This is a genomic window from uncultured Oscillibacter sp., assembly GCF_950073225.1.
In the GTDB taxonomy this organism is placed as follows: Bacteria; Bacillota; Clostridia; order Oscillospirales; family Oscillospiraceae; genus Oscillibacter.
This window is the reverse complement of record NZ_CATMPS010000001.1, coordinates 175758-291100: the sequence shown is the minus strand read 5'-3', so window position 1 is coordinate 291100 and position 115343 is coordinate 175758. Positions and strand designations below refer to the sequence as shown.

General features: G+C 61.2%; 106 protein-coding genes and 2 tRNA genes (2 of these 108 cut by a window edge). 56 read left to right on the top strand and 52 right to left on the bottom strand.

Going from position 1 to position 115343, the window contains the following annotated elements:
* From Q1M04_RS01360 to carB, 5 genes are all read left to right on the top strand, one after another.
* Positions 1-558, top strand: the 3' portion of a protein-coding gene (locus Q1M04_RS01360) for a YihY/virulence factor BrkB family protein (protein ID WP_300345912.1). 315 nt of this gene lie to the left of the window's left edge; only the last 558 of its 873 coding nucleotides appear in the window; the start codon falls outside the window, past its left edge; it ends in the stop codon at positions 556-558.
* A gap of 26 nt (positions 559-584) precedes the next feature.
* Positions 585-866, top strand: a complete 282-nt coding sequence (locus tag Q1M04_RS01355; protein WP_297996351.1) for a DUF1905 domain-containing protein — start codon at positions 585-587, stop codon at positions 864-866.
* 454 nt (positions 867-1320) lie between these two features.
* Entirely contained in the window at positions 1321-2739 is a 1419-nt protein-coding gene (locus Q1M04_RS01350) for a spore germination protein (protein WP_295755304.1), read from the top strand.
* A gap of 322 nt (positions 2740-3061) precedes the next feature.
* Complete coding sequence (locus tag Q1M04_RS01345; RefSeq protein ID WP_297996354.1) at positions 3062-4129, top strand: carbamoyl phosphate synthase small subunit; 1068 nt, start codon at positions 3062-3064, stop codon at positions 4127-4129.
* Positions 4129-8160, top strand: coding sequence for a carbamoyl-phosphate synthase large subunit (gene carB / locus Q1M04_RS01340; RefSeq protein ID WP_297996374.1), 4032 nt, complete (start codon positions 4129-4131; stop codon positions 8158-8160). The genes Q1M04_RS01345 and carB overlap by 1 nt, the downstream gene beginning before the upstream one ends.
* A 116-nt stretch (positions 8161-8276) precedes the next feature.
* On the opposite strand, the gene Q1M04_RS01335 is transcribed toward carB, so the two are convergent.
* The 5 genes from Q1M04_RS01335 to Q1M04_RS01315 form a co-directional block, all read right to left on the bottom strand.
* Entirely contained in the window at positions 8277-9341 is a 1065-nt protein-coding gene (locus Q1M04_RS01335) for a DUF4825 domain-containing protein (protein WP_297996377.1), read from the bottom strand.
* The gene (locus Q1M04_RS01330; protein ID WP_366131374.1) at positions 9331-9813 is read right to left on the bottom strand and encodes a sigma-70 family RNA polymerase sigma factor; all 483 of its coding nucleotides are present in this window, start codon (positions 9811-9813) and stop codon (positions 9331-9333) included. The genes Q1M04_RS01335 and Q1M04_RS01330 overlap by 11 nt, the downstream gene beginning before the upstream one ends.
* A gap of 241 nt (positions 9814-10054) precedes the next feature.
* Complete coding sequence (locus Q1M04_RS01325) at positions 10055-12124, bottom strand: elongation factor G (protein WP_297996383.1); 2070 nt, start codon at positions 12122-12124, stop codon at positions 10055-10057.
* A gap of 21 nt (positions 12125-12145) precedes the next feature.
* On the bottom strand, positions 12146-12292 hold the full coding sequence (locus Q1M04_RS01320; RefSeq protein WP_293280046.1) for a hypothetical protein: 147 nt from the start codon (positions 12290-12292) through the stop codon (positions 12146-12148).
* A gap of 239 nt (positions 12293-12531) precedes the next feature.
* Positions 12532-14259 (bottom strand): phospho-sugar mutase, encoded by a 1728-nt coding sequence (locus Q1M04_RS01315; protein WP_297996386.1) that lies wholly within the window; start codon positions 14257-14259, stop codon positions 12532-12534.
* A gap of 311 nt (positions 14260-14570) precedes the next feature.
* On the opposite strand from Q1M04_RS01315, the gene dnaA reads away from it, so the two are divergent.
* From dnaA to Q1M04_RS01240, 15 genes are all read left to right on the top strand, one after another.
* A complete protein-coding gene (gene dnaA / locus Q1M04_RS01310) occupies positions 14571-15890 on the top strand; it encodes a chromosomal replication initiator protein DnaA (RefSeq protein WP_293280048.1) in 1320 nt (439 codons plus the stop codon).
* 232 nt (positions 15891-16122) lie between these two features.
* Entirely contained in the window at positions 16123-17238 is a 1116-nt protein-coding gene (gene dnaN, locus Q1M04_RS01305) for a DNA polymerase III subunit beta (RefSeq protein ID WP_297996393.1), read from the top strand.
* A 6-nt stretch (positions 17239-17244) separates the two neighbouring features.
* A complete protein-coding gene (locus tag Q1M04_RS01300) occupies positions 17245-17460 on the top strand; it encodes an RNA-binding S4 domain-containing protein (protein ID WP_297996402.1) in 216 nt (71 codons plus the stop codon).
* Positions 17450-18553 (top strand): DNA replication/repair protein RecF, encoded by a 1104-nt coding sequence (gene recF / locus Q1M04_RS01295; protein ID WP_297996406.1) that lies wholly within the window; start codon positions 17450-17452, stop codon positions 18551-18553. The genes Q1M04_RS01300 and recF overlap by 11 nt, the downstream gene beginning before the upstream one ends.
* Complete coding sequence (locus Q1M04_RS01290; protein ID WP_295755321.1) at positions 18553-19101, top strand: hypothetical protein; 549 nt, start codon at positions 18553-18555, stop codon at positions 19099-19101. The genes recF and Q1M04_RS01290 overlap by 1 nt, the downstream gene beginning before the upstream one ends.
* A 5-nt stretch (positions 19102-19106) precedes the next feature.
* Positions 19107-19370 (top strand): extracellular matrix regulator RemB, encoded by a 264-nt coding sequence (gene remB / locus Q1M04_RS01285; protein ID WP_295755322.1) that lies wholly within the window; start codon positions 19107-19109, stop codon positions 19368-19370.
* A gap of 262 nt (positions 19371-19632) precedes the next feature.
* Positions 19633-21582, top strand: coding sequence for a DNA topoisomerase (ATP-hydrolyzing) subunit B (gene gyrB, locus Q1M04_RS01280; protein WP_297996409.1), 1950 nt, complete (start codon positions 19633-19635; stop codon positions 21580-21582).
* A gap of 250 nt (positions 21583-21832) precedes the next feature.
* Entirely contained in the window at positions 21833-24346 is a 2514-nt protein-coding gene (gyrA, locus tag Q1M04_RS01275; protein ID WP_297996411.1) for a DNA gyrase subunit A, read from the top strand.
* A 6-nt stretch (positions 24347-24352) separates the two neighbouring features.
* Complete coding sequence (gene rnhA / locus Q1M04_RS01270) at positions 24353-24790, top strand: ribonuclease HI (protein WP_293280932.1); 438 nt, start codon at positions 24353-24355, stop codon at positions 24788-24790.
* A 431-nt stretch (positions 24791-25221) separates the two neighbouring features.
* Positions 25222-25827, top strand: coding sequence for a hypothetical protein (locus tag Q1M04_RS01265; RefSeq protein ID WP_297996413.1), 606 nt, complete (start codon positions 25222-25224; stop codon positions 25825-25827).
* A gap of 21 nt (positions 25828-25848) precedes the next feature.
* Entirely contained in the window at positions 25849-26433 is a 585-nt protein-coding gene (locus tag Q1M04_RS01260; protein ID WP_297996415.1) for a hypothetical protein, read from the top strand.
* Between the two features lie 130 nt (positions 26434-26563).
* Positions 26564-28477, top strand: coding sequence for an NAD(+) synthase (locus Q1M04_RS01255; RefSeq protein ID WP_297996417.1), 1914 nt, complete (start codon positions 26564-26566; stop codon positions 28475-28477).
* 202 nt (positions 28478-28679) lie between these two features.
* The gene (locus Q1M04_RS01250) at positions 28680-29930 is read left to right on the top strand and encodes a glycoside hydrolase family 3 protein (RefSeq protein ID WP_297996419.1); all 1251 of its coding nucleotides are present in this window, start codon (positions 28680-28682) and stop codon (positions 29928-29930) included.
* 105 nt (positions 29931-30035) lie between these two features.
* The gene (locus tag Q1M04_RS01245; protein ID WP_297996421.1) at positions 30036-31196 is read left to right on the top strand and encodes an alanine--tRNA ligase-related protein; all 1161 of its coding nucleotides are present in this window, start codon (positions 30036-30038) and stop codon (positions 31194-31196) included.
* 4 nt (positions 31197-31200) lie between these two features.
* On the top strand, positions 31201-31509 hold the full coding sequence (locus Q1M04_RS01240) for a DUF6881 domain-containing protein (RefSeq protein WP_297293983.1): 309 nt from the start codon (positions 31201-31203) through the stop codon (positions 31507-31509).
* Positions 31510-31714: 205 nt separating this feature from the next.
* Here the strand turns inward: Q1M04_RS01240 and Q1M04_RS01235 are convergent, their stop codons facing one another.
* From Q1M04_RS01235 to Q1M04_RS01120, 24 genes are all read right to left on the bottom strand, one after another.
* The gene (locus Q1M04_RS01235) at positions 31715-33670 is read right to left on the bottom strand and encodes an LTA synthase family protein (RefSeq protein ID WP_297996423.1); all 1956 of its coding nucleotides are present in this window, start codon (positions 33668-33670) and stop codon (positions 31715-31717) included.
* A 105-nt stretch (positions 33671-33775) separates the two neighbouring features.
* A complete protein-coding gene (locus Q1M04_RS01230) occupies positions 33776-35191 on the bottom strand; it encodes a glycine--tRNA ligase (protein WP_295755346.1) in 1416 nt (471 codons plus the stop codon).
* Positions 35192-35455: 264 nt separating this feature from the next.
* A complete protein-coding gene (locus Q1M04_RS01225) occupies positions 35456-36139 on the bottom strand; it encodes a YoaK family protein (protein WP_293280384.1) in 684 nt (227 codons plus the stop codon).
* 3 nt (positions 36140-36142) lie between these two features.
* Entirely contained in the window at positions 36143-37945 is a 1803-nt protein-coding gene (aspS, locus tag Q1M04_RS01220) for an aspartate--tRNA ligase (protein ID WP_297996426.1), read from the bottom strand.
* Positions 37946-38035: 90 nt separating this feature from the next.
* Positions 38036-39391, bottom strand: a complete 1356-nt coding sequence (gene hisS, locus Q1M04_RS01215; RefSeq protein WP_297996428.1) for a histidine--tRNA ligase — start codon at positions 39389-39391, stop codon at positions 38036-38038.
* Between the two features lie 272 nt (positions 39392-39663).
* Complete coding sequence (locus Q1M04_RS01210; RefSeq protein ID WP_293280388.1) at positions 39664-40080, bottom strand: methylglyoxal synthase; 417 nt, start codon at positions 40078-40080, stop codon at positions 39664-39666.
* 51 nt (positions 40081-40131) lie between these two features.
* On the bottom strand, positions 40132-40878 hold the full coding sequence (gene minD / locus Q1M04_RS01205) for a septum site-determining protein MinD (RefSeq protein WP_297996430.1): 747 nt from the start codon (positions 40876-40878) through the stop codon (positions 40132-40134).
* 41 nt (positions 40879-40919) lie between these two features.
* Positions 40920-41618 (bottom strand): 16S rRNA (guanine(527)-N(7))-methyltransferase RsmG, encoded by a 699-nt coding sequence (gene rsmG / locus Q1M04_RS01200; RefSeq protein WP_297996432.1) that lies wholly within the window; start codon positions 41616-41618, stop codon positions 40920-40922.
* Positions 41615-42010: a large-conductance mechanosensitive channel protein MscL gene (mscL, locus tag Q1M04_RS01195; protein WP_297996434.1), complete on the bottom strand. Its 396-nt coding sequence runs from the start codon at positions 42008-42010 to the stop codon at positions 41615-41617. Before mscL ends, rsmG begins: the two co-directional genes overlap by 4 nt.
* Positions 42011-42062: 52 nt before the next feature.
* Positions 42063-43094 (bottom strand): S-layer homology domain-containing protein, encoded by a 1032-nt coding sequence (locus Q1M04_RS01190; RefSeq protein ID WP_297996437.1) that lies wholly within the window; start codon positions 43092-43094, stop codon positions 42063-42065.
* A 127-nt stretch (positions 43095-43221) separates the two neighbouring features.
* Complete coding sequence (gene serS, locus Q1M04_RS01185; RefSeq protein WP_297996439.1) at positions 43222-44526, bottom strand: serine--tRNA ligase; 1305 nt, start codon at positions 44524-44526, stop codon at positions 43222-43224.
* Positions 44527-44603: 77 nt separating this feature from the next.
* Positions 44604-45128, bottom strand: a complete 525-nt coding sequence (locus Q1M04_RS01180; RefSeq protein ID WP_297996441.1) for a hypothetical protein — start codon at positions 45126-45128, stop codon at positions 44604-44606.
* Between the two features lie 16 nt (positions 45129-45144).
* Positions 45145-45705, bottom strand: a complete 561-nt coding sequence (locus tag Q1M04_RS01175; RefSeq protein WP_297293994.1) for a hypothetical protein — start codon at positions 45703-45705, stop codon at positions 45145-45147.
* A 2-nt stretch (positions 45706-45707) separates the two neighbouring features.
* On the bottom strand, positions 45708-46598 hold the full coding sequence (locus Q1M04_RS01170; protein ID WP_293279740.1) for a ParB/RepB/Spo0J family partition protein: 891 nt from the start codon (positions 46596-46598) through the stop codon (positions 45708-45710).
* A 27-nt stretch (positions 46599-46625) separates the two neighbouring features.
* Positions 46626-47372, bottom strand: a complete 747-nt coding sequence (locus Q1M04_RS01165; RefSeq protein ID WP_297996444.1) for a ParA family protein — start codon at positions 47370-47372, stop codon at positions 46626-46628.
* A 185-nt stretch (positions 47373-47557) separates the two neighbouring features.
* Positions 47558-49411 (bottom strand): glycoside hydrolase family 13 protein, encoded by a 1854-nt coding sequence (locus Q1M04_RS01160; RefSeq protein ID WP_297996446.1) that lies wholly within the window; start codon positions 49409-49411, stop codon positions 47558-47560.
* 302 nt (positions 49412-49713) lie between these two features.
* A complete protein-coding gene (locus Q1M04_RS01155; RefSeq protein WP_297996449.1) occupies positions 49714-51903 on the bottom strand; it encodes a penicillin-binding transpeptidase domain-containing protein in 2190 nt (729 codons plus the stop codon).
* 22 nt (positions 51904-51925) lie between these two features.
* Positions 51926-52438 (bottom strand): hypothetical protein, encoded by a 513-nt coding sequence (locus tag Q1M04_RS01150; RefSeq protein WP_297996451.1) that lies wholly within the window; start codon positions 52436-52438, stop codon positions 51926-51928.
* Between the two features lie 17 nt (positions 52439-52455).
* Positions 52456-53307 carry a rod shape-determining protein MreC gene (mreC, locus tag Q1M04_RS01145; protein ID WP_300446215.1) on the bottom strand — a complete coding sequence of 284 codons (852 nt, stop codon included), beginning with the start codon at positions 53305-53307 and terminating at the stop codon, positions 52456-52458.
* A 33-nt stretch (positions 53308-53340) separates the two neighbouring features.
* Positions 53341-53916, bottom strand: coding sequence for a nucleoside triphosphate pyrophosphatase (locus Q1M04_RS01140; protein WP_295755376.1), 576 nt, complete (start codon positions 53914-53916; stop codon positions 53341-53343).
* Positions 53917-54034: 118 nt separating this feature from the next.
* On the bottom strand, positions 54035-54472 hold the full coding sequence (locus Q1M04_RS01135; RefSeq protein ID WP_295755378.1) for a dUTP diphosphatase: 438 nt from the start codon (positions 54470-54472) through the stop codon (positions 54035-54037).
* A 59-nt stretch (positions 54473-54531) separates the two neighbouring features.
* On the bottom strand, positions 54532-56589 hold the full coding sequence (locus tag Q1M04_RS01130; RefSeq protein WP_297996454.1) for a U32 family peptidase: 2058 nt from the start codon (positions 56587-56589) through the stop codon (positions 54532-54534).
* Positions 56586-56918, bottom strand: a complete 333-nt coding sequence (locus Q1M04_RS01125; RefSeq protein ID WP_297996457.1) for a cell division protein ZapA — start codon at positions 56916-56918, stop codon at positions 56586-56588. The genes Q1M04_RS01130 and Q1M04_RS01125 overlap by 4 nt, the downstream gene beginning before the upstream one ends.
* 192 nt (positions 56919-57110) lie before the next feature.
* Complete coding sequence (locus Q1M04_RS01120) at positions 57111-57950, bottom strand: DegV family protein (protein ID WP_297996459.1); 840 nt, start codon at positions 57948-57950, stop codon at positions 57111-57113.
* 482 nt (positions 57951-58432) lie between these two features.
* Between Q1M04_RS01120 and Q1M04_RS01115 the strand changes: the two genes are divergently transcribed.
* The 6 genes from Q1M04_RS01115 to Q1M04_RS01090 all read left to right on the top strand — a co-directional run bounded on the left by Q1M04_RS01115 (position 58433) and on the right by Q1M04_RS01090 (position 64928).
* Positions 58433-60424: a type IIA DNA topoisomerase subunit B gene (locus tag Q1M04_RS01115; RefSeq protein WP_297996462.1), complete on the top strand. Its 1992-nt coding sequence runs from the start codon at positions 58433-58435 to the stop codon at positions 60422-60424.
* A 381-nt stretch (positions 60425-60805) separates the two neighbouring features.
* Positions 60806-61027, top strand: a complete 222-nt coding sequence (locus Q1M04_RS01110; protein ID WP_243414052.1) for a helix-turn-helix domain-containing protein — start codon at positions 60806-60808, stop codon at positions 61025-61027.
* 16 nt (positions 61028-61043) lie between these two features.
* On the top strand, positions 61044-63287 hold the full coding sequence (locus tag Q1M04_RS01105; protein WP_297996465.1) for a DNA topoisomerase (ATP-hydrolyzing) subunit A: 2244 nt from the start codon (positions 61044-61046) through the stop codon (positions 63285-63287).
* Positions 63288-63290: 3 nt separating this feature from the next.
* Positions 63291-63890 (top strand): lactate utilization protein, encoded by a 600-nt coding sequence (locus Q1M04_RS01100; protein ID WP_297294005.1) that lies wholly within the window; start codon positions 63291-63293, stop codon positions 63888-63890.
* Positions 63891-63929: 39 nt separating this feature from the next.
* A complete protein-coding gene (locus Q1M04_RS01095; RefSeq protein WP_297996468.1) occupies positions 63930-64787 on the top strand; it encodes a hypothetical protein in 858 nt (285 codons plus the stop codon).
* A 65-nt stretch (positions 64788-64852) separates the two neighbouring features.
* Positions 64853-64928 (top strand) — tRNA-Gly (locus Q1M04_RS01090).
* Positions 64929-65417: 489 nt separating this feature from the next.
* On the opposite strand, the gene Q1M04_RS01085 is transcribed toward Q1M04_RS01090, so the two are convergent.
* On the bottom strand, positions 65418-65630 hold the full coding sequence (locus Q1M04_RS01085) for a helix-turn-helix domain-containing protein (RefSeq protein WP_295755396.1): 213 nt from the start codon (positions 65628-65630) through the stop codon (positions 65418-65420).
* A 96-nt stretch (positions 65631-65726) separates the two neighbouring features.
* On the opposite strand from Q1M04_RS01085, the gene Q1M04_RS01080 reads away from it, so the two are divergent.
* Entirely contained in the window at positions 65727-65882 is a 156-nt protein-coding gene (locus Q1M04_RS01080) for a hypothetical protein (protein ID WP_295755398.1), read from the top strand.
* A 451-nt stretch (positions 65883-66333) separates the two neighbouring features.
* Positions 66334-69093 (top strand): isoleucine--tRNA ligase, encoded by a 2760-nt coding sequence (gene ileS / locus Q1M04_RS01075; RefSeq protein WP_297996470.1) that lies wholly within the window; start codon positions 66334-66336, stop codon positions 69091-69093.
* Between the two features lie 755 nt (positions 69094-69848).
* On the opposite strand, the gene Q1M04_RS01070 is transcribed toward ileS, so the two are convergent.
* Positions 69849-70109, bottom strand: a complete 261-nt coding sequence (locus tag Q1M04_RS01070; RefSeq protein ID WP_297294797.1) for a helix-turn-helix domain-containing protein — start codon at positions 70107-70109, stop codon at positions 69849-69851.
* A gap of 99 nt (positions 70110-70208) precedes the next feature.
* On the opposite strand from Q1M04_RS01070, the gene Q1M04_RS01065 reads away from it, so the two are divergent.
* The 10 genes from Q1M04_RS01065 (at position 70209) to aroQ (ending at position 79563) form a co-directional block, all read left to right on the top strand.
* Positions 70209-70460 (top strand): hypothetical protein, encoded by a 252-nt coding sequence (locus Q1M04_RS01065; RefSeq protein WP_204790446.1) that lies wholly within the window; start codon positions 70209-70211, stop codon positions 70458-70460.
* A gap of 111 nt (positions 70461-70571) precedes the next feature.
* On the top strand, positions 70572-71117 hold the full coding sequence (locus Q1M04_RS01060) for a zinc dependent phospholipase C family protein (RefSeq protein WP_295755405.1): 546 nt from the start codon (positions 70572-70574) through the stop codon (positions 71115-71117).
* Between the two features lie 409 nt (positions 71118-71526).
* Complete coding sequence (gene aroF, locus Q1M04_RS01055) at positions 71527-72543, top strand: 3-deoxy-7-phosphoheptulonate synthase (RefSeq protein ID WP_297996474.1); 1017 nt, start codon at positions 71527-71529, stop codon at positions 72541-72543.
* A gap of 12 nt (positions 72544-72555) precedes the next feature.
* Positions 72556-73392 carry a prephenate dehydrogenase gene (locus tag Q1M04_RS01050; protein ID WP_297996476.1) on the top strand — a complete coding sequence of 279 codons (837 nt, stop codon included), beginning with the start codon at positions 72556-72558 and terminating at the stop codon, positions 73390-73392.
* A 13-nt stretch (positions 73393-73405) separates the two neighbouring features.
* The gene (gene aroB / locus Q1M04_RS01045) at positions 73406-74473 is read left to right on the top strand and encodes a 3-dehydroquinate synthase (protein WP_297996478.1); all 1068 of its coding nucleotides are present in this window, start codon (positions 73406-73408) and stop codon (positions 74471-74473) included.
* On the top strand, positions 74474-75697 hold the full coding sequence (locus tag Q1M04_RS01040) for a 3-phosphoshikimate 1-carboxyvinyltransferase (protein WP_297996481.1): 1224 nt from the start codon (positions 74474-74476) through the stop codon (positions 75695-75697).
* The gene (aroC, locus tag Q1M04_RS01035; protein WP_297996483.1) at positions 75687-76778 is read left to right on the top strand and encodes a chorismate synthase; all 1092 of its coding nucleotides are present in this window, start codon (positions 75687-75689) and stop codon (positions 76776-76778) included. The genes Q1M04_RS01040 and aroC overlap by 11 nt, the downstream gene beginning before the upstream one ends.
* A complete protein-coding gene (locus Q1M04_RS01030) occupies positions 76765-77901 on the top strand; it encodes a bifunctional chorismate mutase/prephenate dehydratase (RefSeq protein WP_297996485.1) in 1137 nt (378 codons plus the stop codon). Before aroC ends, Q1M04_RS01030 begins: the two co-directional genes overlap by 14 nt.
* A complete protein-coding gene (locus Q1M04_RS01025; protein ID WP_297996487.1) occupies positions 77898-79130 on the top strand; it encodes a shikimate kinase in 1233 nt (410 codons plus the stop codon). Before Q1M04_RS01030 ends, Q1M04_RS01025 begins: the two co-directional genes overlap by 4 nt.
* Positions 79123-79563 (top strand): type II 3-dehydroquinate dehydratase, encoded by a 441-nt coding sequence (gene aroQ, locus Q1M04_RS01020; RefSeq protein WP_293280429.1) that lies wholly within the window; start codon positions 79123-79125, stop codon positions 79561-79563. The genes Q1M04_RS01025 and aroQ overlap by 8 nt, the downstream gene beginning before the upstream one ends.
* Positions 79564-79629: 66 nt before the next feature.
* On the opposite strand, the gene Q1M04_RS01015 is transcribed toward aroQ, so the two are convergent.
* Positions 79630-79971: a hypothetical protein gene (locus tag Q1M04_RS01015; RefSeq protein WP_297996489.1), complete on the bottom strand. Its 342-nt coding sequence runs from the start codon at positions 79969-79971 to the stop codon at positions 79630-79632.
* 176 nt (positions 79972-80147) lie between these two features.
* Here Q1M04_RS01015 and Q1M04_RS01010 point away from each other — a divergent pair, with 176 nt between their 5' ends.
* Entirely contained in the window at positions 80148-81527 is a 1380-nt protein-coding gene (locus tag Q1M04_RS01010; protein WP_297996491.1) for an MATE family efflux transporter, read from the top strand.
* Between the two features lie 302 nt (positions 81528-81829).
* Positions 81830-82009, top strand: coding sequence for a ferredoxin (locus Q1M04_RS01005; protein WP_204791480.1), 180 nt, complete (start codon positions 81830-81832; stop codon positions 82007-82009).
* A gap of 63 nt (positions 82010-82072) precedes the next feature.
* On the opposite strand, the gene lepA is transcribed toward Q1M04_RS01005, so the two are convergent.
* The 6 genes from lepA to Q1M04_RS00975 all read right to left on the bottom strand — a co-directional run bounded on the left by lepA (position 82073) and on the right by Q1M04_RS00975 (position 87915).
* On the bottom strand, positions 82073-83878 hold the full coding sequence (gene lepA / locus Q1M04_RS01000; protein WP_295757227.1) for a translation elongation factor 4: 1806 nt from the start codon (positions 83876-83878) through the stop codon (positions 82073-82075).
* A gap of 34 nt (positions 83879-83912) precedes the next feature.
* Entirely contained in the window at positions 83913-84320 is a 408-nt protein-coding gene (locus Q1M04_RS00995; protein ID WP_297996494.1) for a hypothetical protein, read from the bottom strand.
* 14 nt (positions 84321-84334) lie between these two features.
* Positions 84335-85435 carry a hypothetical protein gene (locus Q1M04_RS00990; protein ID WP_297996496.1) on the bottom strand — a complete coding sequence of 367 codons (1101 nt, stop codon included), beginning with the start codon at positions 85433-85435 and terminating at the stop codon, positions 84335-84337.
* A gap of 9 nt (positions 85436-85444) precedes the next feature.
* Positions 85445-86920: an MBOAT family protein gene (locus Q1M04_RS00985; RefSeq protein ID WP_297996498.1), complete on the bottom strand. Its 1476-nt coding sequence runs from the start codon at positions 86918-86920 to the stop codon at positions 85445-85447.
* On the bottom strand, positions 86917-87603 hold the full coding sequence (locus Q1M04_RS00980; RefSeq protein WP_293280167.1) for a helix-turn-helix domain-containing protein: 687 nt from the start codon (positions 87601-87603) through the stop codon (positions 86917-86919). The genes Q1M04_RS00985 and Q1M04_RS00980 overlap by 4 nt, the downstream gene beginning before the upstream one ends.
* A 126-nt stretch (positions 87604-87729) precedes the next feature.
* Positions 87730-87915: a hypothetical protein gene (locus Q1M04_RS00975; RefSeq protein WP_293280168.1), complete on the bottom strand. Its 186-nt coding sequence runs from the start codon at positions 87913-87915 to the stop codon at positions 87730-87732.
* 217 nt (positions 87916-88132) lie between these two features.
* Between Q1M04_RS00975 and Q1M04_RS00970 the strand changes: the two genes are divergently transcribed.
* A tRNA-Val gene (locus Q1M04_RS00970) sits at positions 88133-88209 on the top strand.
* Between the two features lie 271 nt (positions 88210-88480).
* Here Q1M04_RS00970 and Q1M04_RS00965 read toward each other — a convergent pair.
* From Q1M04_RS00965 to Q1M04_RS00940, 6 genes are all read right to left on the bottom strand, one after another.
* Positions 88481-89011 carry a tyrosine-type recombinase/integrase gene (locus Q1M04_RS00965; RefSeq protein ID WP_300346183.1) on the bottom strand — a complete coding sequence of 177 codons (531 nt, stop codon included), beginning with the start codon at positions 89009-89011 and terminating at the stop codon, positions 88481-88483.
* A gap of 108 nt (positions 89012-89119) precedes the next feature.
* Complete coding sequence (locus Q1M04_RS00960) at positions 89120-89845, bottom strand: sulfite exporter TauE/SafE family protein (protein WP_297996503.1); 726 nt, start codon at positions 89843-89845, stop codon at positions 89120-89122.
* An 83-nt stretch (positions 89846-89928) separates the two neighbouring features.
* Positions 89929-91266 (bottom strand): amidohydrolase, encoded by a 1338-nt coding sequence (locus tag Q1M04_RS00955; RefSeq protein ID WP_297996505.1) that lies wholly within the window; start codon positions 91264-91266, stop codon positions 89929-89931.
* 21 nt (positions 91267-91287) lie between these two features.
* A complete protein-coding gene (locus Q1M04_RS00950) occupies positions 91288-91749 on the bottom strand; it encodes a hypothetical protein (protein ID WP_297996507.1) in 462 nt (153 codons plus the stop codon).
* Positions 91750-92565: a DUF3100 domain-containing protein gene (locus Q1M04_RS00945; RefSeq protein ID WP_297996509.1), complete on the bottom strand. Its 816-nt coding sequence runs from the start codon at positions 92563-92565 to the stop codon at positions 91750-91752.
* Between the two features lie 337 nt (positions 92566-92902).
* The gene (locus tag Q1M04_RS00940) at positions 92903-93814 is read right to left on the bottom strand and encodes a LysR family transcriptional regulator (RefSeq protein ID WP_297996511.1); all 912 of its coding nucleotides are present in this window, start codon (positions 93812-93814) and stop codon (positions 92903-92905) included.
* Between the two features lie 584 nt (positions 93815-94398).
* Here Q1M04_RS00940 and Q1M04_RS00935 point away from each other — a divergent pair.
* From Q1M04_RS00935 to Q1M04_RS00925, 3 genes are read left to right on the top strand one after another with little or no spacing between them, the layout of a single operon-like run.
* Positions 94399-94857, top strand: a complete 459-nt coding sequence (locus Q1M04_RS00935) for a LytTR family DNA-binding domain-containing protein (RefSeq protein WP_297996513.1) — start codon at positions 94399-94401, stop codon at positions 94855-94857.
* On the top strand, positions 94854-95309 hold the full coding sequence (locus tag Q1M04_RS00930; protein ID WP_297996515.1) for a hypothetical protein: 456 nt from the start codon (positions 94854-94856) through the stop codon (positions 95307-95309). The genes Q1M04_RS00935 and Q1M04_RS00930 overlap by 4 nt, the downstream gene beginning before the upstream one ends.
* A gap of 21 nt (positions 95310-95330) precedes the next feature.
* Positions 95331-95654, top strand: a complete 324-nt coding sequence (locus tag Q1M04_RS00925; RefSeq protein ID WP_366131294.1) for a transposase — start codon at positions 95331-95333, stop codon at positions 95652-95654.
* 129 nt (positions 95655-95783) lie between these two features.
* Here the strand turns inward: Q1M04_RS00925 and Q1M04_RS00920 are convergent, their stop codons facing one another.
* From Q1M04_RS00920 to Q1M04_RS00910, 3 genes are all read right to left on the bottom strand, one after another.
* A complete protein-coding gene (locus tag Q1M04_RS00920) occupies positions 95784-97445 on the bottom strand; it encodes a sigma 54-interacting transcriptional regulator (protein WP_297996517.1) in 1662 nt (553 codons plus the stop codon).
* 220 nt (positions 97446-97665) lie between these two features.
* Positions 97666-98835 carry an amidohydrolase family protein gene (locus tag Q1M04_RS00915; RefSeq protein ID WP_297996519.1) on the bottom strand — a complete coding sequence of 390 codons (1170 nt, stop codon included), beginning with the start codon at positions 98833-98835 and terminating at the stop codon, positions 97666-97668.
* Between the two features lie 42 nt (positions 98836-98877).
* Positions 98878-100053, bottom strand: coding sequence for an ABC transporter substrate-binding protein (locus tag Q1M04_RS00910; protein ID WP_297996521.1), 1176 nt, complete (start codon positions 100051-100053; stop codon positions 98878-98880).
* Positions 100054-100522: 469 nt separating this feature from the next.
* Between Q1M04_RS00910 and Q1M04_RS00905 the strand changes: the two genes are divergently transcribed.
* From Q1M04_RS00905 to Q1M04_RS00865, 9 genes are all read left to right on the top strand, one after another.
* The gene (locus Q1M04_RS00905; protein ID WP_297996523.1) at positions 100523-101401 is read left to right on the top strand and encodes a branched-chain amino acid ABC transporter permease; all 879 of its coding nucleotides are present in this window, start codon (positions 100523-100525) and stop codon (positions 101399-101401) included.
* A gap of 3 nt (positions 101402-101404) precedes the next feature.
* Positions 101405-102394, top strand: coding sequence for a branched-chain amino acid ABC transporter permease (locus tag Q1M04_RS00900; protein ID WP_297996525.1), 990 nt, complete (start codon positions 101405-101407; stop codon positions 102392-102394).
* Positions 102391-103176, top strand: a complete 786-nt coding sequence (locus tag Q1M04_RS00895) for an ABC transporter ATP-binding protein (RefSeq protein WP_297996527.1) — start codon at positions 102391-102393, stop codon at positions 103174-103176. Before Q1M04_RS00900 ends, Q1M04_RS00895 begins: the two co-directional genes overlap by 4 nt.
* Positions 103157-103861 (top strand): ABC transporter ATP-binding protein, encoded by a 705-nt coding sequence (locus Q1M04_RS00890; RefSeq protein ID WP_297996529.1) that lies wholly within the window; start codon positions 103157-103159, stop codon positions 103859-103861. The genes Q1M04_RS00895 and Q1M04_RS00890 overlap by 20 nt, the downstream gene beginning before the upstream one ends.
* A gap of 85 nt (positions 103862-103946) precedes the next feature.
* The gene (locus tag Q1M04_RS00885; RefSeq protein WP_297996531.1) at positions 103947-104945 is read left to right on the top strand and encodes an aldo/keto reductase; all 999 of its coding nucleotides are present in this window, start codon (positions 103947-103949) and stop codon (positions 104943-104945) included.
* 12 nt (positions 104946-104957) lie between these two features.
* Entirely contained in the window at positions 104958-105992 is a 1035-nt protein-coding gene (locus Q1M04_RS00880) for a uroporphyrinogen decarboxylase family protein (protein WP_297996533.1), read from the top strand.
* A gap of 80 nt (positions 105993-106072) precedes the next feature.
* Positions 106073-107824, top strand: a complete 1752-nt coding sequence (dhaL, locus tag Q1M04_RS00875; protein ID WP_297996535.1) for a dihydroxyacetone kinase subunit DhaL — start codon at positions 106073-106075, stop codon at positions 107822-107824.
* A gap of 10 nt (positions 107825-107834) precedes the next feature.
* Positions 107835-108272 (top strand): RpiB/LacA/LacB family sugar-phosphate isomerase, encoded by a 438-nt coding sequence (locus Q1M04_RS00870; protein ID WP_297996537.1) that lies wholly within the window; start codon positions 107835-107837, stop codon positions 108270-108272.
* Position 108273: 1 nt separating this feature from the next.
* Complete coding sequence (locus Q1M04_RS00865; protein ID WP_297996539.1) at positions 108274-109065, top strand: triose-phosphate isomerase; 792 nt, start codon at positions 108274-108276, stop codon at positions 109063-109065.
* Positions 109066-109197: 132 nt separating this feature from the next.
* Here the strand turns inward: Q1M04_RS00865 and Q1M04_RS00860 are convergent, their stop codons facing one another.
* Positions 109198-109563: a ParB N-terminal domain-containing protein gene (locus Q1M04_RS00860; RefSeq protein WP_297996542.1), complete on the bottom strand. Its 366-nt coding sequence runs from the start codon at positions 109561-109563 to the stop codon at positions 109198-109200.
* Between the two features lie 408 nt (positions 109564-109971).
* On the opposite strand from Q1M04_RS00860, the gene fabG reads away from it, so the two are divergent.
* Positions 109972-110709 (top strand): elongation factor P 5-aminopentanone reductase, encoded by a 738-nt coding sequence (gene fabG / locus Q1M04_RS00855; RefSeq protein WP_366131302.1) that lies wholly within the window; start codon positions 109972-109974, stop codon positions 110707-110709.
* Between the two features lie 45 nt (positions 110710-110754).
* Here the strand turns inward: fabG and Q1M04_RS00850 are convergent, their stop codons facing one another.
* The 4 genes from Q1M04_RS00850 to Q1M04_RS00835 form a co-directional block, all read right to left on the bottom strand.
* Positions 110755-110925, bottom strand: a complete 171-nt coding sequence (locus Q1M04_RS00850) for a hypothetical protein (protein ID WP_204791131.1) — start codon at positions 110923-110925, stop codon at positions 110755-110757.
* Between the two features lie 108 nt (positions 110926-111033).
* On the bottom strand, positions 111034-113082 hold the full coding sequence (locus Q1M04_RS00845; protein WP_297996544.1) for a hypothetical protein: 2049 nt from the start codon (positions 113080-113082) through the stop codon (positions 111034-111036).
* Complete coding sequence (locus Q1M04_RS00840; RefSeq protein WP_297996545.1) at positions 113057-113950, bottom strand: ABC transporter ATP-binding protein; 894 nt, start codon at positions 113948-113950, stop codon at positions 113057-113059. Before Q1M04_RS00840 ends, Q1M04_RS00845 begins: the two co-directional genes overlap by 26 nt.
* Complete coding sequence (locus tag Q1M04_RS00835; RefSeq protein ID WP_295757220.1) at positions 113947-114345, bottom strand: GntR family transcriptional regulator; 399 nt, start codon at positions 114343-114345, stop codon at positions 113947-113949. Before Q1M04_RS00835 ends, Q1M04_RS00840 begins: the two co-directional genes overlap by 4 nt.
* A 315-nt stretch (positions 114346-114660) precedes the next feature.
* Between Q1M04_RS00835 and rpsO the strand changes: the two genes are divergently transcribed.
* Positions 114661-114927: a 30S ribosomal protein S15 gene (gene rpsO, locus Q1M04_RS00830; RefSeq protein WP_204791410.1), complete on the top strand. Its 267-nt coding sequence runs from the start codon at positions 114661-114663 to the stop codon at positions 114925-114927.
* A gap of 195 nt (positions 114928-115122) precedes the next feature.
* A protein-coding gene (locus tag Q1M04_RS00825) for a polyribonucleotide nucleotidyltransferase (protein ID WP_297996546.1) crosses the window boundary here: on the top strand, positions 115123-115343 show its 5' end (the start). 1930 nt of this gene lie beyond the right edge of the window; the window shows 221 of its 2151 coding nt (coding positions 1-221); it begins with the start codon at positions 115123-115125; its stop codon lies off the right edge, out of view.

The window sequence follows — 115343 nt, the reverse complement described above, 5'->3', positions numbered from 1 at the left end:
CTGTTTTTCTCCATCTGGTTTCCCATGCGGGCCACCAACGCCCTGATGGTTTCCGTGCGGACGGCCTATCACCTGGGGCCCCCCAAGCGGGCGGTGATTCACCGGCTGAAAACCCTGCTCTATACCGTGGTGCTGATTTCGGCCATCGCCCTGACGCTGGCACTGATGACCATCGGCGACCGGCTGCTGGGCTACGCGGTGGGGAACTTCCGCCTGCCGCTGCTCTTGGCGGAGCTGTGGGCCCGGATGCGCTTCCCGGCGGCGGCGGTGGTGGGCTACTTTGCCCTGTTCTTTCTCTACGCCCTGGCCCAGGATGGCCGGAGGCCCTGGCGGGACCTGTGGCCCGGGACCCTGGCGGCCCTGGCGGCCTGGATGGGGTTGAGCTGGCTGTACGCCATGTATGTGGAAAACTTCGCCAACTACTCCCTGCTTTACGGGTCCATCGGCACGGTGGTGGTGCTGATGATCTGGCTCTACATGTCCGCCAACGTGCTGATTTTGGGGGCGGAGCTCAACGGGACCCTGGTGGCGATGCGGAAGGAAGCGGAAAGCGGATAAAGCGGATTGGAAATGGGGAATGGCAAATGCGGGACCGCTATGAATTTGAGGCCGTCATTCACGAGGCGGGCGGCTCCGGCGGAGCCTACGTGGTCTTCCCCTGGAACCTCCGGGAGGAATTCGGCGCGGGCCGGGTAAAGGTCCGCGCGCTCTTTGACGGGATTCCCTACGAGGGGAGCATCGTGAACATGGGCGTAAAGGACGAGGCGGGGAACATCGCCTATATCCTAGGCGTGCGAAAGGACATCCGAAAGGCCTTAGGCAAGGGCCAGGGGGACACGCTCCAAGTGGTGGTGACGAGGCGCTAGTCTCCGGCATCCGGAAAACGCGGCCTAAGAGGACCGTATTCTCATACACCGGGGAAGCGAAAAAAGCGCCGTCTAGCTTGACAGCGCTTTTGAGAATTGCTATAATACAGATAAAGGGAACGCCGCGCAAGGCGGCTGGCCCTAGTAACTCAATCAATTGGACGGATAAAAGACCGCCAAGAAACCGTCACTTGCCAGAGTGGCGGTTTCTGCTTTTTACGATAATCGTCACGGTAAACCGCCCGATATGTAACGTAATCCGCATACGGCCCCACCTCCTTTCGGAGGATGTGGCCAGCCGCCTGTCCGCTGCGCAGCGTTCCCGCTCCTTTTTGGAGGAGCGGGAACATTTTATCATTCGGCATTCTGTTTGTCTAATGTTGTCCCCGGCTGGGTTTCTTATGGATAATCCTTCCCCCTCCCGCGCATACTACCCCCATTCTTGGAGGTGCGCATGGGAACTTTATCGGATAACTACACGGAAAACGTCCGGCTCTTTGACGAGGCCCTGGGGGTGGGCCGCAGCGTGGACATGGTGAGCCGGGATTACGTCATCGGCGGCCGCCGGGCCCGGATCTGGGTGGTGGACGGCTACGGTCTGGACGAAACCCTGGAACGCATGGGGGCCTTTTGGCTCTCCCGGCCGGAAAACGCCCTGGAGGGCCTTACGGACATGCAGGACTTCGCCGACCGGCTGATTTCCTTCTCGGAGGTGGACGTGGGCTTTGACCCGGAGGAACTTGTCACCTCCGTCCTCATGGGAAAAACCCTGCTTTTGGTGGAGGGGCTCCGGGGCGGAGCCCAGATTGACGCCAAGAGCTACCCCAGCCGGGGGGTGGACGAGCCCCCCGACGGCAAGGTCCTCCGGGGCTCTCACGACGGCTTCGTGGAGGCGGTGGTGCCCAACATGGCCCTGCTCCGCCGCCGCATCCGGGACCCCCACCTCACCATGGAGGGGCTGAAGGTAGGCAGGCGCTCCCACACCGACGCGGTGCTCTGCTACCTGGACGACAAGGCGGACCCGGCCCTCCTCTCCGCCATCCGGGAAAAGCTGAACGGCATTGACGTCAATTCCCTTTCCATGGCCCAGGAGAGCGTGGCGGAGGCCATCCGGCCCAAGCAATGGTACAACCCCTTTCCCAAGGTCCGCTATACCGAGCGGCCCGACAGCGCCGCCGCCAGCATCATGGAGGGCAACGTGGTGCTGATGGTGGACAACTCCCCGTCCGTGATGATTCTGCCCACCACCTTTTTCGATTTCACCCAGGAGGCCAACGAGTTTTACTTCCCGCCCCTGGTGGGGTCCTACCTCCGCCTCCTGCGGATCATCGTCTTTGTAATCTCCCTGCTGATTACCCCCACCTGGTACCTGATGGTGAAGGAGAACGGGCGGCTGCCGGAGTGGCTGAGCTTCCTCTCCTCCCCGGAACCGGCGGCCCTGGGGCTTTTGTGGCAGCTGCTGGTGGTGGAGTTTTTGGTGGATGTTTTGAAGCTGGCGTCCCTGAACACGCCGGACTCCCTGTCCAACTCCTTCTCCATGCTGGGGGCCCTGATTTTGGGCGACTTCGCCGTCCAGGCCGGGTGGCTGGGGCCGGAGGTGCTGGTGTATATGGCCTTTGTGTCCGTGGCCAGCTTCGCCCAGCCCAGCTATGAGATGGGCTACGCCTTCAAGCTCCTCCGGGTGGTCCTCCTCCTGCTCACCGCCGCCTTCGACGTGTGGGGCTACGGCCTGGGGATTCTGGGCATCGTCCTTCTGCTGGCCACCACCAAGCCCCTGGTGGGCCGGGGCTATCTCTACCCCCTCATCCCCTTCCACGGAAGGGCCCTGTGGCGGCTTTTGGTGCGGGAACCCATCAGCCGGGACAACACGTAGCTTTTTGGGACCGTCCTCCGCCTTTGCCGCGGGGGGCGGTCCTTTTTTGGCTTTGTCTCACAGGGGGATGGCCCGGTCAGGGGACCGGGCCCCACACTCCTTCTACCGGCAGGCCACCCTGTGGGGCCTGACCCCCAGGTCAGGCCATTCCCCGGGAACGGCCCTTCTCTCGACAGACCGCTCTTTTTCCGTTTTCCACAAAAAGTAATACCTTTCGCCGCCAAACTTTGCCGCCCGGAAATCAATCCAGGATTGACGGTAAGGGCGAAAACCCTCATAATAAGATAGAAGAAAACGCGCAATCAAACCGAGGGAGGCATCCATGAAAACAGGCTATTTGGTACTGGCGGACGGCCAGGTGTTCCAGGGGCTCCGGTTCGGCGCGGAGGCCGATACCGTGGGGGAGCTGGTCTTCACCACCGGCATGTGCGGCTATGTGGAGACCCTGACGGACCCCAGCTACGCGGGGCAGATCGTCCTGCAAACCTATCCCCTCATCGGCAACTGCGGCATCATCCCGGAGGACTTCGAGGGGGACTGCCATGTCAGGGGCTACGTGGTCCGGGAGCGGTGCGATCACCCCTCCAATTTCCGAAGCGAAGGGGACCTGGACGGCTTTTTGAAGGAGCGGGGCGTCCCCGGTCTCTATGGCGTGGACACCCGGCAGCTCACCCGGATTCTCCGGGAGTCCGGGGTGATGAACGCCCTGATCTGCGATCAGGTCCCGCCGGACCTTTCCGTCCTGCGGTCCTATTCCGTCTCCGGCGCGGTGGAGGCCGTCACCCGGAAGGAGGCCGCCGTCTTCCCGCCGGAGGGGGGGAGCCCCCGCTTCCGGGTGGCCCTGCTGGACTACGGCGCCAAGCGCAACATCACCCAGGAGCTGCGAAAGCGGGGCTGCGAGGTGACGGTGTTCCCCGCCTCCACGGCGGCGGAAACCGTCCTGGCCATGGAGCCCGACGGGGTTATGCTCTCCAACGGCCCCGGGGACCCGGCGGAAAACGTCTATCAGATTGCGCAGATTCAAAAGCTCCTGGGAAAGGTCCCCCTGTTCGGCATCTGCCTGGGCCACCAGCTCACCGCCCTGGCGGCGGGGGGGAAGACCTACAAGCTGAAATACGGCCACCGGGGCGTGAACCAGCCCGTCCGGGACCTCAGCGGCCCCCGGACCTACATCACCAGCCAGAACCACGGCTACGCCGTGGACGCCGGCTCGGTAAAGTGCGGCCGCGTCTCCTTCGCCAACGCCAACGACGGGACCTGCGAGGGCCTGGACTATCCCGGCCTCCGGGCCTTTACGGTCCAGTTCCACCCCGAGGCCCGGGGCGGCCCCCGGGACACCGCCTTTCTCTTTGACCGCTTTGTGGAATGGATGAAAGGAGGGGAGCGGTAATGCCTCTGGATACCAGCATCAAAAAAGTCCTGGTCATCGGCTCCGGCCCCATCGTCATCGGCCAGGCCGCCGAGTTCGACTACGCCGGGGCCCAGGCCTGCCGGGTGTTTAAGGAAGCCGGGGTCAACGTGGTCCTGTGCAACTCCAACCCCGCCACCATCATGACGGACCAGGCCATGGCGGACGAAATCTACTTAGAACCCCTCACCGCCGAAACCCTCAAGCGCGTTATCCGCAAGGAACAGCCCGACTCCCTCCTGGCGGGCCTGGGGGGCCAGACCGGCCTGACCCTGGCCATGGAGCTCAGCAAGGAGGGCTTCCTCCAGGAGCAGAACGTCCGGCTTTTGGGAACCGATGCCGCCGCCATCTCCCGGGCGGAGGACCGGGAGCTGTTCAAGGCCGCTATGATGGAAATCAACCAGCCGGTCATTGCCTCCGGCATTGCGGAGACTGTGGAGGAGGCCTTGGAAGCAGCCGCGAAAACCGGCTATCCCGTCATTGTCCGCCCCGCCTTCACCCTGGGCGGCGCGGGGGGCGGCGCGGCAAGGGACGAGTCGGAGCTCCGGGTCATCGCCCAGACGGGCCTGGACGCCTCCCCCATCACCCAGGTGCTGATTGAAAGGGCCATCTTCGGCTGGAAGGAAATCGAGTTTGAGACTATGCGGGACGCCGCGGGCAACGTCATTGCCGTGTGTTCCATGGAGAACCTGGACCCCGTGGGGGTCCACACCGGGGACTCCATCGTGGTGGCCCCCACCCAGACCCTGGCGGACCGGGAGTTTCAGATGCTCCGCTCCGCCTCCCTGGACATCATCACGCATCTTGGCATCGTGGGCGGCTGCAACGTCCAGCTGGCCCTGAACCCGGACAGCTTTGAATACGCCGTCATTGAAGTAAACCCCCGGGTCTCCCGGTCCTCCGCCCTGGCCTCCAAGGCCACCGGCTATCCCATTGCCAAAATCACGGCGAAAATCGCCCTGGGGTACACCCTGGACGAAATCAAAAACGACATCACCGGCAAGACCTGCGCCTGTTTCGAGCCCACCCTGGACTACGTCGTCGTTAAAATGCCGAAATGGCCCTTCGACAAATTCGCCGACGCCTCCCGTTCTTTAGGCACCCAGATGAAGGCCACCGGCGAGGTCATGGCCATCGCCCCCAGCTTTGAGATGGCATTGATGAAGGCCGTCCGGGGGGCGGAAATCGGGATGGACTCCCTCAACCGGAAGAACACGGAGGGCGCCCCCATTTGGGAGCGGCTCCGCCGGGTGGACGACCGGCGGCTCTTCACCATCTTCGAGGCTATGAAATCCGGCGTCAGCGTGGAGGAGATTTTCTCCATCACGAAGATCGACCGCTGGTTTCTCTGGAAGCTGCGGGGCCTTGCGGACTTCGAGCAGGCCCTGGAAAAGGACGGTTTGACGGCGGAGCGCTATGCCGAGGGAAAGCGCCTGGGCTACCCGGACGAAACCCTCCTCCGTCTCTCCGGGGCGGACCGCCTCCCGGAGGAAGCCCGGAAGGCCGTATACAAGATGGTGGACACCTGCGGCGCGGAGTTCGACGCGGAGACCCCCTATTTCTACTCCAGCTTTGACCGGTTCTGTGAGTCCCGGGCTTTCCCCCGGTCCGGCCGCCCGGTGATTCTGGTCCTGGGCTCCGGCCCCATCCGCATCGGCCAGGGCATTGAGTTCGACTACTCCTCTGTTCACTGCGTCTGGACGCTGAAGGAGCTGGGCTATGACGTGGTCATTGTCAACAACAACCCGGAAACCGTCTCCACGGACTACGACACCGCCGACCGCCTCTATTTCGAGCCCCTGTACCCCGAGGACGTGATGCACATTATTGAGGTGGAAAAGCCCGTGGGGGTGGTGGTGGCCTTCGGCGGGCAGACCGCCATTAAGCTCACCAAGTTCCTGGACCGGCAGGGCATCCCCATCTTGGGCACCTCCGCCGAGTCCATCGACATGGCGGAGGACCGGGAGCGGTTCGACGCGCTTTTGGAGCGCTTCCACATCAAGCGCCCCCAGGGCCGGGGGGTCCTGGGCATGGAGGAGGCCCTGGCGGCGGCCGGCGAGCTGGGCTATCCCGTCCTGCTCCGGCCCAGCTACGTCATCGGCGGGCAGAACATGGTCATTGCCCACAACGACGAGGACGTGCGGACCTATATGAACGTCATCCTCTCGGGGAAGGTGGAAAACCCGGTCCTGGTGGACCAGTACCTCATGGGCAAGGAGCTGGAGGTGGATGTGATTTCCGATGGCACGGACGTCCTCATTCCCGGCGTCATGCAGCACATTGAGCGCACCGGCGTCCACTCCGGGGACTCCATCGCCGTCTATCCCCCCTTCTCCATCGGGGACCGAATGCTCAGGACCATTGTGGACTGCTCGGAGAAGCTGGCGTTGTCCCTGGGCACCAAGGGCCTTATCAACATCCAGTACCTCATCTACCAGGGGGAGCTGTACGTCATTGAGGTCAACCCCCGGGCCAGCCGGACGGTGCCCTATATCTCCAAGGTCACCGGCGTGCCCATGGTGGACCTGGCCACCCAGGTTTCGGTGGGGCGGCCCCTCCGCTCCCTGGGCTATGGCACGGGCCTTTATCCCCAGCCCCCCTACGTGGCCGTGAAGGTCCCCGTCTTCTCCTTTGAAAAGCTCACCGACGCAAACGCCGCCCTCTCCCCGGAAATGAAGTCCACCGGCGAGGTGCTGGGCCTTGGGAAAAACATGCAGGAGGCCCTTTTCAAGGGCCTGGTCTCCGCCGGGTACAAGGTGGAAAGCGCGGAGAAAAAGGGCGTCCTCATTTCCGTCAACCGCCGGGACCAGCCGGAGATTCTGGACACCGCCCGGAAGCTGGACGAGCTGGGCTTCCGGCTCTACGCCACCGACGGCACCGCCCGGGAGATTGAGCGCCTGGGGACCAGCGTGGAAATCGTGGGCAAGCTGGGAAGGGACAACCGGGTCTTCCAGCTTCTGGAGGACGGGAAGATCGACTACGTAATCCTCACCGGGTCCACGGAGCCGGAGTACATCCGGGACTTCATCCGCCTGAACCACCGCTGCGTCCAGCTGGGAATCCCCTGCCTGACGTCCCTGGATACCGCCGGGGCCCTGGCGGACATCCTGGAGTCCCGGTACAACCAGGGCAACACGGAGCTGGTGGACATCTGCCACCTGCGGCAGCAGCGGGAGAAGCTGCCCTTCACCAAGATGCAGACCTGCGGCAACGACTACATTTTCCTGGAGAACTTCGACGGGCGGATTACCTGCCCGGAATCCCTGTGCGTCACCTTCTGCCACCGGCACTACGGCGTGGGGGCCGACGGCATCATTTTGATGGAGCGCTCGGAAACCGCGGACGTGAAAATGCGGATGTTCAACAGCGACGGCAGCGAGGGAAAAATGGCGGGCAACGCCCTTCGCTGCCTTGGGAAGTACCTCTATGACAACGGCTTTTCCACAAAGGGGACCGTTACGGTGGAAACCGGCAGCGGCCTTCGGTCTGTCACGCTGTACACCACCAACGGGAAGGTAACCTCCGCCAGCGTGGACATGGGAAAGGCGGCCCTGGACGCCTCGGGGCTGAAATTCCCCATCGCGGAGCCCCAGGTGGTGGACTATCCCGTCCGCATTGCCGGTCGGCCCTACCGCATCACCTGCGTGGACATGGGGAATCCCCACTGCGTGGTGTTCTGCGACCGGGTGGACGACGTGGACATCGACTTCATCGGCCCCCGGTTCGAGCACGCGCCCTATTTCCCGGAGCGGACCAACACGGAGTTTATCCGGGTGGTGAACCCCAGCACCATCAAAATGCGGGTCTGGGAACGGGGCAGCGGGGAGACCATGGCCTGCGGCACGGGTGCTTGCGCCGCGGTAGTGGCGGCTGTTGCAAACGGCCTTTGCGAGAAGGGCCGGGACATCACCGTCCGGGTGAAGGGCGGGGAGCTGATTGTCCACTACACCGACGAGGGCGTCACCCTGACCGGGGACGCGAAGCTGGTGTATACGGGGGAGATTGAATATTGAGGCGGCGGCCCCTACCCATCATCCGTAGGGGCCGGCCCCCTGGCCGGCCCGTTTGCCGGGAACCCTGACGCGCATAACCAAAAGGACCGCCCTTCCGGGCGGTCCTTCTTTTACGGTTACGGTTTGACAACGGTGACGGTGGTCCCGCTGGTCCCCAGGAACATCTCCTCCAGCAGCTTCACCATGCGCTGGTACTCCAGGGGGCTCTCCGCGTACTCCTTGATGCTCTCGTGGACGGGCCAGCTTGTGGCGTGTTTGTCATTGTACACCTCCGTCAGCCGGGCCAGGGAGTTGGAGGCTATCTCCGCCGTGAAGAACCCACTGGAGGACGGGTATTGGAAGCACACCTCGTCCAAATTCTCCACCAGCGCCAGCATCTGATAGCCCAGGAACCGGGACAGCCCCGAGATTTCAGAGGTCGTCTCCTCCGTTTCCTCAAACTCCAACGTCCAGCGGTAGGGCCGCTCGCTGGTCTGGAGGGAGATGTTATACCGTCCAATCCGGCTCCCCACCTGCAAGAGCTTGGCGATGTTCCCCAGGGCCGGGGCGTCGCCGCAGTAGGGGGTCTTGGCGTCCAGCAGCAGTAGCGTATCCCGGTCAATCACCATGCCATCCTGCCACACCAGCCGCCCGCAGATCCACACCTCGTCCAGGCCCTTCAGGGGGATGGACAACAGGGGAATCTGCTTGCGGTATCCTCCCTGGGCGGTCTGGAAGGGATTCACCCGGACCTCCCGGGCGGTGTAGGTGAGGATTCCGTTTTCCTCCGTGCTTTTCAGGCCCCGGAGCTCATAGGCTCCCCAGTAGGTATCCGCCAGCAGGTTTAGATTATTTTCCGCGTCCACCTGGGGGTTTTCAATGCTGATATGCTCCGCGTCCGGCGTCCGGCCGATGACGAACTCCTTCAGCAGGTATCCGCCCACCACCAGCAGCACCGTGCACACCACCGCCAGGACGATTTTATGAACCGTCCCCTTCTTCACCCGCTTGAGATAGTCCACCTCTTTCTCCGGCTCCGCCGCTTCCTCCGCCGGGGCGGCCATGGCCTCCTTCCGCTCCCGGCACTCCGGGCAGGTCTCCAGGTGCCGGTCCACCGCTTCCTTCGCTTCCTCCCCCAGGAGGTTTTCCACATAGCTGGGCAGCAAATCCCGCACCACGCCGCAGGTCAAATCATTCTTCATCACTCGCGCCTCCATTCTTGAGTTTTTCCTTGCTCCGGTAAAAGGTCACCCGGGCCCAGGTCTCCGTCCTGCCGCACACGTCCCCGATCTCCCGGAAGCTGAGGCCCCCGAAGGCCCGGAGATACACCACCTCCCGCTGGGGCTCCGGCAGATTGTGAACCAGCTTCAAAAGGTCCATCCGGCCCTCCTGTTCCAGAATGCTCTCCTCCGCCGAGGGGCCGGGGGACTCCGGCAGGTCCTCCGGTAGGACCGGGGCCTCCCGCTTTTGCTTCCGGAGGTGCTGGAACCACAGGTGCTTGGCAATCTGGCACAGCCAGACGGAGACCTTGCAGGACCCGTCAAAGCGGTCCACGGATTTGACGGCCTGGTAAAAGGTCTCCTGGGTCAGCTCCTCGGCAAGGCCGGGGTCGCGGCACTGGGCAAGGAGAAACTTATAAACCGTCTGGGCGTGCTGCTGGTAAACCTTCTGCATGTCCTCCAAGGGCCTCAGCCTCCCTTCACCGGCCCCGCCGGGCCTTTGTTTCTGTTTATATATCCCCGGGAAGGGGAAAACGTTACGGAATCTGCCACGGATTTTTTTGCAATTTTTTCCAAGGAATCGCGGGGATTGCTCCTCTTAAAACGCGGTTTTGAAAGCCCGCTTTGAAAAAAGGCCTCTGCGCAGTCCCGCGCAGAGGCCTTTTCTTATGCACTTCTTTTATGGCAAGCAGCCCTTACTGCTCCGCCATGGCCTTCGCCTCGGCGATGGCCTTCTCCTGGGCGGCGGGGGGGCAGTCCTGATAGCGGACAAAGTGGAAGGTGAAGCTGCCCCGGCTCTGGGTCATGGCCCGGAGGTCGATGGCGTAAGTACCCATCTCCGCCATGGGAACCTCGGCGGTGATAACCTGGGTGCCGTCGCCCACGGGGTCCATGCCCATGGGGGTGCCCCGGCGCTTGGAGATGTCGCCCATGACGTCGCCGGTGTAGCTCTCCGGCACCGTCACCTTCAATTCGCCGATGGGCTCCAGCAGTACGGGGTTGGCCTCCGGCATGGCGGCCTTATAGGCCAGCTGCGCCGCCGTCTTAAAGGCGATTTCCGAGGAGTCCACCGGGTGGTAGGACCCGTCGTAGAGAACCGCTTTCAGGTTCACCAGGGGATAGCCCGCCAGGGGGCCGTGGATGCAGGCCTCCCGGAGGCCCTTCTCAACCGCCGGGAAGAAGTTCCGGGGCACGGAGCCGCCGAAGACCTCCTCGGCGAAGACCATATCCTCTTCATCCGGGTTGTACTCGAACCGGACCCACACGTCGCCGAACTGGCCGGAGCCGCCGGTCTGCTTCTTGTGCCGCCCCTGCTTCTGCACGGTCTTGCGGATCTTCTCCCGGTAGGGAACCCGGGTGGGCTTCAGCTCGGCTTCCACCTTGAAACGGTCCTTCAGCTTGCTGACCAGCACGTCCATCTGCATGTCGCCCGCGCCGGAAATGACCATCTGGTGGGTTTCGGCGTTGTTCACCACGGTGAAGGTGGGGTCTTCCTCATTCAGCCGGGTAAGGCCCTGGGCAATCTTATCCTCCTGGCCCCGGGTCTTGGGCTGGATGGCCACGGAGTAGCAGGGCTCGGCGAAGGGGATGTTTTTGAGGCTGACCACCTTCCGCTCGTCGCAGAGGGTGTCCCCGGTCTTGATGTCCATTTTGGCGATGGCGCCGATGTCGCCGCAGACCAGTTCCTTGACCTCGGCGTTTTTCTTGCCCCGGATGGTGTACAGACGGCCCAGCTTCACCTTCTCGCCGGTGCGGGCGTTTACCATAAGGAGATCCGGCGTAATGGTGCCGGAGAGGACCTTGACGAAGGAGTACTTGCCGTACTGGTCGGAGATGGTCTTGAAGACAAAGGCGGTGGGCACGCCGCCGGGGGAGACGACGAATTCCTCCGTCTCGCCGTCCGCCTTGGTGGCCTTATGATAGTTGCCCTCCACGGGGTTGGGCAAGAGGTCCACGATGTTGTCCATCAGCATCAGGGAGCCCAGGCAGTTGATGGCGGAGCCGCAGAGGACGGGGAAGAGGCTCAGCTCCCGGACGCCCTGGCGCAGGCCCTGGATCATCTCGGCGTAGGTGAAGTCCTCGCCGCCGAAGAATTTTTCCATCAGCTCCTCGCTGGTCTCGGCCACGGACTCCTTGAGGGCGTCGTTGAACTCGGCGATGACATCGGCCTTGTCGGCGGGGACCTCGATTTCCACCCGCTTGAGGTTTTGCATCTCATAGGCCCGCTTGTTCAAAACGTCAATAACGCCGGTGACCTTTTTGCCGCCGTCCCAGATGGGGACCACCACGGGGGCGATCTTCTTGCCGAAGCGCTCCCGGAGGGCCTCGAAGGTAGCGTTGTAGTCGGAGTTGTCCTCGTCGGTTTTGGAGATGTAAATGAAGCGGGGCATGTTCCGCTCCTCGCAGTATTTCCACGCCTTCTCCAGGCCCACGGACACGCCGTCCTTGGCGGAGCAGACGATAATGGCGGCGTCGGCGGCCCGGAGGGCGGCCATGGCCTCTCCGGCGAAGTCAAAGGCGCCGGGAGTGTCCATAAGGTTGATGCGGCTTCCCTTGTAATCCAGGGGCGCCATGGCCAGGGAGAGGGAAATCTGGCGCTTGGTTTCCTCCGGGTCGTAATCGCAGACGGTGTTGCCGTCGGCGGCCCGGCCCATTCTATCGATGACGCCGGTCATGTAGAGCAGGCTTTCGGCCAGGGCGGTCTTGCCGCTGCCGCTGTGCCCCAGCAGACAGACGTTGCGGATGTTCTGTACAGAATAGCTCATGATTCGTTCCACTCCTTCGTTTCAGTCTTCCAATGTGGTTTGCAGGTTCTCCATCAGCTCTTTCGCCTTGGCCGCTTTTTTCTCCTCGTCGGTCTCCTCCAGCATGTCTTTCAGCGCCGAGAGGATAAAGCGCACATAGCTGTTGAATTGCTTATCGGTCATTCCCATAGCCGATGCCTCCTTTTTTGCCATTCCGGCGGGCCCTGGGGGGCCGCAAGCGTCCAATATATGAATTATACAACACCCGGCGGCAGAATACAACAGAAATTTTGGGCAAAATCACATTTATGCTTCCCCTCCAAAATGTTGATTAATAATTCGTCAATTTACATATGGAAAAAGAAGGAAGAGCCCGGCGGACAGCCGCCGGGCCCTTCCAGGTTTTCCGTTTTTTGGGAGAGCGCCTTTTATTTCTGCAGGCCCTTCACCCAAGCGCCGTATTTATCCACATTGGCCTGGGCGTCCGCCGCGTCTTTGCCCTGGGTGAGGATGTAGACCTTGATCTTCGGCTCCGTGCCGGAGGGCCGGACAATCACGCTGGTGCCGTCCTCCATCTCAAAGCGCAGCACGTTGGACCCGGAGAGCTCCATGGCGCTCTTCGCCCCGGTGGCGCAGTCGGTGACGGACCCGTCGGAGTAGTCCTTGAACTGGACCGCCTTCACGCCGGAAATCTCCGCCGGGGGATTCTCCCGGAGGCCCTTCATCAGGTTCGCCATGTCCTTCAGGCCGTCCAGGCCCGGCATGACCAGGTTGTAGGTGTGCTCGGCGTAATAGCCGTACTTCTCATACAGGCCATCCAGGGCGTCCGCCAGGGTCTTCCCCTGGTCCGCGTACCAGGCGGCCATCTCCGTCAGCAGCAGGGCGGCGGTAACGGCGTCCTTGTCCCGGACGTAGTCCCCCAGCATATAGCCGTAGCTCTCCTCATAGGAGAAGATGACCTTTCCTTCGCCGCTGTTTTCCAGCTTGTCCTTCTTCTCCGCCAGGAACTTGAAGCCGGTGAAGGTGTCGAAGCACCGGAGGCCGTTGACCTCCGCCACCTTCCGGGCCATCTCCGTGGTGACGATGGTCTTCAGAGCCACCGCCTTTTCCGGCAGGGTGCCCGCCCGCTTCTTCGCGCCGATGAGGTAGTCCAGCAGCAGCACGCCGGTCTGGTTGCCGGTGATGACCTTAAACTCGCCGTCCCTGGTGCGGACCATGATGCCCACCCGGTCGGCGTCGGGGTCCGAGCCCAGGATGAAGTCCGCGCCCTCCTTCTTGGCCAGGTCCACCGCCAGATAGAAGCCCTCGGGATTCTCCGGGTTGGGGGAGACTACGGTGGGGAAGTCCCCGTCAATGACCATCTGCTCAGGAACGCAGAGGAGGTGTTTTACTCCCAGGCGGCCCAGGGCCTCGGGAATCAGCTTGTGGCCGGTGCCGTGGAAGGGGGTATAGACCATCTTGAAGCGGTCCGCCACCTTTTCAACCGTGGCCTTGTCGTTGACCTGGGCCATGACGTTGGAGAGGAATTTCTCGTCGGTCTCGGCGCCCAGGACCTCAATCAGCCCGGCCTTGACCGCCTCGTCATAGTCCATGCGCTTGATGTCGTTGAAAATGTCAATTTCGCTCAGGCGTTTCGCGATGGCGTCGGCGTGGTGGGGGGGGAGCTGGGCGCCGTCCTGCCAATAGACCTTATAGCCGTTGTATTCCTTGGGGTTGTGGCTGGCGGTGACGTTGATGCCCGCCTGGCAGCGGTACTCCCGGACGGCAAAGCTCAGCTCCGGGGTGGGGCGGAGGGACTCGAAGATCCGCACATGGATGCCGTTGGCGGCGCAGACCCCGGCGGCGGCCCGGGCGAACTCCAGGGAGTGGTTCCGGCAGTCCATGCAGATGGCCACGCCCCGCTTCTTTCCCTCCTCGCCCTCGGCGCAGATGACGTCGGCAAAGCCCTGGGTGGCCCAGCGGATGACGTGGATGTTCATATTGTGGAGCCCTGTGTACATGGTGCCCCGGAGACCGGCGGTGCCGAATTCCAGGGGTCCGTAGAACCGGGATTCGATTTCCTTGGGGTCGTTTCGGATGGCTTCCAGCTCGGCCCGCTCCGCCTCGCTCAGGGCGGGGCTGGATAACCATTTCTCATATTCTTTCATGAAGTCCATAGCGATGCTCCTCCTTTGATGAACGTTCCTTGTTCTTTTTGATGGATTTTGACAAGGTTCGTTTCCTGACCGTCGGCAAAATTATCCATGCCGCACAAAAATATTATAAGAGAATCTCCCGGTGATGTCAAGAAGCGGTCTGACGCGGAAAAAAGCCCGTTCCAGGGAAGCCGTCCCTTTCCGCGGGCCCTTGGAGGGGTTTCCCTGTTTAAAATCCTCCGCTTATTATTAGAATATGTATTGCCATACGCTTCCTTTTCTGTTATAATAAATAAATGTTTTGTAAAATTTGAAAGAGAGGTGTTTCCTTTTTGAACTCCATTACCGACATTTGGGAGAATGTCCTGCGCCAGCTCCGGGGGACGCTCTCCGAGACCACCATCTCCACCTGGTTCGACGAGCTGAGCATCGTGGACATCAAAGGCGGCGCCTGCTACCTCCACTGCGCCAGCGATTTCAAAAGGGGATACCTGGAATCCCTGTTCCTCAACAACATCAAGGCCGCCCTCCACGACATCTTTTCCACCGACTTCGAGGTAAAGATTCTGGACGACGCGGGCCTTGTGGAGTTCCGGGGCGGCGGCGCTCCCAAGCGCCAGTCCGAGCGCTTCACTTACGCCGAGTTCACCTTCGACACCTTCGTCGTGGGCCCCTCCAACAAGCTGGCCCACGCCGCGTCCATGGCCGTTGCCGAGCACCCGGCCCAGAACTACAACCCCCTCCTCATTTACGGGGACTCGGGCCTGGGCAAGACCCACCTGCTCTACGCCATCGCCAACGTCATCCGGAAAAACGACCCCGCCTCTAAAATCGTCTACATCAAAGGAGACGAGTTCATCAACGAGTTCGTGGAGCTGGTCCGGGCCAACCGGGGCAGCGAATTCCGGGCCAAGTACCGGGAGGCGGATTTGCTGCTGGTGGACGACGTGCAGTTTGTGGCGGGAAAAGAGCAGGTGCAAAACGAGTTCTTCCACACCTTCAATACCCTCTACGAGTCCGGGCGGCAGATTGTGCTGACCTCGGACCGCCCCCCCTCTGAAATGACGCTTTTGGACGACCGGCTGCGGACCCGCTTCGAGTGGGGCCTGCTTGCCGACGTAACGCCGCCGGACTTTGAGACCCGGCTTGCCATCGTGAAGAACAAGGCGGCGCTGCTGGGCATGAATCTGCCGGACAAAATCGCCGTGCAGATTGCCCAGAAGGTCACCGCCAACGTCCGCCAGCTGGAAGGCACCGTCAACAAGGTCCTGGCCTATAAGGAGCTTTTGGACAAGGAGACGGACGAGGCCACCGTCGACCGGGCCATGCAGGACATCTTAAAGGGCAGCAACGAGTACATTCCCACGCCGGAGGGCATCTTGACCTACGTCAGCCGCTACTACCAGCTGGACGAGTCCGTGGTGAAGGGCCAGCAGCGGGTCCGCGCCGCCGTGGAGGCCCGGCAGATCTCCATGTACCTCATCCGGGTCATGACGAACCTGTCCCAGGACAACATCGGCCAGCTCTTCGACAACCGGGACCACTCCACCGTCATTCACTCCATCCGCCAGGTGGAGCAGAAGATGAAAAAAGACCCGGCCTTCGCCGAAATGGTGAAGGAATTGAAGTCCAACATCACGTCCCGGCACTGACGGATTTCCACATTTCCCGGTGGAAAGGGAAAACTTCCCTGTGGAAAAACCACCCTTCGACAAGAGGCGTGGAGAAGCGCCCTGTTTTTCAACAGAGGCTGTGGAGGCGGAAATCCTTGCCGCCGCTGGGATTCTTCTCTTTTTCCACAAAACCGCCCCCTACGACTACTTCCCCTACGTTATACTGTTTTCTTTTTTAAAAAGAGCCTTCGGGCGCAAAGGAGGTCCCCTTATGAAATTCAGCTGTGAAAAAGCTTTGCTTCAAAATGCCATCTCCGTCACCAGCCGCGCGGTCGCACAGAAAAGCTCCATTCCCGCCCTGGAGGGACTGCTGCTTCACGCCGGGGAGGACGGGCTGACCGTCTCCGGCTATAACATGCAGACCGGCATCCGGGCGAAGGTCTCCGCCGGCGTGGAGGAGAAAGGCGAAATCGTGCTCAACGCCAGACTCTTCGGCGACATCATCCGCCGGATGCCCGATGATACGGTTACCTTTATTTCCAATGAAAAATTACAGGTCCGCCTCCTCTGCGGCGACGCGGACTTTGATATCCCCGGCCTCTCCGCGGCGGATTACCCCGATCTTCCCGAGGTGGAAGACGAGTATGCCGTTTCCATGCAACGAAGGGTCCTCCGGGCCATGATTGAGGAGGTGGCCTTCGCCGTCTCCACCAACGAGAGCCGCCCGGTCCACACCGGGGCCCTCTTTGAAATCGGAGAGGGCCGCCTCACCATGGCCGCCGTGGACGGGTTCCGCCTGGCGGTGCGGAAGGAGCCCCTGGAGAAGCTGGAGGGAGGGGCCTTTTCCTTCGTGGCCCCCGGCCCCGCCCTGAACGAGGTCAAGAGCATCTGCGGCGACGTGGAGGATCTGGCGGAAATCACCCTGGGCCGGCGGCACATCCTCTTTACCGTGGGAGACGTGGAGCTTATCTGCCGCCGTCTGGAGGGGGAATTTTTGGATTACCGGAACGCCATCCCGAAAAACAACCCCATTGCCGTCACCGTGGAGGCCAAGGCCCTGATTGAGAGCATCGACCGGGTGTCCGTAGTGATTTCCGACAAGCTGAAAAGCCCGGTCCGCTGCCGGTTTGAGGAAAACCGGGTGCTTCTCTCCGCCAAGACCGGCAACGGCGAGGCCAAGGACGTGTGCCGCCTGGAAGGGGACGGCGGGGGCCTGGAAATCGGCTTTAACAACCGCTATTTGATGGAAGCCCTGCGCTACGCCCCGGCGGAGGCGGTGCGGATTGAGCTGAACACCGGCGTGTCCCCCGCCATCATCGTGCCCACGGATGACAAGGACAACTTCCTTTATATGGTCCTGCCCGTCCGGTTGAAAAGCGAGGGCTGAGGACGTATGAAAACAATCACGATTACCACGGAGTTCATCAAGCTCCAGGATCTTTTGAAATTCGCGGGGCTGGTGGAGACCGGCGGCGAGGCCAAGGAGCGCGTCCAGGCCGGGGAAGCCCTGGTCAACGGGGAGCCCTGCGTCCAGAGGGGAAAGAAAATCCGGCCCGGCGACAAGGTTTCCTTCGCTGGAGAAGTGCTGACCGTAACCTATGCAAATTGACCGCCTGGAATTGGAGGGCTTTCGGAACTACGCCCGCCAGGCGGCGGACTTCGACCCCCGGTGCAACGTCGTTTGCGGCGAGAACGCCCAGGGAAAGACGAACCTTCTGGAGGCCGTCGCCTACCTCTCCCGGGGGAAGTCCCCACGGGCGCGGACGGACCGGGAGATGATCGGCTTTCAGGAGGAGTCCGCCCGGCTGCTGGCCCGGGTCTATTCCCGGGACCGGGAATTCAAGGTCCAGGCGGATTTATTCCGGGGGAAGCGGCGGAAGCTCACCGTCAACCAGGTCCCCATAAAGACCAACGCGGCCCTGGGAGACGTGTACCACACGGTGCTGTTCCAGCCGGAGGATCTTTTCCTCATCCGGGAGGGAGCCGCCGCCCGGCGGCGCTTCCTGGATACCGCCCTGTGCCAGCTCCGGCCCCGGTACGCCGCCGCCCTGGCGGGCTACGAGCGGGCAAGGGAGCAGAAAACCCGCATTCTCCGGGACTATGACCAGCGGCCCGGCCTGCTGGAGGCCCTGCCGGAGTTCAGCGAGCAGATGGTCCGCCTGGGGGCCGTACTGGTCCAGTACCGCCATTCCTTTTGCCTCCGCCTGGCGGAAGCCGCCGCCGCCTGCCACCGGGAGTGCTCCGGGGGAAGGGAAACGCTGGAGCTCCGGTATCAGACGGTCTCCTCCGTAGAGGACCCGGGGGCGGAGATCGGGGTTTTGACGGAACAGCTCCGGCGGCATATGGAGGGCCACCGGGAGGCGGAGCTCTCTTCCCGCCTGTGCCTCTCCGGGCCCCATAAGGACGATATCCTTGTGGGCATCGACGGACGGGAGGCAAAGCAGTACGCCTCCCAGGGCCAGACCCGGACCGCCGCCCTGGCGCTGAAGCTGGCAGAGCGGGAGATATATAAAAACGCGGCGGGGGAGTACCCGGTACTGCTGCTGGACGACGTGCTCAGCGAGCTGGACCCCCGGCGGCAGGAATTCGTCCTGAACCGCATCGCGGGGGGACAGGTGTTCATCACTTGCTGCGAGGAGGATAGACTGCCCAGCCTCTTAGGGGGCAGGGTGTTTCATGTGGAACGGGGGAGGATCGTGTGATGAATCGGAAGATAACAGGCAAACGGGTTTTAATCGCCCTGCTGCTGGTCCTGCTGGTCCTGGAGGCCCGCATGGAGCTCCGCTATCCCTGCGACGAGCTTTCCGTTACCTCCACGAACACAGAGAAGATTCTCCGCCGGACACCGGAGGTTTTCATCACGGAGGAGGACAGGGCCCTGATGGCAGACTTACTGGCGGTCCCTTCGGTCCAGGCGCTTGTGGAGAGCGGGGAAACCGGAGACGTCCGCGCCTGGGAGGAACCCGCCTTGGCGGAGGCGGCGGGGAAGTACCTGGACGCAGAGAGCGCGGAATCCCTGAACGTCAGCGCTGTGTTTTCTGAGAATGAAACCGTGGTCTTCGCGGGCTGGCGGGATGAGACGAGTACCTTTTACCTCCAGGCGGGCCCGGAGGAGGGGGCGTATTACAAGCTCTATTCCCCCAAGAGGGGAAGGACCTATGAAAACTGGGACAACGAACGGGCCCAAAGAAGCGAGGTTCACCGCCGGTGGTTTGCCTGGCTCCGGGACGGCTTGTGGAAGGATGAATAGCGGCTATGTATCTGCACCTGGGACAAAACGAAATCATTCCCCAGCGACGGGTCATCGGCATCTTTGACCTGGACAAATGCAGCTATGAAAAGCGCACAAGGGACTACCTGGCCGCCGCCGAGAAGGAGGGGGTGGTGCTGGATATCTCCGGGGACCTGCCCCGGTCCTTCGTGGTCTGCGACCACCCGTATCATGAGCAGATTGTGTACCTGAGCCCCCTGAGCCCCGGAGCCCTGCGGAAGCGGGCGGAGAGCGGGAATCTGGAGTGATGGGACAGCCTATGCGGCTTTGAAGGAAAGTATTCCAATCGTTTAACGGGAGCGGGGAAAGGCGGGCTGGAGGAAAATCCTGCCTGTCCGGCCCCACAAAAGGGTGTTTCCAGCCCGGCTTTTTCCGCTCTAAAAGATAAGTTCCGTAAAGCAGCTCTCCGTTGCCGTGTGACAGGGCAAGACAAACACCGCACCGCAGAGCGGGATAAAATTCTTTTTGGTTCTTTTTCTTATAAGAAAAAGAACAGCAAAGGAGAAGTATATGGCAGACAATGAAATCTTAAATTCCACCGCGGTCGACGCGTCCAACGAGTACGACGCCTCGGAAATCCAGGTTCTGGAGGGCCTGGAGGCCGTGCGGAAGCGGCCCGGCATGTATATCGGCTCCACCTCCGCCTCGGGCCTGCACCACCTGGTATACGAAATCGTGGACAACGCCATTGACGAGGCCCTGGCGGGCTTCTGCACGGAGATCCTGGTCCAGATTAACCCCGGGGACACCATCACCGTGGTGGACAATGGCCGGGGCATCCCCGTGGACATCCAGGCCCAGACCGGAAAGCCCGCCCTGGAGGTGGTCTATACCATCCTCCACGCGGGAGGCAAGTTCGGCGGCGGGGGCTATAAGGTCTCCGGCGGCCTCCACGGCGTGGGCGCGTCGGTGGTCAACGCCCTCTCCGAGTGGCTGACGGTCCAGGTCCACAAAAACGGCGAGATATACGAGATGAAATTCTCCCGGGGCCATATTACCCAGGAGATGAAAATCGTGGGCAAAACGGACCATACCGGCACCACCGTCACCTTCAAGCCGGACCCGGAGATGTTCGAGGATACGGTTTACAGCTACGACATCCTCCACACCCGCATGCGGGAGGAGGCGTTCCTGAACGCCGGGCTGCGGATTCGGACCGTGGACCTCCGCCCCGGCAAGGAACAGCGGGACTCCATGTGCTATGAGGGGGGCATCCGGGAGTTTGTCACCTGGCTCAACAAGAGCAAGGACGCCCTCCACCCCGGGGTCATTTACATGTCCGGCCAGCGGGAGGATTCCATTGCCGAGGTAGCCTTACAGTACAACGACGGCTACAGCGAAACCATCCTCTCCTTCGCCAACAACGTCCATACCCCGGAGGGGGGCATGCACGAGGAGGGCTTCAAGCGGGCATTGACCACCGTGCTGAACAGCTACGGCAAAAAAATCAAGATGCTGAAGGACGACGAGAAGGTCTCCGGCGAGGACTGCCGGGAGGGCCTTACCTGCGTCATCTCCGTAAAGCTCACCGACGCCCAGTTTGAAGGCCAGACCAAGGCCAAGCTGGGTAACAGCGAAATCCGCACTTTGGTAAACAACATCGTGGCGGAGAAGCTGGACACCTTCCTGGAGGAGAACCCCCAGGTGGGAAGGATGATTCTGGACAAGGCCCTCACCGCCTCCCGGGCCAGGGAGGCCGCCAAGAAGGCCCGGGAATCCATCCGCCGCAAGACGGCCCTGGGCGGCGCCGCCATGCCCGACAAGCTCCGGGACTGCAACGAGAATAACCCGGAGCTGACCGAGCTCTATATCGTCGAGGGCGACTCCGCCGGAGGCTCCGCCACCCAGGGGCGGGACTCCCGCTTCCAGGCCATTCTGCCCCTTTGGGGAAAGATGCTGAACGTGGAAAAGGCCAGGGCGGACAAGGTCTATGGAAACGACAAGCTCCAGCCGGTTATCACCGCCCTGGGGGCGGGCATCGGGGAGGAGTTCGACGCCAATAAGCTCCGGTATCATAAGGTCATCATTATGGCGGATGCCGACGTGGACGGAAGCCATATCCGGACATTGCTTCTGACCTTCTTCTTCCGCTTTATGCGCCCCCTCATTGAGCAGGGCTACGTCTATTCCGCCGTGCCGCCCCTCTTTAAGCTCACCCGGGGAAAGACCACACGGGTCGCCTATGACGAACCGGAACGGGAGCGCGTTTCCGCCGAGCTCCGGGCAGGGAATCCGGGCGCCAAGGTGGAAATCAGCCGCTTCAAGGGCCTTGGCGAGATGAACCCCCACGAGCTGTGGGAGACTACCATGGACCCCGCCACCCGGACCCTGCGGCGGATTACCCTGGACGACGCGGTGAAGGCGGACGAGACCTTCACAATCCTCATGGGCGAGAAGGTGGAGCCCCGGAAGGAGTTCATCGAGAAGAACGCACAGTATGTGGTGAATCTGGACTACTGAGGAGGCGCTATGAAACAAATTGGAAGCCTGCTTTTGCTGCTGGCCCTGCTGCTGTCCGCTGCGGCGGCGTTTCAAAAGAGGAATACGAATCCGGCACACTTCTCAACCCTGAGGTGGCGTTTTCCATGTACCCCTCCCTCTATATATCCAACTTCCGCCCGGCGGAGGAAAGCGACTGGGGACTGGATTCCGTCCACCTGGCGTACGAAGCGTGTGAAACCTGATTTAAGGAAAGGCTGGGTAACAGCAGATGAGTAAAAAACCCCAATACGACCCCGAGGAAATCCGATTCCCGGACCAAAAAATCGTCGAGTCCCCCCTGGTCCCGGAGATGGAGAAATCCTATATCGACTACGCCATGAGCGTGATTGTGGGCCGGGCCCTGCCAGACGTGCGGGACGGCCTCAAGCCCGTCCACCGCCGCATCCTCTACGCCATGTACGAGGATAACCTCACCCACGACAAGCCCTTCCGCAAGTGCGCCACCGCCGTGGGCGACGTACTGGGCCGCTACCACCCCCACGGCGACCAGTCGGTTTACGACGCCCTGGTCCGCCTGGCCCAGGACTTTTCCATGCGCTATATGCTCATTGACGGACACGGCAACTTCGGCTCCGTAGACGGCGACCCCCCGGCGGCCTACCGTTACACGGAGGCCCGCCTGGCCCGCATGTCCGATGAAATGCTGCGGGAAATCGAGAAGGACACCGTGGACTGGGACCCCAACTTCGACGAAACCCGGAAGGAGCCCAAGGTCCTGCCCTCCCGGTTCCCCAACCTCCTGGTAAACGGCTCCTCCGGCATCGCCGTGGGCATGGCCACCAACATCCCGCCCCACAACCTCCGGGAGGTTATCGGGGCCGTTATCCATGTGCTGGACGACCCCGAGGCCACGCTGACGGATTTGATGCAGCACATGGAGGGCCCGGACTTCCCCACCAAGGGCATCATCATGGGCCGGTCCGGCATCCGGGCGGCCTACGCCACCGGCCGGGGCCGGGTGACCATCCGGGCGAGGCACGAGTTCGAGGAGTTCGGCCAGAACCGGACCCGCATCATCATCACGGAAATTCCCTATCAGGTCAACAAGCGGATGCTGATTAAAAACATGGCGGACCAGGTGGAGGACAAGCGGCTGGAGGGCATTTCCAACATCCAGGACGAATCCGACCGCAACGGCATGCGCATCGTCATCGAGCTGAAGCGGGACGCCAACCCCCAGGTGGTCTTAAACCGCCTCTTCGCCCAGACCCAGCTCCAGACCACCTTCGCCATCAACATGCTGGCCCTGGTGGAGGTCAACGGCAAGCTCCAGCCAAAGATTCTCTCCCTGCGGCACATCCTGGACGAGTACATCCAGCACCAGGAGCAGGTCATCGTCCGCCGAACGCGCTTCGACCTGAAAAAGGCCCAGGAGCGGGCCCATCTGCTGGAGGGATTGCTGATTGCCCAGGACCACATTGACGAGGTCATCAAGGTCATCCGCAGCAGCTATGACAACGCCAAAGAAAACCTCATGACCCGCTTCGGCCTGGACGACGTACAGGCCCAGGCCATCTGCGACATGCGGATGATCTCCCTCCAGGGCTTAAACCGGGAGAAGCTGGAAAACGAGTACAAGGAGCTGGAAGAGCGCATTGCCTACTTCCAGAAAATCCTCTCCGACGAGACCCTGGTCCGCCAGATTCTGAAAGAGGAGCTCACCGCCATCGCCGGGAAGTACGGCGACGAACGAATGACGGAAATCCAGGACGTGGAGGACGAAATCGACATCGAGGACCTCATCGAGGAAGAGCAGTGCGTCTTCACCCTGACCCAGGCGGGGTATATCAAGCGGACCCCCGTCAGCGAGTACACCGCCCAGTCCAAGGGCGGCATGGGCAAGAAGGGCATCACCACCCGGGAGGAGGACGCGGTGGCGGACGTGTTCACCGCCTCCACCCACGACTATATCCTCTTCTTCACGGACACCGGAAAGGTCTACCGGAAGAAGGGCTACCAGATTCCCGTCTCCGGCAAAACCGCCAAGGGGACCAACATCGTCAACATCCTCCAGGTGGAGCAGGGGGAGAAGGTCCAGGCCATGGTCCATACCCGGTCCATAGAGGACGACGGCCGCTTCCTCTTCATGGTCACCCGGAACGGCGTGGTGAAGCGCCTGCCGGCGGGCAGCCTGAAAAACCTCCGCAACAACGGCATCCGGGCCCTGAGCATGACGGAGGACGACCGGCTCATTACCGTCCGGGAGACGGACGGGGAGCAGAATATCCTCATCGCCACCCACGACGGGATGGCCGTCTGCTTCCACGAGGACGACGTGCGCCCCATGGGCCGGACCGCCGTGGGCGTGCTTGGCATCAAGCTCCGGGAAGGGGACTACGTGGTGGGCGCCGCCCGGGCCCAAAGCGGCAAGGCCGTCCTCACCATCACGGAAAAGGGCTACGGCAAGCGGACGCCGGTGGAGGAGTACCGGATAACAAAGCGGAACGCCTACGGCATCAAGAACTATATGCTGACGGAGAAAACCGGGCAGGTGGTCGGCATCAAGGTGGTGGACGGGTCCGAGGATCTGCTGCTGGTGACGGAGGCGGGCATCCTAATCCGCACGCCGGTGGAGGCCATCAAGCAGTGCGGCCGGTCCACCCAGGGGGTGATCGTCATGCGGTTCAAGGAAGAAGGGGACCGGGTGATTTCCATGGCCCTGGCGGACCGGGAGGAAGCGCCCGCTTCCGGAGAGACGCCCTCTTCTGAGGAGACGGTATAAGCGCCTATGAAGACGGTTACGATCTACACCGACGGGGCCTGCTCCGGGAACCCCGGCCCCGGGGGCTGGGGGGCCATTTTGATGTACGGGGAGCACAAAAAGGAGCTCTCCGGCGGAGAGGCCCAGACCACCAACAACCGCATGGAGCTCACCGCCGTCATCACCGCCCTGGAGGCCCTGCGGGAGCCCTGCGTGGTAGAGCTGTGGTCCGACAGCAAATACGTCATCGACGGGCTCAGCAAGGGCTGGGCCAAGGGCTGGCGGGCCAGGGGCTGGGTGAAAGGCGACAAAAAGCCCGCCCTGAACCCGGACCTCTGGGGCCGCCTGCTGGACCTGGCGGAGACTCACACCCTGCGCTACCACTGGGTGAAGGGCCACGCGGAGAACGAATTCAACAACCGCTGCGACGAAATGGCCGTGGCGGAAAGCCGGAAATTCAAGTGAGGCTTTAGGCCTTGTTTGAAAAAAGGCAGAACGCCGTCTTTGGGCATCTTTTTCCGCCAGGACTGCGTTGATTGGACTTGAAATCCGTCAGGATTCCTGCGTCCAATCGCCTTGCCTGGCAAAAAAATATGCCCCAATCCGGCACTCCGCCAATTTTCAAACAAGGCCTAACATTCATAAACTGTTTACAGGAATCTCATAATTTTGCAAAAAGTTTTGGGTACAGTAAGAATCAGCAAAGGGTACTCCCAGCCCGATGCGTTTTCTCCCTCCTAAAATAAACACACACGGAAGACGGGCCGCTCTGCGGCCCGTTTTTCGTTTTCGCAAAGCAAAATCTCTTATCAAAAGGGAAATTCCTGCCGATGAACTATTCGTAAAGGAATACAAATTTATGGTAAAGGAGTACGAAAAAAGGAGACGCGCAAAAAATGAGGCTGCAAGCATATGATTCGGCTTTTGTGAACCGGGCAGGGGGGGCGGACCGGAACGCCGCGCCCTATGACGGGGCGGGAAGGGCCGGAGGGAAAACGGCCTTCGCCGGGTATCTGGATGTGGAGCGCCAGAGGCAAAAGATGCGGGAGCTGCCGCCGGGCGGGACGCTGGACTCCGTCTACATGCAGTTCATGGAGGACTACCGGGCCTGGAAGGCCGGGCAGCCGGAGGACGCCCTGCCGGATTCCCAGGGCTGGACGGAGGAGAACCTGGCGTTTCTCCGGGAGCGTTACGCCGGGGACCTGTCCGCCTTTGAAATCTACGACGCGCTGGATACCATGAAGCAGCTGGGCATCCTCAGCGAAAAGGGCCTGCGCTGTGCCGAGGGCACCACGCTGATCGCAATCGAAATGAAAGCCGGAATCGTGGAGACTTCTGCGGGCCCGGATTCCAAAGCCGCGTGGCTTCACGGCTTTGACGAGGCCCCCATGGTGGGCTTCCGCAGTCTGGAGGACATCCTCTCTTGGGCAAAGGACTTTCGGGAGGAAGATCACCCGGATTTCATCACCGGAGCCGAGGCCATGGCCCGGGGCTGGATTTAAGGCGGAAGGAGAGGACGGAACATGGATGCTGGAGTCAAATACATTGTCAATAACACCGGAATTCCCACCTCGGAATGGGGAAAGTACAAGCCCGCGGGCGTGAACCCGGACGGGCCTTCGGTGGACTTTTCGGACCTTCTTTCCGGCAGGAACCAGGAGATCGTCTCTAATCTCACCGATGGAGCGAGGAAGACCTTGCAGCGGCTGAAAAGCAATCCCAATTCCATTTCCAAGATGGAGTGGATGGACCTGATGCACGAGCTGAACGCCATGGGGGCCGTCAGCGACACGGATTATACCTGGACGCGGGTAGATTTCCATCTTATACCTTTGGGGGATAAAGAGAATCCGTTTCCGCTGTCGAAAGACATGCGGGAGACGCTGCTGAGCGGCGGCAGCCAGTGGTCGGGAAATCCCTTGAACCACCTGGACCAGTGGGCCTTTTCCCTGAAAAAATGGGGCACGGAGCTGTCCTGGGAGCGGAATTTCGACGGGAGTCCCAAATACAAGGACCTCTCCCCGATTTACGATCAGGCCTCCGCCTGCGGCCGGGTGTCCAACCTGATCAAGGGCCTGCTGGCGGCGGATATCTTTGCCTCCCGGTGAGGGGGGCGGCTTTGCTTTCATAAACGGCGGGACGGCGCAAGGCCGTCCCGCTTTTTTGTCCCCCCTTGCTAAACCCGGACAAACAGTATAAAATAGATCCGTCAACAATTCCATACGGGAGGTTCAAAGTATGAAGGACGGATTCATCTCCGTGGCCTGCGGCGCGCCCAAGCTGCGCCTGGCGGACTGTGCCTACAACGCCGAACAGAGCTTTCAAATGATGCGCTCCGCCGAGAAGGCGGGGGTCAAGGTCCTGGTCCTGCCGGAGCTGGGGCTGACGGGCTACACCTGCGGCGATCTCTTCTATCAGGAGGCCCTCCTGCGGGAGGCGGAGGAGGGATTGAAAACCGTGCTGGAGGCCACGCGGAACCTGGAAGTGGTGGCGGCGGTGGGAATGCCCCTGCGGGTCCATAACGAATTGTATAATTGCGCCGTTATAATACAAAAAGGGAGGATTCTGGGCGTGGTTCCCAAGACCCATCTGCCCAATTACGGCGAGTTTTACGAAAAGCGCTGGTTCGCCCCGGCCCCGGCAGAGGCGGAGAGCCTGCCCCTGCTGGGCCAGGAGTTCGTCCCCTTCGGGGCGGGCCAGGTCTTCCGGTGCGAAAACGTGCCGGGCCTGGTGCTGGGCTTTGAGATCTGCGAGGACCTCTGGTCCCCGGACTCCCCCTCCGTCCGGATGGCCAAGGACGGGGCCGCCATCATCGGCAATCTCTCCGCCAGCAACGACGTGGTGGGCAAGGACGCCTACCGCCGCCAGCTGGTGACCATGCAGAGCGCCAAGCTCCTCTGCGGCTATGTCTACGCCAGCGCCGGGGCGGGGGAGTCCACTTCGGATCTGGTCTTTGGGGCCCACCAGATGATTGCGGAAAACGGGGCCCTGCTTGCGGAGCGCCGCTTTGAGGGGGGGCTGCTGGTGTCGGAAATCGACGTTCAGCGCCTGGCCTGCGAGCGCCGGCGGACCCAGTCCCTGGGGGAGGGCTCCGGAAACGAGGGGTGCGGGGAGACCTTCACCCTGACGGAGGGCAAAACCAAGCTCACCCGCCACGTCTCCCCCATGCCCTTCGTCCCCGAGGGGAGAGAAGACCGGGACGAGCGGTGCCGGGAAATCCTCCTCCTGGCCTCCCTGGGCCTTAGGCGGCGCTTGGAGCACACCGGGGCGAAGTGCGCCGTGGTGGGCCTCTCCGGCGGGCTGGACTCCACCCTGGCGGTGCTGATTACCGGCCTTGCCATGAAGATGATGGACCGGCCCCTGTCGGACATCATCGCCGTTACCATGCCGTGCTTTGGCACCACGGACCGGACGCGGAACAACGCCGTCCTCCTGGCGGAGCAGATGGGGGCCGCCCTGCGGACCGTGGACATCTCCCAGAGCGTCCGCAGCCACTTCCGGGACATCGGCCACGACCCGGAGGACCATTCCGTCACCTATGAAAACGCCCAGGCCCGGGAGCGGACCCAGGTGCTCATGGACATCGCCAATGAGCACGGCGGCCTGGTCATCGGCACCGGGGACCTCAGCGAGCTGGCCCTGGGCTGGTGCACCTACAACGGGGATCACATGAGCATGTATGGGGTCAACGCCTCCATCCCCAAGACCCTGGTGCGGCATTTGGTGGGCTACCTCTCCCGGGACGGGGAGGAGCCGGAGCTCCACGACGTGCTGGAGGACATCCTGGATACCCCCGTCTCCCCGGAGCTTCTGCCCGCCGTGAAGGGGGAAATCTCCCAGCGGACGGAGGACCTGGTGGGGCCCTATGAGCTTCACGACTTTTTCCTGTATTATATCATCCGCTGGGGCTTTGCCCCGGGGAAGGTCTTCCGCCTGGCCCAGCACGCCCTGGGGCGGAAGTACAGCCGGGAGGTCATCCTGAAATGGCTGAAGTCCTTCTACCGCCGCTTCTTCACCCAGCAGTTCAAGCGGAACTGCCTTCCCGACGGGCCGAAGATCGGCACCGTGTCCCTGTCTCCCCGGGGCGACTGGAGAATGCCCAGCGACGCGCAGGCCGCCGTGTGGCTGGCGGAAGCGGAGGCGTTGAAATGAGAGAAAATGAGAAGCCAGTCGCCCATAAGGGGCCCCCGCTCGAACCCAGCGAAGCGGTTCGAGTGGGGAGAGGAGGAAGGAATGGAGCGTGCGGAGTCCTCGCCGGAAGGCGGGGACGGAGCAGAGCGGAATTTCTTCCGACGAGGCGGATGCCCAGCGACGCGCAGGCCGCCGTGTGGCTGGCGGAAGTGGAGGCTTTGACATGAAAAAGCTGCTGTGTGCCGCCCTGCTCTTCATGCTCCTCCTCACCGGCTGCGGCGGGAAGACGGTGCCCCCGCCCCCGGAGGAGCCGGACATCCCCCCGGCGGAGGCCCCGGAGGCCCCGCCGGAGGAGCCACAGGAGCCGGAACCCCCGGAGGACCCTGAGGAGGCCGCGCTGCTGGCCCTTTTGGAGGACATGACCCTGGAGGAGAAGACGGGCCAGCTCTTTTTCGTCCGCTGTCCGGCGGAAAACGCCCTGGAGGACGTGACCACCTATCACCTGGGGGGCTACCTTCTCTTCAGCCGGGACACCCAGGACAAAACCGCCAACGATTTGATTCAGACCATCGCCTCCTGGCAGACCCAGGCGGTAGAATACGATACCGGAATCCCGATGCTCATCGGCGTGGACGAGGAGGGGGGAACGGTGGTCCGGGTCAGCTCCAACCCCCATTTGCGGAGCAAAAAGTTCTCCAGCCCCGGCAAGCTCTGGAAGCAGGGCTTGGACGCTCTGCTCCGAGAGACCCGGGAGAAGTCCATCCTTCTGAAGAGCTTGGGTTTCAATGTGAACCTGGCTCCGGTGGCGGACGTGTCCACCAACTCCGGCGACTTCATCTATGATCGGACCACCGGCATGGACGCGGAGGAGACTGCGGATTATACCGCCCGGGTGACGGAGGCCCAGTCCTTCTATGGCCTGGGCAGCGTCTTGAAGCACTTCCCCGGCTATGGGAACAACAAAGATACTCACACCGGCGTGGCCGTGGATGAACGGTCTATGGAGAAGTTTCTGGAGCAGGATTTTCTCCCCTTTCAGGCGGGTATCGCTGTGGAGGAGACGGTCTGGCCCTCCGGTGAGCTCCGCCGCCTCCGGCCCGCCGTGCTGGTGAGCCACAACATCGTAAACTGCATGGACCCGAATCTCCCCGCCTCTCTCTCGCCGGAGGTCCACCGGATTCTCCGGGAGGACCTGGGCTTTGACGGCGTGGTCATGACGGACGATTTGGCCATGGACGCGGTCAGCGCCTACGCGGCGGGCGGGAACGTGGCGGTGATGTCCATTCAGGCGGGAAATGACCTGGTGGTCACCACGGACTACCGGACCCAGATTCCCCGGGTCATCCAGGCCGTGAGGGACGGCGCGCTGGAGGAGGAGGCCGTGGACGCGGCCTGCCTCCGGGTGCTCCGGTGGAAGCTGGAGCTGGGCCTTTTGGAGCGGACGGAGGAGGGGACCTTGAGGCCCGCCCTCTGACGGGGATACGCCGCCCAGGTTCTGGCGGCGTTCCTGATTCTCCCGGCGGAGCCGGTGTGGAGGGCCGTCACGGACACGATGTTATAAAGAAAGGCGAATTTGAACATGGAAACCCAAAAGCTCTACTATCAGGACCCCTATCTCCGGGAGTTCCCCGCCACGGTCCTCTCCTGCGAGTCCGCCGGGGAGGCCTGGAAGGTGGTCCTGGACCAGACGGCCTTCTACCCCGAGGGGGGCGGCCAGCCCGCCGACCACGGCGTTTTGAAAACCGCCGGAGGGGAAATCGCCGTCACCGACGTCCATGAAAAAAACGGCGCGGTGGTCCACACCTGCGCCGCTCCGGCGGAACCCGGCACGGTGGTCACCGGGGTTTTGGACTGGGCCCGCCGCTTTGACCACATGCAGCAGCACTCCGGGGAGCACATCCTCAGCGGCATCCTCTGCCGGCTGTATGACTGCGACAACGTGGGCTTCCACCTGGGGGCGGAGGCCGTCACCATCGACTACAACGCGGACATCACCTGGGAACAGGCCCTGGAGGCGGAGTGGCTGGCGAACGAGGCCATATGGGCGGACCGGGAAACCGAAATTTTCTACCCCTCTCCTCAGGAGCTGGCGGCTCTGGACTACCGGAGCAAGAAGGAGCTCACCGGCCAGGTCCGCATTGTGGAGTTCCCGGAGGCGGATCGCTGCGCCTGCTGCGGCACCCATGTGGAGCGGGCGGGCCAGGCGGGCCTGGTTAAGGTCCTCTCCTGCCAGAAGTTCCGGGAGGGGGTCCGCATGGAAATCCTCTGCGGGGCCCGGGCTTTGCGGTATCTCTCCGGAACCTATGACCAGGCCCGGGCCGTGAGCCGGCGGCTCAGCGTAAAGCCCCTGGAGATCCAGGGGGCGGTGGAGCGGCTGGAAGAAGAGCTTTCCGCCGCCAAGGAGCGCATGGCGGACTTAGAGCAGACGGCCTTCGCCGCCCTGGCCGCCGGGCAGGCGGGGCGGGGGGACGTGGTGCTGTTCCAGTCTCCCATGCGCCCGGACAGCCTCCGCCGTCTGGCGGACGCGGTGGGGAAGTCCTGCGGCGGACTGGCGGCGGTGTTCTCCGGCGAGGGGGCGAAGTGGAGCTACGCCCTGGTCCGGGGAGACGGGGGGGACATCGCCCCCCTGGTGAAGGAGCTGAACGAAACTCTCCATGGCCGGGGCGGAGGCCGGAACGGCTTTGCCCAGGGCAGCGTCCAGGCGGGACGGGGGGAGATTGAAGCGTTTTTCAGGAGGTGACGAAATGCGCTATCTGCTGGCCGAGTGGACCCACCAGGAGGAGGACGAGCCCTATCTCATTTATTCCGAAATGGACGAAGAGCGCCGGGAGACCCGCCGGGTGGAGTTCTACCGGAACGGAATTACCTTTTCCTACGGCGGGGAGCGGGGAAACGAGGGGGCCCTGCGGCAGCAGCCCTTCCCGGAGGACCTCCGGGACCTTCAGACCCCGGAGGGGGAGCTCTCCGCCCGGGAGATTTCCCCGGGGCTGTTCTATGAGATTTGGAACCAGGCCCAGGAGCGCCCCGACGGGTTTATGGGGATGTTTTTCTGAGCATGTTTGATAGTGAGAAGAATAAAGAAGAAGGGCGGACCCATGGGTCCGCCCTTCTTCCGTCATGATAAAGTTTCCGGTAAAAGAGAAAGCCATCTTTGTGGGGCCTGACCCCCAGGTCAGGCCATTCCCTCAATGATTGCCCTTTTCCCGATAGAACACCCTGTAGGGGCGGACCTATGTGCCCGCCCTTTTCCCGTTTTCCTCATGTCCCCGGGGGCAGGTTCATCTCCTCCGTAATGTACCGCTTCCCATACACCGCGTCATACACCACCGCGTCCCGGAGCTCCAGCAGTTCCAGGGCCTCGGGGGAGAGGCCCGCCTCCTCCCGGGAGAAGCTGGCCTTTCCCTCTCCGTCCACAAAATAGAGGTCCGTCTGGGTCAAACAGACCTCGCCGACCATCTCCAGCAGGGCCCAGTACCGGCTGACGGGCCGCCCCGTCAGCTCCAGCAGCTGGGGCCCCAGGGCGGTGATGCTGCTGTCCCTCCGGCTTCCGGCCAAATCCCCCAGCAGCGCCGGGTCGTTGGCCCAAATCAGGTAGTCCGTAGAGTACAGGTCGTTGATTTCCTCCTCGGTCCAGTTCAGCGTGTCGTTCTCCGGGCACAGGCCCAGGAGCGTATACACCGTATCCCCGCCGGGCATGAACAGATTGGGCCGGTGGTCCCCGAAAAAGACCACAATCGTGGGCTCCTCACTCTCCCGCAGGGCCGCCGTCAGCTCTCCCAATGCCTGGTCCGCCCGGGTTATCCCCTCCAGCATCACCCGGATGATGTCCCGCTGGGCGGGGGTGAAGTCCGGGGCGACCAGGGGAATCTGGCATTCATAGTTGAATTTCTGAGGCTCGAAGGGCTGGTGGTTCTCCATGGTGATGCCGAAAAGGAAGGCCCGCTTCCCGCTCTCGTTCACCGCCTTCATCCGTTCCAGCATCCCCTGGAAGAAGTAGCCGTCCCGCATGTAGAACCCGCCGTAGGCCCCGTCCGCCCGCTCAATGCCCATTTGTTGAATATCGTCGGAAAAATACAAATCGTTGAAGCCCAGCAGGGGATAGGTCACCGTCCGGTTATACAATGTGTTATCATAAGCGTGGAGCATTTCAGCAGTGTAATCACCGGATTTCGTGAATTGCTCCGCCAGGGCGTCAAAGCGCTCGTAAACCGCCTCGTCCTGGAAGCAGATGTTCGTCCCCGGCGGCAGGTCCAGGGCGTTCAGTCCATAGAGCATGGGAATCTCCAGATACCCGGTGCCATAGCCCAGGTAATGGCTGTGGAAGGTCCCGCTGACGCTCTCCGCCTCCAGGGCGTGAAAGTTCTCCAGGGGGTCCCCCTCGTATTGGAGAACCGGGAGGCGGGTGAGGTCATAAAAGGACTCGGAGAGGATAAAGAGGACGTTCGGCCTGGCCTCCGGCTCCTGCCGGGGGGCGGTGAGCTGGTCAATGCGCGCCAGCATGTCCAGCATGAAGTCCTCATCATACCCCTCCGGCGGGGTTTTAGGCTGGGGAAACGCGTCCCGCCAGAGACTGAGGGTCAGGCCGTGGAGGCTGTGGTTCTCCGCCGGGTCCATCCGGGTGTAAAAATCCACCCCCAGCCAGCTCCCCACGGCCCGGGTCCCGGTGCCGGTGAGGAGAATCCCCGCCAGGGTCAAAGAGCAAAGGCAGCACCGTCCCCGGGCGGTCCCCTCCAGGGCGGTGAGCCGCCGGGTCAGCAGCAGAAGGAGGACGCAGAACAAAAGACCCGCCGCTGCCAGATAGAAGTCCTCCGGCGGCGTCAAATCCCCCGCCAGGCCCGCCACGTTTCCCGCCTGCTTCGCAAGGCCGAAGTCCGCCAGCTCCAGAGGCGTTCCGTTGATGGCGTTTTTGAAGTAGTCCACCAGGGCCAGAATCAGCCCCAGGGCCCCCGCCGGCAGGGCGGCCAGCCACAGCCGCCCCGTCAGGGACCCCAGGACCCAGACGGGCGCGGCCCAGAGCAGGGCGGTCATCAGCAGATGGCCGGGGTAGTCCAGGGCCCACTCCGCCACGCCGGGGAGGGTGCCGGTGGAAATCCACTGCATGGCCCCGGCAACCGCCAGCCCCATGCAGAGCCCGGCGGCGGCGAAGAGGACGCACCGGAGCCAGAGGGGCCCCAGGGGGCCTTTTTGTTTTTTAGAGAGCGTATGTCGTTTCATAGTAAAAGTAGGGGCGGGCCTTCGCGCCCGCCCGCTGGTCTGATGGTTTCGTGGTGGGTTGAGGGGCCGGGACCAAGCCCGGTCCCCGGGTGAAAACACAGGGGCTTAATACGCCAGCTTCTCGGTGAGGTAGGCCTTCAGCTCGCTGATGGGAATGCGGACCTGGGCCATGGAATCCCGCTCCCGGACGGTGACGCAGTTGTCCCCGGCTTTTTCCCCGTCGCCCACGGTGTCGAAGTCCACGGTGACGCAGTAGGGGGTGCCGATTTCGTCCTCCCGGCGGTAGCGCTTGCCGATGGAGCCGGTCTCGTCGAAGTCCACCATCCAGTCCTTGGAGAGCTCCTGCTGAATCTCCTGGGCCTTGGCGCTGAGCTTCTTGGAAAGGGGCAGGACAGCCGCCTTGAAGGGGGCGATGGCGGGATGGAAGCGCATGACGGTGCGCACGTCGTTCTTGGCCTCGTCCACCACTTCCTCGTCATAGGCCTCCACCAGCAGGGCCAGGGTCATCCGGTCCGCGCCGAGAGACGGCTCGATGACGTAGGGGATATAGTGCTCGTTCTTCTCCTGGTCGAAGTAGGTGAGGTCCTGGCCGGAGTGCTTCTGGTGCTGGCCCAGGTCATAGTCGGTGCGGTCCGCCACGCCCCACAGCTCGCCCCAGCCGAAGGGGAAGAGGTATTCGAAGTCCGTGGTGGCCTTGGAGTAGAAGGCCAGCTCCTCGGGCTCGTGGTCCCGGAGGCGGAGGTTTTCCTCCTTCACGTTCAGGCCAATCAGCCAGTCGTGGCAGTAGGTCCGCCAGTACTGGAACCACTCCAGATCCGTGTCGGGCTTGCAGAAGAATTCCAGCTCCATCTGCTCAAACTCCCGGATGCGGAAGATGAAGTTGCCCGGGGTAATCTCGTTGCGGAAGCTCTTGCCCACCTGGCACACGCCGAAGGGGAGCTTCCGCCGGGTGGTCCGCTGGATGGCGGGGAAGTTGACAAAGATGCCCTGGGCGGTCTCGGGCCGGAGGTAGACCTCGTTGGCGGAATCCTCGGTGACGCCCTGGTGGGTTTTGAACATGAGGTTAAAGCGGCGGATGTCGGTGAAGTCGTGCTTGCCGCAGCCGGGGCAGGGGACCTGCTTTTCCCGGATGAAGGCCACCAAATCCTCCTGGCTCATGGCCTCCACGTTCACGTCCAGGCCGTTTTCCTGGACGAAGCCCTCCACCAGCTTGTCGGCCCGGTGGCGCATTTTGCAGGCCTTGCAGTCGATGAGGGGGTCGTTGAAGGTGGAGACGTGGCCGGAGGCCACCCAGACCTGGGGGTTCATGAGGATGGCGGCGTCCAGACCCACGTTGTAGGGGTTTTCCTGGACGAACTTTTTCCACCAGGCCCGCTTCACGTTGTTCTTGAGCTCCACGCCCAAGGGGCCGTAGTCCCAGCTGTTGGCAAGGCCGCCGTAAATTTCGCTGCCGGGGAAGACGAAGCCCCGGCCCTTGCAGAGGGCGACGATTTTTTCCATGGATTTCTGCTTGTTGTCCATTGCGATTCACTCCTTAAACATAAAATGCCCCGAGCCTTCGCTGGCTCAGGGCGAACTTGAAAAAGTCCGTGGTTCCACCTGAATTCCCCCTTGCGGGGGCACTCTGCCCGGTAACGGCGGGGGACCGGCGGGGCATTGCCTCCCCGCGGCGAAGGGGCGCCAAGCGTTTCCCCTCCCGGGAGGGCTTACACCGAACCGCCCTCTCTCTTTGCCGGGGTGGGGGAGGCTTTTCCCCTTCATGCCTTTGACACAAATGACACTGTATCATGTTTTGGGTGGGTTGTCAAGGGGCCCTGTGAGGGCGGGCCGTCTTGTTTTTGGGCTCAAAAACACCGCCGGAGGGATCAGCAGGGGCAGGCACCCGTAAATCCCCGGAATGCTCCACCGGCCCACGCACCACCAGCCCCAGGCGGCCCCCAGGTGGAAGCACAGCAGGGTCCCGCCGTAGAACCGGAGCTTTCGCAGCTGCTCCGGGTCATGGCCGCAGAGGTATTCCGTGGCCCCTTCGGTGAACTGGCGGAGGTTGTTGGTGGAGAAGATGGTGGCGCAGTTGTATCCCGCCGCCTGGGAATAGGCCACCCACTGCACCGCCGTGGCGAGGAACATGGGGTAAAGGGCCAGGATGGGGTCCGTCTCCGCGGGAATCCGGGCCAGCGCCAGGCAGGCGGAAAGGTCGGCGCCCACGGCGGCCCAGCGGAGCAGGGCGGTTTTCCCCGCCCGCCGGAGCAGCACCGCCAGGACGATACCGGCTATGTAGCACGCCGTGGCCCCCAGCCGGACCAGGACGGGACCCCAGGTCCCGTCCAGGCCGGACACTACTAGATAAATAAGGTTGGAGGTTTCGGAGGAGCCGAAGGTTCCGCCCCGGGTCAGCAGGGCATAGACGCCGAAAAAGCCGCCCACTGCCGCCATGGCGTGATGGGCCCGGGTTTCCTGATGGAGGTCCACGGGTTATTCCTCCACCTTCACCAGCGCGATGTGCAGCTCGTCCAGCTGCTTCGCCGTCACCTCGCCGGGGGCGCTCATCATGATGTCTGCGGCGTTTTTGTTCATGGGGAAGGGGATGATTTCCCGGATGGAGTCCTCGCCCGCCAGCAGCATGACCATCCGGTCCACTCCCGGGGCGATGCCCGCGTGGGGCGGCGCGCCGTAGGTGAAGGCGTTGTACATGGCGGGGAACTTGGCCTTTACGTCCTCCTCGCCCAGGCGGACCATCTCAAAGGCCTTTACCATAATCTCCGGGTCGTGGTTCCGCACCGCGCCGGAGCTCAGTTCCACGCCGTTGCACACCAGGTCGTACTGGTCTGCCCGAATGTCCAGGGGGTCCAGCTTGCCCTGCTCCGCCAGCATCAGGGGTTCCAGTCCGCCATTGGGCATGGAGAACGGATTGTGGCAGAACTCCAGCTCCCCGGATTCTTCGCCGATCTCGTACATGGGGAAATCCACAATCCAGCAGAAGGCGTACTGTTCACGGTCCATGTGTCCCGGCACCGCCGCCCCCAGGGTCTTTACCAGCACGCCCGCGGTCTTCCAGGCGGCGGTCTGCTTCCCGGCGGCCAGGGCCACGAAGTCGTTGGGCTTCAGGTTCAGGGCGGAGATCACTTCATCCCTGATGGGCTGGACGAACTTAGCGATGCCGCCCACGATCTCGCCGTTTTCGTCCAGGCGGAACCAGTAGGGCTTTCCGCCGGAGACCACTTCCACCTCCGCCAGGGTCTTGTCAATGAACTTCCGAGTCTCGTGGAAATCGCTGACCACCACGGCCTTGATGGTAAGAACGCCCTCGGAGGCCTGCCGTTCCCTGGTGTCGAAGGGCCCGAAGCCGCAGTCATAGAGGGCGGCGGGAGCGTCCTTCACCCGCAGGTCAATGCGCAGATCCGGCTTGTCGGTGCCGAAGTTCTCCATGGCATCCAGATAGGTAATGCGCTGGAAGGGAGCGGAGCTGGCCCGGTTATACGTTCCGTACCTGGCAAAGATGGGGGGCAGCACGTCCTCGATGACGGCGAACACGTCCTCCTGGGTGGCGAAGGCCATTTCCATATCCAGCTGGTAGAATTCGCCGGGGGAGCGGTCCGCCCGGGCGTCCTCGTCCCGGAAGCAGGGGGCAATCTGGAAATAGCGGTCAAAGCCGGAGGTCATGAGGAGCTGCTTGAACTGCTGGGGGGCCTGGGGCAGGGCGTAGAACTTTCCGGGGTGGTTCCGGGCGGGGACCAGGTAGTCCCGGGCCCCCTCGGGGGAGGAGGCGGTCAAAATCGGCGTGGTGATTTCCAAAAAGCCGTGGTCCGTCATGGCCTGGCGGATGGCGGAGACCACCTGGCAGCGAAGGACGATGTTGCTTTTTACTTCCGGGTTCCGCAGGTCCAGATAGCGGTACTTGAGGCGCTGGGCCTCGTCGGCCTCCCGGCTGCGGTTCACCTGGAAGGGCAGCTCGTTGTGGCGGCAGCGGCCCAGGACCTCCATTTTTGTGGGAACGACTTCGATATCGCCGGTGGGCAGCTTGGGGTTTTTGCTGGCCCGCTCCCGGACGGTCCCCTCCACGGAGATGGTGGATTCCTTGTTGACGGCCTTGAACTGGGCCACCATCTCAGGAGTTTCGGCCACAATCTGGGTGGTGCCGTAAAAGTCCCGGAGGACGATGAAGGCCAGCTCGGCGCCGACCTCCCGGATGTTTTCCATCCAGCCGGAGAGTTTGACCTGCTTACCGGCGTCGGTCAGACGAAGTTCTCCACAGGTGTGGGTGCGGTTTTGTACCATGATGGTTCCTCTTTTCTATTACAAAATGGAATAATTATATAGTAAGCTGCGGATTGTACTCAACCGCCCGAAGGGCGGGAATAAGCCCTGTCATCCCCGGACGACAAACCCCTGATTCCGGGCGTCCAGCCCCGCCTTGATGCGGTAGATCGTCGCCTTGGGGTCCAGCTTCGTCTGCTCCCCGGTGGCCATGTCCTTGCAGGCCACCACGCCGGATTGAATCTCATCCTCGCCGAGGAAAATCACATAGGGAATCCCCAGCTTGTCCGCGTAGGAAATCTTCTGCTTGAACTTCTTTTCCTCACAGTGGAGCTGGGCCCGGATGCCGCTTGCCCGAAGCTCCGTGGCGAAGGCAATGGCGGCGGACAAATCCTCCGTCATGGGCAGAATCAGCACATCCGCCGGAGCGGTGGGAAGCTCCGGATTCAGCATCCCCTGTTCCCCCAGGACGTAAAAGAGGCGGGTCAATCCAATGGAAATTCCCACTCCAGGAAGTTGTTTATCTGTGTAATATTCCGCTAAGTTATCATACCGCCCGCCGGAACAGACGGACCCAATCTCCGGATGGTCCAAAAGCACCGTCTCATACACCGTCCCGGTGTAGTAGTCCAGCCCCCGGGCAATGGTCAAATCCACGGCGAAGTTCTCCGCCGGAACGCCGAAGGCGCCCAGGTGCTTCACAACGGTCCTCAGCTCCTCCAGACCCTGGTCAAAGACCTCGTTCCGGCCCCGGCGGGCCTCCAGGGCGGAGAGGATTTCCTCCGTGCCTCCGGTGATGGCGATGAAGTCCAGGATTTCCTGGGCGCTCTCCGGGCGGACGCCCAGGTCGCTGGTGAGAATCTCCCGGACCTTCTCCGGGCCGATCTTCTCCAGCTTGTCCACCGTCCGCATGATATCCCCGGCCTTGTCCGAGAGGTCCAGGGACGCGTAAAAGCCGTTGAGGATCTTCCGGTTGTTCACCCGGATGCGGAAGCGCTTGAGCCCCAGGGCGGAGAAGGTCTTGTAGATGATGGCGGGAATCTCCGCCTCGTTGAGGATGGACAGCTTCCCGTCCCCAATCACGTCGATGTCCGCCTGGTAGAACTCCCGGAAGCGGCCCCGCTGGGCCCGCTCGCCCCGGTAGACCTTGCCGATTTGGAAGCGGCGGAAGGGGAAGGTCAGGTCGTTGTAGTGCAGGGCCACGTATTTCGCCAGGGGGACTGTCAGGTCGAAGCGGAGGGAGAGGTCCGCGTCCCCCTTCTGGAAGCGGTAAATCTGCTTCTCCGTCTCGCCGCCGCCCTTGGCAAGCAGCACCTCGCTGGACTCGATGACCGGGGTGTCCAGGGGGGTGAAGCCATAGAGGCTGTAAGTCTCCCGGAGGATTTCCATGATGCGCTCCATCTGCCGCTGAGGGGCGGGGAGGAGCTCCATGAAGCCGGAGAGGGTACGGGGGGTTTGTTTTGCCATAACGCTGCTCCTTTTCTCTCTTGTAAGAAGTGGTGCCGGTAGGCGGCGGGGCCGCTGAAAAAGAGCGCCGCCACCCCAAAGTGATTTGGGACGAGAGCGCTCATCATCCGCCCAAATATCCAGGATTTGGGAACTCTGTTTTTGGGCGCAATAAAGAGGACCTAAAAATTTTCCGAAACCTACAGGCCCGGCTGCCGCCGCTCCGGCTTGGTTTATCGCCAGACTGCCAGAGCGAGGTAAAGTTCTTTTGCTGACTTTTCTTTCAAGAAAAGTCAGGCCAGGGGGCGGGAGGTGGAGGGATTGACGATTAAGCGCCAGTCCAGATCGCCCCGGGCCAGGCCCAGGACCAGCATCTCCGCCGTGGCGATGTTGCTGGCGAAGGGGACCCGGTTCTGGTCGCAGAGACGGGAGATGTAGGAGATGTCCTCCGCCCGCTCCTCGTTGGCGGGGTCGTTGAAAAACAGCACCAAATCGAACTCGTTATAGGAGATGCGGGCCCCAATCTGCTGGCTGCCGCCGTGGGCGTAGGTCAGGAAGCAGTGGACATCCAGGCCCGTGGAATCCGCAATCATGTGTCCGGTGGTGTTGGTGGCGTAGAGCTGGTGCCGGGCCAGAATCCCGGCGTAGGCGGTGCAGAATTGGACCATCAGCTCCTTCTTGTTGTCGTGGGCCATCAGCGCGATGTTCATGTCATGCTCCTTTCTGTCTTCATAACCGGCGGAGGCCGCCGGGGACTTGTCTTATCGTATCCGCAGCAGGGGGACCTTCTGCCCCTGGAGGCGCTTGGCAATGTTTCGGTAGGCCGCCGCCGCGCCCTGGCTGCCGCTGAGCAGCAGGGGCACCCCCTTGTTCAGGGAGAGGGGGAGGGCGTCGTCCTCCGGGATGACGCCGATGAGGGGCAGGCCCGCCCGGTCAATGGCGTCGTCGATGGTGGCGTGCATGCTGCGCAGCATTTTCCGCCGCACCCGGTTTACCGTCAGGTGCAGCCGCCCGGTGGGGAAGCGGTTCAGCTCCATCACCGTGTGCTGGGCGTCCCGCAGGGAGGAGGCGTCCGCCGTGGCCACCACCACGCAGCGGTCCGCCGCGCAGGTGGCCAGCTGAAAGCCGCTGTCCAGACCCGCCGGAGCGTCCAGGAAGCAGTAGTCGAACCGCTCCCGGGCGGCGTCCAGCATGACGGCCATCTGCTCCTCCGTCACCGGGCGGCCCCGGCTCCGGGTGGGGGCCGTCAGCAGGAAAAGGCCCGGAAGGTCCGGGTGTTCCACTGCCGCCACGTCCAGGGAACAGCGCTGCTGGGCCACGTCGGTAAAGTCCATAATGGCCTTGTCCGTCAGCCCCAGGGCCAGGTCCAGGTTCCGCAGGGCCACGTCGCAGTCCACGCACAGCACCTTCTGCCCCATCTGCGCCAGGGCGGAGCCCACCCCGGCGGTGAAGGAGGTCTTGCCCGTGCCCCCCTTGCCGGAGACCACGGCAACGCATTGGCCCGCCATGGAACGCGCCTCCCTTCCAAACGCTGATTTCGCACCTTCTATTATAGCGGATTCTTCTTGATCTTTGCAAACGTTCTGGGGTATTTTTTTTGCGTTTCGGTAATTTTAGTCATAATCACCAGCCGCCGGGGGACATTTGTGCCGGAAATACTATAATCGGCGGGCTTTTCCAGCCGTCCTCCCAGCAGATTGACGGCCCGCCCGGCGGCGTTCAGCTCCTCATTGCTGTCCACGGACTTCATGGCCAGGAATTGCCCCCCCGGCTTCACCAGGGGCAGGCACAGCTCCGTCAGTACCGGCAGGGCCGCCACCGCCCGGCTCACCGCGAAGTCAAAGGACTCCCGGCGCTGCTGGGCGAATTCCTCCGCCCGGCCGTGGACGCATTCCACGTCCTCCAGCCCCAGGTCTTCGCAGACCTCCCGGAGGAAGTCCACCCGCTTGCGCTGGGCGTCCAGCAGGGTCAATTGAATGGAGGGCTCCAGGATTTTCAGGGGAAGGCCCGGGAAGCCCGCCCCGGTCCCCACGTCCACCAGGGTTTTCCCCCGGAGGTCCGCCAGGGCCAGCAGGGCGGCGCTGTCCAGGAAGTGGAGCCTTGCCGCCTCGGCGGGGTCCGTGATGGCGGTGAGGTTCATGACCTTGTTTTTTTCCGCCAGCAGCTCCCAGTAGCGGAGCAGAGCCGGGATTCCCTCCGTTGGGAGGGAGAGGGCCTCCAGGCCCTCCCGTAGGATGGACTCCATCATTTCTCCTTCAGCAGGTCCCGGATTTCCGTCAGCAGCTTCTCCTCGGGGGAGGGGCCCGGCGGGGGCGGGGGAGCGGCTTCCTTCTTCTTGTGGAAGCGGTTCAGGGCTTTTACCAGGCAGAAGACCACAAAGGCCATAATCAGGAAATTCAGAACCGCCTGGATAAAGTTGCCGTAGGTGATGACGGCGGGGCCGATGTTTACGGACAGCTCAGCAAACGAGACGGAGCTGGTGAAGATGCCCAGCACCGGCATCACGATGTCGTTAATCAGGGAGTTGGTGATGTTGGAAAACGCTCCGCCGATGATGACGCCCACCGCCATATCCATGACGTTCCCCCGGGCGATGAAGGTTTTGAATTCCGCCAGGAAGCCGGAGGTCTTTTCTGCCATAATTCGATTCCCTTTCGTATAAAGTGATAAAATCTCTACGGACAGGAGGACCTTATCCGCCCAGCCGGACCCGCAGGGCGGGGTCCAGCACCCTTGCCAGCATGATGGCGGCCTGGGCCCGGGTCAGCTCCCGGTCCCCGCCGAAGTTCCCGGCCTGGTCCACCCCGGTGAGGACCCCCGCCTGATAGAGCCGGAGGATGGCGGCGGCGTCCTGGGTTTCATCTGGGTTTACGTCGGGGACAGTGATGGCCTCGTTGACGGTCTCCAGCTCCCCCGCGGTCCGTTCCACCAGCCAGGCGAAGAGGGAACGGGTGGCGTTGTCCTTGGAGAAGCGTACCGCCGGGTCATAGCCGCTGCCGTCTCCGTTGTTCCCGTTGCTGGCCCGGTAGAACAATTCGCCCTCGATGTGCAGGACATTCTCGATGCCCAGATAAAAGGCGGCGGGGAACCACCAGGCCTCCTGGAATTGTTCCATGAGCGATCGGTTGGGCAGGGCGGTAAAGCGGCGGGCCTCCGGGTCCGCGAAGCGGTAGCCCGTTCCCACAAAGCCCTGGTGCATGGTGCCCCCGGCGCTCTCGTGGGATTCCTTCACGCCCTCAAAGGACCTGACCTGGCCATAGTCCTCAAAGCCGATTTCCAGCTTGCAGGTCTCGGGGAGGTCGGGAGCGTCGGGGGCGTTGCTGAGAGAGATGTAGGGCTGCTCCCCGGCGTTGTACTGGAGCTCCTGCGCCGAGTTGAAGGAGGCGAAAAGGTTCCCCTCGCTGTCATAGAACCGGAGGTAGGGCTGGCTCAGGTCCGGCAGGTCCGGCACGGTGCCGTCGCCGCCGTTTTGGAGATTGTAGAGCCGCGCCGCCAGCACCACCAGCTGGGCCACGTTCAGCTTGCCCTGGGGGCTGAAGGCCGTGTCCGAGGCGCCGTTCATCAAGCCCCGCTCATAACAGAGCTTCACGGCCTCATAGGAGGCGCTTCCCTCCGCCACATCGAAAAAGCCGGGGTAGGCCCGCCCGGTATCCGCTGCGGCGCAAGGGATACAGAGGACAGACAGGAATACAGCCGTTAAAATCAGTCCGGCAATACGTTTCATCGTTCAAGTCCTTTCTATCGGCTCCAGTCCGGTCGTCCTACTTTTTTCGAGAAAAAAGTAGGCAAAAAAGCTTTATCTCGCTCTATACCCTGGTATTTGTCCTGGATTTGTGCACGGCAACGGGGCCTTACTTCTGGGGGACCAGTTTTTCCGTGCCGCCCATGTAGGGACGGAGGACCTCGGGGATGGTCACGGTGCCGTCGGCCTGGAGATTGTTTTCCAGGAAGGCAATCAGCATCCGGGGCGGGGCCACACAGGTGTTATTGAGAGTGTGGCACAGCTGGGTCTTGCCGGACTCGTCCTTGTAGCGGATGCGCAGCCGCCGGGCCTGGGCGTCGCCCAGGTTGGAGCAGGAGCAGACCTCAAAATACTTTTGCTGCCGGGGGGACCAGGCCTCGATGTCGCAGGACTTGACCTTCAAATCCGCCAGGTCGCCGGAGCAGCACTCCAGCTGCCGCACGGGAATGTCCAGGGAGCGGAACAGCTCCACGGAGAACTGCCACAGCTTTTCGTACCACATGGGGGACTCCTCGGGCTTGCAGACCACAATCATCTCCTGCTTTTCAAACTGGTGGATGCGGTACACGCCCCGCTCCTCGATGCCGTGGGCGCCCTTCTCCTTGCGGAAGCAGGGGGAATAGGAGGTCAGAGTTTGGGGCAGGTTCCCGGCGGGGAGAATCTGGTCGATGAACCGGCCGATCATGGAGTGCTCGCTGGTGCCGATCAGATACAGGTCCTCGCCCTCGATTTTGTACATCATGCCGTCCATGTCCGTCTGGCTCATGACGCCTTCCACCACGTTTCCGTGAATCATGAAGGGGGGGATGCAGTAGGTAAAGCCCTTGCCGATCATGAAGTCCCGGCCATAGGCCAGCACCGCCTCATGGAGCCGGGCGATGTCGCCCAGGAGGTAATAGAAGCCGTTGCCGGAGACGCGGCCCGCCGCGTCCAGGTCAATGCCGCCGAAAGACTCCATAATTTCCGTGTGATAGGGGATGGGGAAGTCCGGGGTTTTGGCCTCGCCGAAGCGCTGGACCTCCACGTTTTCGCTGTCGTCCTTGCCAATGGGGACGGAGGGGTCGATGATCTGGGGAATCAGCAGCATGCGCTTGTGGAGCTCCGCTTCCAGCTCGTTTTCCTGCTTCTCAAGCTCCGTCAGGCGGTCCGCCTGTTCCTTCACCTGGGCCTTGACGGCCTCGGCCTCCTGGAGCTTGGAGGGGTCCTTTTTGGACTGGCCCATGAGCATGCCGATTTGCTTGGAGAGGGTATTGCGGTTGGAGCGGAGCTGGTCCGCCTCGGCGATGGCGGCGCGGCGCTTGGCGTCCAGGTCGATGACCTCGTCCACCAGGGGGAGCTTGCTGTCCTGGAATTTCTTTTGAATGTTCTCCTTGACGGCCTCGGGGTTCTCCCGGATGAAGCGGATATCAAGCATGATGATTTCCTTCTTTCGTTTAAATTAAACTCGTTTGGAGTGTTTCACGTGAAACGGAGGAGTTGCTTTCTCCTCTCTCAGCCGGACGCCAGCAATGGCTGGAATATCTCCGCCAAAGCCTCTCCGGTTTCCCTGGAATCCGCCACCCAGAGGGTGAGATTCCGGCTGGAATAAGGGGAGTGGTACGTCCACTCGTCAATGAAAAATTGCACTTGGACATGGCCTCCACCCGGTTTGTACAGAGAGAATAGAATGTGCAGGTCCCCGTCATGGGTGACGCGGCCAGTGATGGTCCGCTCCGGTATAAGCTGGAGCAGAATATTCCAGGGCGGGCGGCGGAACCGAAGGGCTTCGATCGCTTCCAGGGCCGCGTCCCACTCCGGGTCCCCCGGGGAGAACCATTGAATGGGGGAGTCTCTGCCTTGTTCCCCCAGCTCCCGCAGGGAAATGTCTATGCTGTCCGGCTCCTTCATTCCAGGGGCCAGTGTGTAGATGTCCACAGGCCGGGAATACCACGCCGCCCATAAAACCAATGCCAAGGCGGCAGCCAGAGCCCTCCGGTGAGCCTTGATCCAAGTCATAGGCGTTCTTTTTCGGTTCATTGGCCTCCCCTTTCTGTCAGGAGGCGGCGCCGTCCGTTTCCTGAGCCTCCGCCTCCCGGGTTTCCACGGCTTCCTTCAGCTGGTGATAGCGCTCCCGGGGGGAAACGGTGAGGCCCAGCTCCCGCTCGGAGAGGGGGAGGTTGTCGCTGAGGCAGACCGCCAGGTCCTCTTCTTCCATGCGGTCGATGACCTTCCGGCAGTTCTCCAGGTTTTCCTGGCGGTAGAGCCGTTCCAGGGTGTAGAGATTCGCCAGGGCCTGGTACTGCCGGTTATAGGCCTCCCGCTCGCTGTCCCGCAGGCTGGCCTCCCGCTCCAGCTCCTCAATTTCGTCCTGGGCCTCCTCCAGCTCGTCCTGGAGGGTCAGCATCGTATCCTGCACGCTCCGCATGGCCGTGACGGAGCTCTGGAGCTCTCCGATGGCCTCCGTATTGCTCCGCTGGTGGGAGGCGAAGGACCAGGCCATCAGCAAAAAGGCCGCGATGAACAGGACCATGATATAGACCACCACCGGCTTCTTTCCCTTGGGGGTCAAATCCTCCTCCGGCTCCATGGGGCCGCCTTGACTTCGCTTTTCCAAATTCATGCCTCCGGTCCTTTCCGGCTGGTTTTCAGGAGGGCCAGGGCCTCCAGCAGGTCGTTCAGATCGTCCAGGCCGTAATATTCCAGCTCAATCCGGCCCTTCTTCCGGCCCGTGACGATTTTCACGCCCCTCCCCAGGCGGGAGGCCAGGGAGCGCTGGGCCTCGGCGGCGTAGTCCACTTCCTTGGGGGGCTCGGGAATCTCCGGCTCCTCCGCGGGTTCGGTAAGCAGCTTCTTGGCCAGGACCTCCGTCTGCCGGACGGAGAGCTGGCCCTGGACCACGGTTTCCGCCGCCTTGGTTTGCAGGGCGGGGGAGAGGGGAAGCAGGGCCCGGGCATGTCCGGCGGAGAGGCTTCCTTCCTCCACCAGCTTCCGCACGCCGGGCTGGAGGCCCAGAAGCCGCATGGCGTTGGCCACGGCGCTGCGGGACTTGCCCACCCGCCGGGCGGCCTCCTCCTGGGTCATGTGATAGGTTTGAATCAAAGACTGGTAGCCCGCGGCCTCCTCCATGGGGTTCAAATCCTCCCGCTGGAGGTTTTCTACCAATGCCAGCTCCGCCGCCTTCTGGTCGTCGGCCTCGATAACCACGGCGGGAATCTCCGTGAGGCCCGCCAGCCGGGCGGCCCGCCAGCGGCGCTCCCCGGCGATGATCTGGTAATAGCCGGAGGACAGCTTCCGCACCGTCAGGGGCTGAATGACCCCGTGCTCCCGGATGGAATCCGCCAGCTCCGCCAGCGCGTCCTCGTCAAAGAGCTTCCGGGGCTGGGCGGAATAGCTTTCCACCTGGGAAATGGGCAGGTACAGATTCCCGGCGGCTTCGGGTTTTAATACGTCGTCTCCCAGCAGGGCGCCCAACCCCCGGCCCAGGCCGGAGGGCTTTTTGTTTGCCATAACATGCACTCCTTTCAAAAAGGTGGTTTATTTCAGGAACTCCGCCGCAAAAGCCGCATAGGCGTCGGCCCCCCGGGAAGCCCGGTCGTAGGCGCTGATGGGCTTGCCGTGGCTGGGGGCCTCGGAAAGGCGGATGTTCCGGGGAATCACCGAGGCGTAGACCTTGCCGGGGAAGTAGTGCTTCACTTCCTCCGCCACCTGGAGAGAGAGGTTCGTCCGTCCGTCGAACATGGTCAGCAGCACCCCCTCCAGCTCCAGGGAGGGATTCAGGGACCGCCGCACCAGCCGGACGGTGTTCATCAAATCGGAAAGCCCCTCCAGGGCGAAGTACTCGCACTGCACCGGCACCAGAATGGAGTCCGCCGCGCACAGGGCGTTCAGCGTTAAAAGCTCCAGGGAGGGAGGGCAGTCGATGAGAATGAAGTCATAGTCCTCCCGCAGGGAGGAGAGGGCATCCTTCAGCAGGAATTCCCGCCGCTCCATGCCGATGAGCTCCACCCCCGCCCCCGCCAGGGCCTTGTTGGAGGGGAGCACGTCCCCGTAACGGGTGCGGGACACCGTCTCGGCGGCGGGCAGCTCCCCGATGACGGCGGAATAGACCCCCTTGGAAACCGTCTTGTCCACGCCCATGCCGGAAGTGGCGTTGGCCTGGGGGTCGAAGTCGCAGAGGAGGACTCTTTTTCCCGCCTCTGTCAAAGCGGCGGCCAGGTTCACACAGGTAGTGGTTTTCCCCACGCCGCCCTTTTGATTCACAACAGCGATGATTTTCGCCACAAGAACACCTACTTTCTTTCGAAATTTCATTATAACAAGGCTGTCCCGCCCTTGCAAGGCCAAAACCCACAATTTTCTGAAAATTTGGGGGAAGACGTAGAAAGTTTTATGTGAGACAAGAAGGGCCCGCCGAAAACGGCGGGCCCTTGGTGTTTCACGTGAAACAATCCTTTATTTCGATCGCCTCAGCCCCGGCCCAGCAGCCGGACGCTGTAGGGAGGGACGGGGGCCGTCTCTCCGGAAAGGCTCTCCCCGGTGCAAAGGTCCCGGAAGCCGCCCCCCGGCAGGGAGACGGTCCGCTCCTCCGGCCCGGCGTTTACCAGGGTGGCGGTGGCCTCGTCACAGGTTTCCCGGACATAGGCCAGCAGGGGGCCCTGGGCCTCCAGCCAGCGGAGTTCTCCCCGGCGCAGGGAAGCCCGGTCCTTCCGCAGCTGCCCCAGCCGGCGGAACCAGGCCAGAAGCGCCTGGTTTTCATGGCCCCAGGGATAGGTCCGGCGGTTGAAGGGGTCCGCCGCGCCCTCCATGCCGGCCTCGTCCCCGTAATAGACCATGGGGGAGCCGGGGAAGGTGAAGAGGATGGCCGCCGCCACATGGAGCCGCTCCAGGCCCGCCTCCCGCTGGACAGGGGAGAGGTGGAAGGTAGACTGGGCGTCCCGGCCCTCCGGCAGGGGGACGCCGCCCAGTACCGTGAGGACCCGGGGGGTATCGTGGGTGCCCAGGAAGTTCATGGCGGAGTAGAAGGCGGCGGGAGGGTAATTCTCCCGGATGGTCTCCATGGCCTCCTTGAAATCCTCCGCCGGGCCGTCCAGCAGGTAGTTCAGCAGGGCGGTGCGGAAGGGGTAGTTCATTACCCCGTGGAGCTCCTTCCCCTGGAGGTACTTCCGGCGGCGGGAGTAGGAGATCTTATTGCTGGCGTCCTCCCAGACCTCGCCAATGACCATGGCGTCGGGGTCCGTTTCCTCCACGGCGGCGCGGAGCTGTTCAATGAACTCGTCGGGGAGCTCGTCCGCCACATCCAGCCGCCAGCCAGAGGCCCCGGCCCGGAGCCAGCGCTTCACGATGGAATCCTGTCCGGTGATGATATAGTTTACGTAGTCCGGGCAGTCCTCCCGGACGTTGGGCAGGGTGCTGATGCCCCACCAGGCGTCATAGGACCCGGGCCAGTCGCTGAACTGGAACCAGTGGTAATAGGGGCTGTCCTGGCTCTGGGCCGCGCCCAGGGTGGGATAGAAGCCGTCGGCGTTGAAGTAGACGCTTTGGGAGCCGGTGTGGTTAAACACGCCGTCCAGCAAAACCCGGATGCCCTTTTCCCGGGCCATGGCGCAAAGGCGCGTGAAATCCTCCTCCGTGCCCAGCATGGGGTCGATTTTCGTATAGTCCGCCGTGTTGTAGCGGTGGTTGGAGGCGGACTCGAAAATGGGGCAGAAGTAAAGGGTGGTGACGCCCAGGGCCGCCAAGTCGTCCAGGTGGGCGGCCACGCCCGCCAGGGAGCCGCCGAAGAAGTCCCGGTTCTTCACCTCGCCGTCCTCCGGCCTCCAGGCGGGGAGGTCGTCCCAGTCCTGGTGCACCCAGCGCTCTCCAATAAGCCCCGCCGGGTCCGGGAGGTCCAAACGGCAGTAGCGGTCCGGGAAGATCTGATAGGTCACCCCCTCGCCGAACCAGGCGGGGGTGCGGCTCTCCTCATAGACGGTGAGCTGCCAGGGGACCGGCTCTCCCTCGCTGCGGTAGCCGGTCTTGTCCAAAAGACAGCCGGTGCCGTCGTCCCGCCAAAAGCGGAACCAGTACCACGCCAGCTCCGGCGTCTGGAAGGGGATGAGGGAGAGGGAGAAGACGGCCCGGTCCTCCTGAAAGCCGGTAAAGGGCAGCTCCGCCTCCATCTCGTGCCCGGCAAACTCCCGGCGGATGACGACGGAACAGTGGGTGAACCCCTCGCTGGAGAGGGGGCGGCAGGTGAGGGACCACTCCTTCCCGCAGAGGAGGGCGCCATAGGGCTGCTTGTACCGGGGATCGCGGGAGTCGAAGACGGAAGGTGTGTTCATGGGAAAAACTCCTTGTTTGTTAAAATAAGGGGTTCCAACAAATGACATTTTTTTACTGCTCGCTTTTCGGGGGAAAAAGGCCGGGGAAACCCGGCCTCTGTGGGGCCCGGTCCCCAGACCGGGCCATTGGGGCTGAGGGAGGAATGGCCTGACCGGGCCCCCGCAAGGGGGATGCGATATCCGTAAGCGGCAAAGCCGCTAAGGGATATCCAAGGGTCAGGCCCCACAAAGGACGTTTCACGTGAAACACTCCGCAGGGGCGGATACACAGGTCCGCCCCTACAGGGAAGCGGGACATCCGGTTAGGGCAAAAGCTGGTTCTCCCCGGTGATGGCAATGGTGTCCTCCGGGGGGGTGAAATAGGCGTTGAGGATGTTCACCGCCGTGGAGGCCAGAGCCGCGCCGGCGTCCGCCCGCTCAATGGCGATGGCGACCGCGATCTCCGGGTCGTCGTAAGGGGCGAAGCAGACGAAGACGCCGTGGTTTTTCGTGTCCGCCCGGACCTGGGAGGTGCCGGTCTTGGCCCCGGCGGAGACCACGCAGTTCCGGAAATAGGGGGAGAGAGTGCCCTCTACCAGGCCCTTCATGCCCTCCTTCACCGCCCGGAGGTTTTCGTCGCTGATGTCGATTTCGTTGATGGGCTCTGTGTTCCCCACGGCTACGACCTCCGAATTGTCATAGGTCTTGGCGGTTTTCAGCAAATGGGCCTGACAGTGCTTCCCGCCGGAAACCAGGGTGGCGACATAGTTGGCCAGCTGCAAGGGGGAGTAGAGCTGGTTGGACTGGCCGAAGGCCGCCCAGGGGGCCTGGTTCTGGCCCTGGGGGTTCTCCGGCAGGAGTCCGGCGGTCTCGGGAATCTCGATGCCCGTCTTTTCCCCCAGGCCGAACTGGACCAGGTATTTCCGAAGCCCCTCCATTTCCAGGCGGTAGCCCATTTCGGCGAAAAAGTAGTTGCAGGAGTTGGTAATGGCCCCGGTGACGTTCAGGTTCCCGTGGCCCGAGCGCTTCCAGCAGTTGGCGTAGCTGTTGGCCTCGTCCCCCGGGTAGCGCCAGGAGCCGGTGTCCTTGATTTTCTCGTTTAGGGTTACCTTCCCGTCCAGCAGGGCCGCCATGGCGGTAAAGGGCTTCAAGGTGGAGCCGGGGGGATATTTGCCCTCCGCGGCCCGGTTGAAGAGGGGGGCCTGCGGGTCGCTGCTGACGGCGACGTAGTTCTCTTCGGTCCGGCGGAAGGAAGCCAGATCATAGGAGGGATAGGAGGCCAGGGCCAGCACCTCGCCGGTGCCCACCCGCACCACCGCCGCCCCGGCGCCCCGCTTCTCGTCGCCGTCGGCGTTGAGGCGGGTGACGGTTTCCGCCAGGCAGTCTTCCACCTGGGACTGGAAATTGAGGTCGATGGTCAGCTCCACGGTGTTGCCGGGGACAGGCTCTGTGGAGTAGTATTCCCCGGTGACCTTTCCCTCGTCGTTGGTGGCCACCATGCGGCGGCCGTCCTTGCCCCGCAGGTACTCCTCAAAGGCCAGCTCCGCCCCCACCTTGCCGATAAGGTCGTCGTAGTCATAGCCCTTTTCCTTTAAAGAGGGGTAGTCGTCCTCAATGGTGATGCTGCTGACATAGCCCAGAATGTGGGCGGCATAGGGGGTCTCGTACTCCCGGACGGAGGAGAGGGTCACCTTGGCCCCGGCGTAGTTCCCGTCGCTGAGGAGGGAGATGAAGGGAGTGTCGATGTCCCGGGCCAGCACATAGGCCGCGTAGTTGTCCAGCTTCCGGACGGAAAGCTCGTACTGGACCCCCAGCACCATCCGGGCCTGGGTCATGGTGTAGTCCTCGGGGATGCCCAGCTCTCCCCGCATGGCGCCGATAAGCTGGGCGGGGGTGACGCCGGCGTCCATCAGCAAAGCCTCCGTCAGATCGTCGGGAATCAGGCGGTCCAGCAGGGCCTGGGCCCGCTTCTTGGGGGAGAGCTCCTCCATAGGCGCGGCCCCCTCCTCCGGCTCGGGCTCCGGGGTGGAGACCGCCTCCGGGTGGCGGAGGAGGTATTCCCCCAAAGCCTCGGCGCAGGGCTTGAGGGTCTTGAGGTAGGCGAGAAACAGCTTCTTCTGTTGTTTGTCCATCTGGTTCACGGTGTAGGCGTAGGGGGCCAGCCGGGAGATGGGGAGGTTGTCGCTCCAGGCCACGCCCTCCGCCTGGCAGAGCTGGACCAGGCGGAGAATGGCCTCGTTGCTGTCTTCCCCCGGGCGGAGGAGGTCCGCGTCGAAGGTCAAATCATAGGTGGAGCGGTTGGAGACCAGGGGCTTTCCGTTGCGGTCGGTGAGGATGCCCCGGGAGGCCTCCACCTTCTCCGACCGCACGATGGAGCGAATGGCCTTGGCGGCGTATTCATCGTGGTGGATGATCTGCACGTCGTAGAGCACGAAAAAGTAAGCGACCAATACCAGCACCAGGAGGGCGGTGAGCAGATAGAGGCGGGCATTTTGCATTTCCTTGCGGTCCATAGGGCGCCTTTCTATTTAGAAATCAGTCGTCGAAACGGGTTTTTCGGAAGACGGAGCGGTAAAGCAGCGTCAGCGGAATGACAAAGGGAGCGGCTGCGCAGAACTCCCGGACCATAACCAGGGCTCCGGCCTCCCAGGCGGCGGCGCCCTGCATCCAGAGAATCAGGCAGCGAAAGCTGCCGTGGAGCAGGAAGGCGGCGGCGGCGGAGACAAAGGAGCAGAGGAACCCGGCGGGGAGCCAGCTCTGGGACAGCAGCCCGGCGCAGAGGCCCGCCAGGGGGAAAATCAGGGTGTAGAGGCAGGGGACGGGGCCTGGCAGAAGCAGGTCGGAGACCAGGCCCACGCACAAGGAGAAAATGGACCCGGCAAGGGGCCCCTCATAGGTGGCGGGAATGGCCGCCAGAAGGGGATAGAGAAAGGGAAGGACTCCCCAAAATTCCAGCCGCTGGAGGAAGCCCGTCTGCACCAGCAGGCACAGGGCCGTGGCGGCGGCATACAGGGACCATTTGAAGATGGTTTCATTTCTCGCAATCATAAAAGAGCCTCCGCCCGTCAGGTGACAATTTCAAAGGACTTGATAACGAAAACCTCCGTCAGGGCGTCCAGGTCCGCCGCCGGGGCCAAGATGGCGTAGGAGGCCGCGCCGGAGTCGTCCACCTGGACTTGCTCCACAGAGCCGATGACCAGGCCGGAGGGATAGTAGCCGCCCAGGCCGGAGGTCACCACCACGTCCCCCGCCAGGGGGGCGCGGTCCGCCGGGAGGTATTCCAGCCGCAGGCGCTTTTCCCCCATCAAGGAGAAGTCCCCCCGGGCTATGCCTAAGTCCTTGGTCCGGAATATCTGAGCGCCCAAAGAGGTGTCCGTGTCCACCAGGGTCAGCACCGTGGACCAGTTGGTCCCCGCCTGGGAGACGACGCCCACCAGATTGCCGCACTCGTCAATGACGCAGTCCCCCGCCTCGACGCCCAGGGAGGTCCCCTTGTTCAGCGTCAGGGAAGAGGTCCAGTTGGTCACCGCGTGCTCCGTGACCATGCAGGCCTCGAAGTCCGTCAGGTCCCGGCGCTGCTTCGTCAGGTTCAAAAGCTCCCGGAGCTTGGCGTTCTCCTCCACGTCCGCCTTGGCCTGGCGGATGGTCTCCTCCATTTTGGCAATCTGCTGGCGGAGGGCGGCGTTTTCCGCCTGGAGATCCGTGGTGTCCTTATAATAATTTTGCAGGTCGTTGAACCAGTTGGCCACCGCCGTGTACCCGGCCCGGAAGGGGGAGACGATCATTCCCGTCAGGTTTTCCAGCGGGGAGGAATTGGCGCTGAGCACCGACATTACCGCCATGGCCACCGACAAAACGGCGGCGGCGAAAAGCACCCAGAGCCCATGCTGTTTCAGGAAATTTTTCAATCCAATCACCTATATAAAGGTCAAAGATAAGGAGGAAACAAGTTACAGCAGGGAAACGCCGAACCGCTCCAGCATCCGGGCAAGGCGAAGCACGGGGAGGCCCATGACGTTGAAGAAGTCTCCCTCCAGCCGCTCCACCAGCAGGGCCCCCCGGCCCTGGACCCCGTAGGCCCCGGCCTTGTCCATGGGCTCTCCGGTGGCGATGTAGCGGCGGAGCTCCTCCTCCGCGGCGGGGCGGAAGAAGACGTCCGTGGATTCCGTTTCCGTCAGCCGCCGGGTTCCCCGGCAGACGGAGACGCCGGTGCAGACGGTGTGCTTCCGTCCCTGAAGGGCGGTGAGCATTTCCAGGGCGTGGGCCTCGTCCCGGGGCTTGCCCAGGCGCTGCTCGTCCAGGAAAACCATGGTGTCCGCCGTAATGACAATGTCCTCCGGCCCGCAGAGCCCGGCGGCGGCCTCCGCCTTCTCCCGGGAGATGTAGGAGACTACCTCCTGGGGGGACAGCCCCTCGGGAAAGTTTTCCTCCACCTCCGGCACCCGGACCACAAAGTCCGTCACGCCGATGCGCTCCAAAAGCTCCCGCCGCCGGGGAGAGCCGGAGGCCAGTACAATGTTAGACATAAGCTATACCCTCAATCGCAATCATGATAGCAATCCGCCGGGCCGCCAAGGGCGGCGGCCCCCGCGAATCCCTGTAGGGGCCGGCCCCCTGGCCGGCCCGTCAGCCTTTCAAGAAACGTTACGTTCCGGTGGAGCCGAAGCCGCCCCGGTCGGGGCCCTCCAGCCGCTCCACCCGGGTAAAGACCAGGGGGGGCTGGTTCTCCACAATGCGGAATTGGCAAAGCCGGGTGTTTTTCGGGATGCGCACATCCCGGGTGGCGTAGGCGGGCCAGCGCCATTGATCCCCGTCCCCCCGGTAGGAGCCGTCCACCACGCCCATGGAGTTGGCCTGCAGCAATCCGTAATTTTTAAAGGTGGAGCTCCGGGGAACCACATGGGCCTCGTACCCCTCCGGCAGGGCCACGGCAATGCCCAGGGGAATCAGGCAAAACTCCCCGGCCTTCAGGGCCACGTCCTCCGCCGCCCGCAGATCCACCCAGTCGGACCCGGGGACACAGCAAAGCTCTTCCAGGTCCTCCACAAAATATTTGACCTTAACTTCCTTGCTCTCTCTCATCTTAACGCTCCTGTGCAATTCTATTTTGTAGCATTTTGCCGAAAATCAACGGTTTGTATTCACTCCACACCCCGCTGATACAGCCCCCGGGTGAATTCCCCGGCGGCGGGCGCGCCCTCCTGATAGGCCCGGCAGAGGCGGGCGCAGTCCTCCGGGCTCTCCGTTGTAAAGCGCAGGCGGGCGTAGCAAAGGCCCAATTGCCGCCAGTCCGGCCGGTCCGCCAGGTAGAGGGGACGACTGTTCTGCACCTCCGTCCGGTGGCCGAAGGCGGGGAGGAGGGGGAAGGCCGCGCCGGTGCGGTCGTTCAGAAAATTGGGCCGGTCACAGCGGCAGCCGGCGCTGTTTTGAATCAGGCAGTTCTCCGTAATCATCAGGGGAAGCCGCCCGTAGACAATGGCCTCCGCCGGAAGAATTTTTTTCATGTCCCGAATCTGGGAAAAGCGGAGCTCGAAGGAAAGACAGGCGGATTCCAGCCCCTTCTCCCGGAGATAGTCCAGGGAACGGCTGTTGAAGACGTTCAGACCGTAGTCCCCATAGAGCCGCCAGCCGCCGTCCCGGGCCAGGGGAAAGTGGCCCAGGTTTCCCAGCAGCAGCCCGGAAGCCCCCAGGGCCCGGGCCTTGTCCAGCCAGCGGCGGAGCAGGTCCTCGTCCCGGTCCCGCCAGACCCGGGGAAGGATCGCGCAGTACTCCGCCTCCGTCTCCGGCAGGGAAGGCACGTCCGCCAGCAGCTCCAGAGGCAGATACACCCGGGCGGGCCGGAGGTCCAAAACGCCCCCCGTCAGCTGGGCGGCAGTAAGCAGGGAAACCGTAAACCGGGGCTCCTCCTGAGAGCGGTCCTGCTCCGGCAGGGGAGGCGGGGGGAAGTGCTCCCGCCGCTCCGGCGGCTGGGACCGGGCGGCGCTGAGAGCCTCCAAAGCCTCCCGCCGCAAGGCGTTCACCGCGGCGGCGGAGAGGGACAGGCCGGGGTCTGCATATGCGTCTACACGCGCACAGCGGTAGGGGGTCCCCCCGGTTTTGCTCAGCCGGGCGGCCAGGTCCTCCGGCGTCAGGGCCCGGTTCCGGGCGGCCTCCGGCAGAGGCCCGGAGACGGTGACGGCGCGGCCCTCCGGATCTTCCGCCGTGAGAAGGCAGGGCTTTCCCGCCTCCACCCGGCAGGTAAAGCGGACGGGAACCCGGCCCTCCTCCCGGCGGGGGGCTTCCACAGCGGGGGCGGCCTCCGCATTCTCCGGGCGGAAGCCCAGCATCTCCGGACCCTTCGTCCCCCGCCAATAGGCGTCGGTGAAGCCGGAGCGGGAAAAGGCCCGCTCCAGGGTTTCCCGCTCCTGGGCCGTGGGCCTCCGCCCCTCCTCCAGAAGCCGGGCGTAGACGCCCGTCACGGCGGCCACATAGCCGGGGCGGCGCATCCGCCCCTCGATTTTCAGGCAGGAGACTCCCATCTCCGCCATCTCCCCCAGGTGATCCGCCATGCAGGAGTCCTTAAGGCTCAGGGGCCGCTGATTCTTCGCCGCCTCGTTCACCCCGTAGGGCAGGCGGCAGGGCTGGGCGCAGCGCCCCCGGTTGCCGGATCGCCCGCCAATCAGGGCGCTCATGGCGCACTGGCCGGAGTAGCACATGCACAGCGCCCCGTGGACAAAGGCTTCCACCTGGGCGGGGCAGCTTGCGCAGATCGCCGCCGTCTCCTCCTTGGAGCACTCCCGGGCCAGCACCACCCGCTCACAGCCGTCCGCGGCAATCTCACAGGCCCCGCCGGAGGTGAAGACGCTCATCTGGGTGCTGGCGTGAAGGGGCAGGTCCGGCAGAGTGCGCCGGAGCAAGTCAAAAAGGCCCCAGTCCTGGACCAGCACCGCGTCCACCCCCAGCCGGGAGGCGGTCCGGGCGGTTTCCAGAGCCTCGGGCAGCTCCCGGTCCGACAGGAGGATGTTCAAGGTGAGAAAGACCCGGACCCCCCGGACATGGCACCAGGCCACCGCCTGGGCAAACTCCTCCTGGGAAAAGTTCTGAGCCCCCCGGCGGGCGTTGAAGGCCCCCCAGCCCAGGTATACGGCCCCGGCGCCGCCCTCCGCGGCGGCCCGCAGGGCCTCCGGCGATCCGGCGGGGGCCAGCAGCTCCGGCCTCACTTAGAGCCCCGGCTGTCCAGGCGCTGCTGGAGGCGGACCACCTCCCGCTTCAGCTCGCTGACCTGGCTCTGGGCCTTCCCGGCCTCGTCCAGGTAGCCCTTAATCTGGCGGCGGAGCTGCTCGGCAACGGCCTGGGCCTTGAAGAGCTCGTCGGCGATGTTGGCGGCGGTGAGGACGGCGGCATCGGTTTTGCCCACCCGGGTGCTGTTGAGCACTTCGTCCATTTTGTCGCCTACGTACGCGCCCACCTTCTGCATGTAGGAGGGGGACTCCTCCGCCACAAAGGTGTAGTCCTCTCCGCAGATGGTCACAACGACTCGGTTTGCCATAAAAGAGACCTCCTTTGCCCCCGGAAAACGGGCTTTCCGGCGGACTGCGTAATTTTACAGCGTACAGTATAGCACACCCGGCGGGGCTTCGCCACAGGAAATTCGGAAGAATCGAAAAAATTTACAAACCTGGAGGCAGGGGCAAAAAAGCACGCCGCGGGTTTCGCGGCGTGCCCAAGATATGACGGCGGCTCAATACCCCACGATGAGCCCCTTTTCCATGGCGTAAAAGCTGGTGAGGCCCCGGCAGGGGACCAGCTCCACGCTCTTTACCGGCAGGTCCTTTAAAATCTGCTCCTTTAATTTCAAGGCACCCGGCAGATTCTCGCAGTGGCAGACGACGACCTCCGCCCCGGTGCAGTCCTTGCTGTCCTTCATCAGCGCCGTGATGGTCTGGTAGGTCCTGGCCTCCCCCCGGGCCTTGCCCGCCACATGGATGGTGCCCTGGGGGGTGGCGTCGGCGATGACGTGGATGCCCAGGGAGTGGAGCAGGGTCCCGACCAGGGGGCGCATCCGCCCGTTTTTAATGAGGTTGTCGAAGTTCTCCAGGGTGAAGCAGGTCCGCAGCGCCGCCTGGTACAGCCGCAGCTGGGCGCAGATGTCCTCAAAGTCCCCTCCGGCCTCTAAAAGCCGCTTTGCCCGGCGGATTAAGAGGATCATGGCCCCCGCCGTGGCCTTGGAGTCGATGACGCAGATCTCCTTTTCCGGGTGCTCCTCCAGCGCCATGTCCCGGCCCAGGACGGCGGCGTTATAGGTGCCGGAGAGGTTGGCGGAGATGGTGAAGCACACCGCCCGGTCCGCCTCCTCAAAGGCCTTGGCAAAGGCGGCGGGGGAGGGGCAGGCGGTGGAGGCGGCGGCCTTCTCATGAGCCATGGCCCCCAGGAGCTGGGGAATCTCCAGCGCGTCGTTGTCTATGAACTCCCGCTCGCCCACCTGGAGCCGCAGAGGGACTGTCTCAAAGCGGATCTCCCCGCCGTCAAAGGCGCTCATGCGCAAATCGCAGCTGCTGTCGCTCACAATTTTACAAATCATACAACACACCCCATAATATGGTTTCCGATATCACGTCTTCTGTTATCATACAGGAATTTGCCCCGCTTGTCAACCGAAAAAGAAAAAACAGGAGGGAATTTTTCCCCGGAAGGGGCGGCAGGCCCCGCCGGACACGCCGGGGCGGGAGAGAAATTTTTTCCCCAAATCCACGGTTGACATAACAGTGTGGACAACTCTGTGGATAATGTGCAAAAGTCCCTTCCCGGAAGGGGTCCGGTGGGGTGACGGGGCCGTTATGAAACGGTAACAAAAGTAACATTTTCCGAAAAAACGGCGGTCCCGGCCGGGAAAAGGCGGGAAAGGGGAGGCGGCGGCGGGAGGGGGTTGAACCGGGGGGCTTCTTGTGATATAATCGAACCGTTTCAAAATCCTGGGCAAAACCGGGGCTTTTCCCCCTATATGCTGTGCCCGGAGGCGAAAAAAAGACGTTCCCGGCGGATGCCGCCGGTTTTGGAGGAACTATGGCGAAGAAACAGGATTACGGCAACGACAGCATTTCCGCCTTAAAAGGCGCGGACCGGGTGCGCAAGCGTCCCGGGGTTATTTTCGGCTCCGACGGCCTGGACGGCTGCGAGCACGCGGTCTTTGAGATTTTATCCAACTCCATCGACGAGGCCCGGGAGGGCCATGGAACGTCCATCACCGTCACCCGCTTTTTGGACCGGAGCGTGGAGGTGGAGGACGCGGGCCGGGGCTGCCCGGTGGACTGGAACGAGAAGGAGCAGCGCTTCAACTGGGAGCTGGTCTTCTGCGAGCTCTACGCCGGGGGCAAATATGATAACGTGTCCGGGGACAACTACGAGTTCTCCCTGGGCCTCAACGGCCTGGGCTCCTGCGCCACCCAGTACGCCTCCCGGTACATGGACGTCACCGTCTGGCGGGACGGCTTTGAGTACCGCCTCCGCTTCGAGCGGGGGGAGATCGCGGGGGAGCTCCAGAAAACGCCCCTGCCCAAGTCCCAGGCGAAAAAGACCGGCACCCGGACCCGGTGGCTTCCCGACCTGGAGGTGTTCACGGACATCAATATCCCGGCGGAGTACTTCTCCGGCGTGATGAAGCGCCAGGCGGTGGTGAACGCCGGGATTACCTTCCATTTCCGCAACGAGACGGAGCCGGGGGTTTTTGAGGAGACGGAGTTCGTCTATGAAAACGGCATCGCCGATTATGTGGCCGAGCTGGCGGGGGAGAACAGCCTGACCTCCCCGGCCTTCTGGCAGGCGGAGAAGAAGGGCCGGGACCGGGAGGACAAGCCGGAATATAAGGTGAAGCTGTCAGCGGCCTTCTGCTTTTCCAACCGCGTGAACGTGGTGGAGCACTATCATAACTCCAGCTGGCTGGAGCACGGGGGAAGCCCGGAGAAGGCCAGCCGCTCCGCCTTTGTCTCCGCCGTGGACAAGTACCTCCGGGAGCAGGGGAAGTACCAGAAGAACGAGAGCAAGGTCACCTGGGCGGACGTGGAGGACTGCCTGATTTTGGTCACCAGCAACTTCTCCACCCAGACCAGCTATGAAAACCAGACGAAAAAGGCCATTACCAATAAGTTTGTCCAGGAGGCCATGACGGAATTCCTCCGGTCCAACCTGGAGATTTACTTTATTGAAAACCACTTCGACGCGGAGAAAATCGCCGGGCAGGTGCTTTTGAACAAGCGCAGCCGGGAGAAGGCGGAGGAGGCCCGGCTGAGCATTAAGAAAAAGCTCTCCGGCAGCGTGGACATCGCCAACCGGGTGCAGAAGTTTGTGGACTGCCGGACGAAGGACGCCGCCAGGCGGGAAATCTACATTGTGGAGGGCGACAGCGCCCTTGGCAGCGTGAAGCTGGCCCGGGATTCGGAGTATCAGGGCATCATGCCCATCCGGGGGAAGATTCTCAACTGCCTGAAGGCGGACTACGCCCGGATATTCAAAAGCGAAATCATCACGGACCTTATTAAGGTTCTGGGCTGCGGCGTGGAGGTGAGCAGCAAGCACGCCAAGGACGTGTCCTCCTTTGATTTGGGAAACCTTCGCTGGAGCAAGGTGGTCATCTGCACCGACGGCGACGTGGACGGCTTCCAGATTCGGACCCTGGTGCTGACCATGCTCTACCGGCTGACCCCGACGCTGATTCGGGAGGGGTATGTGTATATCGCGGAGACCCCCCTCTTTGAAATCAACTGCGGGGAGAAGACCTGGTTTGCTTACTCCGACAAGGAGAAAAACGACATTGTCAAGGACCTGGAGGGGAAGAAATACAAGATTGACCGCTCCAAGGGCCTGGGCGAGAACGACCCGGACATGATGTGGCTGACCACCATGAACCCGGAGACCCGGCGGCTCATCCGGGTGATGCCGGAGGACGTGGAGCGGACGGCCCAGGTCTTTGACCTCCTGCTGGGGGACAACCTCCAGGGGCGGAAGGACCATATCGCCGAGAATGGGTATAAGTATCTTGAAATGGCGGATATTTCCTAGGGGCGGCCCAGACCCGCCAGAGGGCGCCCGCCCTCTGGACTCCGGCCAGGGGAAACCAGTTTCCCCTGGACCCCTTCTCATTTATTTTTTTGATAAATCCCTCTTTCCATGAAATCCTGGTGCAACAGCCACCGCATGTAACCGGACCGGGTGCGCAGGGTTTCATATGCCAACCGGGTCAAATGCTCATGATCCTGCTCGGTCATGGTTACGCAAATGCGTTTGCTGATATGTTTACTTTTGGCCATACGATGCAGCACTCCCTACTGTGAACGTAGTTTTGTGATGCTTTTAGTATATGTGAATAGATTCTTATAGTCAAGGGAAATTTGAATCTTTTCACATAATGTGCTATTATAACAATTGAGATGGGGGATTCTTGTGGAACATACCGAAAGAATCTTGAAGATTTTGGAAGAAAGAAACATTACCGCTTATAGGCTGTCAAAAGAAACCGGCATTTCGCTCAGCTTGCCCAGCAAATGGAAGGAAAAGCCCTCATCAAAAGTATCCTCCGAAATTCTGGTCGCAATCGCCGACTATCTGGACTGCTCGGTCGATTACCTCCTTGGCCGGACCGAGAACCCCAACCTGAATAAATAGTGGAAAGGGCAGAATCATGCCAAAGAAGAAAACACCCGAAACCGGAAAGCCCAAATCCGGCAACCCCAACGTCTTAGGGCTCCACGCGGCGGTGGTGGAGCAGCCCATCACCGACACCCTGGAAACCAACTACATGCCTTATGCCATGAGCGTCATTGTCTCCCGGGCCATCCCGGAGATTGACGGCTTCAAGCCCTCCCACCGCAAGCTCCTCTACACCATGTATAAAATGGGCCTCCTCACGGGGAGCCGCACCAAGTCCGCCAACATCGTGGGCCAGACCATGCGCTTAAACCCCCACGGAGACGCCGCCATCTACGACACCATGGTCCGCCTCTCCCGGGGCTACGGCGCCCTGCTCACCCCCTTTGTGGACTCCAAGGGCAACTTCGGCAAGCATTATTCCCGGGACATGTCCTGCGCCGCCCCCCGGTACACCGAGGCCAAGCTCACCCCCATCTGCCAGGAGCTCTTCCGGGACATCGACAGCGACACCGTGGACTTCGTGGACAACTACGACAACACCATGAAGGAGCCCGCCCTCCTGCCCACCACCTTCCCCAACATCCTGGTGTCCGCCAACATGGGCATCGCCGTGGGCATGGCCTCCCAGTTCTGCGGCTTCAATCTAAAAGAGGTCTGCGACACGGCGGCGGCCTACCTCAAAAACCCGGACTGCGATCTGCTGGAGACCCTGCCCGCCCCGGACTTTCCCACCGGCGGGGAGCTGATCTGCGACCGGGACGCCCTCCGGGACATCTACGCCACGGGACGGGGCGGCGTGAAGGTCCGGGCCAAGTGGCGCTACGTCAAGGAAGAGAACCTCATTGAGATTACGGAGATACCCTACTCCACCTCCACCGAGGCGATTTTGGACAAGGTGGCGGAGCTTATCAAGGCGGGCAAGGCCAAGGAAATCGCCGACATGCGGGACGAGACGGACCTCTCCGGCCTCAAGCTCACCATCGACCTCAAGCGGGGGGCGGACCCGGACAAGCTCATGGCCCGCCTCTTCAAGCAGACCCCCCTGGAGGACGCCTTTTCCTGCAACTTCAACGTCCTCATCGGCGGGATGCCCCAGGTGCTGGGGGTCCGGCGGATTCTGGAGGAGTGGACCGCCTGGCGCACGGAGTCCGTGCGGCGGCGGGTGTTCTTCGTCCTGGGGAAGCGGAGGGAAAAGCTCCACCTCCTCAAGGGCCTCAAGCGCATCCTGCTGGACATTGACAAGGCCATCCGCATCATCCGGGAGACGGAGGAGGAGTCCGAGGTCATCCCCAACCTGATGATTGGCTTTGGCATCGACCAGGTGCAGGCGGAGTACGTGGCGGAAATCAAGCTCCGCAACATCAATAAAGAGTACATCCTGAAGCGGGTAAAGGAGACGGAGGCCCTCCAGGATGAAATTGACGACCTGGAGGACATCCTCCAGGACCCCCGGCGGGTGAAGAAAATCATCCTGGAGGAGCTGCGGGACGCGGCGAAGAAGTACGGCGAGCCCCGCCGCACCGCCATTATTTACGCCCATGAGCTCCCGGACCCCGGGGAGGACGAGGGGCCGGAGGAGGTTCCGGTCTACGTGTTCCTCTCCAAGGAGGGGTACTTCAAGAAAATCACCCCCCAGAGCCTCCGCATGAGCAATACCCAGAAGTACAAGGAGGGGGACGGCCTCCGGCAGAGCTTTGAGACCACCAGCCGGGCGGAGGTCATGTTCTTCACCGACAAGTGCCAGGTCTACAAGACCCGCCTCAGCGAGTTCGAGGATTCCAAGGCCAGCGTCCTGGGGGACTACCTCCCGGCGAAGCTGGGCATGGACCCGGGGGAGAGCGTGGTGTTCATGGTCCTCCCCGGGGACTACTCCGGGGGCCTCCTCTTCTTCTTTGAAAACGGCAAGGCGGCGCGGGTGGAGATCAAGGCCTATCAGACCTCCTCCAACCGCCGCAAGCTCACCGGGGCCTATTCCGACAAGTCCCCCCTGAAAGCGATTCTCCGGGTGGACGGGGACCTGGAGCTGGCGGCCTATTCCACGGAGCCACGGTGCCTGATTTTCCACACCGCCCTGCTGGCCCCCAAGACCACCCGCTCCACCCAGGGCGTGGCGGTGATGACCCTGAAGCCCAAGTACCAGTTGGAGTCCGTCCGCCCCCTGGAGGAGACGGCTATTTCCAATAAGAGCCGCTACCGGGTCCGGGCGGTGCCGGCGGCGGGGGCCCTGCTGCGCCAGGAGGACACGGAAGAAACCCAGCTGACATTGGAGGAATGAGACATGGCGGATTTTGAAACGGTCAAAAAGAATCTGGAGGCCCGGGGCTACGCCGTCCGGGTCTTCGCCACCGGGAAGGAGGCGGCGGACTACCTGGACGCCGCCATCGACGGAAAGTCCGTGGGCTTCGGCGGCTCCGCCACCCTGGACGCCCTGGGGCTCTATGAGCGGCTGGGGAGCCACAACCGGACAATCTGGCACTGGAAATGGGAGGACAAGGACGCCGCCCGGCGGGAGGCCATGGCCTCCGACGTGTACCTCACCTCTGTCAACGGCCTGGCGGAGACGGGGGAGCTTGTGAACATCGACGGCACGGGGAACCGGGCGGCGGCCACGCTGTTCGGCCATGAGAAGGTGTATTTCGTCATCGGCCAAAACAAGCTGGCGCCGGCTTACGACGGGGCCGTCTGGCGGGCCCGAAACGTCGCCGCCCCGCAAAGGGCCCGGCAGCTCGGCAAAAAGACCCCCTGCGCCGTAAAGTGCGACCGCTGCTATGAGTGCAAAAGCCCGGAGCGCATCTGCCGGGGTCTGGTGACCCTCTGGGGCCCCATGCTGGGCATGGAGGCGGAGGTTCTGCTGGTAGAGGAAGACCTGGGATTATAAGCTATAAGCCGGAGGAGAAGCAAGGGGAGGAGGCCCGCCATGAGCCGGAAATTAAGCGGACTGGCCGTGCTGACGCTGGCGCTGTGCCTGCTGACGGGGTGCTCGGCCCTGCTGGAGCGGACCTATTCCACCGCGGAGCCCCACAGCAGCAAGTTCTGGGAGAGCGAGGCCGCCGGGACCCTCCGGGCGGAGAACCACCAGGACGTGGTAAACGATCTGCTGCTGCTGGTGGGGCGGCACCAGGAGACGGCGACCCTGCGCCTGTATGATTTCAAAAGCGACCTGGCCGTGGCGGACACCCTGGAGGAGGCCGCGGCGGAGGTCCAGCAGGAGACCCCCATGGGGGCCTATGCGGTGGAGTTTATCACCACCTCCAGCCACGCCCAGCGGGGCTACTATGAGGTAGCGGTGCGCATTGGCTACCGCCGGACCCTGGAGCAGCTCCAGGCGGTGGTGAACGCCACCAGCCCGGAGGCGCTGTACAGCCTGCTGGCGGCGGCCCTGGACGAGGGAAAGACGGAGCTGGCGGTCCGCATGGGCTACTGGGGGGAAAACGGCGGCGTCCGGGTGGAGGAGGCCATGGCGCAGCTCCGGGAGGAGCGGGAGCTGACGGAAACCGTCCCCTGGGTGGTGAATTACTACCCCGCCGGGGAGAATCCCGGCCTGGTGGAGTTCCTTCTGGACCCGCCGGAGCCGGAGGAGGGCGGAGAGCCCGGGGCGGACGGAGAAGAGCCCCCCGGAGAAGAGGGGGAAAGCTCCCTTGAAGAGGGCGGGGACCCGGACGGCGGCGCGGCGCCGGAAGACGGGGAAGCCCCGAAAGAGGACCCGGAGCCGAAGGCGGACGGGGAGGAAAAAGCGGACCCCGCCGCCCCGGCGGAGCCCGGGGAAGCGGAGTAGAGGAAATTTTTTCTGCCAGGGTCTTGACAAGAGGGAAAATCTTTGCTAGAATGCTTCTTGTCCTTGCGGGCATAGCTCATCTGGTAGAGCGCCACCTTGCCAAGGTGGAGGTAGCGAGTTCGAGCCTCGTTGCCCGCTCCAGCTCAGAAATTCCCAACGCCGCTCCGTTTCCGGCTCCGCCGAAAACTGCGCTGTGTTGGGAATTTCTTCGCCTTCAGCCGTGAACCACGTTGTTGGGTTCACGGCTGAGTTTTCTTTTACGGGGGACGAAGGACGGGGGACGGGGGGTTTGACAAAAAACGGTGTCTTTGGTAAGATAGGGGCGGAAGGGCGCTGTTGCACACAATAAGCGGTTGGCTCATCTCCTGCGATTTCGGTCAAAAGGAGGTGATGCGGATGTGGAAAAGACGGCTTGTCGCCGTACTGCGTTTCCTGGCGCTTTGCGCCATGTGGACGTGGATACTTACCACAAAAGCGTGCTAGCCGTCCGGCGGGCACCGTACGGCTAGCGGGTAATCTCGTTTAGCTTTAGGGCCAGCCGCCGTGTGACAGCGCCCTTCCATGTTCATTATACCAAACCGGGCCGCTTTGTCAAGAGACAGGGCGGCCTTTTTGGGAGACGAAGGATTTTCACCAACGAGGTTGCGGATCATCCGTTATCCCCAGCAGATAGTCAATGCTGGTGTGATAGTGTTTGGCCAGCGCAATCAGGGCCCCGCTGGGAATATCCAGGTCACCGCTCTCATAGCGGGAATATGTTGCCTGGGACACATGAAGCAGCTCCGCCAGAGCCCGTTGGGGCAGGTCATGGTCTTCTCTTAAGTCCCGCAGCCGACGATACATGGCCTCCCCTCCTTTTTACTATTTTAGGATATACGAAAAATGCATATTGATTTTTATGCAAAAATCGCATAGAATAGTAAGGGGGAGGTGACCACAATGAAAGAATACAACATCCACCTGTCGGCGGAAACGGCGGCGTTTTACGAGAAGGTGGCAAAGCAAGCGGGACGGAGCATCGAGCAGGTACTGTCCGACGCCCTTTTTAAGCTTGCGGGCGAGCTGGCGCTGGAAGCCCTTCATAAGAAGCGCTGAGCGTCCATTGGAAAATTTGCAATTTTACTGGTTGACAAACGAAAAAAACGTGTTATCATAAGGTGCAACTGAACATTTGGCGTTGATAAGGACGAGTAGCCGCGCATCAACCCGCCAAGAGAGCCGCCGTTTTGGTGCGAGGCGGCCGGGAGTGGCGGCGAAAATCACCTTGGAGCCTCCTGCTGAAAGACGGCGCGGCATTGAAAATGGTTCATTTTCACGGCATTGCGGGTCAGTAGGCGTGGACGTTTGATGGGCGTTACTCCATCGGCCCGTATTGGCGGGCCATGAGGGGCCGTTTCCCGTGAGGGGGCGGCAATGAGAGTGGTATCGCAGAGCGTTCTACGCGCCCTGTCTCTTGAGGGAGACGGGGCGCGTTTTATTTGTTTCCCGCAAAAACGGGATACAATTTGCAATCAAAACTTTTTATAATACAAGGAGGAATCTACCCATGGACTACAACAAAACCATCTGCCTGCCGAAGACCGACTTCCCCATGCGGGCGGGACTGCCCAAGCGGGAGCCGGAGATGCTCAAGCGCTGGGAGACGGAGGACCTCTACCACGAGCTCCTCAAAAAGAACGAGGGCAAGCCCCTCTTCAACCTCCACGACGGCCCCCCGTTCTCCAACGGGTCCATCCACATGGGCACCGCCATGAACAAGGCCATTAAGGACATCATCACCCGGTCCTACGCCATGCGGGGCTATTACACCCCCTATATCCCCGGCTGGGACAACCACGGAATGCCCATTGAATCCAACATCATCAAACAGAATAAGCTCAACCACAAGGCCATGTCCATTCCCGACTTCCGTTCCGCCTGCCATGACTTCGCCGCCCACTATGTGGACGTTCAGCGGGACGCGTTTAAGCGCATCGGCGTTGTCGGCGACTGGGACCACCCCTACCTCACCATGGACCCCGGCTTCGAGGCCGAGGAGGTGAAGGTCTTCGGGGAGATGTATAAAAAGGGCTATATCTACAAGGGACTCAAGCCCGTGTACTGGTGCCCCCACGACGAAACCGCCCTGGCGGAGGCGGAAATCGAGTACCAGGAGGACCCCGTTACCACCGTCTACGTGAAGTTCCCCATGCACGACGACCAGGGGAAGCTGGGGGCCTTTGACAAGAGCAAGCTGTTCTTCGTCATTTGGACCACCACCATCTGGACCCTGCCGGGGAACCTGGCCATCGCCCTCCACCCCGCCGAGAGCTACGCCATTGTGAAGGCGGCGGGCGGCGAGCACTATATCGTGGCGGAGGCCCTGGCGGAGAAGGTCATGGGCTTGGGGGGCGTTGACTCCTGGGAGATTGTGGAGACTCACCCCGGCAGCTTCTTCGAGAATATGCTGGCGGACCACCCCTTCCTGCCGAAGACCAGCCGCCTGGTGCTGGCGGATTACGTCACCATGGATTCCGGCACCGGCTGCGTCCACACCGCCCCGGGCTTCGGCGCGGACGACTACCAGACCTGCAAGCGCTATGGCATGGACATGGTGGTCCCCGTGGACGACCAGGGCAGGCACACGGACTACGCCGGGAAATACGCCGGCATGACCACCGACGAATCGAACCCCGTCATTCTCCAGGACATGAAGGAAAGCGGGATGCTCCTCGCCTCTGAGGACATCGTCCACAGCTATCCCCACTGCTGGCGCTGCAAGAGCCCCATCATCTTCCGGGCCACGCCCCAGTGGTTCTGCTCCGTGGACAGCTTCAAGGACGAGGCCTGCGCCGCCGCCGACGAGGTCCGCTGGGTGCCCAAGTGGGGCATCGACCGGATGAAGTCCATGATCCGGGAGCGCTCCGACTGGTGCATTTCCCGCCAGCGCCGCTGGGGCCTGCCCATCCCCGTGGTCTACTGCAAGGACTGCGGCAAGCCCGTGGTGACGGACGAGACTATCGAGGCCATCTCCAAGCTCTTCGGCGCCGAGGGCTCCAACGCCTGGTTTGCCAAGGAGGCGGAGGAGATTCTCCCCGCCGGGTTCGCCTGCCCCCACTGCGGCGGGAAGTCCGGCTTTGAGAAGGAGACGGACACCCTGGACGGCTGGTTCGACTCCGGCTCCACCCACTACGCCGCCATGAAGAAGGACCAGGGCTTCTGGCCCGCCACCGTGTATATGGAGGGCCTGGACCAGTACCGCGGCTGGTTCCAGAGCTCCCTGCTCACCGCCGTGGGGGCCTTCGGCAAGGGCGCGCCCTTCAAGGAGTGCGTCACCCACGGCTGGACCGTGGACGGCGAGGGCAAGGCCATGCACAAATCCGCCGGAAACGGCATGGACCCCGCCGAGGTGATTGACAAATACGGCGCGGACATCCTGCGCCTCTGGGCGGCGAACACGGACTACCACGCCGACGTGCGCTGCTCCCACGATATTTTCAAGCAGCTCTCCCAGAACTACTTGAAGTTCCGGAACACCGCCCGGTACTGCCTGGGGAACCTGGACGGCTTCGACCCCAACCATCTGACCGCCCCCGGCGAGATGGAGGAGCTGGACCGCTGGGCGGTGACGAGGCTGAACGCCCTGATGGAAAAGTGCTTTGCGGCCTACGACGAGTATGAGTTCCTGGTGGCCACCCACGCCGTCAACGACTTCTGCGTGGTGGACATGTCCAACTTCTACCTGGACGTGATCAAGGACCGGCTCTACTGCGACGAGAAGGACGGGGCCCCGCGCCGCAGCGCCCAGACGGCCTTGTACCTGATTCTGGACACCATGACCCGGATCATGGCCCCCATTCTCTGCTTCACCTGCGACGAGATCTGGCAGGCCATGGCCCACCGGGAGGGAGACGACGGTCGGAACGTTTTGTTCAACGACATGCACCAGCCCTTCACGGACTACGCCCTGGACGCCGCCGCCATGGAGCGCTGGGCGGTGATTGAGGCTCTGCGGGACAAGGTGAACGCCGCGTTGGAGGCGGCGCGGAGCGAGAAGAAGATTGGCAAGAGCCTGGAGGCCGCCGTGACCCTCACCGTGCCGGAGGCGGAGGGCTGGCTGGCGGAGACGCCGAACCTGGCGGATCTGCTGATTGTGTCCCAGGCGGCGGTCCGGACCGGGAGCGAGGCCGCCGTGGAGGTCCGCAAGGCCGAGGGCGGCAAATGCGAGCGCTGCTGGAAGGTACTGCCCGCCGTAGGGGCGGATGCGGAGCATCCTGCCCTTTGTCCCCGCTGCGCGGCGGCGGTGCGGAGTTTGCCTCAGTTCTGAGGCTGGAACTCGCCCTTCGGGCGGGGAGGATTGGATACCAGCGATGGCTGGTGCAATGCACCCCCCATGTCGTCGGAAGAAACTCCGCCCACTCCGTCCCCGCCTAACGGCGAGGACTGCGCTCTGCTCCGTTCCTTCCTCCTCTCCCCACGCGGCAGGCCGCGCGGGGGCCCCGGTTTTTCTTGCCAGAAGAAAACGAGAAAACGGGCCGTGCACGGTCCAAAAGAGAAAAAGAAGTAACGGGGGACGCGACGGGGGCGCGGCTGAATGAACGGCGGAGCCGGAATGACTTCCCACGCGCAATTAGATTGAGCGGGGGTTTGTCCCGTGACGAATGGACCAGCTCCTCTTTTCGCTGCCGCTGCCCTGGCGGCCGGAAATGTATAGAAGGTCTACCGTTTTTCAGCGGTAGACCTTCTTCTTCTTTTGGTGCGGAGTTCTTCAAAGCCCGGTAAACGCAACTCTCCCGCGAGCACCGGGGGGCGGCAGCAAAAAGAGGAGCTTGTCCATTCAGTGAAGAACAACCCCCGTGCGAACCAATTGCGCGAGGGTAGTCATTCTGGCTCCGCCAATCATTCAGCCGCGCCCCCGTCCCCCGTCCCCCCGCAGGGGCGATACTTCTTTTTCTCTTTTGGACCGTGCACGGCCCGTTTTCTCTTTTTCTTCTGGCAAGAAAAAGAGAAAATGGGGGGTGCAATGAACCAGCCATCGCTGGTTGCCATTCTCCCCGCCCGAAGGGCGAGTAAAGGCCCCCCCTATTCGGGGTATTCTTCATAAAAATCCGCCAGCATTTCCTCCACGGTCACGCCCAGGGCACGGCAGAGACAGGCCAGCTCATAGTCGGTAACAATGCGGGTGTTGTTTTCAATACGGCTGATTCCCTGCTGATCTATATTTATGTTCATAACTTGTAGCCTTGCAACCAATTGTTCTTGAGAAATTTTTCGCAAATTCCGAAAATAACGGACCCGCCGGGAAATTACATTTTTATTTTCATAGAAATTGATCTTCTTCATAAAAATCCCACATTAATGAAGTGTATTTTTTCTTGACTTTAGCATCCGTATTCCTGTAATATAATGTCACAATGGCGTATTACAGGAGGTAAACAACCTATGGATTTCTATGAATCAATGCTACACAACTTTTCCGAAAAGCTTCGGGCCGCTGTCACGCCCAGCGATGAGGAAAAACAGTCCCTCTTGGCGGAGCTGATGCAAAACCGCGCCTGTCAGGCTTTGGAAGACATCCGAAAAGTCCTGGACGATGACCGGCTGGACGATCCAACCTGCTTTTATCGAATCGAGGAGATTGTAAGAATCTACGAAAAAACCGGCTCCAACGGCGGCTCCCGGCATGATTTTTAAAAATCGTGAAATTTAACAAGATCATATAAAAATTTTATACAGACTTCCCCTTGCATCCCGCCGGAGAATATGCTATACTGAACCTATTCTTGCGGTTAGGAGGAGCTAACTTTGCAGAAACGTACCCATACCCTGCTGGCCCAGACGCTGCTGCGCAGCGGCACGGGCTTTTCCGCCCGGCGCTTTGAGCTGGCCTTCCTCTTCGGGTCCTTTCAGCCGGACGTCAACCCCCTCAGCTATTTGAAGGGCTCCCTGCACTACAACAAGCTTAAGGGCCATAACTACACCAATTCCCGGGCTTACATCAACACCAAGATTTTAAAGCTCCAGCACCGCCGGCGGTGGACCATGTGGCAGTACTATACCCTGGGCAAGCTGACCCACTACCTGGCCGACGCCTATACATACCCCCACAACCCGGACTACCCCTGCACCATGCTGGACCACCACAACTACGAGACGGACTTCCGCCGCTTCATGCGGGGGTATCTGACCCACCAGCACCTTCGCCGCCAGCAGGCCCGCCGGGACCTTATCGCCGCCCTGGAGGAGCTCCACGAGCAGTACATGGCCACCCGGGCTAGTATGCTCCGGGACGCCAACTATATCCTCAAGGCCACCAGCCTCTTAATGGCCGGGTGCCTCCCCGCCGCCTGACAAGAAAACGGGCCGCCGGGGCTCCGGCATGCGTCACCCGCAGGGGCCGCCCCCCTGGGCGGCCCGCTCTTCGGCTTCTGCGCAAAACCCACAACCCCGCATTTCCTGGAACCTCCGCATTTGTAGAAACTCACAGTTTCCATTTCCCTGACGTTGTGTTATGCTTTAAACATCTAAAGAGCAAAGGGGAACCCAGCCATGACCGCCATTGCCCGCACCGCTGAATACGGCTATTTCTACTTTAGCTTTACCAAGTTTGGTAAGGCTTTTCGTGGTTTGGCTGAAACCGAGCGTGTGTGAGCTTCCGGCCCTGATGCAGGACCCAGTGTATGAAGCGGCCCGCAGCCAAACCGGCTGCGGGCCTTTTTGCGTTTCCCTGGAAACAAATTTTCATTAGGAGGAATCCGCCATGATTGTCATTTTGAAGCACAACCCCAACCGGGACCAATTGGACAGCCTCATCTCCTGGCTCCAGGAAAAGGGCGTCACCATCCACACCAGCATCGGCGAGGCCAACACCATCCTGGGCCTGGTGGGAGACACCTCCAAGCTGGACATCGACCTCATCGCCGCCCTGGATATCGTCGAGGACGTGAAGCGGGTCCAGGAGCCCTATAAGAACGCAAACCGGAAGTTCCACCCGGAGGATACGGTTATCCCCGTGGGGAACACCCAAATCGGCGGCGGCACCCTGACCATCATGGCGGGCCCCTGCTCCGTGGAGAGCGAGGAGCAGGTGGTGGCCATCGCCAAGGCGGTGAAGGCCAGCGGGGCCACTATGCTCCGGGGCGGGGCCTTCAAGCCCCGGACCTCCCCCTATGCCTTCCAGGGCCTGGGGGCCACGGGCCTGGAGTACTTGAAGACCGCCCGGCAGGAGACGGGGCTTCCCATTGTGACGGAGCTGATGGACGTGACCCAGCTGCCCCTCTTCAAGGACGTGGACGTTATCCAGATCGGGGCCCGGAACATGCAGAACTTCGACCTTTTGAAGGCCGTGGGCCACCAGGACAAGCCCGTCATGATCAAGCGGGGCATGTCCGCCACCTTCGAGGAGTGGCTGATGAGCGCCGAGTACGTCATGGCCAGCGGAAACGAGCATGTGATTCTCTGCGAGCGGGGCATCCGCACCTTCGAGAGCTACACCCGCAACACCCTGGACCTCTCCGCCATCCCGGTGATGCGCCAGCTCACCCACCTGCCCATCATCGTGGACCCCAGCCACGCCACGGGCAAGTACTGGCTGGTGGAGCCCATGGCCCGGGCCGCCGTGGCGGCGGGGACCGACGGGCTTCAAATTGAGGTCCACAACGACCCGGCCCACGCCCTGTGCGACGGGCCCCAGTCCTTAAAGCCGGAGGTCTTCGACCCCCTGGCGAAGAAGCTTTTGAAGCTCCACGCCGTGATGCGGGAGCTGGACAACGGGTAAGGAGGGCGGAAGATGAACGTCGGCATTGTGGGCCTGGGGCTTATCGGCGGCTCCATGGCGAAAAGCGTCAAGGCCCGGACGGCCCACACCGTCTACGGCGCGGACCTGGACCAGGAGACCATGGCCCTGGCCCGGATGAGCGGGGCCATCGACGGCCCCCTGACGGAGGAGAGCCTGCCCCGGTGTGATTTGCTTCTGGTGGCCATCTGCCCCGGCGCGGCGGTGAAGTGGGTGCGGGACCACGCGGGCCAAATCGCCAAGACCGCCATTGTGGTGGACCTGTGCGGCGTGAAGCGGGTGGTGGTGGAGGCCCTGGCCCCCCTGGCGGAGGCCCACGGCTTTGCCTACATCGGCGGGCACCCCATGGCGGGACGGGAGCGGGGCGGCTTCACCGCCTCTTCCGAGGATTTGTATGTGGGAGCCTCCATGATTCTCACCCCGGACAAGCGGACGGACATGCAGCTTCTGGAGACGCTGAAGGCCTTCTTCCTGGATATCGGCTTTGCCGGGCTCACCTTCTCGGACCCGGAGGAGCACGACCGCATCATCGCCTTCACCTCCCAGCTGGCCCACATCACCTCCAGCGCCTATGTAAAATCGCCGGAGGCCCAGCGCCGCCGGGGCTTTTCCGCCGGGAGCTTCCAGGACATGACCCGGGTGGCCCGGCTGGACGAGGACATGTGGACGGAGCTGTTTTTAGATGACGCGGACTATTTGGTGAAGGAGCTGGATATTCTGATTGAGAACCTCACCGCCTATTCCAAGGCCCTGAAATCCGGCGACGCGGAGCGGGTCCGGGCCCTTCTCCGGGAGGGCCGGGAGAAGAAGGCCGCCGCCGGAGGAAATTAAAGGAGGACCGCCCATGCCGGACTATAAAGAGATACGGGTGAACACCGTTCCCGCCTATACGGTCACCATCGGCCCGGGCCTTTTGAAGGACTGCGGCCCGCGGCTGCGGGAGGTGATCCCCCCCTGCCATATGGCGGTGGTCACCGATTCCACCGTGGGACCGCTGTACCTGGAGACGGTGACGGAGAGCCTGAAAGCGGCGGGCTATGCCGCCGGCACCTTTGAATTTCCCGCCGGGGAGGAGAGCAAGAACGTCTCCACCCTGTCGGACATTTTGGAGTTTTTGGCAAAGGAGCGCTTGACCCGCTCCGACTGCCTTATCGCCCTGGGCGGCGGCGTGGCGGGGGACATGGCGGGCTTTGCCGCCGCCGTGTACCTCCGGGGTATCCGCTATGTGCAGATGCCGACGACCCTGCTCTCCGCCGTGGACTCTTCCGTGGGGGGCAAGACCGCCATTGACCTCCGGGCCGGGAAAAACCTGGCCGGGGCCTTCCTCCAGCCCGCCGCCGTCCTCTGCGGCACGGACTGTTTGAACAGCCTGCCCCCCGCCGTCTTTGCCGGCGGGGCGGCGGAGGCGGTGAAAACCGGGGTCCTCTGCGACGAGGGCCTGTTCGCCCTCTTTGAGGACGGCACGCTGAAAGCGGACCCGGCGGAGGTGATCGCCCGGTGCGTGGAGTACAAGGCCGGGGTGGTGGAGCGGGACGAGAAGGAGCAGGGGGAGCGGAAGCTTTTAAACCTGGGCCACACCGTGGGCCACGCCATCGAGAAATGCAGCGGGTACTCCATCCCCCACGGCCACGCCGTGGCGGCGGGCCTGGCCGTCATGGCCCGGGCGGCGGAGAGGCTGAACTGGACCAATGGAGCAATTGCGAAGCGAATTTGCGCTTGCCTTGGAAAGCTGAGCCTGCCGGTTTCCACGGATTTTTCCCCCGAGGCCCTGGCGGAGGCGGCGCTTGCGGATAAGAAGCGCTCCGGCGGAAGCATCACCCTGGTGGTTCCAAAGCGCATCGGCCTGTGCGAATTGAAAACCGTGCCCGTGACGGAGCTTTTGCCCGTCATTCGGGCGGGATGGGAGGCGTAGATGGACGTTCAAATCACCCCCCGCCGCCTCTCCGGCGTGGTCACGCCGCCCCCCAGCAAGTCCCTGGCCCACCGCTGGATTCTCGCCGCCGCCCTGGCGGCGGGGACCAGCGTGGTTAAAAACGTGGCCTTCTCCGAGGATATTGAGGCCACCCTCCGCTGCATGGAGGCCCTGGGGGCCTCCTGGGAGGCCGCCGAGGACGGCCTCCGCGTCGCCGGAATCGGCGGCGAGCGCCGCCCCTTCGGGGACCTGCCCCAATTCGACTGCGGGGAATCCGGGTCCACCCTGCGCTTTTTGATTCCCATTGCCCTGACGGTGGACCAGGGGGGCGTGTTCACCGGCCGGGGACGGCTGATGGAGCGGCCCCAGCAGCCCTATTTCGACCTCTTTGACCGGCGGGGGATTTCCTACGCCCTGGAGGGCGGCGCCCTCACCGTCCGGGGAAGCCTGTCCCCCGGGGAATTCCGCCTCCGGGGGGACGTGTCCAGCCAGTTTTTTACAGGCCTTTTGATGGCCCTGCCCCTGCTGGAGGGGCCCAGCGTGGTCATCAGCACCACGAAGCTGGAATCCGCCTCCTACACCTCCATGACCATGGGCGTGCTGGCCCGGTGCGGCGTCCATGTCCGCTGGTCCCCGGCGCTGAACGGCTTTGGCGTCGAGCCGGGGGTCTACGGCCCCTTTGAGGAGACTGTGGAGGCGGACTGGTCCCAGGCGGCCTTTTGGTACGCCGCCATTTCCCTGGGGAGCAACCTGCGGCTCCGGGGCCTTAAGGGCCAGTCGGCCCAGGGGGACGCGGCGGTGGTGGGCCACTATCAAAAGCTGGCCCTTACGGGAGAGGTGAAGATCAACCTCTCCGACTGCCCGGACCTTCTGCCGCCCCTGGCGGTCATGGCCGCCGTCCGCCGGGGGACCACCCGTTTCACCCACGCCGCCCGCCTCCGGCTGAAGGAGAGCGACCGCCTGGCCACCGTAGCCCGGATGCTGAAAGCCCTGGGGGGCGCGGTCAGCGAGGAGGAGGACGGACTGACGGTTTACGGCGTCTCCACCCTCCCCGGCGGCGTGGTGGACGGGGCCAACGACCACCGGATTGTCATGGCCGCCGCCATCGCCGCCACCCGGTGCCAGGGCCCCGTGGTCATCCGGGGGGCGGAGGCGGTGAAAAAGTCCTACCCCAATTTCTGGCGGGATTACGAGAACCTGGGAGGTGCGGTCCATGTCCTCTGAGTTTGGAAACATTCTCCGCGTCAGCGTCTTCGGCCAGTCCCACGGGAAGGCCGTCGGCGTGGTGGTGGACGGCCTCCCCGCCGGGGAGGCGATTGACCTGGAGGAGCTCCAGCGCTTCCTGGACCGCCGGAGGCCGGGAACGGGCCCCCTCTCCACCGCCCGGAAGGAGAACGACGTGCCGGAATTCCTCTCCGGCCTGGAGGGGGGAAAGACCTGCGGCGCGCCGCTGTGCGCCGTGATAAAAAACGCGGACCAGCATTCGAAGGACTACGGGGAGCTTGCCGATAAGCCCCGGCCGGGCCACGCGGATTTCACCGCCTGGGCCAAGTGGGGCGGCCGCGCCGACATGCGGGGCGGGGGCCACTTCTCCGGGCGGCTGACGGCGCCCCTGTGCGTTGCCGGAGGGATTGCCAAGCAGATCCTGGCCCGCCGGGGAATCTTCGTGGGGGCCCACCTGGCCTCCGTGGCGGGGATTTGCGACCGGCCCTTCCCCCTGTACCCCACGGCGGCGCTCTTTTCAGAAATCGCGGCAAAGCCCTTCCCCGTCCTGGACGAGGCGGCGGGGGAGCGGATGCGCGCCGCCATTTTGGAGGCGAAGAACGATTTGGACAGCGTGGGGGGCGTCATCGAGTGCGCCGCCGCCGGCCTGCCCGCCGGGCTGGGAGAGCCCATGTTCGGCGGGGTGGAAAACCGCCTGGCCGCGGCCCTTTTCGGCATTCCCGCCGTGAAGGGCGTGGAGTTTGGCGAGGGCTTCCGGGCGGCGGAGCTCCGGGGCTCGGAGAATAACGACCCCTTTACCGTGGAGGACGGCGAAATCCGGGCGGAGACCAACCGCGCCGGGGGCATTTTGGGCGGCATCACCACGGGGATGCCCCTGGTGCTCCGGGCGGCGGTGAAGCCCACGCCGTCCATTGGGAGGCCCCAGAAAACCGTCCGCCTTTCCGCCATGGAGGCGGCGGAGCTGACCGTTCACGGGCGGCACGACCCCTGCGTTGCCCACCGGGCGGTCCCGGTGGCGGAGGCGGTGACCGCCGCCGTACTTTTGGATATGCTGTTGGAGGGAAATCATGGAACTTTCTGATATCCGCGCCAAGATTGACGCCGTAGACGAGCAACTGCTGAGGCTCTTTTTGGAGCGCATGGACCTGGCGGAGGAAGTCGCCGCCTATAAAAACGAGCACCGCCTCCCCATTTTGAACAAGGAGCGGGAGCGGGCGGTGCTGGCCAGGGTGACGGAGAGCGCCGGAAGCCGGGAGCGCTACGCCTACCACCTCTTCTCCACCCTGTTTGAGCTGGCCCGGTCCCGCCAGGCGGAGCTTATCGACGCGCCCACCAAGGTGGGGGCCCAGGTCCGGGCGTGCCTGGAAAACCGGGACCAGCTCTTCCCCCAGACGGGATTGGTTGCCTGTCAGGGCATTGAGGGGGGCAATTCCCAGGCGGCCTGTGACAAGATGTTCCCCCGGGGCGGCATCATGTACGTCAAGACCTTCGACGCGGTGGTCTCCGCCGTGGAGGCGGGCTTTTGCAGGTTCGGCGTGCTGCCCATTGAAAACAGCTCCAACGGCTCCGTCCGGGCGGTGTATGAGCTTTTGCAGGAGCACAGCCTCACCATCGTCCGCTCCACCCGGCTTTGCATCCGCCACGAGCTTTTGGCCCTCCCGGGGGTGAAGATGGAGGAGATTACGGAAATCTACTCCCATCCCCAGGCCATCGGCCAGTGCAGCCGCTTCTTAGACGGCCTCAAGGGGGTCAAGGTCATCCCTTGCGACAACACCGCCGTGGCGGCGAAGCTGGTGGCGGAGTCGGGAAATAAGCACGCCGCCGCCATCTCCTCCCACCCCTGCGCGGCGCTGTACGGCCTGGAGTGCGTCAACGGCCAAATCCAAAACAGCGACAACAACTACACCCGCTTCATCTGCGTGGCCAAGGACCCGGCCATCTACGCCGGAGCCAGCCGGGTCAGCCTCATCATCGCCTTTGAGAACAAGCCCGGCGCGCTGTACGAAATGCTCTCCAAGCTGGCGGCCCTGGACATCAACATGACCAAGCTGGAGTCCTGCCCCGTCAGCGGCAGCGACTTCGAGTTCATCTTCTTCATCGAGCTGGAGGCGGACCTCCGGGACCCCAGCGTCCGGGCCTGCCTGGAGGAGATGGAGCGCAGCTGCGCCCGGTTCCACTTCCTGGGGAACTACGCGGAAGTATGAGCGAAAAGTGTTACGGCCTTCTGGGCCGCCGCCTGGGCCACAGCTGGTCCGTTCCCATCCACAAGGCCCTGGGCCGCGAGGGCTACCGCCTCTTTGAGCTGGAGCCCGAGCAGCTGGGGGATTTTCTCCGCCGGGAGGACGTCGGCGGGCTGAACGTCACGATTCCCTACAAGCGGGACGTGATGAGATTCTGCGACGCGATCGACCCGGCGGCGGAGGCCATTGGAAGCGTAAACACCCTGGTCCGCCGGGAAGGGAAGCTGGCGGGCTATAACACGGACATCGACGGCTTTTTGTACATGCTCCGCCGGGCGGACATATCCCTGGCGGGGAAAAAGGTGGTCATTTTAGGCAGCGGCGGGGCCTCCCTCACCGCCCAGGCGGCGGCGAAGAGGGAGGGAGCCCGGGAGATCGCGGTGGTCTCCCGCTCCGGGCCGGACAATTATGAAACCCTGCCGGACCGCCACGGCGGCGCGGAGGTCCTCATCAACACCACCCCCGTGGGCATGTGGCCCCATATGGACGGGGCCCCTGTGGACCTGCGCCGCCTTCCGGGCCTGACGGACGTGGCGGACGTGATTTACAACCCCGGACGGACGGACCTTCTTTTACAGGCGGAGGCGCTGGGCCTGCGCCATGCCGGGGGGCTTTCCATGCTGGTCCATCAGGCCAAGCGGGCGGAGGAGCTGTTTTTTGATAAGCCCATCCCCGACGGGGAGACGGAGGCCATCACCGCCCGGCTTTGGCGGGAGATGACGAACCTCGTGCTGGTGGGGATGCCCGGCAGCGGCAAGACCACCGTGGGCAAGCTCCTGGCGGAGCGGTCCGGGAAGCCCTTCGTGGACCTGGACGGGGAAATCGCCCGCCGGGCGGGCATGTCCATCCCGGAGATGTTCGCCTCCCAGGGAGAGGGCCCTTTCCGGCAGCTGGAGCATGAGGTTTTAACGGAGGTCTGCGCCAAGAGCGGGCAGATCATCGCAACCGGCGGCGGAGCCGTCCTCCGGGAGGAGAACCGGGCCGCCATGCGCCGCACGGGCCGGGTGTACCGCCTCCGGCGGAGGCTGGAGGACCTGCCCACTGAGGGCCGCCCCCTCTCCCAGGCCGGGAGGCTGGAGGAGATGGAGCGCCTCCGGGACCCGCTGTACGCGGCGGCGGCGGACCGGGAGATTTGGAACGTCAACAGCCCGGCGGAAGCCGCCGGAGAAATTTGGAGGGATTTTTATGAGTGAGAAAAAGAAGCGCATCCTGGTGATCAACGGCCCCAACATGAATTTGCTGGGCATCCGCCAGCCGGAAATCTACGGCAACACGGACTACGTGGATCTGGAGAATATGATCACCGCCGAGGCGGAAACGCTGGGGGTGACGGTCTCCTTCTTCCAGTCCAACCACGAGGGGGATTTGGTAGACGCCATCCAGCAGGCCTACTTCGACAAGGTGGACGGCATCCTGATTAACCCCGGAGCCTACACCCACACCAGCATCGCCCTGCTGGACGCGGTGAAGTCCGTGGGCATCCCCACGGTGGAGGTCCATATTTCAGACCCCGACGCCCGGGAGGAATTCCGCCACGTCTCCTACATCCGGGATGCCTGCATCGGCAGCATCCGGGGCCGGGGCGTCCAGGGCTATCTGGCGGGCCTGAAGCTCCTGGCGGAATAAGCGCGAGCATGGAAAAGAGGCTCAGCCGCAAAGCGGCTGAGCCTCTTTCTATGGACCGTGGGACGGTTACGCCTTGCAGCCGCAGGGGGAGCAGGGGCCGCAGGACCCGCCGTCGGCGCAGGAGATGGTGGGGTCGCAGGTGTTCATGCTCACGTCGTAGCGCACGGGGATGGTGACGCAGACCCGCTGGGTGACGGTGATGGTGCTGGAGGTTCCGCAGGGGTCGGTCGTGCAGTTTACCACCGGCACGCCCTGGCAGGCAACCGTAACGGTGCCCAGGGAGGCGGTGGGGACCAGGGTCACCGGCGCGGTGACGTCCACGCATTGGGTCACGATTTTATTGCAGCCGCTGTCCTCTCCCGGGCAGGGGAGAATGGCCGCGTGCTCATAGGCCTCGTTGATACGCAAAGGGAATCCCTCGTTTCCTGGAAATTGGTCCCGGCTTTCCGGGGACCTAGCCCATTCTATGCGGCGGGGCCGTCCGCCGTCCCGGCGCTTTTGGTAAAAATCCCGCTTCCGTTCCGGGACGGGCCGTGTTATACTGGTTGCATATAACGAACAGAAAGAGAAAGGCGGGGCCCGATATGGACGACCACTTGGACGAAAAGCAGGAACAAAAATTCCGCCAGATGACCGAGACTCCCGTCAGCCGCCTGATCTGCCGGCTGGCCCTTCCCTGCATCGTCAGCATGCTGGTTACCTCCTTCTACAACATGGCGGACACCTTCTTCGTGGGCATGCTGAAAAGCAACAGCGCCACCGGGGCGGTGGGGGTGGTCTTCTCCCTCATGGCCATCATCCAGGCGGTGGGCTTTTTCTTTGGCCACGGCAGCGGCAACTTCATCTCCCGGGAGCTGGGGAAGCAGAACTTTGAGGAGGCCAGCAATATGGCCGCCACCGGCTTTTTCTCCGCCCTGGCGGCGGGGACGGCGATCTGCGTTCTGGGCCAGCTCTTTTTGGAGCCTCTGGCCATGCTCCTGGGCTCCACCGCCACCATCCTGCCCTATACGAAGGCCTACCTCCGGGTCATCCTCTTCGGGGCCCCCTGGATGACCTCCTCCCTGGTGCTGAACAACCAGCTGCGCTACCAAGGGTCGGCGGCCTATGCCATGGTGGGCATCGCCAGCGGCGCGGTGCTGAACATCGGCCTGGACCCCCTGCTGATTTTCAACTTCGGTTTGGGCGTGGCCGGGGCGGCCTGGGCCACCATCATCAGCCAGTTTGTCAGCTTCTGCCTCCTTCTGGCGGGCTGCTCCAAGGGGGGCAACCTCCACATCCACATCTCCCGGGTTCAGCTGAAGCTCCCCTATTATGTCCAGATTGTCCGGGGGGGCCTCCCCTCTTTGGCGAGGCAGGGCCTTGCCAGCGTGGCCGCCATCTGCCTGAACCGGGCCGCCGGGCCCTACGGCGACGCGGCCATCGCCGCCATGGGGGTGGTCCAGCGGATCATGATGTTCGGCGGGTCCGCCATGATTGGCTTTGGCCAGGGCTTCCAGCCCGTCTGCGGCTTCAACTACGGCGCGAAGCTCTACCACCGGGTCAGGCAGGGCTTCTGGTTCTGCGTAAAGGCCTCCTTCGGCTTTCTTTTGGCGGTCAGCGCCCTGGGCTTTGCCTTCGCGCCCCGGCTCGTCGCCCTGTTCCGGGACGACCGGTCGGTCATTGAAATCGGCGCCACGGCCCTGCGCTTCCAGTGCGCCACCTTATGCCTTTCCAGTTGGATTGTCATGAGCAACATGATGCTCCAAACCATCGGCAAGACCGCCGGGGCCACCTTCATCGCCATGTCCCGCCAGGGCATTTTCTTCATCCCCCTGGTGTATGTTCTGTCCCGCTCCCTGGGCTTGCTGGGGGTGGAGATGACCCAATCGGCGGCGGACATGCTGACCCTCCTGTGCACCGTGCCCATCCAGCTCCGGGCCCTGCGGGAGATGGACGCGCTGGAGAGCGCCCAATCACCCCCATAAAAAGCACAAAGGGGGCGGCGTCCAGCCAGACGCCGCCCCCACAAGCCCTAGGCCTTGCTTGAAACATGGCAAAACGCTGTCTTTGGGCATCTTTTTCCGCCAGGACTGCGTTGATTTGACTTGAAATCCGTCAGGATTCCCGCGTCAAATCGCCTTGCCTGGCAAAAAAATCTGCCCCAATCCGGCATTCCGCCATTTTTCAAACAAGGCCTAAAGAGTGAAAATTAAAAAATGAGGCACACTAGCCTTGCCGCCCCGTTCCTCTGGGACGGGGCAAATTTTTTCAGAATAGGAGAAACGCGATGAACGCGACGGTAAATGAAAGCTGCATTGGCTGCGGCCTGTGCGCCGGGAACTGCCCGGAGGTATTTTCCATGGGAGACGACGGCTTCGCCCACGGCGGAGAGGTCCCTGACGGAATGCTGGACGCGGCCCAGAGCGCCCGGGACGAGTGCCCGGTGAGCGCCATCAGCATCGGCTGAGGCCCGCGCATACGCGTATAAAAGAGGGGGAGCTGCCCACTTTGGGCAGCTCCCCTTTTACGCTTATTCGTCCAGCTTCAGCACCGCCAGGAACGCCTCCGTGGGAATCTGCACGGAGCCCAGGGAGCGCATCTTCTTCTTGCCCTCCTTCTGCTTTTCCAGCAGCTTTTTCTTCCGGGTGATGTCACCGCCGTAGCACTTGGCCAGCACGTCCTTCCGCATGGCCTTGACCGTCTCCCGGGCAATCACCCGCCCGCCGATGGCCGCCTGCACCGGCACCTCGAAGAGCTGGCGGGGGATGTTCTCCTTCAGCTTCTCGCAGAGCTTCCGGGCCCGGGGATAGGCCTTGTCCTTGTGGGCGATGAAGCTCAGCGCGTCCACCTGGTCCCCGTTCAGCAGCAAATCCACCTTCACCAGCTCGCTGGGCCGGTAGCCGGAAAGCTCATAGTCCAGGGAGGCGTAGCCCTTCGTGTTCGCTTTCAGCGTGTCGAAGAAATCGTAAATAATCTCGTTCAGCGGCATCTGGTAATGGAGCTCCACCAGGTGGGTGTCCAGGTACTGCATGTCCTTGAACTCCCCCCGGCGCTCCTGGCACATGGGCATGATGTTGCCCACGTAGTCGTTGGGGCTGATGATGGACACCTTGACATAGGGCTCCTCCGCCCGCTCGATGGAAGCCGGGTCCGGGTAATTATGGGGATTGTCCACCCGGACCAAACTACCATCCGTTTTATAAACATCATAGATTACGGAGGGTAATGTGGTCACCAGGTCCAAATCAAATTCCCGCTCCAGCCGCTCCTGGATGACCTCCATATGGAGCATACCCAAAAAGCCGCAGCGGAAGCCGAAGCCCAGGGCCACGGAGGACTCGGGCTCAAAGCTCAGCGACGCGTCGTTGAGCCGCAGCTTTTCCAGCGCGTCCCGCAGGTCCGGGTACTTGGACCCGTCCTCGGTATAAATGCCGCAGTAGACCATGGGCTGCACGGGCCGGTAGCCCGGGAGGGCCTCCGCCGCCGGGTTTGCCCCGTCCGTCACCGTGTCGCCCACCCGGGTGTCCTGGACGTTTTTGATGGAGGCGGTGAAATAGCCCACCTCCCCCGCCCGGAGGCAGTCACAGGGCTCCATGCCCAGGGGCAGCAGATGCCCGCACTCCACCACCTGGTAAGACGCGCCGGAGGCCATCATCTTCACCGTCTGCCCGGCCCGGAGAGAGCCCTCCATCAGGCGCATGTAGACGATGACCCCCCGGTAGCTGTCGTACTGGCTGTCGAAAATCAGGGCTTTTAGGGGGGCCTTCTCGTCCCCGGAGGGGGGCGGGACGTTTTTCACAATGTCCTCCAGCACCGCGTCGATGTTGACCCCCATCTTGGCGGAAATCTCCGGCGCGTCCAGGGCCGGGAGGCCGATGATGTCCTCCACCTCCTGCTTGGCCTGGGCGGGGTTGGCGGCAGGGAGGTCGATTTTGTTGAACACCGGGAGAATCTCCAGATCGTGCTCCATGGCGAGGTAGGTATTGGCCAGGGTCTGGGCCTCCACGCCCTGGGTGGAGTCCACCACCAGCACCGCCCCCTCGCAGGCGGCCAGGGACCGGGACACCTCGTAGTTGAAGTCCACATGGCCAGGGGTGTCGATGAGGTTCAGGGCGTAGTCCTCCCCGTCGGCGGCGGTGTAGTTCAGCCGCACGGCCCGGGCCTTGATGGTGATGCCCCGCTCCCGCTCTAAGTCCATGTTGTCCAGGAGCTGGCTCTCCATCTCCCGCTGGCTGACGGCGTTGCACTTCTCCAGAAGGCGGTCCGCCAGGGTGGACTTGCCGTGGTCAATATGGGCGATGATGGAAAAGTTGCGGATGTGGTCTTGGTTTATCATAGAAAAAAGCCTCCTTGGGGAAGTCTTGATGGTGTCATACTTGCGGAAGATGGGGATACACCGCCGCCCACACGCCGGTGTCCGGGTCCCGCTCCAGGACTAGAACGTCGGGACTTGTCCCCCGGTCGAAGTATATCCGTTCGGCGGAATCATCCGGTTGAATGTCAAACCTGTATTCTGACCCAATGCTGCTGTTCAGCCCGCCAAAGCAGCTGTAAAAGGAGCAGTGGATCTCATCGCCGAACTGCTTGGCCTCCATGGCCCGGATGAAGCCCATGGAACCCTCGGGAAACGTCTGTACCGTGACGATGGACCCGTCGTCAGAGACGGAAAACTTTTGCAGATCGATGTCCGTCCTCTTATGAAAGCCCGGCATGACAAACAGTGCTCCGGCGGCCGCGCCGATGAGAAAAGCCAGGACAATGGGCAGGATTTTTTTCATGGGGCCCTCCTTTTTCAGCTCTTGCACCAGTCCGGCGGCTGGTCATGGTCCTCGTACCACCGCTCCCAGAACTCGCCGTCCCACAGCGCGTCGTAGTCGTAGTGTATCACAAACTCCCGCCAGTCCGCCAGGGTCTTTTCCACGTCCTCCTCCCGGAGGAGGAATTTCTCAGCGCACACGTTCCCCAGCACCCACTTCCCGGCCTCGCCGGAGTGGTGGATGTAGTCGCAGTAGTTGTTCAGCTCCGTCACCATGTCCTTGGCAAAAAGCGGCGCGTGGACCCGGACGTTGGGCCAGCGGTTCAGGGTGTGGCACGCCGTCCGCAGGGCCGTAAGCCGGGCGTCCAGGTCCCCCCGGCGGAGGCAGCGGTCCCAGGAGAGGATGCTGTAGGGGGAGAGGAAAATCTCGAACTTCGTCTCCGGGTGGTCCTGGAACCAGTCCTCCATCACCGCCAGATTCTCCAGGGTAAACTGCAGATAGGCGTTTTCCGGCGTCCGCTCCTCCGAAACCGGGGGACGGTCATAGGTCCGCAGGGCCTCGTACCTCCCCCACCGGGAGGTTTTGTCCCAGGTGAAGCCCTCGTCCAGGGTCTGCCCGCCGCCCTGGCGGGCGGTTATAAGGGCGTAGAGGCTGTAGTAGAGGGAGTCCTTGTTCAGAAGATACTTCACGTCGTCCAGGGGATTCCGGTTGTAGAGATACTCCGGCATGGCGTCCGTCACGCCGCCGCCGTCCCGGATCAGGGCGTTTAAATCCAGGGCAAACAGCACCCGCTCCGGCGGGTTCTCCCGGAAGAGCAGGTCCACCACCCGGTCGAACTCGGAAAAGTACCCGTCGGGAATGGTGATTCGCAGCCCTGTGCCGCCGTAAAATTCCTCAATCCAGGCGGCGCGGTAGTTAGCCGCCATGGAGGTGCCCAAAAGCACCGTGTCCGCCGGGACGTTTTTCGCCATGCCCGCCGCCTGATACCGCTCGTTGAAAAAGGCAGGGAGGCGGTCCTCCGGCATCCGGTAGTAGAGGCAGGGGTCCACGGCGTACACAATCCCGCCGCACAGGGCCAGGACCGCCAGCAGGACCGCCAGGAAGCGGCGGGCCCAGCGCTCATAAGTCTTGTTCATGGCTCAGCCTCAGAAATTGGAATAGATGAAGGTGGTCACCCCGGTGAAGGACAGCACGGACCAGGCCGCAAGCAAAGCCAGGACCGCCGCCCGCCAGAAGGCGGGCTTAAAATGGTCCATCTGCCCCACGGCGTTCCGGGGCCACAGCGCCGCCAGCAGGGCGGCGGCAAAGAGCCCATAGGTCAGGACCGGGGCCGTCCAGCCCCGGAGGGCGGGAAACACCATGCCGAAGGCCTTGGCCTCCTTGGCGAACACGTCCGCCATCAGCCACTCCGCCGGGGGGCGGAAGTCGGCGGTGACGGCGGTTTTCAAAAGCGCCAGCGCCTGAGAGACGCCGGGGGCCCGGAAGAAGACCCAGGCGGCGTTGACAAAGGCGAAGGTCACGGCCCAGCGCAGGAGCTTTGGAAGCCTCTCCCGGCCCTTCCCCCAGGCCCGCTCCGCGATCTGGCCCAGGCCGTGGAGCCCGCCCCAGATGAGGAAGGTCCACCCCGCCCCGTGCCAAAGGCCGCTGGCGAGAAAGACAATCAGAATATTGAGATAGGCCCGCCCGGTCCCCCGTTTGCTTCCCCCCAGGGGGAAGTACAGGCATTCCCGGAGGAAGGAGGTCAGGGTGATGTGCCACCGCTTCCAGAATTCCCCCACGGAGAGGCTCCGGTAAGGGGAATCGAAGTTCACCGGGAGGCGGAGGCCAAAGAGGCGGGCGCACCCGGCGGCAATGTCGCAGTAGCCGGAGAAGTCGAAGTACAGTTGCAGGGTGTAGCCTAAAATCACCAGCCAGCCGCCGGGGGCGGAAAGCTCGTCCAGGCGCGCCCAGCCATTGCCCACCACAATGCCCAGGTTGTCCGCCAGCAGCACCTTTTTCGCCATGCCGGAGGCGATGGCGTACAGGGCGGCGGCGAAGTCCTGCCCGTCGGGGCGGAGGAACTTCTCCCCGTGAAGCTGGGGGAAGAACGCCTGGGGCTTTAAAATCGGCCCGGAGACCACAGAGGGGAAAAAGAAAGCGTAGAGGGGCAGATCCTCCCGCTCCGGGCGGAAGCCGCCGGTATAGGCCTCCTTCAAAAGCCAGAGCTGCTGGAAGGTGAAAAAGCTGAGGCCCAGGGGGGCCCAGCCGGGGGACAGGCGTCCCCCGGTGACAAAGCCGGTGTACTTAAAGACCGCCAGCACGCCGGTGTGCCAGGCCGCCGCCAAACAGAGGCAGCGGCGCCGCCGGGCGGCGGTCCGGGGATAGGCGCGGGCGGCGGGGCCGTCCCCTTCCGGCTGGACGCGGATATCCGGCGCGGTGAGGTACCCCACGGCGGCAGCCGACACCGCCATCCCCAAAACCAGCACCAGCAGCGCGGCCCAGCCGCCCCCAATGATATAGAAAATCAGACAGGCCAGGGTCAGGCACTTCGCCGCGATGCGCCGGTCCCACCGGGCCAATCCCAGGCAGACGGCGGTGGCGGCGGCGAGGAAGGCCAGGAAACCAAACGATTGAAAATTCATTTTTCCGGCTGTCTGGAAAGGGCGGTGAGCCGGGCGTCGGTGGTGCTGAGGACCTGGGTCAGGCTCTGGCAGCGCCCCGGATAGGCGGCGTTGATGGCCGGGGACGAGAGGTCCGGGAACTCCGCCTTTTTGGCCTGGAGCTCCCGCAGGGCGGCGGCGTACCGGGCCTCGGAGAGCTTCCGGTCCGCGTCGGCCAGCCCCAGGCCGCAGGTGCTGGGGTCCAGGGCGAAATAGCCCTCGTTGGCCCCGGAGGAGCGGTAGAGGTGCCGGTAGAGCTGGTAGACGGCGCTGCCAAGGTAGGCGGCGGCGGCGTTGATGAGCGTTTTGTCCCCCATCTTGCCCAGAAGCTCAAAAAGGACCCCCACCGCGCCGGAGAGGAGCTTGCTCTGAAGGGTGGCCAAAACGCTGCCCCGGAGGGTGCTTTTCGGCTCGGCGGCGTCCAGGATGTCCTGCTCCGTCAGCATGTTCCCCTCCCGGGAGAGGGTGCGGCCCAGGATGAAGTCGGCGGACACGCCGTAGTAGTCGCAGGCCCGGACGACAAAGCGGAGGCCCGGCTCCCGGATGCCGTTTTCATAATGGGACAGGAGGGCCTGGGAGATGCCCAGTTCCCCGGCGGCGGCCCGCTGGCTGACGCCCTTCTCCTGCCGCAGCAGGGACAAGGTGCGGGAAAACTCTGAACTCATAAGTCGGACGCTCCTTTGGTTTGTTCTCAATTACGCAACGTATAGTTTACCAAACGCGTTACGAGATGTAAAGATATTTTTGGCCGAAAAAATCCCCCGCCCCGGCGTTCCAGGGCGGGGAGAGGCTTACTCGTAAAGTTCCTCGTCGGCGTAGTCGTCGTATTCGGAGCTGAATCTCTGGCTCAGGCGCTTTTTCATGCCGCAGTATCCCACGCTGAGATCGTGCCAGCCGCCGATCAGCAGGCAGACAAAAGCGGCGAAGGCCAGGCTGGCGCCGATGATCTTCATGACCATGCTCGCGGTTTTGCTCATAGCAGCTTCCTCCTAATGATCCAAAATTGAATCTATTATACACCGTCCGCTCCCCTTTTACAAGGGGGGATTTTGCGCCGGAATTTCTATCCGCATTTTACCGCAGATCCGCCCCCGCAAAAGAAAATTTCGGGGCGGGCATTTCCTTTTACAGAAAAGTGGAAGAAAGGGCTTGACAAACCGATCAACTTCGTGTATCTTATATATGTTCTGTTTCGGACGATTAGCTCAGCTGGCTAGAGCACCTGCTTGACGTGCAGGGGGTCACAGGTTCGAGTCCTGTATCGTCCACCATGAAATTCCCTTAGAGCCGCAAGGCTCTGAGGGAATTTTTCTTTCCATTCACCGGAAATTCCGACCCGCTGGATTTCCTATAATTTAGGGCATTTTCGGGCTGTTTCCGGCATCCTTGTGCAAAACTGCTGCAAATTTTCAAAATGGGCCTAACCATTGCGCCGCGGTTGGTACAAAGGTTTTTGGGGTTCAGGCGCCGTTTTTGCCTCCACGGATGTGTTTTGCCGGGAAATTTTTTGTGGAAGCTGTGCCTTGAATCTCCGGCTTATTTTTATACGCTGGCCCGAAAGGCATTCCGGACCTTCTCGGCGGTTTTAGCCTCCCTGGAACGACGGTCGTAGTGGGTGTAGACCTTCAGCGTCATATCCATGGTGCTGTGTCCGGTGAGATACTGGATCTCCTTGACAGCCAGTCCCGCCTCGAACAACCGGGTGATATAGGTGTGACGCAAGATATGGGCCGCGTTGAAGATGCTCCGCAGATTCACCAGCACCTTGGGCTGGAGGGAATTGCTTTTGTCCGAAAGCACCGCCATGATGGACTGAATCTGCATGGGCGTGATGTCCCGGAGGCGGCAGCCGCCAATGTATGGGAGAATGTGCTGGTTCAGGACGTACTTATCCAATTCCACGTCGACGCCCGCTCTGACGTACCGTCCCCGCTTCAACTCCGTGTAAACGGTGCATTGGCTGATACCCAGCTCTGCGGCAATCTTGACCGTGGAGGCGTTCTCCCCCCACATCATTTCAATTTTCCTGCGGCCGTCCAGCGCCAAAGCCCTCACCTTAATCACCTCTTTCACCCGTTTCTGCCCTCGTTTGGGCAAAAAAATGCAGAAAAAGGTCAAATAACCTTTTCTGCATTTGATGTACTGCTTCAGCCCTTCATTTGTATACGTGAAATGCACTTTTTACACCAGCTGTTGAATCAAAGTAATAATGCCCGTTATGCCCACATAGATAAATACTAACTTTTTCACCAGTTCTGCGTCCAGCTTCTCACTTACGCTCAGGCCCAATTGCTGTCCCGCCAATATCGATGCAATCCCCAGTACAGTCATAGGTAAAAGATCCGCTGTATATGCGCCGCTGCTGATGCGTGCGGGAAGTCCTGCGGCATATGTAACCGCAAACAAAAACTGGATATTGGCAATGTATTCATCCTTCTCTTTTGCTGCCGACAGATAATACAACGCCATAGTTGGCCCGCCGATACTAAACAGCCCAGCGCACACACCTGAGACGATACTGCAAATCGTCATGGAGAGAGGGCCTCCCTTTAAAGCGGCTTCCGAGCTAAAAAAGAGAAAGTATCCTGACAATATAACTAAAAAGGCTCCAAATATTACACTTAATAACCACAGGTCTGCTTCAGCTGACAAACGAATTGACAAAACACTTGCCGCCGTATAGATCAGTATCGGAAACAGAACCAACCGCAGCCGGATAGCATGACGAAATCGCAGCGCCAAAGAAGCCGCCAGCCCCATGCAAATGGACGAAGACAGCGCCGGAGACACCACCATATCGAAAAAACAAGGCAGAACCACCATCAAAACAGTTGCTGCTCCAAATCCAGTCACCGTCTGTAAAAAGCCAGCCGCTACAGAGCTCAGTCCCACTGCCAGCCAAACCATTATGCTCTCCTCCTCTAAAAGAGCCGGGCAGCTTCTGCTGTCCGGCCCCTTCATTTTGAATTCCACGCAGAGCGCAGACCAACTCAGCCCCGAATTCTGGAAAGAATCTCTCGCATATGCTGCTTCGCATCTGCTTTGATCTTCTCCTCATCCAGCGTAAGAACCTGCCGGTTACGCATCACTACCTTGCCATTGATGATTGAATCCGTAACATCACGGCCTCCAGCTGCGCACACCAGAGTATTTACCAAATTCTGTGTGGGTGAAATATGGGGCTGGTCAATATCGACCAAAATCATATCCGCCAGCTTTCCCACTTCAATTGTTCCCAACTCATCTCCGCGTCCCAGGGCATTGGCGCCGCCCTGGGTGGCCATACGAAGCAGCATTTTACAGGTCATGACAATTGGGTCAAAGGCGGCCAGCCCCCAAAATGCCTGACTCCCATACCGCAAGGTTTTCATTTCCTCAAACAGATCCGCATTGTTGGGTGCGGCGCCATCCGTTCCCAGGCCAATGGAGGCGCCTGCCTCCAAAATCTGGGGCGCCTTGGGGAATCCATGGTTGGAGAGGTTGCACCTCGGGCAGTGGACCACTTTGACGCCCCGCTCCGCCATAATGTGAATATCGTGCTCAGAGAGCAAAACATTATGGGCAGTGAGAAGGTTGGGACCAAGCACACCCAGACTATCCAAAAATTCTGCGGGACGCATTTTGTAGTTCTGCAAACAGAAGCTCACCTCATCCCTATGCTCGCACAAGTGAGCATGAATCCCGGTATGCAGCGCGGCTGCCCGCTCCCTTACCATACTGATAAGCTCCGGCGTACAGGTCATGACCTGGCGAATGGCAAAGAAAATCCGGATTCGGTCCTCTCCACTGCCGTTGTATGCCCGATAGAGTGCCTCTGTATTGGAAACAGCCTCCTCCCGCGTCTCCTTCATGGCCCCGGTAATGGCGTTTCCCGTGTCCATAGTGGACTTGGCGATGGCCGCCCGCATGCCGGATTCGATTACCGCATCGGCAACACGGTCCATAAACACACCGCCGGAATCCGCAAAGGAGGTTGTTCCGTACTTGATCATTTCCAGGCACGCCAGCTGACCGCTTACATAGGAATCCTCAGGCCGGAGGTTACTCTCAAACGGAACCAGAATACGCGTCCAGATCATGGGGTATTCATCCGCGACACTTCCCCGCAGAAGCTGCTGGCAGCAATGGGTATGTCCATCCACCAGGCCCGGCATCAGCAGCTTTCCCTTTGCGTCGATCACTTCAGCCGCATCCGGAAGACTCTCCCCTGCGGCAAAAATGCCCGCGATCTGATTGCCGCTTACTGAAACGGCACAGTCGTTTCCGGTGGAAAAATCCTTATGCAGGAGCCGGCAGTTTTTTATGAGTAAATCACAAACTTGATTCATGGATTGACTCCTCTCCTCCCGTCAAATGACGCCGGTAATCTTGAGAACGGTCTGCGCAATAATCGCAGAAAACACAAATGTGCCAAAAATCACAAACAGCGTAATGATGATGTATTTCCAGCCCATCTTCGCAAAGGACTTGATCTCCTTGCCCAGGGAAATGCCGATAAACGCTCCCATGGCGGCAGTGGGCGCCATAAACTGAACGTTGGAGGTCAGCGTGATAACCTGTTCCTGTACGGGAGAAATTGGGCAGGACAGCAGGACCGCCAAGACAACAACATACATCATGGAGGGGAGTTTTATAAAGCGGCTCATCGCCTTGCTGATGGTCAGTCCGCCCAGGCCAATACCGCACAGGACCAGTATTCCAGGCACAGACTCAGAGATGGTTATTCCATACCCCACCGTGTTGGAAATGAGAATCAAGGTGAAGATCATCACCATCAGGGCACATGTTTTTCCAAAATACTTGATAACCATTTATCTCTCCTCCTTTGCCGCCTGCTTCTTGAACCGAGGCGACAGCCACTTGTACAGTTTTGTCGTCAAGGGCAGGCTAACAAATGTTCCCATATAAATACCTGTAGCTCCTGTCAGCATATCACTCATGCTGCCCATAAGCAGCACCTGCTCACCGAATTCAGGATAGGCCTCGGCAACGGTAGCGGATGCCGCAGACATCATGGCGCCGCTGCCAACGCCGCTGGCCATACCCAAGGCCAGGGGGTGGAAAAGATCCATGGAGATTATGAAATTAACGAGCAGCGAAATAAAGACCGTACCAATGATGGAACCCACTACATAGACCGAAAACGTGCCCTTTGTCTCTGGCGCGTCCGGGCCGTAAATATCCGTGGTAAGCCCCAGGTTGGAATCCCGGTTGATGGAATAGCAGGCGCCGATGGACTCCTGCCTCAGCCCCAGCAGAAGCGCAAGGGGAAGAGAGAGGAAAATTGTGCCCAGATTTCCGAATTCCTGAAGAATGAGAGCAGGGCTTACCGCAACCAGCTTGCTGAGGTTTGCCCCTGCGGACACACCCATTTTCGCCATGAAAGGAGCCAGAATCATAAGCACAAGCGCCCCTGCTGTCTCGCTTTCCTCCTCCGTGAACACCTTCAAAAGATCTTGCCCTAGCAAGCTGGCAATAATAGTCGTGAAGAGCAAGGAGAAAAAGGTAAAGGTTCCAATCGGCGTATTGATGCGCAGAGTACCGATGCGATCACAGACAGCACACAGTATTGCTGCCACGAGGTATATTTTCCAATATTTGCGTACAGCGCCAGAGACTTTCTCCATAAAATCAACCCTTTCTCTTGTTTCAAATCAAATTGGGGACATCGGATGCATCCCGCGCGCGCATTTTCTAGTAGTTTCGTACTTCGAAGTACTTTCATTATAGGAGAAAAATGTCACTCTGGGAAGCATCTAAAAAACGTTTAGTATCTATCGTTTTTAGCGATGGATCATATAGAAAAACGGCAGCGTATTTCTTAGCGCTCGGCTTTACAAATGGCAAAAAAACGTCTTGTCCCATTTTTCAAACAAGGCCTAAACAGAGTTTCCCTGTAAACCGCCAGGGCTCCTGTATCAGATCACCGAGTGCCGGCAAGAAAGAAAGACCAAAGCCGGCGTTTTACAGCAGGCTTTGGTCCCTCTCCAGTTCTTCCTGGAATAACTTTAAAAACTTCCTTGTTAGAGAGGACTCTCCAATTTTTGACTGCAGCAGATAGCCGATTTCCCAGGAACCGCAATCAGCCGCTGGAACTGCCAGAATTCCGTTTTGCCGTTCGCTTGAGGTACGGTAACCGCTGCCTAAAATATAGGCGTCCAATTCCTGAAGTATCATATAGGCGGCCGCGCGGTCATTGACATTGATAACAGACGGAGAGTACTCCTTCAGCGCGTCGGTAAAAATAATGTCGGTGTCAATTCCCCGGTCATAGGCGACTCTTGGGTAGTTTTTCAGGTCTTCCTCATAGATCACACCAGCTCCCGCCAGCGGGTGCCCCTGGCGCAGGTAAACATGGACAGGCTTATAGGCAATATGATGGAACACTGTACCGGCCATGCGCAGTTTCTGGGTCAGGAAATTCTTGCTGCCTGAAGTAAAAAACAGAATTCCCACATCATATTTTCCGGCAGAGACGGCATTCAGTACCTCAGATGTACGCATCTCATAGAAATCCACACGATAGCAGTCTTCCATATGTTCCCGGACCAGACTGCACAGCGCGTCAATTCCTGGCATGTGGTGCTGCGTTGCAACTGAAAACTCAATGCGCTGCTCTGTGTGATCCACATATTTCGTATTCAGCATGTCCACCTGCTGCAAAATACGCTTTACATCCAAAGCCAGGCTGGCTCCCCGCTCTGTCAGGTCGATTCCGCTGCTGCTGCGCCTAAACACCTCAAAACCGAACTCGGATTCGATATTCTGTATAGCGACAGAAACTGTAGATTGGGTGGTGTACATCTGTCTGGCCGCCTTGCTGACAGAGCCTGCATAAATAACCCCAAGGAAATAGCGCATCTGTTGAATAGTCATAATGGCCCTTTCTGCTTTTTCGTCTTATTTTATCTTAGAGAGTCTGATGCTGTCAAGATTTTCGTGCTGAGATGTAATGTATAAAGGGTGGTTTTACCAGGCCGCTACATTACATTGACTGCGGTTCATTTGTGCCAGAATGGCACGGGTTGGAGGGGCGCTGATCGACCAGCAGGAGGGAACCGAGGGGGAGCGTCCGGGGATGGCCTGGGCGCTCCGTTCTCTTTGCCGGCCCTCTGCTAGGGCGCACTTACTCACCACCGGCCAGGGGCCTGCGGTGGTACTGCCTGACGGCAGCCGTGCGCTCTCCGGGGGGCGGCTCCGCCGGGGGGCGCTCCCTGCCGGTATATACCAGCAGACGCCAACGGCGGCTTGTGCGTCGAACGTAGCCGCGCCAATGCACTGGGGGGCTTGGGGGCCTTTGGCCACCAACAAGCTGCGCCCGGGTATATACCGGTGCAGTGCTTGCTACCACTGCTATCGACCTTCAATGTGTACGTCTTAGTTGATGAAAACGGTCACAGAGGAAGATTGGATTGTAATCCTACTGTTATCTGATAAAGTAGTTACGAAAGGAGGAGGCCATGAAAATCACAATAAATCAAGATCAATCTTATTCTGAAACAGAGGTCATCATCAACTGTCATCAGGCGGACGAGGATATCTTAAGACTGGTAGCTATGCTCCGTATATACCAGAAAAAACTGGTCGGTATTTTGGATGGAGAGCGGCATTTGCTGGACGTGAAGGATATCCTCTACATCGACACAGCAGACAAGAAGACGTTTCTTTACACAGAGAAACAGGTTTTTCAAAGTGCGTTGCGGTTGTATGAGCTGGAGGATACCTTAAAGGAACTGGACTTCTTTCGAGCTGGGCGATCTACCATCCTCAATTTCCGACGGGTGCGGTCCGTCCGCCCGGAATTGGGGAGGCGGTGGCTGGTAACCATGGATAACAACGAGCAGATTTGGGTATCCCGTCAGTACGCCGGGGAACTGAAGGAAAAATTACAGCAAGCGGAAAGGAGTATTTTCAAATGAAAAAGTTTTTCAAGGGTTTAATCGAATGTAAATTGTCGGCCTGCGCCATGTTTACTGCCGCTATGTTTCTCTATCTGTGCTTTTGCCTTGTATACGATAACCGAGAAGTATCCACTGTATTACTGTGGGGGTTGTTTTGGGTAAGCGTCGCCGGGGCTCTCATCCAAGCGGTGTGTTTCTCAGACTGGATCATCAAAAAGATGCGTTATACGTGGCGTAGTTTGTTGTTTGTGCTTCTTTTTCTCCCGGTGATGTCCCTTGCCGCCTGGAAAACAGAATGGTTTCCGGCGGATCAGACAGGAGCATGGGGCATGTTTATCGGTATCTTTTTCCTCATCTTCTTGGTTATGACCATTGGCTTTGATATCTACTTCCAGGTCACAGGCAGAAAATACGATGGGCTCATCGGGCAGTATCGGAAAAAGAAAGAGGACGCAGAAAATGACAGTTAATCGTAAATCTCCCCTTGACAAATGTTTTCTTGTGAGAGCCTGCTTGAGATGATCCTTCCCAATCTGGACAATCTTTCCTGTGTAAAGAAGTTTCTGGTAAATGGGGGATACTCCGGCGAACGCTTTGCCGATCAGGTCAAGGAGATTTGCGGCGCGCAGGTCGAAGCTGTAAAGCGCAGCGAATTACACAAGTTTGCTGTGTTGCCGCGCCGTTGGGTGGTGGAGCGTCTTTCCGGCTGGCTCGACAAATTCCGCAGGCTTTGGAAAAGTTGTGAACGCAAACTTCTTACCCCTGCCCAGATCCTTACGTTTGCACTCATTGCCATCCTTATTAGAAGATTTTAAGCAGGCTCTTAGTGTGGTTTTAGAAACCGATACGGGTGATAACTCTATTGGAAAATCCGCTTTTTTGTTAATCGTGGCGTATGTTTTGGCGGTAAAACTTACGCAGACGCAACCGATATAATCAACAATTTAGAATATGGACGGAGACGAGCTCATGTTTTTCAGGCGGCGGTACAGAGTGGCCCTGCTGATGCAGAACCGTTTCGCGATTTCCGTTTTGCTGATCCCCTGCTTGATGAGCAGCAAAATCTGTTCATCTTCTTCATCCTTTGCGGAGGGCTCGGGTCGGAGTCCGTCCCGCTGGAGAATGGGAACGTCTGACAGCCGCAGGGTGTGCTGCTCGACAGAATTTACAATCATTTCCGCAATGCGGTACAGGTCGTCCAATCTTGTCCACCGGCGGCGCCGGATCGCCTGCTTCAGCTCTTCACTTAGGGCAAGGCGGTTGCAGTGCCGCTTTTCAAAATAGGCGTCCAGGATGCTTTCAAAAACCGGAAAAAACGCGGGAGAATCAGAACTTAACTCCGGAATCTCCAGCACGTGGTCCTGGAGAATCCCCAGGAACCGGTCGGTAAGCAGGCCGGCGGCTTGCAGGTCCTGGAGAGGCAGGCAGGTGGAAAACAGCAGGCGAAGGTCAAAATGGCCGCAGAGGCTTGGACTTTTCAGGGGCAGCTTGCATTCGATGATATTGCTCAGCTTATTTTGGAGGGCGTAGGACATAAACTCAATGTTTTGGAAGCAGACGGTTCCGTAGGATGCCTGCCACAGAAGGCCCGTCTCCGGGGCGGTGGCGTCACCGAAGACGGCCTCCGCCTGGGAAAGCGGAGGAAGGCTCTGGCAGTCGATAGAAAGCAGCGGCTTGCCGCCCCGGGAGGAGTTGGCGTGAATGTAAGAAGCCAGAATGCCCTTGCCGCTGCCCTGGGAACCGGAGAGGAGAACAGGAAGCTGCGAACAGCTCAGGCGGGCGGCGTGGTCCAGCAGGGCGCGATAGGGCGGCAGATGGCGAAAGGGAGGGGCCTGGCACTCCTGTAAAATCACCCGAGCGGAGGAGGAGATGGGACGCTCATGGCTTCTCAGAATCAAAAGAGAATCGGATCCTCCCGCATATCCGGGCACCCAGGTGACATGGCCGAAGAAGCCGTCTGGGTCCAAGGAGGCGTAAAAAAAGGCTTGGACCGTAGTGCGGGAGAGGGGCATGGCAAGGGGCAGAAGTTCCCCTACGGTTTCTGTGCCATCCGGGAACAGCTCACTGGATGCTCCCCGCTTGGAGAGAAGCATTCCATCCCGGTCAACGGTGGCAATGCCGATGCCCGTCAAAAAATCCAGGGATATTTGCTCCTCCGAAGCGGGCTCCGAGGCAAACTCGCCGCTTAAGATCATGGCGACGATCTGCGCCGCTTTTTCCAACGTATCCACGGCGTTTTGCAGTGTCCCGAACATGTTGATGCTCCGGGTGATGGGAGCGATCATCGCCATAGCGCCGAGAATCTGTTCACCATGCTTGACAGGGACACCGATAAAGCCGCTGACACTGCACGTCAGACGCTCGGAACAGACGTTGCAGCCGGGATTTTCCTGGGTTTTGCTCAAAATGACCGGTTTTCCCGTTTTGACGACGTTGGTGATGATGGAGGATACCGTGATCTTAGATTGACTTTCTTCTGAGGCGTCGGAATAGGTGCTGGCGATTTTCCGAAGGTTGTAATCCGCGATCAGGAAATCCGCCTTGATGATATTTGACAAAATGGCGCAGAATTTGTTCAGGCTTGTGCTGATGTGTTTGGTATCCATAGAATGCTTCAAACCTTTCTTTTGTGGAAGGGGCCCATGAGAAATTCCGTCACAGGCCGAAAAGGCGGCTGCGGCATGGCCCATGTTATTCGACATCATGGACATTTATAAGCATTATACCATATCCCACAGGGTAGGAGAAGCGCAAAAAATCAGGAAATATGAAGCTGTCCGGCACGTCTCTGCCGGACAGCTTCACATTTATGCAAAGAGGGGGGAATCACTCTGTACGGACCCAGACTCCGGATTTCATAACACCGGTAAGACTTGTATTAAACCTCCTCAAGTCCTCCAGGGGATTCTGCGTTAAAATAATTAGATCTGCGTCCCGGCCGGGTTGGATAGAACCGGTTTCGGAGCCGATCCCCAGAAAGCCGGCGGCAATATCCGTGGCGCTTCGGATGACCTCTGCGGCGGACATGCCTGCCTGCTGCATAAAGATCATCTCACCGGCAATATCCTCCGGCTCGATGAGAAAGACGTCCCGGCCATAGAGAATGGTGACGCCCTGCCGCCTGGCCAGATGGAAGCGCTCACATTTGAGTTCAAACAGGCGCTGGGCGCTTTGCCGGACTTCCGGAGGAATCTGATACTGTTCTCCGATTTGGGCCACCAATCCATAGGGAGAGAATGTGGGAACAATGGCAATGTGTTTCTCCAACAGCTTTTCCACCAGCTCCTGGTCCAGCATGGTGGCGTGCTCAATGGTAGAGGCTCCCGCCTCGGCGGCGTTCATCATAGCCTTTTTGCTGTGGGCATGGCAGGCGATCTGCTTGCCAACGCGGTGCCCTTCCCGACAGATGGCCTGCAACTCGTCCAGGTCGATCTCCGCGGTGTCCGGAATTTCATTGGTTCGGCCCAACCCTCCGGTCAGCATGACCTTGAGAAAGTCGGCGCCTTGGGCAAGCTGTTCTCGAGCAGCCCTGCGGGCCTCTTCCGGGCCAGAGATGTGGACGGCGGAGGGCATGTGCCCGCCGGGGATGCTGATGGCGCTTCCGCATACCAGAAGCCTGGGCCCCTCTAGCTGTCCCTTGCGAATGGAATCCCGCAAGGCGGCGGTTTCGCCATACATCGCGCCGCATTCCCGGACAGTGGTGAAACCGGCGTACAGCATCCGCTTGGCATAGCCGGCACACATATAAGCGCCCTCCATGGGGGCGGCGTTATAATACGCGCGGGTCTGCGGGTCGTCTGCCGCCATGCCGAGATGCCAATGACAATCAATGATTCCGGGCAGCAGGAAGCGCCCGTTGAGGTCGTACTCCTGAATTCCGGGAGAAGGAGGAAGGCAGTCCTCCACCAGCGCAATGGTTTTCCCGGAAACCCGGATGTCCTTGCGGACAAAACCGTCCTTCTGCCATACGGCGCCATTTCTGAAAATCAGCTCCAATTTGTCCGCTCCCTTCGTTTCAAGGCAACTGAATGCAGCAGATTATTGAGGCACCAGCTGCCAGGTTTTGTTGCTGTCCAATTGGACGATGTTGACGCTGCAGATGCACTGGCGGGCGTCCGTCCACTCAAAAGAGCCGGTTTTCCCTTCCCAGGTGCCCAGACTGCACAGAGCGCCGTACATCTTCTGGCGGTCTCCCGCAGCACCGTTCTTTGCGCAGGTGAGGATCTGCATGGTGCCCTCGTAAGACATGCGGGAGAACAGGTTGGCGTTCATATTGCCCACCTCGTTGCAGCGCTGGTTGAGCCACACGCAGCCCTCGTCGGGGTTGTCAATGTAGTAGGTACAGTGGCAGTAAAGGCCCACGGCATAGTCACCTGCCAGCTCGATGAACGCGTCGTTGATGAGGGATTCCACGCAGTACCAGGTGGGCTTGAAGCCAAGCTGGTCGGCCTGGCGCAGGATGGCGGCCATGTCCTGATACTGGACGTTGATCATGACCAAATCGGGATTTGCGTCCTTCAGCTGCGCGATGATGGGGGTGAAGTCGCTGACCTCTCCCTCGTTGTAGGTGATGGAGGCGACCAGCTCACAGCTGCTGTCCTTGGACAGTTCGTCAAACTCCTCGGAGGCGTAAGTCGTAAAGAATTCGCCGGCGTCATTGTTCAAGGCCACCAGGGCTACCTTTCTCCCGCCCAGAACCTTTACCGCGTTGTCGGCCATGATGGGCCAGACGTAATTGGCGGCAATGTTTTGCTGGAAGGTGTAGGTATACTCTGTGGCAATGCGGCCGTCGGAGGAGACAGAGCAGAAGAAGGGGGTTTTTGCCTCGTCAAACAGCGGGGCCATCGCTAGAGCGTTGGAGCTGGAATAGGTTCCGATGGCGGCGTCGTATTTTTGGTCGTCGATGATCATTTGGGCCACGGTAGCGGCCTGAGTGGTGTTGTTTTGATCGTCGAAGACGTCCAGGACCACCTTGCGGCCGTTGATTCCACCAGCCTCGTTGATTTCGTCCACGGCGATCTGGGCGCCGGTTTTCTGCATCTCGCCGTACTGGGCCTCATTGCCTGTCATGGGCGCGATGAGAGCCAGGTGGTAATCGTTTTGGGTTTCGCCGCTGGAATCCGCCGGGGAGGCGCTGGGAGCAGATTGATTTGCGCATGCGGCAAGGACAAAGAGCATACCCAGTGTAATAATCATGCAGTTTAGCTTTTTCATGTTGACCTCCATTAATTCAGGTTGTTTCTGCGTGGATTTTGTTCGGGCTTTTGTCAGCGGAGCCCTGAAAAATCGGCGCGGTCAGGCCATCGGCTTTCTGTGATAAAGATATCAGTTCCCTCCCCCTGATTCAATGATAATTATGCCTAAAACACGCGGATGTTTTTTTTAATCGAAAATATGGCACAGGCCGATTTTTGACCTTAATATTGTACATAATATCTAAATTGAGAAAAATTGATTTGTGTATTATTGGAAGTGTCCCGTGAGGCGCGCGTGTGTATCGGAGCGCACAAGTGTATCATATTTTGGGGATTTGAGACTGAATGATACATATTGCTCCCCAAAATGATACATTTTGCTGAAAGCAAATTTGCATTTTTCAAAAGGCTATGCTACATTCTGCTTGTCAGCGGGCCTTTGAACGGTCAAAAAACACTTTTTGTATATGGGGGGATGACTTTTGGACATGTTTTTGATCTATACGATCAGCGGGATTGTGCTGGGCAGCGTTTACGCTCTGACCGCGGTGGGATACTCCATTGTCTATGGCGTTCTGGAGCTTGTGAACTTTGCGCATGGAACGATTTTCATGGTTGGAGCCTACCTGATGTACATCCTGTGTACATTGCTGGGCGTTCCGCTGCTGCCGGGCGCGGTGATTGCCGTTGCCCTGACCGGGGCCGTGGGCATCCTCTATGAGCGGATCGCCCTGCGGCCGCTGAGACTTCGCAACCTTCCCAAGTTTTGTTTTCTAATCTGCACCATTGGTATTTCCATCGTGCTGGAAAACATTTTGTTTGTCACCATGGGCTCGGAGGCACGCCTGTATCCCACGCTGCGGGAAGGGACGTACTATTCGGTTTTGGGAGTCAACCTCTCATTTGTTCAGCTTCTTATCATGCTGGTGGCGGTGGTCTTAATGGCGGCCTTGGTGATTTTCCTGAAAAAATCCCCTCTTGGTATGGCGATGCGGGCTACCGCGCAAAATAGAACGGCTACGGAGTTGATGGGAATTTCAGTGGATGCCATCGTATCCATCACGTTCTTCCTGGGCTCCGCCCTGGCCGCGGTTTCGGGAATCTTTTACTGCATGGCTTTTCGAAGCGTCAGCACCGGCATTGGCGCGCAGATCACGCAAAAGACGTTCGCGTCAACGGTTCTGGGCGGCATCGGCGAGATTGGCGGCGCGGTTATCGGCGGGCTGATTTTGGGGCTGACGGAAAGCTACACATCGGGGTATATTGGGAGCGAATACCGGGATGTGGCCGCATTTATTGTTCTGATTGCGGTTCTCTTAATCCGTCCCTCCGGACTGCTGGGGAAACCCGCACAGAAGAAGGTGTGAGCTATGAAAAGGAATCAAAAACATTTGGCGCCCTGTATTACGCTGGCTGTCGCGCTTGTGTTTCCTCTGGTCTTTTCGGGCAACAATACGGTCATCCGCCTGGGGGCTGTCTCTCTTCTGTATGGCATTCTGGCAGTCAGCCTGAACTTGATTTCCGGCGTGGCGGGACAGATCTCCATGGGTCATGTAGCATTTTATGGAATCGGGGCATATGTTTCCGCCATGCTGTCCATGCGGGCGCAGTTTCCCTTCCTGCTCTGCCTGCTCTGCGCTTTTGCCCTGTCCGCCGTTGCGGGGCTGATCATTGGCATACCGTCCCTTCGCATGCAGGGCGGGTATCTGGCCATCATTTCCATTGGTTTTGCGGAAATTGTGCGCTTGACGCTATTGAATTGGAAGAGCTTTACCAACGGGGCGAAGGGGCTTCTGAACATTCCCAGGCCTTCGATCTTTGGATATACCATCTCGTCCGTGACGCAGACGTTCTATTTCTTCCTGTTCTTCCTTGTGGTGGCCTATGCAGCGCTGTCCAATCTGATTTCGTCCAAGTTCGGCCGGAACCTCAAGGCGATCAAAAGCGACGACATCGCCGCTGAGGCCATGGGTATCCACGTGTACCGCAGCAAAGTGACGGCCTATGTGATTTCCGCCTCCATAGCGGGGGTTGCGGGCTCTTTGTACGCCCACTACATGATGTTCATTTCCCCCTACAGCTTTACCTCCGACGTGTCCACTTCCATTTTAAGCATGGTGGTGCTGGGCGGCTTGGGGAACATGTACGGCGCCCTGATTGCCGCAATCGTCCTTACGGTGCTGCCGGAGACGCTGCGTTCGCTGGAGAGCTACCGGATGCTGATTTACGGCGTGCTGCTTGTGACCATCATGCTTTCCAAAACCACGGTCTGGAGTGAGACCAGGCTCGGTGCGGCGGTTTCCAATGCGAGGAAGAAGCTGACCGCCTTCCGGCCTGGAAAAGGAGGGGAAGAACGATGAGCCTTTTGACGGTAGAGCATATCAGCAAGTCCTTTGGCGGCATCAAAGCCGTTTCAGACTTTTCCTTTCAAGTAGGCAAGGGGCAGATCGTCAGCATTATCGGCCCCAACGGGGCGGGAAAGACCACCGTGTTCAACCTTTTGACCGGCATTTACCGGCCCGATACCGGCAGCATTCGTCTGGACGGGGAGGAGCTGGTGGGCCTGAAGCCCTATCAGCTGATCGAAAACGGCGTGGCCCGGACCTTCCAGAACCTCCGGCTCTTTTCCGAGCTTACCGTCCTTGAAAACGTGATGATCGGCTATCAGAGCCGGATTCATTACTCTTTGTGGGATTCTCTGCTTGTGACGAAGAAGAAGCGGCAGGGAGAGGCGCAGGCGGAGGACCGGGCCCGGGAAATTATTGAGCGGATTGGGCTGAGCCACCAGATTGACAACGACTGCAAGAACCTGCCCTACGGAATGCAGAAAAAGGTGGAGATTGCCCGGGCGATGGTGAGCGAAGTGAAGCTGGTGCTGCTGGACGAACCGGCGGCGGGCCTCAACCCCAGCGAGACTGCGGAAATGTCCGATTTTATCCAGCGGCTGAAGGAGTGGGGCTATACGGTTCTTCTGATTGAACACGACATGAACCTGGTTATGAAGATATCCGACTATATTTATGTAATGAACTACGGCGCAGAGCTTGCCGGGGGTCTGCCCGCGGAAATCCGGAGCAATCCCCAGGTTATTGAGGCTTATATCGGGAAAGGAGGTGTGCAGCGTGTTCTTAAAAGTGGATAATCTAAACACTTACTACTCCAAGCTCCACGCCATCTGGGACATCTCATTCAACGTGGAACAAGGGGAAATCGTCACCCTGATCGGGTCCAACGGTGCGGGCAAGTCCACGCTGCTGAAGACCATCTCCGGGACGCTGAAGCCCAAAACCGGCAGCATTGCGTATAACGGAACGGACATCGCCGGGGAAAAACCGAGCAAAATCGTGCGCAGCGGGCTGGTGCTGTGTCCGGAGGGCCGCCAGATATTTCCCAAAATGACAGTCCAGGAGAATCTCCGCATGGGAGCGTATATCTGTAAAAGCAAAGGGGAGATGGAAGCTGGCTATGATCGGAATTTTGCCCTTTTCCCGATTTTGAAGGAACGTTACCGCCAGGAGGCGGGCACGCTTTCCGGCGGAGAGCAGCAGATGCTGGCCATAGGACGAGCCCTTATGAGCAGTCCGAAGCTGCTAATGCTGGACGAGCCCTCTCTGGGCCTGTCTCCCGTTTTGACGGAAACGGTGTTTCAACTGATTCAGGAGATCAACGCCCAGGGTGTGACTATTTTACTGGTGGAGCAGAATGCGGTCATGGCGCTGAGCATTGCCAACCGGGGTTATCTGTTGAGCAGCGGCCACATCCAGGCCAAGGGCACCGGAGAGGAGCTGCTCAACAGCGACGAGATCCTGGCGGGCTATCTCGGCTGAGGTATGAAGGGCCGCGCCGGGGCGTGCCGCCAGTGCGGAGGCTTTGCGCGCGGCAACTGAACGAAACGATTATGGGGGATTTCAAATGAAATACATGAAATTTGGCAATTCCGGGCTTACGGGTTCCGCCATCACCTTCGGGGCGATGCCGCTGGGCGGGGGCTCCTGGTGGAGCAATTCGGACGATAAGGAATCAATCCGGACGGTTCACCGGGCCATCGACCTGGGCATCACGGTGTTTGATACCGCACCTGTTTATGGCTATGGGCACAGCGAGGAAATCCTGGGCCAGGCGGTCAAGGGCCGCAGGGATCAAGTCCTGATTTCCACAAAATGCGGCCTGTGGTGGGATGACGACGAGGGCACCTACCACTTTACCAACGATGGTCATGTGGTTCGCCGGAACGTGTCCCGCCGGGTTATCAGGCTGGAGCTGGAGAAGAGCTTGAAGCGCCTGGGTACGGACTATATTGACATCTATTATACCCACAATCCGGCAAAGCCGCCCTTTGACACACCTGTGGAGGAGACGGTAGGAACGCTGATGGAGCTGAAAAAAGAGGGCAAAATTCGGGCGATCGGCGCCTCTAATATGACGGTGCCCCAGATGGAAGAGTATCTGAAGTATGGGGAGATTGACTTTGCCCAGAAAAAATACAGCATCATGACGCGGGATATCGAAAAGGACATGCTTCCCTTCTGTCAGGAGCATGACGTCGTGCTCCACGCCTACGCCACCATCGAGCGAGGACTGCTGACCGGAAAAATTACCAAGGACTATACCTACCCGGAAGGGGACGCCCGAGGCGACCAGCCCTGGTGGAGGCCGGAGCGTTTTCCTTATGCGGTGGATTTTGTGGACAGCCTGCGGGATATGTGTGAGAAGTACCAGTGCAGCATGGTGAACCTGTCCACCGCGTGGCTCCGCGCCCAAAGCCCGAATGTCAATGTGATCTGCGGGGCGCGCAGGGTTCCCCAGATCGAGGAAAGCGCTCTGGGCTGCGAGGTCGAGCTGATGCCTGGGGATGTGCAGGAGATTCGCCGGCGGGCCGAGGAACTGGACGAGAAGATCAAGGACCTGTAAGGAGGAGAGAACATGAACAGCTATGAACGCATGCGGGCGCTGGTAGAGGGCCGGCCCGTGGACCGGGCCGGTGTCTGCGGATGGTTCCATATGCCCCTGGTGGACCACAACATCACGGATTTTGTAAACGCCACCATTGCCGTCACCGATTACTGCGGATGGGATTTTGTCAAGCTGATGACCAACGGTAATTTTATGCCGGAGGCCTATGACGCCGACCTGACTCCGTCCCGGGATCCCCATGAATGGTGCGCCACGTTTCATCGCTATCCCATCCGGGATATGGAGGATTTGAAAAAACTGAAGGTCCTGGACGCAAAGAGCGGTTCCCTGCATAGGGAAGTGCTGGTGACCAAGGCCCTGTGCGGCCATTACAGGGACACGGTTCCGGTAATCGCCACCATCTTCAGCCCCCTGACCAGCCTGCAGGAGATGATGAGCTCCCTGAATCCCACCGGGATCAAAAGATTTATCAGGGAGAACCGGCAGGAGCTTCACAATGCGCTGAGCATCGTGACCCAGACCATCCGGAATTACCTGGACGAGCTGATCGAGGCGGGCATTGACGGGGTCTTTTTCGCCAATCAGTACTCTATGTCCACCATCATCACTCCGGAAGAGTTCGACGAGTTCTGCAAGCCCTATGACCTGGAGATTCTGAATTACATAAAGGACCGGACCTGGTTCAATATGCTCCATGTCCATGGGGACGCGAATCTGATGATGGATCGGTTCCTGGACTATCCCGTCCAGGCCATCAACTGGGAGAACGTGCCCTCCAAGATCTGCGACCGCCAGCGGACCACGGTGAAAATGGTCCGGCAGATGACCGGCAAGCTGCTGATCTGCGGCATTGACCAGACGGCGGATTTCTACAACAAGGACAATGACCGGGAGGCGGTCAAGGCCCTGCTGAAGGAGCGGTACGATGCAGTGGCAAAGGAAGTGGGGGGCAACGGCTTCGTCTTTGCCCCGGGCTGTTCCATGCCGCTTGATGTGGAGCCGTATCTGTTCACCCTTCTGAAGGAGGTCGCAGAGGAGGCCTGATCAGAGCTTCCGGGGGCTCCGGAGGCTGGAAAAGGGATTCGCGCAAGAGCCCTCCGTAGTTGGGAAGGAAGGATTCTATCATGAAGAAATTTATAAACGCCAGCGAAGATGTGGCTCGGGAGGCGTTGGAGGGGTTTGCCGCCTGTTTTTCCGAGCGGTACAGGCTCCACGACGAAGTCAACGGCGTTCTGCTTCGCCGGCCCAGAGACCACAAGGTCTCCCTGGTGGTGGGCGGAGGCTCCGGCCATGAGCCCATGTTCAGCGGCTTCGTGGGGACCGGGCTTGCGGACGCCGCCGCCTGTGGGAATATTTTCGCGTCCCCCGATCCCGGTACCATCTTCCAGACGGCCAGGGCCGTGGAAGGGGGAAAAGGCGTCTTATTTGTCTACGGCAACTACGCCGGGGACAATCTGAACTTTGACATGGCGGGGGAGCTGCTGCAAAAGGAGGGGATTCCTACGGCCCATGTGCGGGTCTGGGACGACTGCGCCTCCGCTCCCGCCGAACGCATGACGGACCGCCGGGGCATTGCGGGAGACGTGTTCGTCATTAAAATTGCCGGCGCGGCCTGCGACGCGGGGCTGGAATTGGAAGAGGCGGCGAGAGTCGCAGGACAGGCCCGGAACAACCTGCGGTCCATCGGCGTGGCGGTGAGCTCAGCCCATATCCCCGGCGCGGCGGAGCCGATTTTTGAACTGGCCGGCGATGAGATGGAATACGGCATGGGCATCCACGGGGAAAAGGGAATCCGCCGGACAAAAATGCAGCCGGCGGACGAAGTGGCGGAATACCTTTATGACGCGTTGCAGAAGGATCGCCCTTTAAAAGCCGGGGACGAGGTCTGCGTGCTGGTGAACGGGCTTGGAAGCACCACTCTGCTGGAATTGAGCATTGTCTACCGAACGCTTCAGCGTCTTCTTGTACGGGACGGGATCGTAATTCACAGCTCGGATATGAACAGCTACTGCACCACGCTGGAAATGGGCGGATTATCCGTTTCCGTGCTCCTGCTGGACGAAGAGCTGAAACGATTTTTCGACGCGCCCTGCGCCAGCCCGTTTTATACCAGGGGCTGCTGTCAGGAGGAGTTCCCGGTGGAGACGGAGCGGGAGATTCTGACCGGGACCGGGAAGAGGAGGACCTACAACCCCGCCGCCGGACGCGAATACATAGAGGCGCAAGCCGCAAAAGAATGGGAGACGCTGGATTTTTCCGTGGCAAAGGCCATGCTGCTTTCCGTGGCGGAGGCTGTTGTAGAGGCAGAGCCCATGCTGACGAAGGTGGACAGCGCCATTGGAGACGGCGACCATGGTATCGGTATGAAAACAGGCTTGAAAACGGCCCATGCGGAGCTGATGAGACTGCCGGAGGGGAATAACGTTTATGAACCCTTCTTTGTGGTGGGAAACGCCATGCTGATGAGCATGGGCGGTGCGTCAGGAGCCATTTTCGGCAGCATGTTCATGGGCGGAGCGGAAGGGAAAGCACCCAGGGAACGCCTGCGCTCAGAGGAGCTGGCGGCATTGATGGAGGATGCGCTGAGAGCCGTCCGGAAGCGCGGTCACGCGCAGGTGGGGGATAAGACCATGGTGGATGCCCTGTCCCCGGCGGTGGATGCCATGAAAGCAAATGCGGAAAAGGGGCTGGCGGTCATGCTGCGGGCGGCGGAGGCCGCCGCCCGGGCGGGCATGGAAAGCACGAAGCGCTTTGAGGCGAAATTTGGCCGGGCCAAAACCCAGGGGACGACGATCGGGTTTCAGGACGCCGGAGCTACCAGCGTCTGGGTTATGCTGAAGGCAATGGCTGATTTTGCGGAACGGTATAGGAAATGAGGGCAGAAGAATGAAAATTGTATTTGGCTGCGATCCCAACGCGGCGGCTTTGAAAGAGGAGCTTATCGAAATGGCCCGGGAGCTGGGACATGAAGTGGTGGACATGGGCGGCGACGACCCTGTCTACGCCAACACGGCCATCGCCGTGGCGGAGGCCGTGGCAGGAGGAAAGGGGGACCGCGGCGTGCTGCTCTGCGGGACGGGCCTGGGCATGTCCATTGCGGCCAACAAAGTGAAGGGAGCCTATGCCACGCTTTTGACGGATGTGTACTCGGCGCAGCGCGCGATTTTGAGCAATGATGCCAATATTGCCTGTATGGGTGCGCAGACCCTGGGGGGAAAGCTGGCCCAGGAGCTTTTGAAAACGTGGCTTGGGCTGCGGTTCGACCCAGGCAGTTCCTCTGCGCCCAAGGTGGCGCGCTACCACGAATACGACGAGGAACGCTGACATGGAAAAGCAAAAAAAGCTGTATCTCGGCACAAATACGAAGATGTATAAGACCATTGCCCAGACACAGAAATTCCTGACGCGGCTCCGGGAGGAGACGGAGGATATTTCCAGGGAAAAGCTGGAGCTTTTCGTAATCCCCTCGTATACCGCCCTCTACCATGCCCGCCAGTGCGTGCAGCCCCATGAGATCCGGCTGGGAGCGCAGAATATGGGGTGGGAAGACACGGGTCAATTTAGCGGCGAGATTTCTCCTTTAATGATCCGGGAAACCGGAGCAGATCTGGTGATGATCGGCCACTCGGAACGGCGGCATGTGCTTCTGGAAACAGACGAGATGGAGCGGAAAAAAGTGGCGTGCGCTTTGCGGCACAATCTGACGCCTCTGCTGTGCGTCGGAGAGACGGAAGAGGAAAAGCGGCTGGGACTTTCCGACGAAAGGCTGCGGACTCAGCTGAAAGCGGGCCTGTATGGACTGGCTCCGGAGGAAGCCGCGAAGCTCTGGATTGCCTATGAGCCGGTTTGGGCCATTGGTGTGGGAGGTACGCCGGCATCCAAGGAATATGCGGAGGAGAAGCACGGTGTTATCCGCAGGTGTGTGGAGGAACTGTTTGGGAAGGAAACGGGCCGTAAGATCCCGCTGCTCTATGGCGGCAGCGTCCACGGGGAAAACGCGCCGGAACTGATTCAGCGAGAGAATATCGATGGCTTGTTTATCGGTCGTGCCGCATGGCAGGCGGAGTCCTTCGCGTCTATCATTCGGACGGTCCTTCCCCTGTGGATACGGAAATAGCGGAACAAGGAGATTTGTCCTGGAGCGGAGGAATCAACAGCGTCAGCTTAACGGCTTTACGGATTTCATACTCGGTGACGCCAAAGAACACCGCCGCTAATTTACGGGCGCTGTACCGCCGCCGGCCACGCTCTATATACACCTCTTTTTCCGATTGGAAACTAGGGAGAGATTTTGCCTCTGAATGAGGTTCGTGGAGGTGGCAATCACAATGGCCCGCGCATCGTCCGCCTCTGCGATCCCGGCGGGAATGACATCCCATCCGGCCAGCCCTGCCGCGCTTGCCCGGTTGTGCCCGGCGGGGATTTCATAGCTTCCCTGCGGGGCCGTGAGCCGGACGATGATCCGCGCCAGCAGACCCACCTCCTGCAATTGCTCCGCAAAGGCTTCCAGCTGTGCGGGCGTATAAGGCCGGAAGCCGATATCCGCCGTGGAGAAAGGGACCCGCTTGCGGCCAGCGCCGTCCCCCAGGTTCAGGGCTGTGGCAGTCTTGCCCACGCCGCCCTTTTGGTTTGCTGTAAAAAAATAGTATGTAAATCCCTCATAGTTTTCCTCCATTGTGCTTGACTATAGATTAAGTATCATATAGAATATTTACGCATCGGTTTTAAGCCGTTTATCCGCATGGATTGAAAAATTATTCGGAATATCAGGCGGGATTTCCTGCATTGCAGGACACTTGGTTTCGTGCTGCCTGATAGAGCGTCAAGGAGCCATTCAATCATATGCGAAGCGTGTTGCAAATGCTGATGCTTTGGGTGCCTTAAAACCGTTGCGGCACAGTGGATAGACGCTTGTTTGGGTTTGCTGCTTGACGTGCGGGGGTCACAGGTTCGAGTCCTGTATCGTCCACCAAAAAGCCTTGAAACCAGACGGTTTCAAGGCTTTCTTTTTGCGGAGGTATGTATGATGAGACGATCTGCCTTGGTTACCGGGGCCTCCCGGGGCATTGGGCGGGCCATCGCCGCCGTTCTGGCCCGGGAGGGCTGGGCCGTCTGCGTCAATTACCTGGAACGCCGGGACGCCGCCGGGAGCTTGGTTTCCGAACTCCGCGCTCAGGGCCGCGCCGCCATGGCCTTCCAGGCGGACGCTGCGGACCGGGGGGCGGTGGAAGTCATGGTCCGGGCCGCTTCGGAGGAGCTGGGGCCTGTAGAGCTTCTGGTGAACAACGCCGGAATTTCCCGCCAGGGCCTTTTCCAGGACCTGGACGACCAGGGCTGGGAGCGGCTTCTGGCGGTGAACCTCACCGGGCCCCGGAACGCCGCCCTGGCGGTGCTGCCCCACATGCTCAGCGAAAAGCGGGGGTGCATTGTCAATATTTCTTCCATGTGGGGCCTCCGGGGGGCCAGCTGCGAGGCGGCCTACGCCGCGACCAAGGCGGGGCTTATCGGCCTCACCCGCTCCCTGGCCCTGGAGCTGGCCCCGTCGGGCATCCGGGTCAACTGCGTGGCCCCGGGGTGCGTGGAGACGGACATGGTGCGGGCCCTGGGAGAGGAAACCCGGGCGATGCTGGCGGAGGAGACCCCCTTGGGCCGCCTGGGGAGGCCGGAGGAGATTGCGGAGGCGGTGGCCTTCCTGGCGTCGGACCGGGCGTCCTTTATTACCGGGCAGGTGCTGACGGCGGACGGGGGCTTCATTGTATAGGATACAGGCGCACAAAAAGAGAGGGAGGCCGAGCCTCCCTCTCTTTTATTGATAGCGGTACTGCATCCCGGTGTACTGCTCGATGCAGCTGAAAAACAGTTCCCGGTTCCGGAATTCCAGCAGCTTGCAGTCCTCCTCCTCATGGAAGGACACGATGCGGCGGCGGGTGTCGACCCAGACGCGCCAGAGGTTCTGCACGGATGTTGTTTGCTCCATAGGGGGAGTCTCCTTTCTCTTCGTCTATACTATAAGACGATCCAGGAGGCGGTTTTGTTTCATTCCGCCGGGAAATTTTTTAAAAATTTTTTCGGACCGCCTCACGGGTCAGTGGAGCAGCGCGGCGTCCACCTCTTCCCCAGGGTAAACGTAGGCGTCTCCGGGGTAGACGGCGCTGCCGGAGCGGGGGAAGCTGTAGGGGTCGTAGTCCCCCTCGAAGGGCACGCCCTCTTCCTCACTCTCCAGGGCGGACTGCTCCGCGTAGGTCAGGAGCCTCCGGCTCCCGTTCACAATGCCAAGGTCCTCCAGGGCCTTGAGAGTCTCCGTGCAGTAGGCGGAGAGGCTCAGGGAGACGGTCTGGGAGTGGGGGCCTGCCTGGGGACGGTCCAGGTCGGTGACGGAGTAATAGAGCTCCAGGCCCCCGGTGCAGATGGCCTGGTTATAGAGGTCGTCCAGCAGGAACAGGGTCCGTCCGAAGTGCCCCGCCGCCACGTCCCGCCGGACGGCGTCCTCCAGGGCCTTGGCCTGCTCCAGGGTCAGTTCCAGCTGTTCCATCTCCTTTGTCTCCGGGTTGTAGAGGCGGTCGGCGTAGCCGCCGGTGAGGCGGGTTTCAAGGTTCTCCCTGTAAACATGGCCGAAGATGTTGGCCTCCTGGATGGCGGGGTTGGCGGCCAGGGCTACCAGCTTCTGCAGGGCCTGGGACCGCTCCATCCGCTCCTGGGAGCAGGGGAGGTTATACATGCGGCTGGTGTGGGGGGAACCGATTTCACCCTCATAGTATGTGACGTCCAAATAGGCCACGGAAACGTCCTCTCCCCCCAGGCCCCGCCAGCTTTTGTTCAGGTCCTCCCGCTCCGCCAGGACAGCCTGATGCACGTCCAGAATGTTCTGAATCAGGGCGGGGTCCGTTAGTCTGGTGTTGACGCCTCTGCCGTTTACGCCGTTGACGATCAGCAGAACGCTTCCCACCTCCTCTGGCCGGGGCGTCCAGCTCTCCACGCTCAGGGGGTCCAGCGCCACGGCGGCGCAGAGGGCGGCGGAGGCCAGCGCCGCGGCCAGAACCCCCTTCCAGCTTCCCCGGAACACCCGGAGGGACTTGCTCAGCAGCATGGAGGCGATGTAGTACCCAATCACGCCGGCTGCCGCCATGCAGAGGGCCAGGGGGACCGGGCTGGCGGTGCGGGTGGTCTCATAGCCCGCGAAGAATACGTTGTAGAGGGCCATGCCCCCGGTGCAGGCGGCGCAGAAGGCCACGCCATAGCGGAAGATGGGCTTCATCCACCCAACGGCCACCACCTCTCCGGCGCTCTCGCTCCTCCGGCGGCGGTACAGGGCCCAGGCCGCCGCCAGCAGCACCGCGCCCGCCAGGGCATAGACGGCGATGAGCCAGCCGTTTGCCAGGGTGACGGACTCCAGGACGGATTCCTCCCAGCCCTCGGCATTGATGATCTGCCGGGACGTCGTGTCCACGTCCAGCATCCTTGTCAGGTACATGGTGGGGCTCAAAAACTCGATCACGCCCTGGTAGTACCGCTCCACGCCGAAGTAAAACATGGTCATGAGCCTCGTGACCAGCCACTCGGCCCCGGCGGCGATGAAGTGGAAGATGAAATAGAGGGCGGCGAAGGCGAAGGGGTTGCCGGTGACGAACACCACCGCCGTGGCGGAGGCGAAGAAGAAAAAGCTCTGCCCCGCCACGGCCAGGATGGTCACCGCCAGGCCCACGGGCTCCAAGCTGCCCACGATGGCGGAAACCAGGATGGCCAGACCCCCGGTGACGGCGTAGGGAATCAGCATCATGGACATACCGGAGAGGAAGTCCGTGACGAAAATGCCCTTCCGGGTGATGGGCAGGGAGTGGTACATGCCCACGCTCCGGGGATTGTACAGCCAGCCCCAGGCCGCCAGGGCGCAGAGAGCCGCGTACAGCAGGGAGAGGGTGGGGATGATCCAGGCCACAATCTGGTAATAGCCCGCTGTAACGCCCAGGGGGTCGCTCATGGGCTCCCCAAAGAGGGCGTTCTCCCGGATGAGGATGGTGAGGAAGGCCAGGGGGAACAGGGCCCCAATGATGGACGCGCCGCCCCACAACGGCCAGAACCGGGCGAGATTCTTTTTAAAGAGGGTGGGATTAAAGTACGATGTCTTTGACCGCATAGTCGGCGCCTCCTAACTCATAGATGAAAATTTCCTCCAGCGTCAGCGGCACGGCGTCCACCAGCATGGGCTCGTAGACCGCCAGGCGGTGGGCGGCTTCCTCCGCGTTCATGCGCATGATGAGGGTGTGGATGCGCCCCACCTTGGAGGCGTGGAGCACCTCCAGGTCCTCCGGCACGCCGCCGCCGTCCTTGAAGACCACCTGGAGCTTGACCATGTTGTCCTGCAATTGGGCCAGGGACCGCTCCAGCAGCACCTTCCCGTGGTCCAGGATGCCCACGTGGTCGCACACGTCCTCCAGCTCCCGGAGGTTGTGGGAGGAGACCAGCACCGTGGTTCCCCGCTGGCTGACGTCCCCCAGCACCAGCGACCAGACCTGCCGCCGCATGACGGGGTCCAGGCCGTCCACCGGCTCGTCGAGAATCAGGTAGTCCGGCATGGCGCTGAGGGTCAGCCAGAAGGCGGCCTGCTTCTGCATGCCCTTGCTGAGGCGGCGGAGGGGGCGCTTCTCGTCGATCTGGAAGACCTCCTTGCATTTTTCATACCGCTCCATGGAGAAGCTGGGATAAAAGCCCCGGTAGAATTTGCACATGTCCCGGATAGTGGCCTGGGGGAAGTAATACCAGTCGTCGGCAATGGCGGCGACCCGGGATTTCAGGGCCTCGTTCTCCCAGACGCTTTGGCCGTCGATGGCGAGCTCTCCCTCGTCCTGGCGGTAGATGCCGGTGAGGCAGCGGATGAGGGTGGATTTCCCCGCGCCGTTGGGGCCCACAAGGCCATAGACGCTTCCCGCGGGGACGGACAGGCTCACGCCGTCCAGGGCGGCGAAGCCGTCAAAGCGCTTGACGGTGTTGGTAACTTGAATCATCGTGTTTCCTCCTTGCGCGCCCCGGCGGGGGCCCCGCCGGATGGCTCTTCTTCAAGAAGAGCCATGAGCTCTTCCTGGCTGACGCCGAGATACTTAAGCTCCGCCAGAAGCTCCCGGGCCTTTTCAAAGAGCTCCCTCCGGCGGACCGTTCCGGCGCCCGTCTCCCCGGTGGCGAAGCTTCCCTTGCCGGGGACGGAGTAGATGTAGCCCTCCCCCTCCAGCTCGTTGTAGGCCCGCTGGATGGTGTTGGGGTTGATGGACAGCTGCGTTGCCAGGGACCGGACCGAGGGGAGCTTTTCGTCCGTCCCGATGGCCCCGGTGACAATCAGCTTGCGCAGCCCATCCTTGATCTGCTCGTAAATAGGCCGGGAGTCCCGGTAGTTGAGGCTGATCACCGCGTACCTTCCCTTCCGCGGCGGGGCTTCCCCGCCGCACGTTGTTGGTAAACTGTATTAACTGTACTAAGAAAATTAACACAGTTGGGGTGCTTTGTCAAGAGGGAATCAAAATTTCCGCCCCGGCGGGAGAAAAAATTTCCCCCAAAGCCGGAAAAATCCTGAATTGGCCCTTTACAATGGGAAATCACTATGATATAGTAACGAAGTCCGCCGGTTGGGCGGAAAATACGCCCCGGAGCTTTGCTTCGAGGAGCTTCACCGGCCCGGAGCACAGCCCCGCGGGGAATTTGTTTGAAAGGTGGAAACCCTGTTATGCTTCGCAAAGAAGAAAAGACCGCAATTATCAACGCCAACCGCACCCACGAGTCCGACACCGGCTCTCCCGAGGTTCAGATTGCTATCCTGACCGAGCGCATCAACGTGCTGACCGAGCACATGCGGGCCAACCCCCAGGACAAGCACTCCAACCGGGGGCTTTTGAAGATGGTCGGCAAGCGCCGCAGCCTCCTGGACTACCTCCAGAAGAAGGACGTGGAGCGGTATCGCGCCCTCATCGCCAAGCTGGGCATCCGCAAGTAAGACGCAGACAGGGCGGCGTATATTCGCCGCCCTGTTTTCCGTGTGGTGAAACCGGCTTTCCTCCCATCCCTATTCACCGACGCGGGAGCCGCCGCTTTTTGTGTTTGAACGTTTCCCCAGCGCCCCGGGCCTTGGGGGAAGGTTCAAATACGAAAAGGACGCTCCCGCGCAAAACAAAAGAAAAGGAGCGCATCTATGTCTACCATCATCACAAAGAGACAATTCCCCAACTGCCGCAAGTACGAAATGGAGCTGGCGGGCCGGCCCCTGACCCTGGAGGTCGGGAAGCTGGCGGAGCTGGCCAACGCCGCCGTCATGGTGGGCTACGGCGACACCCGGGTCCTGGTCTGCGCCACGGCCTCCGCCCGGCCCCGGGACGGCATCGACTTCTTCCCCCTGTCCGTGGACTTTGAGGA

Bases quoted from the DNA above. Each gene is read 5' to 3' on its own strand.
- dnaN (WP_297996393.1), top strand. From the start codon at position 16,123: ATGAAATTCAGCTGTGAAAAAGCTTTGCTTCAAAATGCCATCTCCGTC.
- hisS (WP_297996428.1), bottom strand. From the start codon at position 39,391: ATGGCAAAACAAACCCCCCGTACCCTCTCCGGCTTCATGGAGCTCCTC.
- Q1M04_RS01300 (WP_297996402.1), top strand. From the start codon at position 17,245: ATGAAAACAATCACGATTACCACGGAGTTCATCAAGCTCCAGGATCTT.
- Q1M04_RS01320 (WP_293280046.1), bottom strand. From the start codon at position 12,292: ATGGGAATGACCGATAAGCAATTCAACAGCTATGTGCGCTTTATCCTC.
- Q1M04_RS00910 (WP_297996521.1), bottom strand. From the start codon at position 100,053: ATGAAAAAGCTAAACTGCATGATTATTACACTGGGTATGCTCTTTGTC.
- Q1M04_RS01125 (WP_297996457.1), bottom strand. From the start codon at position 56,918: ATGGCAAACCGAGTCGTTGTGACCATCTGCGGAGAGGACTACACCTTT.
- aroQ (WP_293280429.1), top strand. From the start codon at position 79,123: ATGAGTGAGAAAAAGAAGCGCATCCTGGTGATCAACGGCCCCAACATG.
- Q1M04_RS01235 (WP_297996423.1), bottom strand. From the start codon at position 33,670: ATGAAACGACATACGCTCTCTAAAAAACAAAAAGGCCCCCTGGGGCCC.
- aspS (WP_297996426.1), bottom strand. From the start codon at position 37,945: ATGGTACAAAACCGCACCCACACCTGTGGAGAACTTCGTCTGACCGAC.
- Q1M04_RS01180 (WP_297996441.1), bottom strand. From the start codon at position 45,128: ATGAACCGAAAAAGAACGCCTATGACTTGGATCAAGGCTCACCGGAGG.
- gyrB (WP_297996409.1), top strand. From the start codon at position 19,633: ATGGCAGACAATGAAATCTTAAATTCCACCGCGGTCGACGCGTCCAAC.
- Q1M04_RS01140 (WP_295755376.1), bottom strand. From the start codon at position 53,916: ATGTCTAACATTGTACTGGCCTCCGGCTCTCCCCGGCGGCGGGAGCTT.
- Q1M04_RS01115 (WP_297996462.1), top strand. From the start codon at position 58,433: ATGGCGAAGAAACAGGATTACGGCAACGACAGCATTTCCGCCTTAAAA.
- aroB (WP_297996478.1), top strand. From the start codon at position 73,406: ATGCCGGACTATAAAGAGATACGGGTGAACACCGTTCCCGCCTATACG.
- Q1M04_RS00895 (WP_297996527.1), top strand. From the start codon at position 102,391: ATGAGCCTTTTGACGGTAGAGCATATCAGCAAGTCCTTTGGCGGCATC.
- recF (WP_297996406.1), top strand. From the start codon at position 17,450: ATGCAAATTGACCGCCTGGAATTGGAGGGCTTTCGGAACTACGCCCGC.
- Q1M04_RS01230 (WP_295755346.1), bottom strand. From the start codon at position 35,191: ATGGACAACAAGCAGAAATCCATGGAAAAAATCGTCGCCCTCTGCAAG.
- carB (WP_297996374.1), top strand. From the start codon at position 4,129: ATGCCTCTGGATACCAGCATCAAAAAAGTCCTGGTCATCGGCTCCGGC.
- gyrA (WP_297996411.1), top strand. From the start codon at position 21,833: ATGAGTAAAAAACCCCAATACGACCCCGAGGAAATCCGATTCCCGGAC.
- Q1M04_RS01150 (WP_297996451.1), bottom strand. From the start codon at position 52,438: ATGATTGCGAGAAATGAAACCATCTTCAAATGGTCCCTGTATGCCGCC.
- Q1M04_RS01100 (WP_297294005.1), top strand. From the start codon at position 63,291: ATGGCGGATTTTGAAACGGTCAAAAAGAATCTGGAGGCCCGGGGCTAC.
- Q1M04_RS01080 (WP_295755398.1), top strand. From the start codon at position 65,727: ATGAAAGAATACAACATCCACCTGTCGGCGGAAACGGCGGCGTTTTAC.
- mscL (WP_297996434.1), bottom strand. From the start codon at position 42,010: ATGGCAGAAAAGACCTCCGGCTTCCTGGCGGAATTCAAAACCTTCATC.
- Q1M04_RS01025 (WP_297996487.1), top strand. From the start codon at position 77,898: ATGAGCGAAAAGTGTTACGGCCTTCTGGGCCGCCGCCTGGGCCACAGC.
- Q1M04_RS01155 (WP_297996449.1), bottom strand. From the start codon at position 51,903: ATGGACCGCAAGGAAATGCAAAATGCCCGCCTCTATCTGCTCACCGCC.
- Q1M04_RS01030 (WP_297996485.1), top strand. From the start codon at position 76,765: ATGGAACTTTCTGATATCCGCGCCAAGATTGACGCCGTAGACGAGCAA.
- Q1M04_RS00930 (WP_297996515.1), top strand. From the start codon at position 94,854: ATGAAAAAGTTTTTCAAGGGTTTAATCGAATGTAAATTGTCGGCCTGC.
- Q1M04_RS01240 (WP_297293983.1), top strand. From the start codon at position 31,201: ATGCGCTATCTGCTGGCCGAGTGGACCCACCAGGAGGAGGACGAGCCC.
- Q1M04_RS00920 (WP_297996517.1), bottom strand. From the start codon at position 97,445: ATGGATACCAAACACATCAGCACAAGCCTGAACAAATTCTGCGCCATT.
- serS (WP_297996439.1), bottom strand. From the start codon at position 44,526: ATGCTTGATATCCGCTTCATCCGGGAGAACCCCGAGGCCGTCAAGGAG.
- rnhA (WP_293280932.1), top strand. From the start codon at position 24,353: ATGAAGACGGTTACGATCTACACCGACGGGGCCTGCTCCGGGAACCCC.
- Q1M04_RS01005 (WP_204791480.1), top strand. From the start codon at position 81,830: ATGAACGCGACGGTAAATGAAAGCTGCATTGGCTGCGGCCTGTGCGCC.
- Q1M04_RS01010 (WP_297996491.1), top strand. From the start codon at position 80,148: ATGGACGACCACTTGGACGAAAAGCAGGAACAAAAATTCCGCCAGATG.
- Q1M04_RS01170 (WP_293279740.1), bottom strand. From the start codon at position 46,598: ATGGCAAACAAAAAGCCCTCCGGCCTGGGCCGGGGGTTGGGCGCCCTG.
- aroC (WP_297996483.1), top strand. From the start codon at position 75,687: ATGTCCTCTGAGTTTGGAAACATTCTCCGCGTCAGCGTCTTCGGCCAG.
- Q1M04_RS00870 (WP_297996537.1), top strand. From the start codon at position 107,835: ATGAAAATTGTATTTGGCTGCGATCCCAACGCGGCGGCTTTGAAAGAG.
- Q1M04_RS00885 (WP_297996531.1), top strand. From the start codon at position 103,947: ATGAAATACATGAAATTTGGCAATTCCGGGCTTACGGGTTCCGCCATC.
- Q1M04_RS01040 (WP_297996481.1), top strand. From the start codon at position 74,474: ATGGACGTTCAAATCACCCCCCGCCGCCTCTCCGGCGTGGTCACGCCG.
- Q1M04_RS00940 (WP_297996511.1), bottom strand. From the start codon at position 93,814: ATGACTATTCAACAGATGCGCTATTTCCTTGGGGTTATTTATGCAGGC.
- Q1M04_RS00840 (WP_297996545.1), bottom strand. From the start codon at position 113,950: ATGATTCAAGTTACCAACACCGTCAAGCGCTTTGACGGCTTCGCCGCC.
- Q1M04_RS01265 (WP_297996413.1), top strand. From the start codon at position 25,222: ATGAGGCTGCAAGCATATGATTCGGCTTTTGTGAACCGGGCAGGGGGG.
- Q1M04_RS01070 (WP_297294797.1), bottom strand. From the start codon at position 70,109: ATGAAGAAGATCAATTTCTATGAAAATAAAAATGTAATTTCCCGGCGG.
- Q1M04_RS00950 (WP_297996507.1), bottom strand. From the start codon at position 91,749: ATGGTTATCAAGTATTTTGGAAAAACATGTGCCCTGATGGTGATGATC.
- Q1M04_RS01120 (WP_297996459.1), bottom strand. From the start codon at position 57,950: ATGATTTGTAAAATTGTGAGCGACAGCAGCTGCGATTTGCGCATGAGC.
- fabG (WP_366131302.1), top strand. From the start codon at position 109,972: ATGATGAGACGATCTGCCTTGGTTACCGGGGCCTCCCGGGGCATTGGG.
- Q1M04_RS01105 (WP_297996465.1), top strand. From the start codon at position 61,044: ATGCCAAAGAAGAAAACACCCGAAACCGGAAAGCCCAAATCCGGCAAC.
- Q1M04_RS00995 (WP_297996494.1), bottom strand. From the start codon at position 84,320: ATGAAAAAAATCCTGCCCATTGTCCTGGCTTTTCTCATCGGCGCGGCC.
- Q1M04_RS00850 (WP_204791131.1), bottom strand. From the start codon at position 110,925: ATGGAGCAAACAACATCCGTGCAGAACCTCTGGCGCGTCTGGGTCGAC.
- Q1M04_RS01355 (WP_297996351.1), top strand. From the start codon at position 585: ATGCGGGACCGCTATGAATTTGAGGCCGTCATTCACGAGGCGGGCGGC.
- Q1M04_RS01135 (WP_295755378.1), bottom strand. From the start codon at position 54,472: ATGAGAGAGAGCAAGGAAGTTAAGGTCAAATATTTTGTGGAGGACCTG.
- Q1M04_RS01350 (WP_295755304.1), top strand. From the start codon at position 1,321: ATGGGAACTTTATCGGATAACTACACGGAAAACGTCCGGCTCTTTGAC.
- Q1M04_RS00865 (WP_297996539.1), top strand. From the start codon at position 108,274: ATGGAAAAGCAAAAAAAGCTGTATCTCGGCACAAATACGAAGATGTAT.
- Q1M04_RS01255 (WP_297996417.1), top strand. From the start codon at position 26,564: ATGAAGGACGGATTCATCTCCGTGGCCTGCGGCGCGCCCAAGCTGCGC.
- Q1M04_RS00985 (WP_297996498.1), bottom strand. From the start codon at position 86,920: ATGAATTTTCAATCGTTTGGTTTCCTGGCCTTCCTCGCCGCCGCCACC.
- Q1M04_RS00960 (WP_297996503.1), bottom strand. From the start codon at position 89,845: ATGGTTTGGCTGGCAGTGGGACTGAGCTCTGTAGCGGCTGGCTTTTTA.
- rsmG (WP_297996432.1), bottom strand. From the start codon at position 41,618: ATGATGGAGTCCATCCTACGGGAGGGCCTGGAGGCCCTCTCCCTCCCA.
- Q1M04_RS01335 (WP_297996377.1), bottom strand. From the start codon at position 9,341: ATGAAGAATGATTTGACCTGCGGCGTGGTGCGGGATTTGCTGCCCAGC.
- Q1M04_RS01325 (WP_297996383.1), bottom strand. From the start codon at position 12,124: ATGAGCTATTCTGTACAGAACATCCGCAACGTCTGTCTGCTGGGGCAC.
- Q1M04_RS00980 (WP_293280167.1), bottom strand. From the start codon at position 87,603: ATGAGTTCAGAGTTTTCCCGCACCTTGTCCCTGCTGCGGCAGGAGAAG.
- Q1M04_RS00975 (WP_293280168.1), bottom strand. From the start codon at position 87,915: ATGAGCAAAACCGCGAGCATGGTCATGAAGATCATCGGCGCCAGCCTG.
- minD (WP_297996430.1), bottom strand. From the start codon at position 40,878: ATGGCGGGCCAATGCGTTGCCGTGGTCTCCGGCAAGGGGGGCACGGGC.
- Q1M04_RS01260 (WP_297996415.1), top strand. From the start codon at position 25,849: ATGGATGCTGGAGTCAAATACATTGTCAATAACACCGGAATTCCCACC.
- Q1M04_RS01065 (WP_204790446.1), top strand. From the start codon at position 70,209: ATGGATTTCTATGAATCAATGCTACACAACTTTTCCGAAAAGCTTCGG.
- Q1M04_RS01190 (WP_297996437.1), bottom strand. From the start codon at position 43,094: ATGAAACGTATTGCCGGACTGATTTTAACGGCTGTATTCCTGTCTGTC.
- Q1M04_RS00955 (WP_297996505.1), bottom strand. From the start codon at position 91,266: ATGAATCAAGTTTGTGATTTACTCATAAAAAACTGCCGGCTCCTGCAT.
- Q1M04_RS01250 (WP_297996419.1), top strand. From the start codon at position 28,680: ATGAAAAAGCTGCTGTGTGCCGCCCTGCTCTTCATGCTCCTCCTCACC.
- Q1M04_RS01345 (WP_297996354.1), top strand. From the start codon at position 3,062: ATGAAAACAGGCTATTTGGTACTGGCGGACGGCCAGGTGTTCCAGGGG.
- Q1M04_RS00935 (WP_297996513.1), top strand. From the start codon at position 94,399: ATGAAAATCACAATAAATCAAGATCAATCTTATTCTGAAACAGAGGTC.
- Q1M04_RS00900 (WP_297996525.1), top strand. From the start codon at position 101,405: ATGAAAAGGAATCAAAAACATTTGGCGCCCTGTATTACGCTGGCTGTC.
- Q1M04_RS01245 (WP_297996421.1), top strand. From the start codon at position 30,036: ATGGAAACCCAAAAGCTCTACTATCAGGACCCCTATCTCCGGGAGTTC.
- ileS (WP_297996470.1), top strand. From the start codon at position 66,334: ATGGACTACAACAAAACCATCTGCCTGCCGAAGACCGACTTCCCCATG.
- Q1M04_RS01290 (WP_295755321.1), top strand. From the start codon at position 18,553: ATGAATCGGAAGATAACAGGCAAACGGGTTTTAATCGCCCTGCTGCTG.
- Q1M04_RS01330 (WP_366131374.1), bottom strand. From the start codon at position 9,813: ATGCAGAAGGTTTACCAGCAGCACGCCCAGACGGTTTATAAGTTTCTC.
- rpsO (WP_204791410.1), top strand. From the start codon at position 114,661: ATGCTTCGCAAAGAAGAAAAGACCGCAATTATCAACGCCAACCGCACC.
- Q1M04_RS00845 (WP_297996544.1), bottom strand. From the start codon at position 113,082: ATGCGGTCAAAGACATCGTACTTTAATCCCACCCTCTTTAAAAAGAAT.
- Q1M04_RS01210 (WP_293280388.1), bottom strand. From the start codon at position 40,080: ATGAACATCGCGCTGATGGCCCACGACAACAAGAAGGAGCTGATGGTC.
- remB (WP_295755322.1), top strand. From the start codon at position 19,107: ATGTATCTGCACCTGGGACAAAACGAAATCATTCCCCAGCGACGGGTC.
- dhaL (WP_297996535.1), top strand. From the start codon at position 106,073: ATGAAGAAATTTATAAACGCCAGCGAAGATGTGGCTCGGGAGGCGTTG.
- Q1M04_RS00880 (WP_297996533.1), top strand. From the start codon at position 104,958: ATGAACAGCTATGAACGCATGCGGGCGCTGGTAGAGGGCCGGCCCGTG.
- lepA (WP_295757227.1), bottom strand. From the start codon at position 83,878: ATGATAAACCAAGACCACATCCGCAACTTTTCCATCATCGCCCATATT.
- Q1M04_RS01160 (WP_297996446.1), bottom strand. From the start codon at position 49,411: ATGAACACACCTTCCGTCTTCGACTCCCGCGATCCCCGGTACAAGCAG.
- Q1M04_RS01085 (WP_295755396.1), bottom strand. From the start codon at position 65,630: ATGTATCGTCGGCTGCGGGACTTAAGAGAAGACCATGACCTGCCCCAA.
- Q1M04_RS01050 (WP_297996476.1), top strand. From the start codon at position 72,556: ATGAACGTCGGCATTGTGGGCCTGGGGCTTATCGGCGGCTCCATGGCG.
- Q1M04_RS00945 (WP_297996509.1), bottom strand. From the start codon at position 92,565: ATGGAGAAAGTCTCTGGCGCTGTACGCAAATATTGGAAAATATACCTC.
- Q1M04_RS00990 (WP_297996496.1), bottom strand. From the start codon at position 85,435: ATGAACAAGACTTATGAGCGCTGGGCCCGCCGCTTCCTGGCGGTCCTG.
- Q1M04_RS00925 (WP_366131294.1), top strand. From the start codon at position 95,331: ATGTTTTCTTGTGAGAGCCTGCTTGAGATGATCCTTCCCAATCTGGAC.
- Q1M04_RS01095 (WP_297996468.1), top strand. From the start codon at position 63,930: ATGAGCCGGAAATTAAGCGGACTGGCCGTGCTGACGCTGGCGCTGTGC.
- Q1M04_RS00905 (WP_297996523.1), top strand. From the start codon at position 100,523: ATGTTTTTGATCTATACGATCAGCGGGATTGTGCTGGGCAGCGTTTAC.
- Q1M04_RS01315 (WP_297996386.1), bottom strand. From the start codon at position 14,259: ATGGACTTCATGAAAGAATATGAGAAATGGTTATCCAGCCCCGCCCTG.
- aroF (WP_297996474.1), top strand. From the start codon at position 71,527: ATGATTGTCATTTTGAAGCACAACCCCAACCGGGACCAATTGGACAGC.